Genomic DNA, 115,343 nt, shown 5'->3' with positions numbered 1-115,343 from the left:
AAAGGACAGATCGTTGCCGGTGTGGACGAAGTAGGTCGTGGTCCCTTGGCGGGACCAGTAGTTACGGCTGCCGTCATTATCGATGACAATTTTGATCTGCTTGATGTTAATGATTCTAAAAAGCTGACGCCGCAAAAGCGCCTAGAACTATATCCGAAAATCTTGCAAGAAGCAGTCAGTGTTGCCGTGGGTGTTAAAAGTGCCCAGGTAATTGACGAAATTAATATTTATGAAGCTGACCGGTTAGCGATGGCGCAGGCAGTTATGGATCTTGACCGTAAGCCAGATGCATTGTTAGTTGATGCGATGGATGTCCCGGTTGACTTGCCGCAGGTGCGCCTAATTAAGGGGGATGCAAAGTCTAATTCTATCGCCGCTGCTTCCATTGTCGCCAAGGTCTTTCGTGATAAATTAATGGCTGATTATGGCAAGATTTACCCGCAATACCAATTTGACCATAATGCTGGTTATGGCACTAGTGCACATCTTGCTGCACTAAAGGAGTACGGGCCAACCCCAATTCACCGTAAGACTTTTGCCCCGGTCAGCGATTTTTTTAAGTAAAAATAGAATATTTCCTCCTTTTTTACGTATTTGTAATTAGGAGGCTTTTTTAATGGAAAAAACAAATTTTTTGTTACGCCTAAAGTTACAAAAGGGATTGGGCTACGTCAAAATGCTGCAGATTGCCAGTCAATTGGACGATGAGCAGGTAAATCTGCAAACGCTGAAAGAGATGACCTTGCCACTGGGAGTGAAAGAAGCCAGTATAGCTGCTTTTAAGTCGGAAAAATTTGGCAAAGTGATTAAACGAATTAAAAAGCAGTGTCAGGTAATCAGCTTCTTTGATGATAATTATCCTGAACAATTGCGGCAGATATACCAGCCGCCTCTAATTTTGTTTGCTCGCGGGAACATTGCCTTGCTCCAAAAAAGAATTGTGACCATTGTTGGTTCACGGCAGGCAACGGTCTATAGTCAGCAAGTTTTGGCGCAACTTGTGCCTGATTTGGTTAAGCATGACATTGTAATTGCTAGTGGCTTAGCTAAAGGCGTTGATGTTTTAGCACATCAGGCAACTTTGCAAAATCAGGGTCAGACAATAGCGGTTGTCGGTAACGGCTTAAATCATTATTACCCGATGATTAACCACAACACACAAGAAAAAATTGTCCAGCAGGGGCTAATTTTGAGTGAATATTTACCTGATACACCGCCGCGGCCCTTTCGCTTCCCTGAGCGTAATCGCATTTTAGCTGGTCTAGCCGAAAGTGTCGTAGTCACGGAGGCAAAGGAAAAGTCAGGTTCCCTGATTACGGCTAATTTGGCTTTGCAAGAAAATCGCAATGTTTATGCGGTGCCAGGTCCAATTACTAGTCCATTATCGGCAGGTCCTAACAAGCTGATTGCAGTTGGCGCTAACCCAATTACTGACTTTAAATTAAATGAAAGATTTGACAACTAGCCATTAAATATTCTATTCTCAGAATAGTATTTTTTAAAAATAGAATTTTAATGAGGAGGCATTTGATGCCTACTAAGTCAAAGAAACGTAAAAGTAAAAAAACATTAGTTATAGTAGAATCGCCGGCAAAGGCCAAGACGATTGAAAAATATTTAGGGCGTAATTATCGTGTAATTGCTTCTAAAGGACATATTCGCGATTTACCAAAGTCACAAATGGGAATTGATTTTGATAATAATTACAAGCCAAAATATATTTCAATTCGGGGTAAAGGCGACACGATTAAGGAATTAAAGTCGGAAGCTAAGAAGGCCAAAGATGTTTATCTGGCATCCGACCCCGACCGTGAAGGAGAAGCAATTGCCTGGCATGTTGCTCACGCATTAAACCTTGATGATACAGCGAAGAACCGGGTAACTTTTAATGAGGTTACCAAGGATGCCGTTAAAGAAAGCTTTAAGCATCCCCGGGCGATTGATATGGATACGGTTAATGCCCAGCAAGCACGGCGAATCCTTGACCGGATAGTTGGTTATTCATTATCCCCAATTTTATGGGATAAGGTTAAGAAGGGCTTGAGTGCCGGCCGGGTGCAATCAGTTGCCTTAAAGTTGGTAATTGACCGCGAAAAGGAAATCAAGAACTTCAAACCGGAAGAGTATTGGACAATTGATGCCGAATTTAAAAAGGACCAGAAAGCTTTCAAGTCACAATTTTGGGGTGTTGACGGCAAAAAGAAGGAACTGCCAAATAATGAGGCTGTTCAAGACGTTTTAGCTAAAATTGATAAGAAGCAGCCGTTTAATGTCACTAAAGTCGTTGCTCGTGAGCGGCGCCGGCAGCCGGCTGCGCCATTCACAACTTCGACAATGCAGCAGGAAGCCAATAAGCGACTTAATTACCGGACAAGACGGACAATGAGTATTGCCCAACAGCTCTATGAAGGAATTAGCTTGGGTAAAGAAGGAACAGTTGGTTTAATTACCTATATGAGAACCGACTCTAAGCGGACATCACCGATCGCGCAAGCTGAAGCATCCAAGTTTTTAAATGAAAAATATGGTAAGGAATATGCGGCAAAGGGTCAGCGGCACTTTAAGAATGCTCAAGATGCCCAAGATGCTCATGAAGCAATTAGACCTACCAGTATTTATCGGACACCGGAATCGCTTAAAGATGTTTTAACCACTGAGCAATACCGGCTGTACAAGTTAATTTGGTCACGCTTTTTGGCTAGTGAAATGACACCGGCTGTTTATGACACAGTCAGAGCTGATATTGAGCAAAATGGTGTTACTTTCAGAACAACTGGTTCGAAGATGAAGTTTCCTGGATTTACCAAGGTTTACGATAATCAACAGGAAAACAATGTCGAATTGCCAGATTTAAATGAAGGCGACCAAGTTAAGTTAGTTAAGTCGGATAACAAGCAGCACTTTACGTTGCCGCCAGCACGATACACTGAAGCTAGCTTGGTGCGTTCACTTGAAGAAAACGGCGTCGGCCGGCCATCGACATACGCACCAACCATTGATACAATTCAAAGACGCTATTATGTCAAACTTGAGGGTAAGGCAATTGTCCCAACAGAATTAGGTGAAATTGTTGATGACTTAATTGAGAAGTTCTTCCCTGACATTGTTAACGTTGATTTTACCGCGCAATTGGAAAATGACCTCGATAGTGTCGAGGAGGGGAAGAAAGATTGGGTCAAGGTCATTGACGAGTATTACCACCCATTCAAAAAGGAACTTGATAAGGCAGATACCGATATTAAGAAGGTTCAGATTAAGGATGAACCAGCTGGCTTTAACTGCGATATCTGTGGGGCACCAATGGTCATTAAGATGGGTCGGTACGGTAAGTTCTATGCTTGTTCACGCTTCCCTGATTGCCGTAATACCAAGGCAATTGTGAAGAAGATTGGTGTCACTTGTCCGAAATGCGGCAAGGGGGATGTTGTCGAAAAGAAATCTAAGCGTAACCGTAAATTCTTCGGCTGTTCCCGTTATCCAGAATGCGACTTTGTCTCATGGGATAAACCGATCAACCGTAATTGTCCTAATGATGGTCACTTTTTGGTTGAGAAGAAAAACAAAAAAGGCCTGGTTGTTCTTTGTCCTAACGGCGACTATAAGGAAGAGCCTAAGGATGAAGGCGCTGTAAAAGAAAGTTAAATTTAAGTTAATATCATCAAGTCAGACATGGTTTGATGATATTCTTGTATTTAGAAAAATATTTTTTAGAAAAGGAATATCTTAGAATGCCTAAAAATGTAACAGTAATTGGTGGTGGCCTTGCCGGTAGTGAGGCAACCTGGCAGTTAGCAAAGCGCGGAATCCAGGTTGACCTGTACGAAATGCGACCTACAAAGTTAACGCCAGCACATAAGACTGGCAACTTTGCGGAATTAGTCTGCACTAACTCGATGCGGTCCAACCAGTTGTCAAATGCCGTTGGCTTGTTAAAAGAAGAAATGCGGCAGTTAGACTCGCTTATTTTGGAAGCTGCTGACAAGACACAAGTTCCAGCAGGTGGTGCATTAGCCGTTGATCGGGATAAATTTAGCGAGTATGTCACTGAAAAGTTACGCTCACTGCCTAATGTGACCTTCCATGATGAAGAAATCACAGCTATTCCTCAAGATGGAATTACGGTAATTGCAACAGGACCACTAACAAGTGATGCCTTAGCTGGTCAAATTCAGCAATTTTCTGGAACTGACAGCCTGCACTTTTTTGATGCGGCAGCACCAATTGTGGCCGCTGATTCGATCGATCAAGACATTGTTTATAAAAAGTCACGCTATGACCGCGGGGAAGCCGCTTATCTGAACTGCCCAATGACTAAAGAAGAATACGATCGCTTTGCTCAAGAATTGGTTAATGCGGAAACTGCTGAAATGCACGGCTTTGAAAATAGTGACGTGTTTGAGGGCTGTATGCCAATAGAAGTCATGGCTGCTCGGGGAAGCAAAACCATGTTGTTCGGTCCTTTGAAGCCAGTTGGTCTGGAAGACCCGCATACTGGTAAGACACCGTATGCTGTTGTTCAATTGCGGCAAGATAATGCTTCTGCTTCGATGTATAATATTGTTGGCTTTCAAACTCACTTAAAATACGGTGAGCAAAAGCAGGTCTTTTCAATGATTCCGGGATTAGCCGATGCGCGGTTTGTCCGTTATGGTAAAATGCACCGCAATACTTACATGGCTTCACCAGAGGTCTTAACTGCTAGTTATGAAGCCAAAAAGCAACCGGGGTTGTTCTTTGCCGGTCAAATGACTGGGGTTGAAGGCTATGTTGAAAGTGCCGGCAGTGGTTTGGTTGCTGGAATTAATGCTGCTAGACGGGCGATGAGTGAAGATACCGTTGCCTTTCCTAAAGTGACAGCGCTTGGGTCAATGGCTAACTACGTCACTACAACTAGTGCGAAGCATTTTCAGCCAATGAATGCCAGCTTTGCCCTTATTCCTGGGCTTGAAGGTAAAAAAATCCGGAATAAGCGTGAACGGCACGAAAAGATTAGTGAACGTGGTTTAGCAAGTTTGGCTAAATTTAAAGAGGAAGTCTTGGGTTAAATGTCAACGCAGGATCAAGAATTGCAAAGCTTTATTTCTTATTTGCAAAATGAGCGGCATTACAGCAGCAAAACGATTAAGTCTTACCAAACTGATTTGCTTGAGGCAAAGGCATTTTGGCAGACTAATGGTGGTTTTGTGTCGTGGCAAAAGATTAGTGAACGTGATGTTGAGATTTTTTTACAAAGTCTTGCAGAGCGAAACTTAACGCGAACGACACAAGCGCGGAAGATGTCTAGTTTACGATCCTTTTATCGTTTTTTAGTGCGACGTAAGATCGTCAAGGTTAATCCAACACAGACGATTACATTGCACAAAAAGAACCGTAAGCTGCCGCAATTTTTCTATACTCCGGAAATGAAGCAGGTTTTTGCGACTTTGACGGCGACTGATCCACTAACAGAGCGCAACCTTGCGATGTTTGAATTGTTCTATACAACTGGCATGCGGGTAAGCGAAGTTAGTGAATTAAAAATCGGGCAGCTGGATTTGGACCTAAAAGTTATTCTGGTTCATGGTAAAGGCAATAAGGATCGTTATGTGGCCTTTGATGAGCAAACCAAGACAGCTTTGGTGCAGTATTTAACAGATGCACGGCCGCAGCTTCTTGGTCAGCAAGATGATACCCAGACAGTCTTTTTAAATAATCAGGGGCACCCAATTACGCCGCGGGGAATTGAATATGTCATGCAAAAAGTATTTAATAAGGCGGGGGTTAGCGGTAAGGTGCATCCCCACGAATTGCGGCACTCATTTGCGACGGCAATGCTTAATAATGGCGCCGACTTACGCAGTGTGCAAGAATTACTGGGGCATGCCAATTTATCGACAACTCAAATATATACCCATGTTACAATGAGCCACTTACAGGCTAATTACGAGCAGTTTTTTACTCGTAATAATCAGAAAGATGAGGCAAAATAATGACAACAATTTGTTCAGTAAAATTTAATGGTAAAACAGCAATTGCCGGTGACGGTCAAGTTACCTTGGGTGAAAAGGTAATCGCCAAGGCAACAGCTAAAAAGATTCGCCGGATCTATCATGACCGCGTTGTAATCGGCTTTGCCGGCGGTGTAGCTGATGCCGTTAGTCTGCAAGACATGTTGGAAGGCAAACTAGAAGCTTTTGGCGGTGATCTGCGCCGGGCAGCTGTTGAGATGGCACAATCATGGCGTAAGGATGCAACATTGCAAAAGTTAGATGCAATGCTCATTGCGTTTGATGAAAAAGACTTATTGTTGATTTCTGGAAACGGTGAAGTGCTGGAACCAGATGAAAACGTTGTTGCCATCGGTTCTGGTGGTAACTTTGCGCAAGCTGCCGCAATTGCTTTAACGAGACATTCTTCGGGGATGTCAGCAGAAGAAATTGCCCATGAAGCCGTTGAAATTGCTTCGGGAATTGATATTTTTACTGATAATCAAATTATTACGGATGAACTCTAATTAGGAGAAAAATTCATGGAAATAAAAACACCAAAGCAAATTGTCAATTTGCTAAATGAATACATTATTGGGCAAGATGAAGCTAAAAAGTCGGTTGCGATTGCACTTTATAACCGTTACCGCCGCATGCAGCTGCCAAAGAAAATGCAGGAGGATATTACCCCAAAGAACTTGCTGATGGCTGGTCCAACCGGTGTTGGTAAGACCGAAATTGCACGGCGGCTTGCCGCAATTGTCGATGCACCTTTTGTTAAGGTTGAAGCAACTAAGTTTACTGAAGTTGGTTATGTCGGCCGCGATGTTGAATCAATGGTGCGTGACTTAGTTAATGAAGCTGTGCGGATGGAAGAAAAAGATCAATTTGACCATGTGCGCGCTCAAGCTGCTAAGGAAGTCAATAAGACTTTGGTACGGTTATTAGTACCCGGCATTAAGCATGAAAAACATCAAAATCAGATGCAGGAAATGCAAAATATGATGTCAATGTTAATGGGCAGCGGACAAGACGATCAGCAAGCTAAAGATGCCGATCAAGAAGAAGTAACTGATGAAATTCGCAACCAGCGGTTAACGGTCGCTGAACAATTAAGCAAGGGCCTATTAGAAGACCGTGAAGTTACGATTGAGGTCGAACAGGCACCAAAAGTTAACCCAATGGGTGACATGATGGGGCAAATGGGCATTGATATGAGTTCCATGCTAAGCGATTTGGTACCTAAGAAGAAGGTTAAGCGAACTTTACCGGTAAAAGATGCTCGTGAAGTCTTAATTCAAGAAGAATCACATAAGTTGATTGACTACGACACGCTTTACCAAAAGGCAATTGAGCGGACTACCAACAACGGGATTATCTTTATTGATGAAATTGATAAGATTACTTCCGGTAATAAGAAAAACTCTGGTGAAGTTTCTCGTGAAGGTGTTCAACGTGACATTCTGCCAATAGTTGAAGGCTCAACCGTGCAGACAAAGTATGGCCCAGTTTCAACCGACCATATTCTTTTTATTGCCGCAGGAGCATTCGCTGAAACTAAGCCAAGCGACTTAATTCCCGAATTGCAAGGACGGTTTCCAATTAGAGTGGAACTGAATGCTTTGTCTAAGGATGACTTCGTTAAAATTCTTAAGGATCCGGAAGATTCCCTCTTAGAGCAGTACGTTGCTTTATTAAAGGCTGACGGAATTAAATTAATCTTTACACAAGAAGCTGTTGAACGAATTGCCCAGATTGCCTTCGATGTTAACCAAGGTACAGATAATATTGGTGCTAGACGACTGTCGACAATCCTTGAGAAATTGCTTGAAGACGTTCTGTATGAAGGCCCAGACATGGAAATGGGTGAAATTACGGTAACTGAAGCATATGTTAATGGAAAACTTAGTGATATAATAACAAATAAAGATTTAACTAAGTTTATTCTTTAACAAAGGATGATGAGTGAGATGGACTACATTATCAAAAATACAATTTTAAAAGTTGTTATTTCAAGTAAGGGTGCGGAACTGCAAAGCGTTAAGAGTCAGCATAGCGGCTATGAATACCTCTGGCAGGCAGATCCTAATGTCTGGGGACGCCATGCGCCAGTATTATTTCCAATCGTTGGCCGGCTTAAAAATGATGAGTATACCTACCAGGGTAAGACTTATCATATGACGCAGCACGGCTTTGCACGTGACATGGAGTTTAGCGTTGAACAGCAGACGGCAGAGAGTATTACCTTTTTGCTTAAGGATACTCCCGAAACAAGAAAGATTTATCCGTTTAAGTTTGAATTGCGGGTCAACTATAATCTGTTAAATAACTTGCTTGAAGAGAACTTTAGCGTGACGAATAAGTCAGCTGGAGAAATGATTTTTGGTATTGGTGGCCATCCGGGATTTAATATTCCAACGACTAACTCAATTACTAAGGAAGATTACTACTTTAGTACCAAGCCTTCGATTGCGAGAGTACAAATTCCGTTAAAGGGTTCCTATTTAGACTGGGATAATCGTTCGCTAGCCTCAACCAACAGTCTGATTACGTTAAGCGATCACTTATTTAAGAATGACGCGTTGATTTTTCAGATGAAGGGCCATGATAATAAGGTCTCACTTAGAACGGAAACGAGTGATTTTCATGTTAATGTTTGGCTGCGGGATGCACCATTTGTCGGTGTTTGGTCACAATATCCGCAAACAGCCGATTATGTTTGTATTGAACCCTGGTGGGGAATTGCGGATCTAAGTGATACGAATGGTAAGTTAGAAGAAAAGTACGGCATGAACCATCTGGCTCAAGAAGATACTTTTACAGCAGGTTTTGGCATGGCTTTTCATGATCAAAATTAGGCAAAAAAGAGACACTAACGTGTCTCTTTTTACTTATAATTAATGCTTGCGAACAATTGTTCGAATAGCTATAATATAAAAGCCAGTAAACTAAGGTTTAACTGGCTGTATTTATTTCTAGTTTATAATTTGTGGTGCCGCTTTTTATACCAATAAAGCAAACCGAACGGGATGATATTCTCACTGTGGTGCTCAAGGCGTTTAATGTTATCGCGGTGTCTTGTAAAAAGAATAATGAGCATCACGCCCGCAATGATGGTTAAGAAAATATCGTGAAAGAAAAATGACGCAATAAATATTGCTGTAATTGCGATCAGGCTTGATAAGCTAACGTACGATGTGATAAAGACCAGCGGTAAAAAGATTGCTGCACAAACACCAAAGAATTGGAGATTGTAGCCTAAGAAGACACCGGCGCTTGTGGCTACTGCCTTCCCGCCCTTAAATTTAAGGAAGACTGAGAAGGTATGGCCTAAAACAGCTAGCCCACCGCAAATTAGTAAAACATACTTAGGGTACGGCAAATGAAAGATGCGTGGCAGACAGGTTGCAAGTGTTCCCTTGAGAACATCAACAACTAGTACGAAGCTGCCGGCAACCGGTCCGAATACCCGAAATGAGTTGGTGGTACCGATATTTCCCGACCCGTATTTACGGATGTCCTCATGGAAGAATAATTTGCCGACAATTACCCCCGTCGGGAAGGATCCTATTAAGTATGCTAGAATAAATACCAGTAATAATTTCAAATTTATCATTTAAATCCTGCTCTCTTAGTGTATTAAAGCTATTTTAGCAAAAATTATCCAAGTTGGCGGTGAATTTTTAAATGATTTAATAACTGGAGGAGTTTATTTGGTTAAAACAAATAAAAAAACAAGTTCTTATGATGACTCGTCAATTCAGATTCTTCACGGTTTAGAAGCAGTCAGAAAACGGCCGGGGATGTATATCGGGTCAACTGACATCCATGGTCTAAATCAATTGGTTTACGAAATTGTCGATAACTCAGTTGATGAGGCAATGGCTGGCTATGGTAAAGAAATTGATGTGACAATTCATCAGGATAATAGCGTGACTGTGCGCGATTTTGGTCGAGGAATGCCAACAGGGATGCATAAGTCAGGAAAGCCGACGATTGAGGTTATCCTGACTGTTTTGCATGCAGGTGGTAAGTTTACTGAACAAAATTATAAGACATCAGGTGGTCTGCACGGTGTTGGTTCTTCTGTTGTTAATGCTCTGTCCAGTTATCTAAAAGTTAGGGTTGTCCGTGACGGTAAAGCTTATGAAGAAGAGTTTGCTGAGGGCGGTCATCCAGTAGGAACTTTAAAGTCACTGGGTAAGACTAAGGAAAAAACTGGAACAACAATTACGTTTAAGCCTGATGAAACTATTTTTTCAACGGTTAAGTATAAGTATGAAACGATTCAGGAACGTATTCGTGAGTCGGCATTCTTGTTAAAGGGTGTTCGGTTTGTTTTGACTGATGAACGTGAGCCGGAACATCATGATGATTTTAAGTACGATGACGGGATTAAGTCCTTTGTGTCTTATCTGAATGAAGGTAAAGACACTCTGAACGATGTCTTTTATTTTGAAGGCAAGCAAGACGGGATGGAAGTTGAGTTTAGTGGTCAATATAGTGACAGCTATTCAGAAAATCTGGTTTCGTTTGTTAATAACGTTCGTACAGCTGATGGTGGTACTCATGAAGTTGGTGCACGAAGTGGTTTTACACGGGCGTTTAACGATTATGCCAAAAAGCAGGGTCTGCTTGGTAAAAAAGATAAAAATATTGATGGGTCTGACTATCGTGAAGGTCTTAGTGCCGTTCTTTCAGTAAAGATTCCGGAAGAATTACTTGAGTTTGAAGGTCAGACTAAGGGTAAATTGGGTACGCCGCAAGCACGTTCGGTGGTTGATACACTCGTTTACGAGAAGATGTCATATTACTTAATGGAAAATGGGGAGTTAGCCCAGGATTTGGTTAAGAAGGCGCAACGGGCGAGGGATGCTCGGGAAGCAGCCAAAAAGGCACGTAATGAAAGCCGTAATGGTAAAAAACGCCGCAAGAAAGAAGTTTTGTCTGGGAAGTTAACCCCAGCGCAATCGCGTAATCCTAAAAAGAATGAATTGTTCTTGGTTGAGGGTGATTCTGCCGGTGGTTCTGCTAAGCAAGGCCGAGACCGAAAGTTTCAAGCAATTTTGCCACTGCGGGGTAAAGTTCTGAATACCCAAAAGGCTAAATTACAAGATATCTTCAAAAATGAAGAAATCAACACCATGATTTATACCATTGGTGCTGGAGTTGGAGCCGAATTTAAGGCAGAAGATTCCAATTATGACAAAGTAATTATCATGACGGATGCCGATGACGATGGTGCGCACATTCAAATTCTGCTGCTGACATTTTTCTACCGGTACATGCGGCCAATGATTGAACAAGGTAAGGTTTATATTGCTCTGCCGCCGCTTTATCGCCTGCAAAAGGGCCGCGGTAAGAAGGCACAAGTTAAGTATTCCTGGACTGATGAAGAATTAGCAACCGATGAAAAGAATATGGGTCGTGGCTATATGCTGCAAAGATTTAAGGGTCTGGGTGAAATGAATGCCGAACAGTTATGGCAGACGACCATGAATCCAGAATCCAGAATGTTAATTCGGGTGAAGATAGATGATGCTGCTCTGGCTGAACGGCGTGTTACGACACTAATGGGTGATAAGGTTGCTGCTAGACGGAAATGGATTGAACAGAACGTTAAATTTAGAATGGGCGAGAACGCGTCAATCTTAGAAGAAGAAAATGAGTAAAGAGGTTTTTAATTAATGGCGATACAAGAACGAATTCGTGAAATGCCGCTTGAGCAGGTCATGGGTGAACGATTTGGACGATATTCCAAATATATCATTCAAGAACGGGCTCTGCCGGATATTCGTGATGGCTTAAAGCCAGTGCAAAGAAGAATCCTTTACGCAATGTATCAGGATAATAACACTTACGACAAGCCGTTTAAAAAAGCAGCCAAGGCTGTAGGAAACATCATGGGTAACTTTCACCCACATGGCGACAGTTCGATTTATGGGGCGCTAGTTCACTTATCACAAGATTGGAAAATGCGTGAGCCGCTAGTTGAAATGCACGGTAACAATGGTTCAATGGACGGCGATGGTCCAGCGGCCATGCGTTATACGGAATCACGACTGAACAAGATTTCCAACATGCTGCTCCAGGATATTGATAAAGAAACCGTCAATATGGTGCTGAATTTCGATGACACGGAATATGAACCGACAGTTTTGCCAGCTAGATTTCCTAATTTGCTGGTTAATGGTTCAACTGGAATTTCTTCAGGTTATGCGACTGATATTCCGCCACACAACTTGTCTGAAGTAATTGATGCCACGATATATTTATTGAAACATCCAGATGCTACGCTTGACGACCTGATGAAGTATGTTCAAGGTCCAGATTTTCCTACAGGGGCAATTGTCATGGGGCAAAAGGGACTACGTGAAGCTTATGAGACTGGTCGCGGCCGGATCCAGGTTCGGGCTAAGACTTCAATTCAAGAAATCCGTGGCCACCGCCAAGAAATTGTGATTACCGAAATTCCATTTGCTGTCAATAAGGCCCTAATGGTTAAGAAAATGGATGAAATCCGCCTTAATAAGGAGATTGACGGGATTGCAGAAGTTCGTGATGAAACTGACCGTCACGGATTATCAATCGTTGTTGAACTTAAAAAGGATGCTGACGCGCAAAATATTTTGAATTATCTATTCAAGAATACTGAACTGCAAGTTTCTTATAACTTCAACATGGTTGCAATTGATAATATGACGCCAGTTCAAGTGGGATTGAAGCATATTTTGGCTTCTTATCTTGACCACGAAAAGGATGTTGTCATCAAGCGAACTAAGTTTGACTTGAATAAGGCACAAAATCGTTTAGAAATCATTCAAGGTCTGATCCATGCAATGGATATCTTAGATCAGGTGATTAAGGTTATTCGTGGGTCGAAGAATAAAGCTGATGCCAAGAAGAATTTGACGGTTAATTTTGACTTTACCTCAAGACAAGCGGAAGCGATTGTTTCCCTGCAACTGTATCGTTTGACTAACACCGATGTTGATGCATTAGTTGCAGAACAGACGGACTTAAACGAGAAGGTTGACCAGTATCAACAATTGTTGTCTGATCCTAAGGTTTTGGACAAAGAAATTATTCGCGAATTATCAGCTGTTAAGCGTGAATTTGGCAATCCGCGGCGAACAGAAATTTCTACTGCCACTGCCAAAATCCAAATTGATGAACAAGCATTAGTGACTGATGAACAAGTTCGTGTTTTAATCAGTCGTGACGGCTATTTGAAGCGTTCATCATTACGCTCATGGCAATCAAGTGATGATACCGAAAATGGTTTACCTGATGGCGATGATGTTGTTTTTGAAAAGACAATCTCAACATTAGCTAGTCTATACTTGTTTACTAATCGCGGTAATGTTATTTATCGTCCGGTTCATGAATTAGTTGAGGCTAAATGGAAAGAAACAGGGCAGCACTTGTCTCAGGAAATCGGCTTGCCAAGTGATGAACAAGTAATTCGGGTTTTTGCGTTTGATAAGTTAGATAAAGAGGTCAACTTCTTGCTGGCTACCAATGATGGCTACATTAAACAGTTGGAGCTGGCTAATTTACAGCCAACGAGAACATATCGCTCTAGGGCAATGACTGCCATGAAGATGAAGTCAACAGAAAGCCAAGTGGTTCGCGTTGATGTTGTTCAGCCGGATACAAAAGCAGAAATTATCTTGTTCACGCGTGATGCTTATGCCGTTCGTTATGATGTAAGTGAAGTGCCGACATCTGGTGCCAAGGCCATTGGGGTTAAATCAGTTAATTTGAAAGATGATGACTTTATCGTGTCTTACATTTTAATTGAGCCTGAATACCTGGACTTAATTAAAGTGGGATTGATTACACAGCGCGGAGCCTTTAAGCAATTCAAGGCAGAGTTAATTAACAAGGTATCACGGGCTAAGCGTGGGGTACTTGTTTTACGTGAATTAAAGACGAAGCCACACAGAATTTCTGCACTGGTATCTTATGGGCAAAATCACACTTTAAATATTATTACTAGCAGTAAAAGAAAAGTAACATTACAAACTAATGAATATCCAGTGGGCGACCGTTATTCAAATGGTTCGTTTGTAATTGATACAATCAGTGATGGCCAGCCTGTCAGCTTACTGCTGGGCCAACCGTTAGCTGATAATAATTAAAGGGCTTACAATTTATAAGCGGATTTTTAATAAAATATGTTTATAGTTGGGTTAAAAGTTTTTGAATTATACTTTGACATGAGCGTAATTTTATTTGATAATAGCATGTAAATATAAATATATTCTTGCTATGATAGAGGAAATTATTACATGCCTAAAACAGATACAATACTTTCAACTAAGTCCTTACATTATTTTTTACAATTAATTGATACGATGAACTATACGCAAGCTGCGCAGATATTGGGAATTACGCAGCCAGCGTTGACACAGCAGATTAAAAAGATTGAACATGCAATTGGTACGCCATTATTTGGTCAAATGGGTAAGAAGCTCTATTTAACTGAGGCTGGTAAGGAACTGCAGACTGGGGCAATTAAATTATTGAATACAATTAACTCAGTTGTCAGCGGTATTCAGGAGTTTACTCAAGCTGACAAGGGTCAAGTTTCAATTGGTATCTTAGATAGCATTAATTCAGAAGTCTTGCGGCAGTTCTTGGTTGCTTTCAACCAGAAGAACCCAGATGTGACACTTAACGTGACATATTATGACCGCAAAAATTTATGGTCTAACTTAGACAATAATTTAATTGATATTGCAGTTATGTTCTTACCTGACAGCACCAAAAAGAGCCAGGCTGAACTGCAACACCAATATGAGCACTGCACGATTTATGAAGACCAATTAACGGTATTAACCCATAAAGATACAGTTGAAGCAGGGCAGTCATACCCAATTTCACGCTTTGCCCATCGAGAATGGGTTGCTTACCCGGATGATTTTTACTTGACCCAGTTAATGAAGAAAAAACTCGGCGCTAAGACAAATGTTAAGGATTGCCTGACGGTTCCAATTAGCTTTTCATCAACTGAGCAGTTAGTTAAGACAGCTCAGGAGACTGATTACGATACCTTTGTCAGTGATGCATATTACCAATCTCATAAGAATGAGATTACCTTGACGCCGATTCATTTAAAGGAAATCAAGCCATTTGCTGTGTCGCTGGTTTATCGTAAAGGTAAAAAGGATGTTCCGCGGATTAATAATATTTTGACCGAATTCAAAAATTTCTTGGATAAATAACGTCTATTAGCTAAAATAGAATAGAACGATTATTTTATAAAGAAGAAAGAGGAAGATTAATGGAAAAAGAGTTAGTTTTTGGCCACCAAAATCCTGATACTGATGCGATTGGGACAGCGATAGCTTACTCATATTTGCAAAATAAGTTGGGTTTCAATACCGAAGCTGTAGCATTAGGCGAGCCTAACGATGAAACTGCTTATGCTTTAAAGAAGTTTGGCTTTGAAGCACCACGGGTAATTAAAACGGCTGCTAATGAAGTTGATAAGGTAATGCTTGTTGACCACAATGAGCCGCAACAGAGTGTTTCCGATATCGATCAAGTGACAGTAACTCACGTCGTTGACCACCACCGGATCATGAACTTTGATACTAGTTCACCATTGTTTTACTTAGCAGAACCTGTTGGTTGTACAAGTACAATTATGTGGAAGTTATACAAGCACTTTGGTGTTGAAATTCCGCAAAACATTGCTGGAATTATGCTTTCAGCAATTATTTCTGACACTTTGCTGCTCAAGTCACCAACTACTACAGATGATGACAAAGAAGCTGTTGAAGCTTTAGCTAAGATTGCTGGTGTTGACTACCAAACTTACGGTCTTGAAGAATTAAAAGCTGGTACCAACATTGCTTCTAAGTCAGAAGAAGACCTAATTGATTTGGATGCCAAGAGTTTTGCGCTTAACGGCAAAAATGTTCGTGTTGCTCAAATCAATGTTGTTGATTTGCCAGAAGCAATGGAACGTAAAGATGCGTTCTTAAAGACAATGCAAGAAGCATCAGCTGCTAACGGCTATGACATGTTTATGCTCTTAATTACCAATGTGCTTGATTCTGATTCAAAGGCTCTTGTAGTGGGCTCAGATGAGGCTCAAGCAGCATTTGAGAAGGCATTTGGTAAGGTTACTGATTCAGAAATCAGCTTACCAGGAGTTGTTTCGCGTAAGAAGCAAGTTGTCCCACCATTGACTGAAGCTTTTAACTAAAAGTAAATATCAAAAAAGACGAAGTAGGGAATTAATCCTACTTCGTCTTTTTTGTTTTGCTTTTAAAAATTAATCTTTGTTAATTTCTTTGGCTAAAATAATGAAAGACTTACATACACGTTCAGCCTTTTCAGGAGCCATTTTTCTTAATTCGTTAAGAACCTTCTTGATGAATACTGGAGTATTATCTTGATGATTTTCAGCCTTAACTTCCTTAAAGCGGTAAGCATTCATGATAATATCCGGTGTTGTTGTATTCAAAGCTCTAGCAATTGAATCAAGTTTTTGGATACTAATGTTTTGGTTCTTAGTACGTTCAAGACGTGAGATAAAGTTAACTGACAAATCACTTAATTCAGCGAGATCCTCCTGTGTCAGCTTTTGTTCACGTCGACGACGGCATATTTCTTTTCCTAAATTTATACTCATGGAATAAACAACCCTTTCAAAAAATAAACTCTATCCTATATATTATAAAATAAATATATTACAAAATAAAACAATAAAATTAATAAGTGCAAGCCTTAAGTTTAACTAATGAATTTAAAACTTAAAGCTCACTTTTAAAAACCCCAGATAGTATTGTAGGACATTTTGCTGAAAATTCAAATAAAAATGCACCTAGAAAAAGTCAACTTAAAATAAAAAAGGGAAAAAGTGGCAAATATTATCTTAAATGGATAAATAGCTTGTTATATGGGAGTGTAGGATAGCAAGATTAAAGGATAGTTAATTATTAAATGTTATATATTTAAATTTGGTCAAGTAAGTGCTTTAAATTTAAATTTTTAAAGACGATTTTTATTAAATAGATAGATAAATTAAATAATTACTTGATTTAAGTGAATATTTATTAATTTTTAGTAGCTGAATTTTTCTTTCGGCAGCAATTATTTTATGAAGTTGCTTAGTGCAAATCCTTTTTTAGTGTTGCTATGTGGTGCAAGAAAAAATTAAGAGGAAAGAACTTGGGAAGGAGAATATAAAAGAGTAATTGGTAGAATTACGTAAGTAATAACTTCGTATAATATATATTATGTAAAGTAATATCAAAAAATCACTATAATTTGGAAGAGTCGCTGTTAATTGCTAGTAGTATGACAAATTGTTACTAATAAGATTATTTAGTTAATAAGCGGCAGCAAAATTAATTTTGTGAGCAGTAATCATTATTATTTATTGCTGAGATTGCAATTCTACGGTCAAATTAACTGGTTTTGCCCGATAACTGTAAAACTTAATTACCTAGTTTGAATTAGTATTAAGAGTTTAAAGGCAAATAACAGTAATTAATTATAAGAGATTGGCAATTCGAAAATTGTTGTTTGTTTGCTAATAAAGTTACATAATTCATAAGAGGAGTACTTGATCGGGCTTGGTGTTTGGTTAAGTCGGGTTTACTTAAAAATTTTCACATGCTATCATTAAAACTATAATTTTAATGATAGGTATAAATGGCTACGTGACAGTATTTTTAGCTAAATTAGTTTGACTAACTGAATTTATTTAATGACTCGTAGATAAATTTTATGAAATATAATTTTTCAAATTCATAAAATTATCTGTAAAGACTGAACGTATTTTTGACAAAATCTATTTGCTGCAAAACTTATTTCATTAGCAAGAATAAGAGTTTATAGCCTTAGAATATTGATTTTTGTGACTCTTCAAGCCTGCTAGTCTCCCTCCTCTGCTCGTTTATAATACTTGCATAATCAAAAAACGAACATACATTCTAGTTTTGCTTTATAATTATTAAATGTAATCAACCTTTTAAGGAGAACAAATTTGTGGAAACTAAAAAGTATTTAGACTTAATTGAAACCGAACTTAAGGGTATGCCGGATTTTGTTAAAGAGTATAATTTCGGCACTACCCATTCTTTAACGACAACATACCAATATTTAACCGAAATTCGGCGCTTTTTTGACTGGTTGCGTCAAGAAGGAATTTCATCTGCACCAGATAATAGTCAGATTAGTGTTGACACGCTGGCTAATTTACGGCGCAATGACATTATGCTGTACATTAACTATTTGGGGCACGTGAAAAATCAACAGGGACATTTAAACTCACCGACAACGATTAATCGGTCAATTAATGCCTTACGCTCTCTATTTAAATTTTTAACGATTACAGCTGACAACAATGATGGTCAGCCCTACTTTGAACGCAATGTCATGCTTAAAATCGACTCGCTTAATAATACTAAAACGCTGAATTACCGGGCGCACATTCTTGAGTCACACATGTACATTGGTAAATTAAAATATCAGTTTCTTGATTTTATTGAAAATGAATACGAGCAGCACTGCAATAAGCAGGCATTGCCAGCCTTCAAAATCAATAAAGAACGTGATATGGCAATTATAGCCTTGATTTTAGGTACAGGAATTAGAGTTTCTGAATGTGCCGGCGTTAATTTAGCAGATTTAAACCTTAAAAAAGCTACACTTGATGTAACTCGTAAAGGTGGCCAGCGCGATAGTGTTCCAATTGCCGAATGGACTTTAGACTATATTACTGAATATCAAAAAGTTAGACGTGAACGTTATTCTGCCACTAAGAAAGAAACGGCATTTTTCTTAACGCGGTGGCACCAACAAACAAAAAGAATGACCACTAACGCGATTGAAAAAATGGTCAACAAGTATTCTGCTAGCTTCGGTCACCCGTTAACGCCACATAAATTGCGTCATACGCTTGCTTCTGAGCTCTATGGCGTGACTAAAGACCAGGTGCTTGTAGCACAGCAGCTTGGCCAAAAAGGCACCTCAGCGACTGATTTGTATACGCATGTCGATCAAAAGAAACAGCGTGACGCATTAAACGAAATTTCTGAAACCGAAAATAAATAGACAAAAAGCCCAGTTATTGTTAAATAACTGGGCTTTTTGATATAAAACTGCGATATTTTTTATTGATGTTTATCAAACCATTCTTTAATATCATGCATTCTGTGGATTCTAATAGACGGCAAGCCATTACGTGACACGCCGTGGAATGATTGCGGGTAGCGAATCATGTCGGTCTCTGCCCCTGCCAGTTTAACGGCAGTAAAGAACTCCTCACTTTGTGAGATTGGACAACGCATATCCCATTCACCATGGAGTAATCTAATCGGCGTTGTTACGTTTTTGGCATAAGCTAACGGAGACATTCGCCAAAATTTTTCAAGGGCTTCGTCGTCGCTGAATAAGCCTGCCTGCAGTTCTTGACGGTCGAACCAATAACCGATATCTGAGGTGCCGTTCATGCTGATCCAATCACTAACACAGCGCTGGGCAACCGCTGCTTTAAACCGCTTGGTGTGCCCTACAGCCCAAGTTGTCATGAAGCCGCCGTAAGAACCACCAGCGATGTATTGATGGTTCTTATCTAATTCAGGGAAATGTTCTAAGGCATAATCTAAACCAGCTAAGACATCAGAAAAGTCGTTCTCGCCGTAATGGCCGTCAACATCATTGCAGAATTTTTGACCGTATGTGGTTGAGCCACGTGGATTAACGTAAACTATTCCATAGCCCCAACTAGCTAAAACTTGAAATTCATGGAAAAAGGCTTCACCATAAGCTGCATGTGGACCACCGTGAACATATAACAATACCGGAGAATGTTTAGGCTGGTTTGCTGCAGGCAGGTACCAGCCTTCCAGTTCTTGTGTTTTGTCTTTGGACAGATAAGTGAATTTTTGTGCCTTAAGATAACTATGGGTCTGTTCGAAGTCATGATTAGGATTATACAACTGGCTCGTGGTGTTAGTTTCAAGGTCAAGGAGTAATAATTCACTTGGCAATGCCTGTTTTGAAACTGTCAGAAGCAATTGCTTTGGACCAGCTGCACAAAAGTCAGTAATATCTTCGGCTTCATCACGAATTAATTGCACAGTATCTTGATTACCAAGGTACAATTGACTGTGACCGTGATGTAAAGCAGTAAAAGCATACTGTTCATTATCTAACCAAACTACACTGTTGCTGCATAAATTTTGGGTAAAGTCTGCAGTTAGAGCTGCTTCGTATCCTACATCAACGTCGGGCAACTGCTGAGTTAAATTAGTCAATTGTTTAGTTGCTAAAGAATACAGCCACAGATCGTTAACGGTTTGCCCTGGATAGCTGTTATCATTGCCGACCAATGCTAAAGTTGTCCCGTCCGGTGAAAATGCCGCGGCAGAAAAACTCCCTTGAGCAACTTCACTAGTAATTAATTCGGTAGTACCCATCTTTTCGTTATAAAGATACACTGCCTTGGTGTAATCAATATCAGTATCAAGTTCAGGCTGGCGCCCCCTGATATAAGCAATAGTCCCTGCTTTGGCTGCTGCTAATTCAAAATCGTCCTTAGTTGTAAATAAAACTGTTGCTTCTTGCGTTAGTTTATCTACCTTAATCAGTGAAAATTCGGCATCATTTTCAAACCAACCATACCCATCTAAGCGGCCATTCAGTTTGGTTACGTGTCTAACTTCTGGGAATTTTTCCGTTTTGAATTTAGGTTGTTCCTTAGTTTTCTTAGTCTTCACATACAAAGCTTGCGCATCATCTGAAACAACTAATTCTTGAACGGAAACGTCATCATTATCAGTTAACAAGAACGGCTGTGCACTACCGCCATCAATTGGCATTCTGTAAAGTTGCGGCTTTTCGCCGTCTTCTTGATGAAGATAATAGAGAAAATCGCCCAATACTCGTGGACTACTATTTAGCCCTCCCTGCCTCCAAATGCGATAGTTTTTATCTTGATCGAGACTAACCAAATTGGCTAAATAACTGTTGCTGTCTTTTTTAATGAAATTTTCAGTAAAAAAGATTTTATCATCGTAAAATCGTACTTGCGAAACTGATCTTAACTGATAAAGGTCTTCCGGTGCGATGTTTTTCGTCATAGCTCTGCACTCCTTTGATTAATTATATTAAATATTATTTCATTATTTATTAATTTAATTAATCTTACTATTCTGACCTTTTTTGTCAATCCTTTTTCTAACTAATAAAAATACACGATTGACAGTAATTTTCCGCCAATCGTGTATTTGAAGTTTTATTCAAAAGTTGTCTGCCAGTTAGGATCGTGATATGCATCAAAGCATGTCTTGATTTCGGCTTCACTATTGCGCTCAATTGATAATTTCGGCAGATTTTCAAGGCTAAAATAGCGACAGTCGCTTGTTTCAGTATTCTTAACAAACTCCCCGCCGATTTCCCGGCACAAAAAGAATACATTAACGACATTAATTGCCCGTTCACCGCGAATTGTATGGTTATGGTCGCAAATTGTAATCACGCGTTCAGCTTCGACATCACGTCCTGATTCCTCTTTGGCTTCCTTAATACAATTTTGGGCAACAGACATGTTGGGTTCACACCAGCCGCCAGGCATTGACCAAGCACCGTCGATAGTTTCTCTGACCAGCAAGATTTGATCGTCCTTAAAAATTGCGGCCCGTGTCCCTAATTTAGGGGTTTGGTAGCCGTCATCACTACTAAATAATGATTTGACCTGCTTTAATGGCAAGCCGGTTTTAGCGGCCATCATTTCGGTTGCGATAGCTCTAATTCGTTCATAGCGTTCCCGGTCAAATTTATCATGACCATATTCTAACCCATTTTGCGCTAAACTTTGTAATTCAATTGCCCAATTAGTAAACTGATCTTTTTTATCCATAACTTTTTCCTTTGAATACTACAGAAAAAGCAGCTATAGCAGCTGCTTTTTATTTTGTTAAATCAATTTTGTCAATATCAATCATCCAGCCAATGGCAAGTGATTTTTCACCTAAGTGTGTCGCAATTCCGGGACTAAATTTAGTGATTGAAATTGTCTTATCTGGAAATTCTTTTAGCAAGAATTCATTGGCTTCCTTAACTTGGCTTTCATCGTTTGAATCAATGATGAATAACTTGATTTTATCTTTGTATGGCAATTGACTAATTTTTTCAACCGTCAAATTTTCCATTTTGGTAAAAGCACGTTTCATTGACCGAATTTTGTCAAATGCAACAATGTCACCGTCTTTGAAAGTTAACAGTGGCTTGATATTGAGCATTGAGCCGATAAATGCACCAGCGTTACTTAACCGACCGCCGCGACTTAGATTCTTAAGGTCATTAACAACAAAAACTTCATCAATTGTTGCTCTAATTTTATCTAAATGGTCAAGGATTGTTGTTAAATCTAAACCGTTTTTAATCATCTTGGCAGCAGCCAATACTAAATTACCTTGCAAACGCACAGTCATCTTAGTGTCAACAGGATGAAGATTGTATGCTGGATGATTTTGAGCAATATTACATAAAGTCTGATAAAAACCAGAAATACCACTAGAAAGTGTGATTGCAATAATTGCCTCGTATCCCTCATCATGCAGCTTGTCAAAAAGTGTAATCATGTCACCCATACTTGGCTGTGAGGTCTTAGGAAAATCTGCGCCCTCTCTCTGCAGCTCAAAAAGCTTGTCGGAAGTAATATCAATACCCTCTAAGTATTCCTGATTACCAATAATAACTGGAATTGGTACAACAATAATATTATTGTCTTCAGCTTCTTGTTTAGTTATAACGCTAGTACTATCGGTAACTAATGCAATTTTCATCTAATTAACCTTTCGCTTATTAATATGTGATACAGAGAAATTATAGCATAAAAATAGGCGGTCATTCTACTACCTAAAGAGACTTTGCAGTTTCTAACTTAGTTAATAGCTGGTTAATGATAGCATTCAACTGGCTGATTTCACCTTGTGATAGGTCTTCAAAGAGCATTTGTTCAATCTGCTTTAAAGTAGCCTTTAATTCATCTGATTTACGAACGCCAGCATCATTTAAAACAACTGACTTACTAGAATCACTCTCTGAACGAATGATTTTTACTAATGTTAACGTCTTTTTCTGCTGCAATTGCCTACTTAAAGTTGATAAAGAAATATTTAGCTTATTTGCTAAACTTCCCATTTTTAATGGCTGATTACCATTTTTATCAAAATATAGTAAAATCCTAGTTTGCGATAAGTTTAACCCACATGTACGACTGATTTCATTTTTTATTTGCGCGGCAATCGTGCTAAAAGATAAAATATCCATTCAACTAACCCTTTTCCTCTGAATAACTAAAAGACAAAATTATTTTTCATACTATAATTTTTAACAATTAAAAAGCTAAATAACATTGTTAAATGAGGTTTTATCATATCAGATAGAGTGTGAAACAACAATGGCTAGTATGCAAATAATTTTATTGTGAAACATTTTGGTATTAATTTTAACTTATAACTAATAAATACAAGTATCCATTAATATATATTACTAGTATAGCATCTTTTTGCAATGATTTGTTTAGTTAAAATTAATTTAATTAATATATTGTTGATGTACGTTATTTTAAGAAAATTGCTTAAAGGACATCTTATACTTATTACGAAATAATTGGTATAATAGAGTTCGTATTTTGAGGTGATATATATGGCATTTGACGGCTTATTCATTCATAGTCTATTAAACAGTGTGGCCCCTGTCCTTGTTGGCGGGCGCTTATCAAAGATTTACCAGCCTTTCAGTCAGGATTTAATTTTGACTTTTAGAAAAGAGCGTAAAAATCAGCAACTGCTGATTTCAGCCAACGCACAATATCCACGATTTTATTTAACTAAGCAAGCGATCAGTAATCCGGATAAGGCACCCACTTTTGTGATGGTGCTGCGAAAATATCTTGAAGGGTCAGTTTTGCAATCGATTAATCAAGTTGGTGTTGATCGCATTATCAATCTTTGCTTCAGTAATCGCAACGAACTTGGCGATCAAGTACAACTTATTCTGTCAGTTGAGTTAATGGGTCGCCACAGTAATGTGATTTTGTACGACCAAACAAGTGGCCATATTATTGATTTGTTAAAGCGAATTAATCCAGATGAAAACCGGGCACGAATTTTACTGCCAAAGGCAAAATATGAACTGCCGCCTCTTAACCCGGGCTTGAATGGTTTTGACCTAACAGAAGATGACTTTAAGCAGGAAATAACTGGGTGTGAACCGGCTATTTTTGTTAAAAAGATTGGCGGCTTGGATAAAGATGACCGTGATGAATTGACCGGTTATTTGGAAGATGATTATACTTATTCATCCTTTACCACTTTTATGCAGCAATTTGATAAATCTGGTGCCTTTGTTTTAAAAACGCCAAACAACAAGCGCAAAATCTTCCCCTACCTTCCCTACCACTTAGATTTGGTCCAGGAAAGTACGGATCCTGACTTGAATCATGCTCTAGATGAATTTTACCAATATCAAGCTAACCGTGATTGGGTTAAGCAAAAGGCAAGCCAAGTTGAGCGAATCGTTAAAAATGAGCAAAAAAAGTTAAGCAAAAAAATTGTTAAGCTTAATAAGCAGCTCGACCAGGCAGAAAATTCTGAAGGGTATCGTATTCGGGGGGAAATTCTAAATGCGAATTTAGGTCAAGTTAAACCTGGAATGACAAAAATATCTTTACCTAATTATTATGACAATAACGAGCCGATTGAGATCAAACTTGATGCGGCCCTATCCCCAGCACGTAATGGTCAAAAATATTTTACTCGTTATAAAAAATTACGCGATTCAATTAAGCATGTTAAGCAGCAGATTGAAATCGCGCAAAATAACCTAACCTACTTTGATTCAATTCAAACGGCAATTGATAATGCAGAGCCGCAAGACATTGACCAAATTACTGATGAATTAATCAGTCAAGGTTATCTTCGCCGGCCGCAAAAGCAAAAGCGCCGTAAGAAAATTACCGAACATAATTTAAATAAGTTCAAACTTACTTCTGGTAAAACAGTTCTGGTTGGAAAAAATAATTATCAAAATGATTGGTTAACGCTAAAAAAGGCTAATAAAACTGATCTTTGGTTCCATGTTAAGAACATTCCTGGATCACATGTTATCCTGCAGGATGATTCACCAACCGAGACGGATATTGTCGAAGCCGCTGAAATTGCCGCCTACTTTTCTAAGGCAAAGGATTCAGCACATGTGCAAGTTGATTATGTTCAAGATAAGCGGGTTAAGAAACCTAATGGTGCTAAACCTGGTTTTGTTATCTATACTGGTCAGAATTCTATTGAAGTTACACCAGAAAAAGACAGTGTTTTGAATAAAAGAATCGATTAAAAAAAGCGAGAATGCAATGCATTCTCGCTTTTGCGCCTTTTAATTCAATTTTTAAATTGGCTGTGTGGTTAGAGATAGTGATTCTAAGACATGCAGGATTAATTCCGTAGTTTCAATACTGGAAAAGACAGGAATATGCGTGTTCAAAGCCTCGTCTCTAATCTTAATTGCATCACCGCTTGCTGTATCAGAAAGATTAGTAATATTAATTACCATGACAATCTTGTGCTGGCCGATTTTTTCCAATAAATTATTTGGATCTGAATGAACCTTGCTCACCACACCAGTTGTAATGCCGGCTTCAGCGAAGGCATTAGCGGTTCCTTCAGTCGCAACAATTTTAAAGCCTAAGCGGTCAAATCGCTGTGCTAACTCTGTTACTTTTTTCTTGTCTTCATCACGAACAGAAATAAAGATTGTCCCAAAGCTTGGAATGTGTAAGCCGCTGGCTTCATAACCCTTGTAAAGAGCTTTGGCAAGTTCCGTGTCACGGCCCATTACTGAACCAGAAGATTTCATTTTCGAATCAAAAGTGTTGCCACTATTGTAGTCAACATACGAAAAGACAGGCATTTTAACGTGAATAAAGTTGTTTGAATGCCACAAACCCATTTTACAGTCTAGGTCAGCTAAATTTTTGCCAGTTAATACTTCTGTGGCACAGGCTGTAATGTCCTTACCCAATGATTGCGATAAGAACGCAACATTGTGCCCGGCATACGGCTTAATTTGCAATAGATAAATGCTTTTATCAACGATTAAAAAGTGCAGTGTAAAGATCCCACGCATTTTTAACCGTTTAATTAATTCAGATGCATATTCAATTAACAGCTTCTTGCCTTGCTTAGATAAATTTTGGGGTTTAAAGACCGCAATTGAATCCGAAGCATGTGAGCCAGATTGTTCTAGGTGCTCAATAATTCCGGAAATAGAAACATCTTTACCATCAGAAATTGCCGTAATCTCGTACTTGTTGCCTTCAATGAAATGCGACAAAGTTACTTTTGATAGTTGAGTTTCCGCGACATATTTTTCTAAAGCTGGCTGATCGTAAACAACGGCCGACTTTTGCTTAACGCCTTGATTATTAAAGCCACCAATTAAAATCGGGAAATTATGTTCACTAACAAATGCTTCTGCTTCTTTTGCATCAGTAGTTGTTAACAGTGAATTTTGCTTGAGTGATTTGACTGGTGTTGCCGAAAGCTGCTTGATTTTATCAACGGGATTTTCACTATGATTGCCTAAGACGTTTAACCCACGTTGAACCAGCTTCTCCCCCATGGCATTAATTTTTTTGCCAGAAAATTGAAGCAAAACATCCTTGATGTTTTCTTTGTGAGCAACCTGAACGATGTTCTCAACCGTGACCGGTTCAAAGTAGATGCGATCGGTGTACTTATAACTGGTAGCTACTGATTCATCATTATTGGAAATCAACACAGTGGCATAATTATTTTTATGTAAAGTTTCTACCGCATGACTAACCATGTAGTCAAATTCACTGGTAACCGATACCTGTGCTGGTAGCATGCCGATAACTAATACCTTCTTATCAGCTATTAGAGGCTGAACCTCATCTTGAACGCCAAAAGCACTGTAATATGCTTGAACTTTCGGCTGATAAACACCTGCTGACCCGTCAATCTGTAAGTAAGACGGCGTCAGGTGCAATTTTTTAAGATGTTTTTGCAAGGCATCAAGATTAATACCAGTTAAGGTGGCTATCAACTCATCACGAAAGCCGCGTCTTTTTGCTTCAATTAGTAACTCATCACTTGGCTTAGTGTCATTTAACTTACGGCCGATTTCGGCAATATTCTGCAATTTTTGAAAATAAACGGGATGCAGCTGCACCAACTGCTGCAATTCTTGATAAGAAAAACCTTTGGCAATAGCTGCCAATAATCTAATCAGGTGCAGTTCATCAGGATGAAGTAAATCTTGTTTAATTTCTTCCTCGTCTTTGTCTTTTTCAGAAATGAATAGCTGCACTGCTGTATTGAGATTAACAGTTGAGGCTAGTCCTTTCAAAAAGGCTGTTTCGAAATTACGGCCAATTCCGATAGCTTCACCGCCTGACTGCATCCTTTTGCCTAAAGAATAATGATTGGTTCCTAATTGTGTTAGTGACCAATACGGCATACGGACAGCAACCTTATCTTGGGTTGGCTCGATTGCCGCATTTAATCCTGACATTGGATCAGTAATTTCATTTAAGCGATAGCCAATTGCAATTTTGCAAACAACGTAACCAATACTATAAAGGTCAATTCGTTGCGACCAAATTGCACTTCTAGTTAAGCGCGGCTTAATTGTTAGAATCTTGACATCAAATTTTGTCCCTTGATGCTTGACGGCAAAATGAATATTTAAAATGCCAACAATCTTTAAACTTGCCGCGATTTTCTGTGCGATTTGTCTAATCCGTTGAACTTGGTCGTTATTTAATGTTAATGCTGGCATGACCATTGCGGAATCACCGGCGTTAACTGCAACTGGTTCAATTGAATCCGCAAAGCTGGTAAACAAGACATTACCGTCATTATCGCGAATAATGTTAACGATAACTTCTTCCCATGAAGATAAATCCTCAATTAAGCGGTAATTATCACAGGAAAAGCCCTCACACTGCCGCTCTTTTTTGATATAAGCAACTAAGTCTTGGCACTTTTGAAAAATGATTTGCTTATTGGATAAGTAACGTTCTCTCTTAACCATTAAAATCGGGAAAGTAACTTTAGTATCCAATTCATGAGCTAAGTTATCACTAGAAAAGTCCGATAATTTCCAATTTTGATTAATTTCAAGACCGTTTTGCTTAAGAAAAGCAGTCATCTTCTGTTGGGAATTAATCATCAACGTTTCTTTATTTAACGTGAGCAGCTTAATACCCATCTGCTGTAAAATACCGTCATTAACTAGGTCAAGAGTCACCGATAAGCCAGTGGTTGAGCCGTATGCAGGAATAATTGCGTCAGGTTCTTCCATACGAATAATTCGCTTGAGAAAGTCCAAGGTCATTGGCTCTAAATAAACAGTTACTCCTGGTCTTTTATCAGTTGAAATTGTTGCTGGATTAGGATTAACAAGAACCACATGGATGTCTTCTTCTAACAGTGCCCTGATGGCATCTGAAGTAAGTAAATCGGTCTCTGCCACACTTCCTACTAATGTCGGCCCTGACCCAATGATTAAAATTTTACCTAAATCATTTTCTAAAGGCATACTTCTACCCCATCATCTTTACAAAATCGTCAAAAATAGATAGTGCATCAAGACTGCCAGGTGCACCTTCAGCGTTGAAAGCTGTGCCGATTATCTTTTTCTGTGGATTGCAAAATCCTGCTAATAAGTCACTGTGCAGGTCAAAATATTCCTGCTTCATTTCCATTTGCACACTATCAGCTAACACCAATTGTGAAATATTCATCGCTGTCTGCCAAATGTGGTTACAATTTTGTTCGATAACCGGATAATTAGTCCCATTAAATTCTTCAGGCAGGTCAACTAATTCAAAATTGAGATAATCGCTAAGTGCTAAAAAGCCCAAACCGATACCCCAAATTGGATATTTCCCATAAAAATGGGAGAATACTGGTTCTAAAGTAGCCTTAACTTCAGCAGCTTTTCCAGGTCCACCTGAGATAATAATGCCATCCGGTCGCAAATTATCAATGTCTGTTACGGAAGCATCAAATGGCAGTACGGTCGCATTAATCTTTCTTAAAGATAACTCGCGCAGCATTGAGTGCTTGAGCCCCAAATCCAAAACGGCAACGGTTTTGCCAACATTTGGCGCCGCATAGGCGTTCTTAGTTGAAACTGCGGCCGACTTATTTTTGGGTAAAACAAGCGCCTTAATTTGGTCAAAAGCATGCGCATCACTGGCGTCCATAATTGACGCCTTAATTGTCTTTTCTGTAATTAATAGGTGCACTAATGCCCGTGTATCAACTGCATATAGTGCAGGGATGTTCTTTTCCTGCAAAAAAGAATTTAAATCTTGAAAGTTTTCGCTATCAGAGATGTTACGGGCAACATCGTTGGCAATAATGCCTTTAACAGTGGGGTTAATACTTTCGTAATCAATTGCATTAATCCCGTTGCCGCCAATCATTGGTGCTGTAAAGACAAGAATTTTGCCAGCATTAGTTGGATCGGTTAATGCCTCTTGATACCCAAAATTACCGGTCTGAATTGCTAATTCGCCAGTTGAAATGATTGAGGCACCAAAGCCCTCACCTTCAAATGAACTGCCGTCTTCAAGAATTAAATATCGTTTCATCTAATCACTTAGTTTCTCTTAATTCGGATAGCCGCTCTAGAAAGATCTGAGGTGGGTCTACCTGAAACTCAAGCCATTTGCCACTAGATGGTTGTGAAAAGCCTAGAACTTGGGCATGTAAAAACTGACCATGACCTTCCAGAGTATGGTGTGGTCCGTATAGTGGATCGCCAGCAACGGGATGCCCAATATAAGACAAATGAACACGAATTTGGTGCGTCCGGCCGGTTTCTAGTTGACAGCGGATTAAACTGTAGTCCTTAAATTGTTCTAAAACTGTAAAGTGCGTGACAGCATCTTTGCCATTTTCAACAACGGCCATCTTCTTGCGGTTATAATGATTGCGTCCAATTGGCGCGTCAATCACACCGCTATTCTCACTGAAGTTGCCATGAACAATGGCCAAATATTGACGCTTGTTAGTCTTATGGGCCAATTGATCTTCTAAACTTTCGCGAGCATTGGCATTTTTGGCAATCATTAATAAGCCTGATGTATCCTTGTCAATGCGATGGACAATTCCCGGACGAAAACCTTCAGGGCTATCTGCCAAATCTTTTGTATGATATAAAAGTGCATTAACTAAGGTATGGTCGGGATGTCCAGCTGCTGGATGCACCACCATTCCCTGCGGCTTATTAACGACAATAACATCTTGATCTTCATAAACAATGTCTAGTGGAATGTTTTCCGGAGTAACAGCCAAGGGTTTAAGTGCCGGAACAGTTACTGAAATTTGATCGCCGTTCTGGACTTTATAGGACACTTTTTCAAGTTTGTTGTTAACCAATATTTGTTTATCTTGAATTAACTCTTTGATCCGTGTGCGCGATAAGGTTGCAATTTGAGCTGCAATAAATTTGTCGAGCCGGCCTTGCTCACTCTTAACTTCAAGCTGATAGGTTTCAGTCATTCACGTTACCACTTTCATCAAAAAACAATAGATAAATAAAAATCAAAATAATACCAACAGTAATTGCCGAATCAGCAATATTAAAAATATTGAAATGGATAAAATCCACTTGTAACATGTCAATGACATATTTGAGGTGAATCCGGTCAACTAAATTACCAATAATTCCGCCTAAAACAAGGGCTAGTCCACAATCAAACAAACCATTTTTGTATTTAGGTTTGAATAAATAATAAAGACAAACACCAATTGCAAAGATGCTAATTAAATAAAACAGCCACATTTGTCCAGTGAGAATATTCCAAGCAGCACCATTGTTTTGGACATAAGTAAATGACAAAACATGCGGTATGACTTGATGAACCTCACCCAGGCTATAATTATTGCTAATAAAGGATTTAAGCCCCTGATCCGCAAAAACAACTACGAAAGAAATAATTAAATATAAAAATTGCATAAATAAATTTTAGAATAAACCGCTGATCTTACCATCGTTATCAACGTCAATATCAAGTGCTGCTGGATGCTTAGGCAATCCTGGCATGTCTAAAACATGTCCGGTCGTAATTACGATAAAGCCAGCGCCGTTTCTTAAACTTGCACCCTTAACATGTAAAGTAAAATCAGTTGGTGCTCCCAGCAATTTGGCGTTATCAGTGAATGAATATTGGGTTTTAGCAATGATAACTGGTAATTTATCTTTTCCAATCTTCTCTAATTCATGAATATCTTGCTCGGCCTTTTCGCTGTATTCAACACTTGTTGCGTGATAAATCTTTTCGGCAACTTTACTAATTTTAGTTTTAATGTCGTCATTTTCCTGATAAGTTGGCGTTAAGTCAGCTTTTCCGGAATTGGCTAAATCAACAACAGCTTGAGCAGCTTCAATACCACCTTTAGAACCTAATTCATGGTAATCAACAACCATGGCTTCAATTCCTTGTTCGTTAACCAATTGCTTTAATAAATCAAGTTCTGCTGGAGTATCAGTCGCAAACCGATTAATTAAGACGATTACGGGAACATTATAATTACGCATGTTATTCATGTGACGTTCTAAGTTCTTAAAACCGCTGCGTAAAGCAGACAGATTTTCGGTACCTAGATTGTCAGTTGAACCTTCAGCCTGATATTTTAATGCACGTACAGTTGCCACAACAACACTGGCATCTGGCTTTTTATCAAGTTTAGTAGAGACAAAATCCATGAACTTTTGACCGCCAAGGTCACTACCAAAGCCGGCCTCAGTTAAAGTATAGTCGCTGAGGTGTAAGGCAAGATTAGTTGCCATAATTGTGTTAGCCCCATGAGCGATATTGGCAAATGGTCCACCATGAACTAATGCGGGTGTATGTTCGATTGTTTGTACCAAATTAGGCTTGAGTGCATTAGAAAGAAGAGCAGCAATTGCACCTTGAAAACCAAGTTGTTTAACGTAAACGGGTTCATCATCTGTTGTATAACCAACTAGCATTTCCCCAACCCGCTTTTTCAAGTCATTAATATCTGTAGCTAAGCACAAAATGGCCATTAGTTCATTGGCAACTGTAATCGCAAAACTTGATTCGTGCTCAATACCATTGAACTTAGATCCTTGGCCAACCGTGACTTTTCGTAAACTGCGGTCATTAACATCAATTCCGCGCTTCAAGACAATCTTATCAGGATCAAGATGTAAGTCATTTCCTTGATAAATATAATTGTCAACAAGTGCTGCCAAAGTATCAATTGCGGCAGTTAATGCATGCATGTCGCCAGTGAAGTGCAAATTAATGTCTTCCATAGGAATGATCTGTGCTTGACCACCGCCAGTTGCACCACCCTTAAGACCAAAAACAGGTCCCATTGATGGTTCACGCAGAGCAATCATTGTTTTTTGGTGCAATTGGTTGTTAATGGCGTCGCCAAGACCAATCGTCATTGTTGATTTACCCTCGCCGGCTGGAGTTGGTGAAATTGAAGTCACCAAGATTAGCTTACCTAGATGTCCGTTAGCTTGAATTCTTTTAATAGCTGGCCAATTGATCTTAGCCTTGTCATAGCCATAAGGTTCAAGGTCAGTTTTGGCTAAACCTGCCTTAGCTGCAATATCATTGATTGGTAAAGTTTGTGCTTCTTGAGCAATTTGAATATCTGTTTTCAATTAGAATTCTTCCTTCTATTTTTAAAATTAAGTTGTCATATATCTGCTTGCCTTTTCATATTAGAATTTAGGTCCCACCTTTATTTAAAATCAACTGCTATTATAACAAATTTTAGGAACATTTTCTTTATTGCAGGTTAATTTACAGATAATAAAAATAACCAGCTTGATAGCTGGCTATTTTTTGACTTAATTTTTAGCAATTCGTAATAAATAATATTTTTCTAAATCGGCAACAGTAATTACATAAATATGCAAATAATGCCACTGCCAGAATAATTCAGGTTGTTTATTGCATGTTACTTTAGCTCTAAACGGCAGTTTCAAGTACTCTTTATTCCAATAAGAAGTTAAAAAGGTATAAATGAGCAAGATTACAAAAATTATGCCAAGAATTATTGCCGGCCAATTTTTGACGTGAGTTCCTTCATAGGCCAAGATTAAGCTGAGGAACAGAACGATAAATACCCAGCTAAAATAAACTAACCCTACACGGCCAAGAATAATAAAGTGTTTTTTATTCATTTAGCTACTCCTGATTAATATTCAACTGTGGCTTCCAAGTTGCTATGATCTGTTGTGTCATACAGTGTTCTCATGTAATTGCGGAATTTAGGATGTTGTGCTTCAAGCGTTCGGTAAGCTACCGAATCATGAATTCGGTCAAGTTCTTTCTGACTAATATGATTATGACCAGTGAAATAATTATAATTCATACTGAGAAATAACTCATTTACCTGTTTGATTAATGGTGGCTGATTTTCGGCCAAAGGATCAGGAATAGCAGAATTGCTGCTTAAATTACGCAACTGAATATCTTTTAAATATTGGTGAAAATGGGTCAAGGTATAATTCTGTTGCTGAACCTTAGTCAAATATGGCTCCATGGCAAAAGTTTTCCGTTGATACGTAACTTTTTCAGGATTTACTTGGACAACACCGTATGCTTGATCGTAAGAACAAAAGCTCGAAGTCACAACTTCAATTGTAGGTGTCTTACCAACCGGTCCAGCAATATTTTGTGCGTGAATATGACCAGAAAAAGCCATCTTGATGTCAAACTCTCTGCATATTTGCCTAAGCATTGGCGCATTATTTAAGACAAACCCGCGATTAACTGCAGGGTTATGAACATAAAGCGTGTGATGCATAAAGAGCAGAGGCCGTAAATGTTGTTTGCGCGCGTTGATTAATTGCTTCTCAAGCCAGACAAACTGGTCATCACTAATCTGCCCTGCAGTAATTGGCGAAGTGAAATTTTCTTGTGTGCCATAAATATTTGAATCCAGCATTATCAATAGATATTGCGGATTTAGCTGCACACTGTATGCCAGTGAATGTGGGTCCTGACTTAAACTGCAATCGTATGACGATTTAAAGATCTGCCGCCAAGCTGCGGGCCCAACTTGCGGAGTAAGAATTTGTTTTTCACCTTTAAAGCTGCGGGCCCAACCATCGTAAATATCATGATTACCAGGCAAAACTAATAGCTTAGTTTCGGTTAAACTACTAAAAATTTCTTGAAACTTCTGTGCGGAAATTAATTCCCCGTTAAAAGTGACATCACCAGTTACAATAATTGCGGCAGGCTTCTTTTCTTGGGCCATTTTACAAAAAGCACTCAAAGCTACTTCTTGATACACCAAGTCCTTACCTTGACTGGTGTTTTGCATGCGCACAAAAGCTGGACCATTGTCGTGAAGACTGTCCGCAATTAAATGTGTATCTGTAATTACCCAAAATTCAGTGTTTAACTTATCTGTAATCATTTTTTATTTGCCCAATATTGGTAGAAGTCTACGCGCAGGTTACCGTTAAATAACTTACGCTTTTTAGTTGCGCGTGCACCAAAACATTTTTCAAAATCAGGATCACCAACCAGGTAATATTGACTAAAGCTATCATACTTATGAAAAACTTCGCCCATTTGCTTATAGAGAGCTTCGGCAGATTCTTTATCCTTCAAACGTTTACCGTACGGCGGGTTGGCGATAATAATGCCGTTTTCTAAATCTGTCGCAAAGTCCTTAACTGCCACCTGCTTGAAATTAATATCCTGCAGCACGCCAGCATTGTGGGCATTTAACTTGGCAATTTCCAAAATTGACTGGTCAATGTCACTTGCCCAGATTGGCTGCTCTAAAGGTCGAACCAGTGTTTTTGCTTCTGCCAAAGCTGTTTCGTGTAAGCTGGTATCAAACCAGTCAAAACCATCAAAGGCAAACTTCCGCCAAGTACCTGGTGCAATATTTTTGGCAATTAATGCCGCTTCAATTGCCAGGGTCCCCGATCCTGTCATTGGGTCAATTAACGGATGAGTGCCATCATAAGGAGTTAATTTAATTAAACTCGCCGCAAAGTTTTCTTTTAGAGGTGCGCCACCGTGTTCAATTCTGTAACCACGTTTAAAGAGACTGGCGCCAGTTGTATCCAATGAAATCCGCGCTGTATCTTTATAAATGTGAATGTCGAGCGGATATTCATTACCACTTTCTGGCAAAAAGCCGCGCCGGTGATACTGGTCAGACATTTTGTTAACGATTGCCTTTTTGACAATTGACTGAATACCTGGTTCAGAATGCAATTTTGATCTAACAGAGCGGCCTTGAACCGGGAACTTAGCATCAATCGGCAACAATTCAGCCCAGTCAATATCATAAACTTGGTTATAAAGCGTCTCAAAATCAGTCGCCTTAAACTCCTTTAACAGAATTTTAACGCGGTCTGCGGTCCGCAGCCAGAGGTTAGTCTTAACGATGTCTTCTTGATTACCCTTAAAGAAAACCCGACCATTTTCTGTTTTAGTTTCATAACCAAGTGCTTGCAATTCTTTGGCAACGACACTTTCAAAGCCCGCGCCCATTGTTGTATAAAGTTGGTATTGTTTCATAAATAATCCTTTTCATTTCTTAAAAAAAGCGTTGAGCCCTTCGAAAAGCTCAACGCTGCCAGTGCAAATATTTATAAGCCACGTTCTGTTCCGGTAATTTTGGCAAAATCACCTTCAGCAGCCATCTATCTTTACTATAAAGTAATCCAACCTTTAGTTCAATTTCTTAGGTTGAGACGCCCCCACCAAATTTGGGTTGCACGCTCGCAGGGTTTACCTCGTTCCACCAGCAGCGTTTCCACTGCTGCTTCGTCACTGTGGCACTTTTCAGGATAGTCATGCATATCAAAGACTTAGCACTTTTTCCGCCGTAATCAAAAATTCTTTAGCTTATTGAGCTAAATACGAACACTACAAGCATCGCAGCTCGTGCGTGCGTGGACTTTCCTCAGCTTGGCATAAAGCCAAACCGCGACTGCTCAAAATTCACACTAAAAAAGATTATACCAAAAGAAATTACTTTTGTAACCCATAAACTTGTCTTTCCAGGTTATAAACCTTGCGTTCAAGTGCCGAAATGCGTTGAATTATCGCCATGTTAGTCGAATTTTCGGTTTCTTGATCGTTATCTGCAAAAGAGTTAAAGGTGCTTGATTGACTACTTGGAGTATACGTCCGAACAGTATCTTCGGTTGGTTCAGTTGGCGCAACGCGGCGTGATTTTGGCTTTTCTGCGGTTTTTTCTTTTTGTTGGTCATTGATTAATTTTCCTTGCAAATCACCAATTTGACCATAAAGATCCTCGATAATTTGTTCAAAAGTATCATAATCAGCAATCACCTTGTCTAAAAAGGCGTCAACTTCGTCTGGGTCAATCCCCTTAACTTTAGTTCTGAATTGCTTTTTTAAAATATCCTGTGTGGATAATTGAATATCATTTAAATCTGGCATAGTGACGACAACTCCTTTATCATACCCTTTTATTTTAGCAAAAAGAGTGCGTGCTTAAAACCGCAAATTTAACTTTAAACAAACTTTTAAGTTATTCTGAACGCTTTTTTTCTGCAAGACTTTCTTGATATTCTTCTGCTGCATCTTGTAAATCATAAAAATCGATTAATTCTAAGGGATAATCCTTGGTTTCTTGGTGTTTTTTGATTAAATTATAATCAAATTTCGGTTTACCCGGATTTTCAGGATCATAGATCATTAGTGCTTGATCTGTATGCATCAACATGAAATTTTGGTAGTTGCGCAGTTGGACTGGACTTTGATATGGATGACTTGACGTTGAGGCATAAAAATCAACTTGATTTTTTAAATTGAGAAATTTGCCTTGGTTAGTTTCATTCCAGCGGCCGGCGAATTCTTCATACGGTGTAATCATTGAAATGCGTAAAGGATAGCGGTCACGTAAGCTGATTGCAACCTCACTGGCCCATTGCTCAACGCCTAGGTTAGCACCAGTAATTACCCAATCAAGCTGGCCATCTTCTAGTCGTTTTATCATGCATTTTTCCAGAACAAGCTTGATAATTTTAATCTTGGGATCTTTATCGCCAAAGGTACTCAACTCGTAATTTCTGTAACCGGTAACCCATAGTCGTTGCATAGTGAAACAGATAGCTCCTTGTTCAAAATTTTTTTCTTTATTGCTATAATGCTAGCAGGAGTGAGATTGATGGTCAAATATCCAAGCGGCAGTTTAGCCACATTTCGTAAATCAACTGAAGAACCCAAAATCCGCACAAATTTTCAGCACCGTAAAAACGTCAGTTTTTCGGGACGTGGAATGACTTTGGAACAAATGATTAACGAATCAAATAAATATTATCGTCTAAAGGAAATGGCCGTTGTTCACAAAAAGCCAACACCAGTGCAAATTGTGAAGGTAGATTATCCTAAACGGTCAAGAGCAGTAATTCGCGAAGCATATTTTCGCCAAGAGTCAACAACGGACTATAATGGAGTATATAAAGGTTATTATTTAGACTTTGAAGCTAAAGAAACCAAAAATAAGACGAACTTCCCGCTAAAAAATTTCCATGAACACCAAATTGTCCATTTAGAAGAATGCTTGAAGCAGCAGGGAATTTGTTTTACAATTATTGGCTTTACAAGCTTAAAACGGTATTTTGTCACTCCTGCTAGTTTTATTATTAAAGCTTGGTGGACTAAAGATAAAAGTTCAGTGACTTTATCCGAGGTAGAAAAGTGGTCAGTTGAAATTAAAAGTGGTTTTCAGCCTACGCTGCCCTATTTAATTGCTGTAGATCATTTTATTACAGATAGGAATATGAATAATGGCAAACAATAAATCTAGTTCAAATAATCAGCGCCAGTCGCGTCAAGAATATCGGCAAAAACAGCCCAAACCGTTGTGGCAGCGGATAGTTAAGTGGTGTCTGATAGCTGCGTTACTGCTAATTGTTTCGGGAATTGGTCTTTTTGCATATTATGCAAAAGATGCACCTAACATTAGTCAGGCCCAACTCGAAAGCGGTGGATCATCCGGTTTTTATACAACTAATGGCAAGTTTCTCTTATCACTTGGTTCAGAAAAGCGCATCTACGTTAAGGACAGTCCTAAGCTGCAGCTACTCAAAGATGCAATTGTATCGGTTGAGGATAAACGCTTCTATAAAGATAAGTTAGGTGTTGACCCAATCAGAATTGCCGGTTCAATGTTAACTAATGCTCAAAGCAAAAGCATTGCCGCTGGCGGATCAACAATTACTCAGCAGCTAGTTAAATTGACCGTCTTTTCTACTGATGCTTCGCAAAGAACATTGCGCCGTAAAGCCCAAGAAGCTTGGCTGGCAATGAAAGTTCAACGCGAATATACACATGACCAAATTCTGGAATTTTACATTAATAAGGTTTACATGAATTATGGTAATTATGGAATTGGGACTGCTGCTAATTATTATTACGGTAAGAGCATTGGTAAGCTTGACTTAGCTCAGACAGCATTACTAGCTGGGATGCCTAACAGACCAACTGCTTATAATCCATATACTTACCCAAAATATGCTAAATATCGCCGGGATATTGTCTTGGGTGCAATGCTTGATAATAAGAAAATCACGCAGGCGCAATACGATCAGGCACGCAAAGAGAGCATTAAAAAAGGTCTTAAGTATCATAGTCAAAAGGCGCAAACTAATTTGCGTAAAATTGATGACCCATATATTAAGGAAGCAATCGCTGAAGTACAAGCTAAAGGCTTTGACCCCTACCGTGATAACCTCAAGATTACAGTGAATATTGACCAAAAAGCTCAGAACAAACTTTATGAGCTTGCTAATAATGGTCAAGTGCCGTTTACCAGCGACCAAATGCAAGTTGGAGCTACCGTAGTCGATCCTAGCAGCGGTCATATTGTTGCGATTATCGGTGGCCGCCACTTACCTCCTGTCCAGTTAGGTCTTGATCGTGCTGTTCAGACTAGCCGTTCAACTGGGTCTTCAATTAAACCGGTCTTGGACTATGGTCCAGCAATTCAGTATCTAAATTGGTCAACAGCCAAAATGCTTGATGATAGTAAATACTATTACCCTGGTACCAATGTTCAGCTTTATGACTGGGATAACAAGTATGATGGCATGATGACCATGCGTCATGCCTTGGAGCAATCACGTAATGTCCCTGCTGTTAAGACTTTAAAACAGGTCGGTGTTCCGCGAGCTGCTGCTTTTGCCCAAAAATTAGGAATTAATGTTCCTAAGTCTTCCGGCTTGTCAGTAGCGATTGGGGCAAATGCTTCAAGTATGCAGATGGCTGGTGCCTTTAGTGCTTTTGCGACAATGGGCGTCTACCACAAACCGCAGTTTGTTTCTAAAATTGAAACTCCAGATGGTTTAACAAGAAACTATGATTCCGCTGGTGTTCGAGTAATGAGCAAGTCAACCGCTTATATGATTACTGACATGCTTAAGGGCGTAATTAAAACTGGTTCAGGTACTAGTGCCAAAATTGACGGCTTGCACCAAGCTGGTAAAACTGGTTCGGTTAAGTATTCTGACCAAGACTTAGCTCGCTACCCTGGCTATGCTTCAACGCCTAAAGATTCTTGGTTTGTTGGTTACACGCAAAGCTACGTCATGGGTGTTTGGACTGGCTATGATAATCTAAAAGACGGGACAATTTCTGGGATTGGTCAGCAATCTGCCCAATTATTGTATAAGAGCATGATGTCGTATCTGATGCAGAACAAGGCCAATGTTGATTGGCAAAAGCCGGATTCAGTTATTCGGGCAAGAATTGCTAAAAACTCTAACCCACCTGAAGTTTCTACAAGTGGACAGTGGCAGTTATTTGTTCGCGGTCATGCTCCAAGTGGAATTGTTGACGATAGCAGCAGCTATGATGAAGATGATGAGAAAGCTGATACAAATAGTTCTAGCTCAACGACTAATACGCAGGAAAACCATGCTGTAAATCAGCAGCACCAGCAACAAAATGGTTCTACTACACAGTCCCATGATAGTCAGCACCATACCAATACACATCAGAATAACCAAAATAACAATAATCAATCTGAACATCATCAGTCTAACTCTAATAATTCCTCATCAAGTTCAACGACTAATGAAGGATCAACAACGACAACGACTGAAAATAATTCAACTGCTAATAAGCAGCATCATTAAGTCAGATTAATAAGCAAAGAAAACCTCACGGTTAGTTACCGTGAGGTTTTTATTTTATTTAGTTAACTGGTTTAACTTCTGGGTAATCGTTGCTATTTCTTTAAGTTCGACAGTCGGATCGGCAATCATCTGGTCTCGTTTAAACTTGAGTAGTGCAATCTCCTCTTCCTTGTTATCACCGTTTGCTTGTAGATAAGCACCATTAAGCAATTGCCCACCTTGAATTTGCCATTTAGGCAAGTTGAGTTCGGCAATAAACTGCTGGTCATGTGACACAATAATTAGCGCAAACGGATAATTATTGATAAAGTCAGTTAGTGCCGTAATTGAACCAATATCTAAGAAATTAGTCGGTTCATCAAGCAAGAGCAGATTATGCCGACCTAACAAGACATGAGCTAAGTTAAAACAAACTAGTTGTCCGCCACTTAATTGTCTAATTGGTTCATTAAAAGCTGGCTCCAAATTCAAGTCGCCCAATAACTGAATTGTTGTACTGCGAGTGAAAATTGATTCGTGTAATAACTTGTCTAATATAGTCTCATTAGTTAATGAAGTTGTTAGGTCTTGGTTGAATAGCCCACTATTTAATTGCAGATGATAAATGCCAGACAGTTGCTGCTGGGCCAACTTTTTCAAAAAAACCGACTTACCGCTGCCATTAGGTCCAACCAAAGCAATTTTACTATCAGTTTGCAGTTTCAATTCATGATTAATTGTAAACAATTTTTGCCATTGCCAGCAAATAGTCTGCGGCTTAATGGTCACTAAGTTAGCTTTATTTGGCAGCTGCAACTCACTTAAATGAGTTGCAATATTTTTCAATGTAATTGGTTGTCGCTTGTGGGGATGCTTAATTGCCGCATTTTCTGCGGCTATTCTCTTTGTTAGAATGCGGCTTTGCCTTAGTAGTTTACGCTGCGTACCACTGGCGTCACCACGGGACTTCCAATCAGCAACTGAGATACCAGCTTTACGTTTCCGTGCGGTGTGACCCTGAGCTTGCTTACGTTGATATTCTTTTTGCAGTCGCTTGCGTTTTAATTCGTGTTGGTGGTCTTGAACTTCTTGATGTGCCTTTTTCTGAGCTGAAAATTTTTCATAAGCAACAAAATTGCCTTTAAAGACTGTGACTTTTTGCCCCTTCAATTCCCAAGTGCAATTAGTAACTCTGTTCAATAATTGCCGATCATGACTAATTACTAGCATAGGACAACTTAATTGCTGCAGCTGGTTAGTTAACCAGACTTGCCCAGCTTCATCTAAGTTTGAGCTAGGCTCATCAAGTAATAGTATTCTGTCTTTGTGCCCCTTTAACTGCTGAAAAGCACGTTTAAGTGCAGTCTTTTCCTTTTCACCACCACTTTGGTCTGTTTGCGGTAATAATTGTGGTACATAAATGGGGGAACAATTTTTAATAACTTGGCCATGTGCTTCTTCGGGTAATTGCAAGATCGTCCGCATTAAGGTCGTTTTGCCAACACCATTTGCTCCAATTAATCCGACTTTTTCATTGGAAGTAATTTTTAAATTAGGGATAGCAAATAGCTTTACTCCTTGATAACTAATTGTAAGATCAATAATTTTAATAAATTCCATAACTATCACACCTTAGTAATAATATTTTTAAATTATGGAATTTGTCCTAATAAAAGTTGATCTTTAACTAAAAATTGCTCTTGTTAGGCAACTTCCATCATATTTTGATTGACTAGTAAACTTCTCATCAGAATCACTTCCTTGTAAACGAATTTGTCTTACGACATCATGATATTTTTAATAATTTTATCATTAATTACCAAAATAAAAAAGACATAGCTCAGCTATGTCTTTTTAAGTTATCGTTGATACTTATTCTTTAATGTTTTACCGACCTGGCGTACAAACCAATTGGCAATACTTGGCGTGTCATCATTGTGTCGCCCAGGAAAGCCTTTAGAGAGTAAGTGAACTTGCGGATTGCGTTTAACCAAAAACTCTCTAAGCTCTGTAAAGGCATTGGGATCGTAGTCGTCGTTTTCCATGTAGCCCAATGCAAAGGTCGTATTAGTAAAGCAGCTGTTGGCAAGTTTGCGCCACATGTGGTCGTTCATTCGCTTCTGGGCTGCTTTGTCATTAGCACCTTCATTGATTAAAACCAAGTCACTGGCACATCTGAAATCTTCTGGGCGCTCAATACTAATATTTCCTGCAATTGTTCCAATATTTAGCAAAATCTTGGCGATCACAATTGCGCCGGGATTTAATTGCGAGCCATAATACATTGCCCCATAGGTACCCATTGACATTCCCGACAATACTAGGTCTTGATTAGTAAAGTTCAGCTTTTTCAAGTAGCTCTTAATGACGGCAAGTACTTTTTGCTCGAAATGATCGGAACCAATATAAAAGCCGCCGCCTTCATAACGCAAATCACTAATTAATAAAAACGGTGCCTGCAAGTTCTTCATCATTCGATAACCTTCAAATGATTCGGCTGTATGATAACCGCTGAAAATAACGTTTAATGGTGGCTTCAAGTCACCAGCATTAAACAAGTAGGCAATGTCTCCGCTCAAATGGCGGTCATCGTTTACTGTCTTAGCTCCAAGTACAATATTGCCGTACTTACCAAGTGAACGTCTAATATGGATATAGCCTAGGTGTAAATTACCTTCACCGCGAACATAAAATTGAAGAATAAAATAGGTTGCTTCTTTTAATCCGGCAATAACTAACTTGCCATCATGTAATTCTTTGCCGCTCTTACTAAATCTCCCAATTATTTTGCTTTGATTGAGTGAAAAACACACGGCTTCAACTTTTAATTCAACCGATCCTAATTGCTGAAATTCGATAATTATATCTTCATCCATTTCAAGGGGTAAATAGACACTGTGACGTAGTTCACCCAGCTTGGTCCATCCATGAGTTGCCGCAACTTTGAGGTCATAATAATTGTTACCGACTAGCTTGGCATTAGCCATAAATTGTTTTTGCAAGACGAATTCAGATAAAGTAATGCGGTACCCTTCGCCGCGACCGTAAAAATAATGATTGAGGGTAAACTGTAAGTTGCTTAAATCGGTCCCAAAATCGAGCTTAAAAGCCCCGCGTAAATCCAATAATCGTTGCACTTTACCGGATAATTTTGCTTGACTGCTATAGATTATCTGATTGGCGGGCAACTGCTTTAACAATTCATAATTTGTCAGCCACGAAGAAGTCTCATCTAACAGAAAAAAGGCGTCAGAATAATCTTCATTGAACTCTGATTTGTCAAAAATGGGTTCTAAATCATTCTTGTGCAAATTAAATGGTTCGGCCCAAACATAAGTAAAAGTTGTTAAAAATTTATCGGTTAAGTTATAGGACTGTTGACCACTGTGGAATAGGTATCGTTTTGCTTTTTTCATTTAAATCAGTCCTTTCCATTCCTTAACTAATTTTTCTGCTGAAAATTGCTCGATTAGTTTAACATCTTCAATTGCCGCATCATTCCAAGCCGAAAATTCACTTAAAAACGGCTCAAGTTGTTGAGCTAATCCAGTTGACTGTTTGATGCAATAACCGTTAACTCCTTCGTGCACCATGCCATTAGCCTGCTTGACTATCTGCGGAATACCGGCAGTAATAGCCTCTAGTTGTAAGGAAAAGCAAGTATTGTCTCCAGTATCTAAGTATAGCCGCACCTGCTGCAATAATTTTTTTCTAGCTTGATAATCGGCTAACTCCTTAAAGGTAATTCGTTTAATAGCCGCAATTCGTTCGGTAATCTTTTTAGCAGCTGCTTCATTACGCGGTTTTTGCTTGTCCAAGTTGCTAAGTTCTTGGTTAAATTGCTTGATTAAGATTTTAATTAATGCTTTTAAAAATTGACCGTGGACTAGGTCACTATCTGTAACAACAGTTACGCTCGGATATGCAACTAGCAGGTCGAGCAATTGATACAAAATCTTGGTAATTGTGTCGTAGCTACTGTGCCCGACACGCCAATAAATCAGTTGCTCGGCTAAATAATTGCTGTTGCTAAATGAAAAATCAGGGAAATATGGTGCAATAATTCGAGTTTGCTCTTGGCTGACGGGATAATTAGCTAGGAAGTTATCTTTGACACTATCGTTAGGAAAAATGTAAGTAGCATTAACTGCAGCTGTAGAAAGCTGCGTTGTGTCTTCTACCAAAAAGTAAAAACGCTGGTCTACTAATTGTTCTTGTAAACTAATGCTAGTATTCCAAGCATCAGCAATGATTGACTCAGCAGGATTAAGGTGCGGCTGGACAAATTCAGCGATTATTTCAGCTAAATTAGCATACTTTCTTTTCTTAAAGCGATTCTGCTGTGCTTTAGCAATTAAAATCTCTTTATCAGTAGCTGTCATTACCAATTCGTTCTGACAGTTAAACCATTCTTTTTTAAATGGCTTTTTTTGTTCTGCGGTTGAAAAATAACTGCGACTACTGCGAAAACCGCGAATATCATATTGGTCGCTAATTGATGATGAACCACTTATCTGCGTAACCGTGTCAACGCAGCCGTTTTTGGTCAACTTGACCTGTAATGCTGGCTGATTATCACGGTAATATGTCACAATGCCGCTTTGGCTATCGCCATAGGAAGGAACATAGTCAGATGCAAGGTTTAAATCCGTCAAAAACATAGGACTACCGGGAGCATCAATTCCCTGAATTTCATCAAAAATTGCACAATAATGCTGGCGAGTAATACCTGCCTGCTTAAGCAGCAATTCAGAATCAGGAAATTCATCAATTAAGAGCAATTGGCAGGATAATTTTGCCTTAGTAAAATTTGAATACAAGTTTAAAATGCTGTTTTCTTGGTAAAAATCATTTGTTACCCGTAAATTAGGAATTAAAGTTATCATTTTTCCACCTAATCATTAGTTCTTGGCCCACATGTTAATGACGTACTTACGTTCATTATTGAGTGTTTGGTATTCTTGCTTAGCGGCATAGACAATCGTAATAATAATGAATGCATTACCGATAAATGGTGTCAAGTTGGCTAATTGGTGCCATTTCAGTCCCAATATCAGCGGCCACACGCTAATTAAAATTAAAAATAAGCTGCTAACCCAAGTTAATCTGATAAAGTGTTGCAGTAAAAAGCTTTCTGTGTCAGCCCCAGCAACTGTTTCGTAAAAATAACAACCGGATTCTTTTAGCTCTCTTGTCTTAACACTTGGCTGCAGCGAGATAATACCAAAGATAAAGTTCAAAATTATGATTATCAATACATAGAACAGAATGCCGCTTACCTGGTTGAGCGACGTTAGACTAAGAACGATATTTTTGAATTTTTTAGCATTGCCTGATAACATTCGCGGCAGCATAAAGAGCGTGTTGGAAAACATAAAGGGCATGGCACCACCTAATAGTAAGCGCATCGGAAAGAATGATTCCGCAAAGTTACTGGTTAACATTGGGTTGCGTAAAGGAAGCCGTTCCTCAGCTCTAGTTAGGATTAGTCCGCACGGAATTAATAGTATAACGACTGCAAAAACAATAATTAGATTGTTGGTTGTAAATTTGTAAGTGCCGTTGCCCCAACCGTGCTTGAGAATTGTCGGCAATGACACCAACAGCTGCGGTAACATCAACATTGCCGAGCCGCCAATTCCTTTTTCTGAATTAAGGTTAGCTAAAAAGACAGCAATCATTGCTCCCGCAATTAAAACGATAGTTGTTAGTAAAAAGCTGACATTATGACCAAAAAAGCCAATGTAAATCAGTGCAGGCCGTAAATTGTAGGCATACATAATTCCCTGCAAAATTCCGAAAAACAAACTTAAAAAGTTAATTAAAATCCCGGTGTCGTGAGCAGACATGTTTCTTAACTTAGCAATATCTAATGAAGTTATTGCCTGTAAAACAATGTTAGCGGACATATAGGGGCCAATGCCTAGCATTAATAGCGAGGGCCGATTAGTTTGCGCCCCAGTGTACATCCCGATTACCCGTAAAAGAGTGTTTCTCCTTAAATAATGTTCCGCAATTTTAGTAGACACGAATGGAATAATGATAAACTGTCCCAAACAATAAACTGCCACCAAAAAAAGCAACCACAGAATTCGTTTTTGTAAAGTTCGCTTTTTCATCGGCGCATTGCCCTCCTATTTCTATTCTTTACCCAAGTTACTGTCACTATGCAAAATAAATCTGCATCCCTTCATCAGAGCTTCCATCAGTGTCCGAACATAAGACGTTTCTCATTACCCGCTGAGCAATATCCTGCCGCATCTTAATAAAACTGTTTAGCGCATCTGTCTGATACTGATACATCGGATTACTTTGTCCTGTAGTTTTTTGTTCAGTTTCTACCCGTAAAGTCTCTAGTGTATCTACCTGCGTAACCCAGGAATCATCAATTGCCTTTAGAATTGTCAGCTTCTCATAATAATGCCAAGCTTCCTGATTTTTGAATTGCTTTTTCTTCTTATCTAAAGCAGCAAGCATGATCTTTTTAAGCTCCTGCCGATAGCTAGATGAATGACTAATGTTAATCTGCGTCACAAATTCCGGATCAATATTCTCTAATAGATAATCCATAATAGTTGCTGTCTGCAAATTGTCTTCGGCTGCAAAATTATCAATTGCCTGCTCACTGTTCGTAATTACTAATTCATCAAGGTCTTGGTATTCTTCCATAACTTGTGCACGTGCATGATAGACAGCCTCTCGCTGCAGACGCATAATCTCACCATATTGCAACGTCATAAACCGTGAAGATTCATTTTGGTGGGCAACATTCTTTTGCAAATTATCAAATAAATGCTGATACCGTAAATGTCCGGTAATTTGTTGAGCAGACTGCTTTTCGTGGCGTCTAATTGCCTTACTAATTCTGGAAGACGGAAACTTATTAACTAGTTGATCCTGTAGAGAAGTATAAAAAATCGTCGTTCCCGGTTGTCCTTGCCGACCAGCACGCCCTCTTAATTGGTTGTCAATTCGCTTGATGCTCATTCGCTCGGTACCGATAACTAACAGACCGCCTAATTTTTTAGCTTCGTCAGACAGAACAATATCAGTCCCGCGACCAGCCATCGACGTTGAGACAGTTACCATTCCTACTTGTCCCGCGACCGCAATCATCGCTGATTCTTGAACAACACTACGTGCATTTAACAAATTATGAGGTATGTGTTCACGAAATAGTAAGTCAGAATATAGGTTAGATAATTCCAAAGAACCGGTTTCGATTAATATTGGGCGTCCTTTTTCATGGTTTTGCTTTACTAATTTTAACGAGCTCAATAGCTTCGCCTTATTAGTGAAAAATATCTGGTCAGGTTTATCTTCCCGAATACTTTCTTTATTAGTCGGTACCTGTACAACAGCTAGGTTATAGATACGCATCAATTCACTCCGATCAGTTGAAGCCGTCCCGGTCATTCCCGCTAAACTTGTAAACATACGGAATAGGTTTTGATAGGTAATTGTCGCAATTGCTTGCTGCTGGGGAGTGACCTCTAGTCCCTCCTTAACCTCAATTGCTTGATGAAGACCTGCCTGCAATTGCATACCGTTCATCTTGCGACCATTATTGTCGTCAATCAGGACAATTTTGCCGTCATCTACCAAGTAGTCTTGATCGCGTTTTAAAACATAATTTGCCTTAAGAGCTAAATACAAATAACGATAGATGTCAGCGTATTTTTGCGCTAGGATATTAGGCACCCCATAAAACTCACTAGCTCGCTTAATCCCTGTCTTCAAAAACCAGACTTTCTTTCGGTCTTTACTGTAGGCAAAGTCACGCTTCTCTTTTGCCGTCTTAATAAAGGTATCTGCCAACTTAGGATAATTTGATTGTCCCTTAGGCCGACCAGAGATTACTAACGGTGTTGAGGCAAGATCTAGTAAAACCGCGTCAACTTCATCAATTAGGGCAAACTTAAAGGGCGGCATAAATTGCTTTTCGGTTGTTGACACGAGGTTATTGGTTAAATAATCAAAGCCGAAGGTGCCACTATCGGTGTAAACAATATCAGCTTGGTAAATTTCTTGCTTTTGTTCGTTATCAGTCGCGTCTTCACTATTGTAGCTAACAGTTAAGCCTAGCCAGCGATATACTCGGCCCATATTGGTTGCGTCACGTTTTGCCAAGTAGGAATTAGCCGTAACTAAAAAGTTCCCAGGACCTGTTAAGCCATGCAAAAACATTACCATCGTTGCGGTAAGTGTCTTGCCTTCACCGGTTTTCATTTCAATGACATTATTGTAGTGCATTGCCACAGCACCAAAAATTTGCACCTTAAACGGCCGTAACCCCAGCACCCGTTCATCTGCAACACAGACTAAGGCGTAAGCTTGCACTAAAAGTGAATTAAGTGAAGCGCCTTGCTGGTACTGCCGTTGCAGTTTCTTTGTTCTAGCCTTAATTTCGTCATCACTCAATTCAGCAAATTGATCGCGCAATTTCATAATTTGGGTTGTCTTTTGCCAGTAGCGGTGATTTTTTAAATATGACTTCATGTTTTTTCTCAGATTATCTAACTAATAGTTGAATTAACGGATAAACCGCGCCAATAATAATTCCCAGTCCTAACAGTAAACTAACCAAGATAGTTAATTTTTCTGTTCTTGTCTTGTGGTTCTTTTTAACTATTGGATATTTATTTTCTTCATTCCCAAACTGCTTTTGGATTTTTTCATCAAGTGGACTTTTCATCAAATCAGCCTCCTTGTTAATAAGATAAAGCTTTATTGTGTCTCAGAAACAGACTTTAGCTGGGCAACAATAGTTTTTGTTATGTCATCATGTGCCCGTTGCTTAATGAGCTGCCGCAACTCCGCGTTAGTTAATAGCTGTGACAATTCATTAACTAGCTGTGTTAAATCATCAGCACTCAATACAAATTGTCCATTTTGGTCAAGCGGCAACGTGATGAACACATGATTGTAGTTTTTGTTAAAGTTCAATCGCTGCACTACATCAGCCTTTGACTGAATGTGTAATACAAACGGCTTATTGCTGCACTTCTTAGTTTGAATTTTAATTAAGCGAAACGCAGTATGGCAGTTTAACTGAATATTCCATTTACTCATTGTTTTAGTTTTGGCAAGGATAACAGCGCTAAATTCAAACTTATGGTTGTTTAAATTAATCAGATCAAGTTGATAATTCTTTGTTTCTGGTAAGACAGTGAATACGCCGCCCTTTTGCTCAAAAACATCATGCTTAAGCTGGCCATTACCATCATCAAACTGGGTCACAGCTAATGACAATGAATTATGAGGTTCTTCAGTGCTATTAATTAAAAATTGGTATCTTTGATTAGCTTCAAGTATTGGTAAATACATACTTGGAATTTCATCAAGAGCCAACCGCGCATTACGCCAAGTTATTAATGGCTGTCCCGGCGACAAAATGGCATTTTCATAACTAATTTTATCGTCGCCAAAATTAATCTTAGCCCCGTAAGTATAGAGATAGAACAAATTTAAGGGACAAAAAAAGAGATAGACATTTCCCACAATCTTAGACCTCATAATCATTAAATAAACTAATGAACGATAACTATAATATTCATTGATATACTAAGATTATTATAACATAAACCGCCTACATTTATTATAAAATCTGAATATATAAAAACACCCAATATCTATCTTAAATTCGATAAATATTGGGATGTTTTAACTAATATTCTTAATGATTAGAATTAAATATTACCTGCGGCAACATAGATACCATTACCAATGTAGACGAAGTCTCTGCCTCTAATTCGTTTGATAGTGTATACCTTAACTAACTTGCCTTTCTTCATTACCTTTCTGTTCATTCTATGCCCCTTCTTATTGTAGTAGAAGGCATTGTGAACTAAGCGTCTCTTAATTCCGGCAATATTACCTGCAGCAACGTATCTACCTTTACCGATGCTGTAGAATTTCCGACCTTTAATTACTTTAACGCCGTAAATTCTGATGGTCTTTCTTCTTCTTAAGACCTTCTTACCAACACGCTTGCCCTTCTTGTTGTAGATGTAAGCATTGTGGATCAGAAGCTTATCTTCAGGAGCGTAGCTGTTACTACCGCTGTTTGAAGCTGAATTGCTTGCGGAATTAGATGCCGAAGTGCTGGTTGAACCAGGATTTGAAGTCGAACTAGAAGTTGAGGTTGAGTTGCTCGATTGCGACATAGTCGTACTGGTTGAAGTAGATACACTTGCACTAGTAGAACCAGACAGACTAACTGAAGTCGATGAAAGACTAGCTAAACTGTCACTAGTTGATAGTGAAGCAGATTGGCTAACTGATTGACTGATGACAGCTAAACTACTTGAAGCAGAAGCACTTACTGAACTTAGGCTGCTTGATGCTGACGTGGATGCACTAGATAGACTTTCAGAAGCACTCTTTTCAATTAGACTTACACTATTTGAAAGTGACTCTGAAGTACTACCTGATGCCTGTTCACTATTCTCAACACTAGTTGAAGTAGATGCACTGGCACTAGCTAAACTTGCACTTATTGAAGCACTTAATGAACTTAAACTAGTTGAAACTGATGACGATGCATTGGCTAAGGCAGAAGATGCTGCACTTTCAGCCGTACTTTCACTAGTTAAAACTGATTCCGAAGTGCTAGTTGAAGCCTGTTCACTATTTTCAACACTAGTTGAAGTTGATTCACTGGCACTAGCTAAACTTGCACTAAGTGATGTACTTAATGAACTTGCACTAAGTGAAGCTTCAGCTGATGCGCTGACCAATGTAGAAGTTGCTTCACTTTCAGCTTTACTTTCACTAGTTGAAACAGATTCTATAGTACTGGTTGAAGCACTTTGACTTTCGACAACACTGGTTGAAGTTGAAGCCGATTCATCAATTAAGCTTTGACTATGTGATGCACTTACTTCGGCTAAACTGCTTGAAGCTGATGATGATGCATTAGCTAAGCTAGAAGCAACTTCACTTGCAGCCGTACTTAAACTAGCTGAAATTTCTTCTACAGTGCTGTTTGATTCACTTGTACTGGTAGAAGCTGAAGCACTTGCTGAAGTGCTACTATTTGCTAAGCTTTGACTAGTTGATGCACTAGAAGAAGCTAAATTGCTAGATGAAGCAGTACTATCACTAACTGAGTTAGCTTGACTAGTTGAAAGTGAAGAAGCTGCACTTAAAGAAGCTGAAGCTAATGATGATGATTGCTCTGATGTATAGCTAGTGTTAGCGTCAGAAAGTGATGATGCATCACTAATAGAAGTACTTTCACTAGCAGAAACACTACTTTCAAGTGCAGTTGATGCAGAAGTAGATGCACTAGCTAGGCTTGCAGAGATGCTATTTGCAACTGAATTTGCACTAGCTGAAATTGCCTCTGAAGTACTGCTTGATGCCATTTCGCTATCAGCAATGCTAGTTGAAATTGAAGTACTTGCATTAAGTATGCTTTGACTAGCTGATGTACTTGCTTCCTCTAGGCTAGTCGAAGCTGAAGCTGATTCAGCAGCCAAACTAGAAGCAATTTGGCTTGCTACTAAACTTGCACTATTGACAAGTGAGGCAGCAGCACTAATTGATGCACTTATATTGTCAGCAATGCTGGTTGAAGTAGATGCACTTACTGAAGCACTCTCACTAGCTAAGCTTGCACTAGTAGATGCACTTGCTGAAGATAGGCTGACTGAAGCTGAAGCTGATTCAGCTGCCAAACTAGAAGCAGCTTCACTAGCACTAGTTAAAAGTGACATTGCCGTACTGATTGATTCACTTACACTATTAACAATGCTAGTTGAAATTATTTGACTAGCTGACTCACTTATACTTGCTAAATGTTGACTAGTAGATACACTTGCTGACTCTAAGCTTGCTGAAAGTGATTCTGATGCACTGATTAAACCAGAAGCAACTTTGCTTGCAGCTGTACTTGTACTTTCTGAAAGTGACACTGAAGTGCTGGTTGAAGTACTTCCACTCTCGCTAAGACTTGATGAAGCTGATCCACTAATTGAAGTACTTACACTAGATAAACTTTGACTGAGTTCTTCACTTGCAGAAGCTAGACTAGCTGAAGTTGAAGTTGATACACTAGACAAACTGGTAGAGATACTGTTTGCAACCAAGCTTGCACTTTCTGCAACTGACTGAACAATACTTGCTAACTGGCTTTCACTACCTGATACGCTTTGTGATTCAGATACTGAAGTTGACATGAACTTACTAATCGAATTTGAAAGTGATGCACTAGCAGAACTTAAACTTTGTTCAGCAGATAAGCTGTAACTTGCTTGAGCACTGTATACTTCCTGTAACGAAGTTGAAGCACTTGTTGATATAGAAACGCTGAGGCTATTTAAGCTTGCTGAAATTGATGCACTAGCAGAAATCAAACTAGTTGATGCAGATTCACTAAGACTAGTTATAGTACTAATGCTTGCTGAAACTGCACTTGATAAACTAGTCGAAGCTGATGCAAGTTCACTTGAAGTGTATTCACTATTAGCGTTAGACATTGATGTACTTAAACTTGCTGAAGTGCTGTCGCTAAGTGAAGCAAGTGTTGATGCTGCAAGTGATGCACTAGTTGAAATTGATTCAAGGGTACTCGTAGCAGTACTTAAGCTTTCTGAAGCGGAATCTTCCAAACTAGTTGAAATTGAGCTAGCGAAGCTTTCAAGATTACTGATACTGGTTGACAGTGAATTTTCTAAACTAGTTGATAGTGAATTAATACCACTTTCAGCGATACTTTCACTTGTTGACAGTGATGTTTCTAAACTAGCTGAAGTACTTTCACTGACACTAGTTGATACACTATTCAGCGTGCTTTGCAATACACTTAAACTTTGTGAGAGTGATGATGCAGTACTTGCTGATTCACTAGCCAAAGTTGAAGCTGATTCAGAAACAACTGCCGATAAGCTATCGCTTGCACTACTTAATGATGTTGAAATTGAAGTCGAAGCTGAATTGTAAGCATCAAGTAAACTCTGTGAAGTTGATGCACTTACACTAGCAATACTTTCTGAAAGAGAAACACTGGCTGCTTCTAAACTTTGGCTTTGCTCAGATAAACTAGTTGACAGTGAATTCGACAGGACGCTTAAGCTGGTTGAATTTGAAGCAACAGTACTTAAATTAGTTGAAGCTATGGTACTTAGACTAGCTGACACGTATTCACTTGCTGAAATAACAGTAGAAAGGCTTGCTGATAGACTTGATAATTGTTCTGAATTATATTCGTCAGCTGCCTCAGATCTAGAATTACTTTCACTAACACTAGTTGATTCACTTGCAGAAATTAAGGTCGACAAACTAGCAGAAAGTGATACAGAATCAAGACTTTCTTGACTAGTGCTGGTTGAGAACAGTTTAGAAAAACTAGTTGACAGTGACTCAAGAGTGCTGGCAAGAATGCTGGCACTAGTTGAGGTTGATGTCAATAAACTAGCTGAAACCGAATTAGCATAACTTACGGCTGTTGACAAACTAGTCGAAGCTGAGTCAACTAAACTGGTTGATAATGATGCAGCTTGACTTTCTACTAAACTTTGTTGGGTAGATTGTGAAGCAATCAAACTGTCTGAAATCGAAGTTGCGGTACTTGTCGCAATGCTCAAACTAGTTGATAATGAATTAACCAAACTGGTTGAGTATGATGAAAGTTGACTAGCTGATGTACTTAAACTATTAATCGTTGAAGTTTGGATACTAGTTGAAAGAGAAGCTGCAGCACTTGCCGCTGTACTAGCAACAACACTCAAACTGGCTGAATTTGAAGCCGAAGTCGAAGCTGCAGCTGAAGCAATATCGGAAAGAATATCCTTAGTTCCCCAACTTTGATCTTTGGTCAATGAAGTTGATTGCGACTTCTTAACTGTTGTTGACTCAGATAGCTGATCGCTTTGTGAATCAGTAGTTGAGTTACTCGTACTTGTTTGACTAACTGATTGAGCAGTGTCTTCTGAAGCACTTGAAGAATCAGAGTTAGAATTCGTCGTACTCTGTGATGAAGCGCTTTGGGAAGCTGGAATTGCTGCTGACTTGGCATTTGCCAAGACATCATCAGTAGTTGTTACCTTACCTGTTGTTACACTTGCGGCATGAGTAACACTTGGTGACACAGCAAGACCGCCGAGGACACCACCAATTGTTGCAGTACCAGCTGCAACAATATTTCTAGTTATCTTATGGACTTTATTTCTATGTTTTTTATTTAAGAGACTTTGTTTCTTTTTATGATTAGAGCTCATTATAAACCTCTCCTTAATAATAAATTTATTATATAGTATATATATTTATACCACTTTCATTATATAGCCAAATATCACTATATTGCCAAAAAAGTCGATTAAATAACAACATAAAATAAAGCGCATACATAGTTTTAGAATATACAAAATGTCGATATAAAAATGATATGATAACTTTTAGAAAAACAAATTAAAAAACACTGCGTATGTAAAAACAAAGCAGTGTTTTTTGCGAAAATAATTTCGCTTTCAAGTTTTACTATATTACTTTAAATATGTATACGGATCGTCTTTATCCCGCGCCGTCATTGAGTAACGGCCAAACAAAATCATGGCGTGGTGCGTATGAATCCATTCGTCAGGTGGTAAAATCTCTTCTAGTCTTTTTTCAATTTCAAGTGGTTTAGCATCTTGTGGGACAATATGAAATCTCTTAGAAATACGCGAAACATGGGTATCAACCGCAATTGCTGGTACACCAAAGCCATCTGCTAAAACAACATTAGCAGTTTTGACGCCAACTCCTGGTAAAGTAACCAGGGTCTTTTTATCTTCAGGAATTTGGCAGTCATATTTATCAACTAAAATTTGTGCTGTTTCCTTGAGGTGCTTGGCCTTAGAATGATACAAGCCAATCTTAGAAATATGATCTTCAATATCTTCAATTGTTGCCTGTGCCAGTTCAACTGGGGTTGGATAATCCGCAATAAATTTGGGCATTACCCGATTCACCATTTTATCAGTTGTTTGGGCACTCATCAGGACTGCACAAAGCAAGTGAAAATTATTGTCCCAAATCAATTCACTTTTGGCATCAGGATACATCTTATTAATCGTACGCAATACTTTGCGTGCTTCTTCAGTGCTTAATAATTCTTCTTGTGACATTAACGGTTCCTTTGTAAAAATTTTTGAACTTGTGCGACGGTTTTGAGATTATGTCTTTGCCAATTTAACAAAATTCGGTCAACATATTTTAAGCTGTATGCTTGCGACAAAACCGCTTCTCGCAATGCTAATTTAATAATTTCTGGATCATAGTGGTCAACACTAAGCCAAGCAGCAATTTCTTCGCGCTCGATTGGACTTAAATAGCGCCCAAACTCAATTTCAAACTGCCGTGCAAGTGTATTAAGCGGATTATTATCTAAACTATCACTAACTTTTTCGGTGTGGTCCTGATGACTTTTAATCATTACGTTAGTCGTTAAAAAGTCATCAAGCTGTTGGTAAAGATTAGCCAAGTTATAAAAATTCCCAATCCGTCCCTGGTTATCAGTTAATTGGTCAATTGTTAAATAATTTTGGTCAATCAACTGTTGGATAATACTTGCCACCTCACCAGTTGAGAGATTAGTATTAGCCGCAATTTGTTCATTTGTTGGGAAGTTTTCTCCTTTTTGAGCAAAGGCTTCTAACTGAATGATTAGAATTAATTCAGGATCACTGATTTTGAGCTGTGGGTAATAAGCAATTAGACCATTCTGAAGTGTAGTAAAACCTAATTTGCGAAAATCATTGTAGTGCAATTAAATTCTCCCCTTTAAAAAAGTTGAACTAAAAATTTTAGTTCAACTTTTAATTATATTCTATTAGTAACTCTATGGCTCAATGCGGTTAATCATTCTTGGGAATGGAATAGCTTCACGAACATGGTCTAATTTACAAATCCAAGCAATTACCCGTTCAAAGCCCATGCCAAAGCCAGAGTGTGGCACACTACCATACTTACGTAAGTCAAGGTACCAGCTGTAGTCATCTTCGTTTAAGCCGGCTTCAGCGATTTGCTTCTTCAAGATTTCATAGTCGCTTTCACGTTCTGAACCACCCATGATTTCACCATAACCTTCAGGTGCCAAAACATCGGCACATAGGTATTCCTTAGGGTTTTCTGGGTTCTTCTTCATGTAAAATGGCTTAATAACCGTTGGGTAATTTACGATAAAGAATGGTCGGTCAAATTTTTCGGAAATGAAAGCTTCATCAGGAGAACCAAAGTCGTCGCCCCACTTGAAGTCACGACCAGCTTCTTGAAGCATCTTAACAGCATCATCGTATGACAAACGAGTGTAGTTGCCTTCTGCAGCTGGTTCAAGCTTCTTAGGATCACGACCTAAAATTTTCAGTTCATATTGGCAGTTATCAAGAACTTGCTTAACAACATAAGACAAGAATCTTTCTTGAATATCAAGTGACTCATCTTGATGCATCCATGCCATTTCTGGTTCCATCATCCAAAATTCTGTTAAATGACGTCTAGTCTTGGATTCTTCGGCTCTAAATGTTGGACCAAAGGTGAAAATTTTACCAAAAGCTTCAGCACCAACTTCGCCGTATAATTGACCTGATTGTGACAAGTAAGCATCCCCACCAAAGTATTCGGTATGGAATAATTCAGTAGTGCCTTCTGGTGCAGAATGCATAAAAATTGGCGCATCAAATTTGACGAAGCCTTCATTTTCAAAGAAGTCAACTGTTGCTTTGAAAATAATGTTTCTAATGCGCATAATTGCAAATGGACGCCGACTTCTTAACCATAAGTGACGGTGATCGAGTAAGAAGTCGATTCCGTGTTCCTTGTTTGTGATTGGGTAGCCTTCGTTGTTAGTGACTACTTTTAAGTCCGAAATTTGAATTTCGTAGCCAAAGTGTGACCGTTCATCTTGATGAACAGTACCTTTAATGTAGAAGCTAGCTTCTTGGTGCAATGATTTTGCAGCTTCAAATACTTCTTCGGAAACGTCATTTTTTCGGATAACTCCTTGGAAAAACGCGGTACCATCACGCAATTGCAAGAAAACAATTTTTCCACTTGAACGTTTGTCTGTCAGCCAAACATGCATCTTAACTTCTTCGTCAACATGCTTGGAACAGTCTCTAATTGAAATTAATTCTGTCATAAATTCTTATTCCACTTTCCTTATTGTATCAACTTAATCATACCAAAGTTTTACCTTTTGCGCGACTTAACCGATAAATTTTCCGGTTTTAAATTCATATAATTTGTAACTATAATCACCTGCCGCATTTTTAGCAGTTACTTCCCAAACTGGCTTATTCTGGTACCAGCCTAAGTTAACCTCATTAATCTTACCACCAGTATGCTTTTGATTGAATTCTGCTCTAATCGTAGTTTCACTGACGCCCTTTTTAGCAGGATAAAGGTAACCCTTCTTGGACCCAGGCAAGTAAATAAAATAGTACTTACCATTTTTCTTACTAATACCCTTGACGGCATAGCTATTAACTCCGCGGTCGAGATGATAATGTGCTTCTACCAGCGTAATTGGCGTCTTACTGATTGCGATCTGCTTAACATTCTGGGTTTCGTTACGTTCTGGTTGACCTGCTTGGTAAAAAAGGGCCACAAATGCAAAGTAGAGCAATACTACAATGATTACCACCCAAGTAACGAACTTAATTGTTTGTCTTGTATCATCTTTAATCATAATTAGCCAACTTATCTCGTAACTCCTTTAAACTGACTTTTTGTGTTTTAACTGGAATTGCATCCAGAAATACTTTACCATAATCTCGCTGCCAAATGCGCGAATCCAAAATGACAAATTGGCCGCGGTCTTCTTCGCCGCGAATTAACCGACCCATTCCCTGCCGAAAGCGAATAACAGCGCGCGGCATTGTATCAGTTTGAAAGACATTGAGCCCTTGGTCCTGCAGCCTTTTTTGGCGCAATTTAACTTCTGGCTGATCCGGCGATTCGAACGGTAATTTAGCAACGATTACCAGGTCAATACCACATTGGTGGAAGTCAATGCCCTCCCAAAAGCTGTCGGCACCAAGAATAATCGCTTGGTTAGCAATCGCGAACCTTTTGGCAATTCTATTGTTGGATCCCGATAGTCCTTGAGCTAAAATCTCAAAGTCCTGCAAGTTGGGTGAGTTTAAAATCGCGGTAAAGACTTCTTTAATCTGGTCTAAATTGGTCATTAGCACCAGCACATGCTTTTTCTTACCCAAATCATTGGTCAAAATATCTGCCAGCAGTTCATTATATTGATTATCGGCAAAATCCGGCATGTCTTTAACTGATAAGACCTCAAGGTGCTTAGCCAACTTGAATGTACTTTTGCCAATGTATTCCTTAGGCATTAAATCGGCTAAGGCCAGCTGGTTAATTGCAAAGGCAAAACTATTCTCACTGGTTAAAGTTGCACTGACAAACAATAGGTGGTCAAAGCGGGCATAAATTTGCTTTAACTCACTGCTGGCATCTAGCATTAACCAACTAATATTAGCACTAAGCGGATCTTGCGGATTGGTCAATGTAACGATAAATCCTTCCTGCTGCAAATTAGCTTGGTCGTGCAGCAGGTCAGATAACTGGTAGCTCTTTTCAATGTAAAAGTCGAGCCGGTCAAGCTGGGCAGTAATCTCTCCTAAAAGCGCATCTTCATCATTGGTGGTGTCGCCAGCTTCCTTATCCAGTTTAAACAAAATTTGGTTAAGTTCTTGGCGGACACTTTCCAGCCGCCGTTGAAATTCACTCAGCCGCGCCCTGAAGTCTCCTTTTTTAGGGAATAAGTCTGTCCCTTGAAAACTAAGGAGCAATTTTCCATTTGCCAGTAAGTTCTGATTAAGTGCCTGCTCTTTTTGCCCATACAACATTTTCTGCAGACTATTCATCGCGTGAATTAAGTCGAGCAGTTCCGGATTTAACTTTTCTAGTAAAAAGTTAAGCTGTGAGTCATTGCCGTATTGATTTAAAATGCTGTCATCAGCGTAATACAGTAAGTTGCGAATATGACTAAGCACACCCCAAAGCGATTCAAACTGAAATGAATCGTTACGTGAAGTAATCACATTGTCGACAAATCTGTGGGCCTCATCAACTACTAAGTAAGGGTTCTGCCCCCAGATTGAATCATTATAATGGTTAGCCAAGTAAGCGTGGTTAGTTACCAAGATATCGGCTTGTTCCTGCCGTTGCCTTGCCAAATTCCAAAAGTCAACGGCCGCAAAATTACTGCCCACACGAGCATCCCCAGGGTGCGTCACTTCTGTAAATAATGGTGCACGATAATTGGTCAATTGTAACTCATCTAAGTCCCCTGTTTTGGTTTGCGTTAACCATACTAAAATCCGCATCTGCAAAATCAAGGTCGGCTTGTTTTGCGTTCCCTGATAGAGACTTTGATAAAAGCCGTCGAGGTCAAGGTAGTGGCTGCTTGACTTAACCACTTCTGCAGTCAAGTCAAGCTTAGTAACTGCCAGCATTTGCGGAATTTCTTGACTAATAACCTGATTTTGCAACACCTTAGTTGGTGTTGCAATGACAAGCTTTCGGCTGGAATACAGCTGGTAGGCATAAGCGAATAAGTAAGAAAAAGTTTTCCCAGTACCATTAGGGGCCTCAACCAGCATTGCGCGCTGCTTACCATCACGTAAAAAGCCATTAATCTGGTTAATCAGGTCAACCTGCGGCTGGCGATAATTAATTTTGCCTTTAAATAACTTATGTTTAACCTCATTATTAATCGGAAACTTTGCCTTACTGCTTCGCGGATTACTAGTAGGATTAACCTGCTGCTTCTGCAGAACAATATTGCGTACCTGCATGCGATCTTTACTTAATGGTCGCTTTTGCTGGCGGGCATTTTCCGCAATTGTTGTAAAAATCCACGAAGTATCACGAATTAAGCCGTGAGCTAGTGAGCTCAAAGTGTTCAGTGTTGCTTGAGGCAAAGCTTCAAGCTCATGAATAATTTTAATCAATAATACCGCGGTCCCATAGGCATCAGAGTCAGCCTTGTGGGGATTTAAATGCTTGATATTTAATTGGGCTGTTAAGTCGCCAAGCTTATATGATGGCAAGGTTGGAAAGGCAATCTTCGCTAATTCAACCGTGTCAATCGCCTTGTTGGGCAACTCATCAAAGCCATGACTGACTAGTTCATAATTTAAAAACGGCAAATCAAAATTAACATTATGCGCAACAAAAACCGTTCCCTTAAGGATTTCAATGATTTTAGGAGCGTAGTAAGTAAAGTCCTTCTGCTTTGCGACATCCTCATTATGAATATGGGTCAGATTTTGGACTGCCAAGGGAATTTCACGGTGTGGATTAATCATGAATGAATAAGTTTTAACAACCTGCAGATTTTTAATAATTGCGCAGCCAAACTGAATAATATGATTATCGTCTTCACGCTGCGTCCCGGTTGTTTCCAAATCGACCACCGCAAAAGTATCTTTAGCAAATGATGTCATGTTCTGCCCTCCTGTTCTCTTCTATTTAACTTCTACTACCCTTTTTGCGTCAAGCAGAATTAGATATTTGTGGGTTACTTTTTGGCTGGCAAAAGAATTAAGCGCCTGTTCGTATAGCCTGAGCTGGCCCGTGTATTTTTGCTTAATCTTAGCAATTGCCGCGTCCAGATTAGTCGGATCAACGTGGTCGGTCTTATAATCGAACAGAATAATCCCGTCGTCAGCTTCAAAATAGCCGTCAATTGTTCCGTGTACCAGGATCTTGGCATCAGGATCACTAAATTGCTTAAACAGTGTTGTCGCCGCAATTAAGCTAGAAAAGTCGACTTCACGTTTTAGTTTATCTGGCTTTTGCCAAAATTCACGAGCAAAATCGCTGTGAACAAACCAGTCAATCTCGTCTTTTTTAAGATTGGCAACGATTTGCGGATTTAGCTTCTTTTGCTTGACCAATTCTTGAATTTCGTTATCTAACTGGTCATCATCACCACTGCCGCGATAATCATAATACTGCAAGACTAGGTGAGTTGCGGTACCGATTTCTGCACCCGTAAATTTTGATTCAAATAGAAAATTCGGCTTGGTGTCGATTGGCTGCAGATAGCGGTTGGTAGATGACAAGAGGTGCGCATTTTCCAGTTCGGTATCAATTGGGTCATTGAAGGCCTTCTTGATTTCGGAAACGGCTTGATAGGCCGTTGTTTGACTGGCATCGCTAAACGGATAAACAAAGTCATATAACTTCTGGGCAGTCTGATTAAGCAAAGTTAAATCCTGCTTTTCTTGCTGCTGGGCTTTTTGAGTAGGTGCGGCTGTGACTTGTTCTTCGTCATACTTAATGATTAACAAGTCTTGACTTTGATCTAATTCACTCGTTACGTCACTGATCTTTTGAGTAGGATGTTCATCAAAACGAATTGCCGGCCCAATAAAATTCATTGGGCTTGTGGCTGTTAACTTATCGGCTAAAGCTAGCTGACCTTTACTATTCAGTTGAAGATGCCAAGCCGCAACTTTTTTCGGGAAACTCGGAATATCCGCCACCAAAATTAACTTTTGCTTGGCCCGCGTCAGGCCAACGTACAAAATTCGCGCTTCTTCTTCCAATAATTGCTGCTTTTGCTTAATATTATCAATCGACTTGACTAGTGAATCAGCGCGATAGTGTTTGCGCCGTAAAGTCAAGCCAACATTATCGGCGTTGATGATGTAATTACCACTTAAATCACGCATTTGAAAGCGATGCTGCAGGCCAACATAGAACACAATCGGAAATTCTAGTCCCTTGGAGCCGTGAACCGTCATTAGCCGAACGGCATCGCCAGCCTCTTTGGTCAGTAGCGGTTGTGCCAAATCTTTTTGGCTGCGGCGCATACGTTCAATAAAGTTAATGAACTGGTACAGCCCCTTGAAGCCGGCACTTTCATAAGAACTTGCCCGCTCATAGAGAGCTTCAAGATTAACCCGGCGCTGTTCACCGTTAGGCAGTCCAGTCATAATTTCTAAAAGACTAGTCCGTTCGTAAATACTCCAGATTAATTCTGAAATTCGGTGGTTAGTCGCAAACTGCCGTAAGTCATCTAATTGATTTAAGAAGGCTTTAATGCGATCGCTTAATTGGTCACCGACTACCACGTAAGAGGTCAGTGCACTGTAAAAACTGGAATTTTTACTATGAATTCGAATTTTGGCAAGGTCGGGCTCTTTAAAGTTGAACAGCGGGGAGCGCAAAACCGTGACTAGCGGGATGTCCTGATCCGGATTATCAATGATTTTTAAATAATTCATAATCACCGTTAATTCCAGGGTCTGAAAGTAATTCTTGGCATCAGTCACAAATAATGGCAGCTGGTTCTTGGCGAACTCCTGCATAATTGTTAAGTTATCGCTGCGGCTTCTGGTTAAAATAGCAATATCACTATATTTAAAGGGCCGCTGGTGTCCCAAATGAGCATCATAAACCATTAAATGTTCTTTTTTAAATTGCTGAATCCGGTTAATGACCATCGTGATTTCGCTGGCATCAATATCCGGCTCAATTTCGTCTTGATTTGTTTGCGTTTCTTTTTCATGATAAAGAATTTCACTAGCTGTTGGCAAATTAGACGGATAGTATTGCGCCCCAAATACCAGCTGACCTTCACGAGAATAATCAATCCCCCCAAAGTCGGTACTTAAAATGCTATCAAATACTTGGTTAACCAGCTTCACAACGGGCTTAGCAGACCGGAAATTGGCTGATAATAAAATTCGTTCTTGATTCTTATTATCAGCTTGTGCTGCCGTGTGATATTTATGAAGAAACAGACTGGGTTCAGCTTGCCGAAAGCCATAAATCGACTGCTTAACATCCCCCACCATAAAGAGGTTGTTCTGTCCGTCCTTTTTCAATAATTGCAAAATTCGTTCTTGTAAGGCATTAATATCCTGGTACTCATCAACCAGAATTTCCTTAAATTTATTGCGATAAAAGTCACGGGCTAACTGCGAGTTTGACGTGTCCTGACTAAGGATTTGGTAGGCTAATTGCTCCATATCACTATAGTCGAGCAGAGTTTCAGCGCGCTTTAACTGGTTAAAACGGTCAATCAAAGCCAGTTCAGCCTTGGTAATTGCCGTCATAATTTGCTTGCCCTGTTTTAACAGGTCAAGCTGCTCAGGTTCATCTGTCACGTAAAAGGAAGTATACGTTGAAAAAATCTGGTTTTTGGCTTCTTCTTTTAAAGTCTGACTTTCTTGATAAACGTCAAGCAGATCCTCGTCCCATTTGCTGGACTTACGATAAGTTCCAGTGAAAATGCAGCTGCGTAAATATGCACGTTGCGTTTCATAATCCTCATCTTCTGCCAAACTTTTATGATAATTTGCTAACGCCTGCTGAAATTGGGTAAAGCTTGACTGCACCTTACTTAATTCCTTAGTTTCAAGCTGACTGCCAGCCAGCAGCCGCTCAATTTTTTCATTAAGACTTGCAAAAGTATTCGTTAGGTACGGCTTAATTTGTTCCTGCCATAGAGAAGACTTAATAATACTATCGCCGACTTCATATTGCCGACTTAATTGCTTGAGCCAATCGCGATAATCGGGCTTGGCCATGGCAAAGTCATATAAGTCCAGCAGCAATCCTTGAGCAGAATCGGCATCCCGATCACCGGCAAAGTTATCATAAAAGGCAATGAAGTCCTTATCCTTTGCCTCTAAAAATTCGGCTTCAATTTCGTGCAGTGCCCGCTCACGCAGCAGTGCCGCTTGTGTTTCATCTGTTAAGACGCTGAAGCTAGGATCAATGTCAATTACATAGTAAAAACGATGGATCACATCCAAACAAAAGGCGTCAATTGTTGAAATATTTGCCGTGTCAACTTGATTCAGCTGCTGACGCAGATAACGCTTATTTGCGGCTGATTCTAATTGCTCTTCCAATACCTGCTTAATCCGCGTCTTCATTTCTTGCGCGGCTGCCTTGGTAAAGGTCACAACTAATAGCTGGTCAACACCTGTGCCCGCTAAAATTTCCTGCATGACCCGTTCGACTAAGACCGTGGTCTTGCCGCTGCCAGCTGATGCAGAGACCAAAATATCCTGCCCGCGATCATTAACCGCTTGTTGTTGCTCTTTAGTAAATTGGGGCATTATTTAGTCACTCTCTCCTAATTTTTCTTTGATTTTCTTGAGCAGCTCTTTTTTGCTTAAATTACTGATTTGATGATATTTGTTTTCTTTAAGCATGGAGTCAAAAAAGAAGACATCACGATAGTCGGAATAAGTTAAGGCATTTTTGCTCTTACCATACTTATAAGGATTGAGCTTAACCTGCCCAGACAAAATCTGACTGGAAGCTTCCTTGATTAGGTCTTCGTCATACTTTAACAACAGGTTGATTTCATCTTCAGTAAAGTCATTCTTACTGCTAAAACTAAAACCGCCCTTTGCCTTAGTCTTAACACCAGTATACAGCTCCGAAACTTGGCCATTTTCTTCAAGCAGCGGCTCCGCCTTTAATAGTAAGTCGGGATCATTATTAATTAGTCCCGTGTATTTTAGCCGTGTCTGCCCATCAAGCGACGGCTTTTTAAGAAGTAAATCCGTACCAATCAAATCTTTACCGTTGAGCCGTTCGATCTGCCGGGTAACTGTTTGATAAAAGGCTCCTAGTAGTGACAAGGAATTGCTGCCAGTAAAAAAGTCCTGATTTTGTGCTAAGACATCAAGGTAGGACACCATTTGCAGGGAAATTCCGTTATAAAATAAGCCAAGATTGAATTTTTTCGCCGATGACTTGTAGTCAATGACCTGAGCTAAGAATTCCTGCTGGTCAGAAATTTGGGCAAGGTCGACCCGATCCATCTTACCGCGCAAATTAACGTGGTGGTCTCCTGCTAAGTTAGGAATGGCAAAGTTTAGTCCCTTAACTTGTTCGCCTAGACCAAAGCTTAATTCCGAATATTGCGCCCGCAAAGGAGTTTTTTGCAGTGAACGGTGCCAATTAGCTGCCACCTTAGTTGTTGTTTGGTCTAGACACCGAAACAGGTACTTATTAAACGGATCATTCATCAACTGTTGGTATTTGGTCTCATCCTGCATCTTTGCCCGGGCTAATTCAAGCAGCCTTTGCAAGGTCGTCTGGTCGATCTCAGCTAGGTCTAATTTATGCTGGTTTAATTCCTTAACTAAGCGGTCAAACGTTTCGTGGAAGTAATTCCCGGCTTGGATAACATCAAGTTCATTTTCAAAGCGTTTGCGCAATCGTAACCCGTAATTCAAAAAATATTCGTAGGAATTTTCGTAAAAGGTCTCTAGTTGTGAAACCGAAGAATTAAGGTTCTCCCCGTATAACTTTTGCGCTAATTCTGGGCCAATGTCTTTCGGTTGATTATCGAATTGACTAGCCTCAAGCACCGTTGCCGTCTTTTGTGGCAAATATTTTTGTGTTAATGACAGTAACTGCTGAACATGAGGCTCTGGCTGATTTTGACTTAAATACGTCAGATAACCAAGGCTGGCCTCGGGATTAGTCAAAAATGACAACAAATTCTGTAATTTATCCGGCAGGTTATGTTGACTAAATTCGGGAGCACCAGCCTGTTTCAGCCTTTCATAGTAAATTGACGGTTCTAATTCTTCGTTAGCAGCATTTAATACCGGATAAGAAAGGTAAACCTTATCTTGCGCTAAGGCAAGAGACAGACCAAATTGGTAATTTTGGTCTAAATTGCTGAGCTCTTGGTGGTCTTCCAAATATGAATCCTCGCCAAATGCCTGGCTTAATTTGTCTAAGTTTTCCGTACTTAAAAAGCCCGGAATGTTTTGAATTGACGGCAAGTTATTACTGGTTGCCCCAATAATAAAGACCTGCTTGTAGCCGCTGATTTGGATCATACCCATTTCGGACAAGTTAACTGCATCTAAAGTCGAAGGAATCTGCGAAAAAGTTGCTTCCTTAAAGCCATTAGTTAATACATAAAAAAAGCTGTCTATATCGAACTTATCAGGGTTAATTAACAGATAATCGTGAAGTAAATTAATCAATAAGTCCCACACCTGCTCAGGCTGCTGGGCTTGCTGCAATTCACCCTGTTCTTGGGCATCTTCACGCCACTTTTCTAGACGCTTGGGAACACCATTTTGCGTTAAAAAGTTAAAGAAGATGGTAACAGCCTTTTGACTGTCTGTTTCTTCTTTCATCTCGGTTAGTAAGCCAGAAATCCGACTGACAAAGTAATCTTTGAGCTTACTAATCTTAGCTACTTCATCTGGAATCTTGTCTAATCTAATAACTTCGGCAGCCACATAATCAGTAAAGTCACGTCGCCACAAGTTATGGTTAATCCCGTGTGCCAAGACAAAGTTTTCTAGTTCATCGACGTCGTGAACATAGGCAGCTTCATCCTGATACCAATCGGGAATTAACAAACGTGTTTTTAAAATCGCCAGTAAATTGCTGGTTTGCAGGGGGCGTTCAAGTAGTTGGGCAATATTTTCAATTAGCACTACTAAGGGATGATATTTCATCTCCTGCTGCAAGTCATTAAAAAACGGGATCTTATTTTGCCGCAAAATTGGCGTTAAGTAGGTCTCATATTCGTGCAGATTAGGTGTTAAGACCAAAAAATCACGGTAACGATACTTACTCAGAGCTACTTGCTGATAAATTGTGCGTGCGACAAAATACGCTTCAGCATAACGTGAATCAGCTCGTACTAGCTGCACCTGCTTCAGTTCTTCCGGCGGTGTAATTGTTCCCGTCCAATATTCGTTTAATAATTCGCGATTTGATGGTTTAGGTGCAATCGGCGTGGCAGTAACTTGATAATCTAAGTTATGGTCATCCAGATAATGCGTCAGTTGACTAATTGTTTTTTGAATGACGTAATCATAGTCGCCAGCCTCGGCATCGGGATCAATTTGCCCTAATTTGGTCTTGAAGGCCAGGGTAAGACTGCCGGCATGCATCATTAACAGCTTAATAGTTAAGCATTCTTGTAATGAAAAATGTGAAAAATCGCTAAAGTAAAAATCGGTTTTACCTAAGTCTTTCTTACTGGCCAAGAGTTCGTTTAACTGTAATTGTACTTCATTTTTGGTTGAAAACTTACCCGCGATTTTCGTGATGAAGGCATCATAAATCACACGTAAATCAGCAATCTTGTTCTTCGTTTCCAAATCTAAATTGCTGTCATCGAGTTCATCCAGATCAATATTACCAGCTCGCACCTGCAGAATGGTATCGTAAAGCTGCTTGACTAAACCGGAATTAACGCTGACGTTCTTAAATAAATGCAGCTGGTCGCGCTTTTCTTCAATAATCTTCGCTAATAGCATCGCGGCGGCCGCATCGTCTAATTGCGTGGGCAATCCTTCCTCGGCATCCTTTAAAAAGTACCAGGCCAGTCGCGAAAATGACAGAACCTGCAAATTCTTCACGGACTGTTCTACCTGCTTTTGACTCACAGCAAGCTTATTTATTGCCCTAATTTCTGTGGTAAACTTAATATGATTAGGTACAATAATAAAAGTTTCATGTTCTGGCTGCTTTTGATAATTTTCAATTGCTAGTTGCAGAATTTTTTCTTGCAAAGGATCTGTCTGCCGACCGACTAGAATCTTGATCATTTGTTCACTTCTCCTTAGCTATTATTTTAGCATAGGAGCCACAATTTTTTACTAACATTAAGGATCTTAAATAAAATGAAATGTAGTTATTTAGCACATGGCAAAGTCATCTTAATTGGCGAACATGCGGTTGTTTATGGTTATGATGCGCTAGCTCTGCCGATTATGTCCCTGCAGATTAAGGCGACCGTTGAACCTAGCTCGCAAATGTGGTTAGACACCGCTCGTTACCACGGCCCTTTTTTTACTGCTCCAAATGAATACGATGGCTTAAAGTACGTTGTTAAAACAATGCGGGCTAAGGCTAACAGCAGCGAACCACTTAAAATCACTTATACGGGAGAAATCCCGACTGAACGCGGCTTGGGTTCGAGTGCAACAGTTGCCTTGGCAACAACTAGAGCCTTAAACCAGTATTTTGCCTTAAACTTAGCAGAAGAGGAAATCATGGCAATTACCAATCATGCCGAAACCATTAATCATGGCAAAGCCTCTGGTCTTGATGCGGCAACCGTTAATTCAAACAGTTTGGTCTTTTTTAACCAAAAAATGGGTCCAAAAACTCTCAATGCACAATTGGGAGCAACCCTACTTATCATGGATACTGGCGAATTAGGCAGCACTAAAGAAGCTGTTAATCAGGTACATACCCAAATGGAGCTGGATCCCGCTAAAAAGCAAATGATTGCGCAATTGGGTCAATTAGCCACGGCGACTAAGACAGCGTGGCTTAACCAGCAGCAAGTCGAAGTCGGGCATATTTTTAATCAGGCACAAGCAATCTTGCAAGCCTTTGGCCTAGCAACCACTAAAATTGACCAATTACAAAAATTGGCCCTAGCTAACGGAGCGTTAGGCTTTAAGTTATCTGGCAGTGGCCTTGGCGGAATTGTCATTGCCCTGTGCCCTAACCAAGAAGCAGCAGAAAAAATCATTGCCGCAAGTCAAGCACTAATCGCAAATTCATGGATCGAGGAAATTTAATGGCTAAAACAGTCCGCGCGCATACAAATATCGCATTAATTAAATATTGGGGCAAAGCTGACGACCAGCTGCGCCTACCGCTTATGTCTAGCTTGTCAATGACTTTGGATCAGTTTTATACGGATACGAAAATTACGGCTAGTACAACTGGTGACCATTTTTTCTTAAATAATATTGAACAAACGGGAAAAAGTGCCCAGCGTGTTTTTACCTATCTAAAAAAATTACAACAGCGTTTTAACGTCACAGGTGCATTGTCCGTTCATTCGACCAACCACGTGCCGACAGCTGCAGGACTAGCTTCATCTAGTTCGGCTTTTGCTGCCTTAGCCGGGGCTTTTTGCTCATATTATGAATTAGATGTTACACGTAAAGAACTTTCCTACTTAGCGCGACTTGGCTCGGGCTCTGCCTCCAGGTCAATTTATGGTGGGTTTGCGGTTTGGCAAAAAGGTACGGATGATGCCAGTTCTTATGCTTACGCCTTGGATGAAAAGCCGCAGATGGATCTGCACCTTTTAGCAATTGAGTTAAACCAGCAACCGAAAAAGTTATCGTCAACTGGTGGGATGAAGCAAGCCCAATCCTCACCCTTTTTTAAACCGTGGCTAGCGCGCAATGAACAGGAAATGGCGGCAATGATTGCCGCGATCAAGGAAAATGATTTTACTAAATTAGGACAATTAGCCGAACTTAACGCCAGTGAGATGCATGCAATTAATCTGACTGCCCAACCTGGTTTTACTTATTTTGAGCCGGATACCATTCGTGCGATTAAATTAGTTGCGCAATTGCGGGCCCGTGGAATTGAATGTTACTACACGATCGATGCTGGGCCTAATGTTAAAGTTCTCTGCCAGTTAAGAAATGTAAAAGATGTGACCAATTCATTTGAGTCTGTATTTAAGAATGCTAAGATAGTAAATGCAAGTTTTGGTCCAGGTATTTCATGCCTGGACTAATTAATGTAATTTAATTGATTAGGAGATTAAATTAATTGATCACAGAGCAAGCACCCGGGAAATTATATATTGCTGGTGAATATGCCGTCTTAGAACAAGATTGCCCAGCAATCTTAGTTGCGGTTAACCAGTTTATTCGGGTTTCGATTACTAAAAGCAAATCAACAACGGGTTCAATTCACTCCAAGCAGTATTCACAAGACTCAATTCACTGGGTACGCAAAGGTACCAAAATGGTAATTGATAATCGTGACAATCCTTTCGAATATATTTTAGCTGCAATTTCATACACAGAACGTTACTGTATTGAACAAAACGTTACCATGGAAGTTTATGACTTGTACGTTAATTCAGATTTAGATTCGGCTGATGGCAAAAAGTACGGCTTGGGTTCTAGCGCGGCAGTAACAGTTGCAACGGTTAAGTCAATTTTGCATTTTTATAATGTGCCTTTTAGCAATGAATTAGTTTATAAATTATCCGCCATCTCTCACTATTCGGTTCAGGGTAACGGTTCTGCTGGCGATATTGCAGCCAGCGTATACGGCGGCTGGCTGGCTTACCAAACCTTTGATAAGGCATGGCTGACTAGTGAATTGACCAGCAAAACATTATCAGAAATCGTTAACGAGGCATGGCCGGGATTGAAAATCCAATTATTAACGCCACCAAAAGGGATGCATCTAATGATAGGCTGGAGCCAAAAGCCAGCTTCAACATCACGGTTAGTTGATGAAACTAATGCTAATCGTGCTGCTCTAAATGGTGAGTATCAAGAATTTTTGCGGGCGTCACGCGAATGCGTGTTGAACATGATTACTGGATTTGAACAAAGTAATATTGACTTGATTAAAACACAGATCCGTGTCAATCGCGGTTTATTGCAGCATTTTGCCCAAATTAACCAAATTGCAATTGAAATTCCGCGCCTGTCTAAGTTAATCAATATTGCGGAAAACTTTGGCGGTGCAGCTAAGACTTCTGGTGCCGGTAACGGTGACTGCGGCATTGTAATTGTAGACGGAGCAACTAATGTCGCTGCCTTAGAAAGTCAGTGGCAGGAAAACGGAATTCAACCCCTCAACTTTCACGTGCACCAAGTTAAACTTGCTCAATAGGAGAAAAAATGTCAATCAGATCTAAACGTAAAGAAGAACATTTAGCCTTAGCACAAACTTTTTTTCAATCCGAAAAAGCCAATAGTTTTGACCAAATGCATTTATTGCGGCCGGCATTACCCGAAACCAAAGTTGACTTAGCTGCAATTAAAACAACAATGTTTGGTAAAGAAATCAATGCACCCTTCTTCATTAACGCGATGACTGGTGGTTCACCTAAGTCACTGACAATTAACAAAGAATTGGGTAAGATTGCTAATCAAACTAAGATTGGACTGGCTTTAGGTTCTGCTAGTATCTTAGTCAAAGAGCACGCACAGCTTGATAGTTTTTCAGTTGCCCGTGAGGCCAATCCTGATGGCGTGATTATTGCTAATATCAATGCTAAAACGGCTCCAAAAGATGCACAAAAAATTGTCAACGAATTGCAAGCCGATGCTTTGCAGGTCCATTTAAATACAGTTCAGGAAATCGCCATGCCTGAAGGTGAACGCGACTTTCACTGGTTAGATAATCTTAAAAATCTGCGCCAAGAAATTACCATTCCAATTATTATTAAAGAAGTTGGCTTCGGCCTTGACCAGGCAACCATTCGGTTATTGAAAAATGAAGGCTTTGAATGGTTTGACGTTGCTGGCAGCGGCGGCACCAATTTTGCCCAAATTGAAAATGCTCGTAACCAGAGTGACCTCTCTTATTTAGAAGATTTAGGTTTGCCAACAGTTATCGCGGCAATGATGGCTCAAAAAGAAAAAGTTAACCTAATTGTTTCTGGTGGTGTCCGCAATCCTCTTGATGTATTCAAAGGGCTATGCTTAGGCGGTCAATATGTCGGTATTTCTAATGTCTTTTTACAAGCAATGGAACAAAACACACCGGAATTTTTGTTGCAAATGATTCAGAATTGGCAGCATGAATTAGCTGGTCTATTAGCAATTTATGGTCAAAAAGATTTGTCTAACTTAACAAGTATTAAGAAATATTTTGACCTACCCTTGCATGACTTAATAATGCAATTAGATTAGGTACTTTACATAATTAAAATTATGACAGATTATTAAATTTAGGACTAGCTTCCGATGTTTTATTAGCGGCTAGTCCTTTTTAGATTGCTAATTGGACATAAAAAAGAAGTTCTAAATTAGAACTTCTTTTTTTCTATTTAGCTTTATTTAGTGCATCTTTGACGGCGTCTTTTAAACCGCGGCTTGTATTAGAGGCACCTGAAACTGCATCAACATCAACAGAATTTTCTTGAACCATTTTTTGTGGTAATTCTTTGATTGCCTTTAAGCCGTAATCATCGGATTCTGCTTGTTTCAAAACTTCAACATTCTTTAAATTCTTTTCCTTGTCGACAGTCACTCTGACAACAATCTCGTCCCCCATACCTTGTATGGATTTGCCAATATATTGGTTAGGTCCTGTTGGGTAATCTTCCTTTTTTATATCAGAAGTTAATGACTTAGGTGTTTGTGGCTTATTTAATTTATCAGCAACACAAATTCCATCACAATTACCATTATCATCCTTTGGATGAGCCGCATTTTGACCTGCAATTTTACCAAAGATCAAGCAATCACCAAGGTCAGAACCACCTTGGTATAAGTTAGACATGTTGCTGCCTAATTCACCTGCACCATATAAATGTGGAATTGGTTTATGTTCAGGATCAAGAATTTCTGCACGTGCATTTCTTCTTGGACCAGCTTCTGACCAGCCAATTGTTTGAACAAGTGGCACTGCATAATATGGACCTGTCTTATCAAATGCAGTTAAGGTTTCTGGGGCGCGATGGAAGGCATAATCATATTGCTTTTCCGCAAATAGATTAAACTCATCAATTGTCTGCTGTAATTTTTCAAAAGTTACCCCCATTTTATCTGCCAATTCAGAGACAGTATCACCTTTCACAACTGAATTAAGCGCCTTATTATCAGGGAATGTATCAATCTTGCTAATCTGGTCATATTGCTTTTGGTCAAAGACAAAGTATGGGTGAATTGGATTCAACGGCTTATACCATGACCCATGGTTTTCAATATAACCTTCACGTGCTGCTTGATCTTCTTTAAAGTAACGCGTACCATCATCACCTACAGTAAAGATACTGCCAGTAAAGAAAATTGGGTTGCCCATGTAAAATGGTGCACGTTTCATTCCTGGTTCGTAAAATGCAAATGATTGTTGCATTCCTCCACCGGCATACATTGACATATGCCACATATCTGCTCCAACTTCATGGGCAAGATCAATTCCTTTTCCCTTGTTATATAGCGTTCCCAAAGGAACTAATTTATTCGAGCCGATATAATCTTGAATCTTTTGCGGATTATTTTCGATCCCACCTGTTGCCAATACAACACCATTTTTAGCATAAATATTTAGCAAAACATGATCGCGCTCAATTTGCGCACCAACTACTTTTTTATTTGGCAATTGCAATAAGTGCTTCACAGGTGACGAATACCATACATCAATCTGATCGCTGCGATCTAAAACATTTTGTCTTAAAGCATTCCATAATGAAGCATTAAAAATCCCCGGCTTCAAGGTAATCATGTCATAGCTCTTAGCACCCGGAAGATCAGGATGATCCGCAATTACAGCATCTTCAGGAAGTCCTAAAATCGTCTTATAACTAATGGGATTAGCAACACCCAAATATTTTTGGAAATATTCTTTCATATGAGTAATTCCATGCACAACTGTATTTTCAATTTCGGGATCAATTTCAAAGTGTTGTGCTAAATGTTCATAATAATTACGATAATCAGTTTCATTGCTGCTATAACCAACTAGTTCAGCTGCATATCTAGTATTGCCGCCTTCATGACCCTCTGGAGCTGAATCAATAATTAAAACCTTTGCACCACTATCTGCAGCAAACCGAGCAGCAGTCGCACCGGCACCACCAAAACCTAAAACAACTACATCATAGCTGGCATCGTAATATGTATTTTTATTTACAATCATTATTTTTACCTCAATTACTTATTAAAGTGCCGTATTTTTAGCATAACTTGCCGCATTATTACCAGCAATTCTGCCAAACACAGTACAAGTAGTAAGCATTGTTCCCGTTGAAGGATAAGTATGAACAAAAATTTGTCCAGTAGCAGATTCACCAGCTGCATAAACTCCAGCAATTGGCTTATTAGAAATATCCAGTACTTGAGCATTTGTATTAATCTTTAGACCGCCAAACCCAGCAACAGTTGTTGGGTAGCCTTCGATTACGTAATATGGTCCTTCTTGAGCAATTGGTTTAATATCGTCTCTACCAAAATCCGAATCTTCTTTACCAGCAAAGGAATTATAGCGAGAGACAGTCTCTCTAATCACTTGCTTATCACAACCAACTACTTGAGCAACATCGTCTAGTGAAGTACAATTCTTTGCTTCCGGCAAGTTAGCAGCTACCTTATAGGACTCATTATCTTTATCAAATATCCAGAAAAACCTGTTGCCATCAGATTTAAGAGCATCATTATACATTAAAGAATAATGCTGTCCTTCTTTAGTGAAACGCTTGCCCAAATTATTTACTGCTAATGTTCTGCCTAAGACAACTAATGAATTAGCTGCACCACCAACTGATAGATAATTAGCAGTCATGATTCCCATTACACCGTCTTTAAATTCTGAAGCAGCATGTAAACTTTCGGTGAGCTTAAGATAATCGGCATCATTGTATGGTGTTGACATTGAACGAGTACCCTTAGCACTTGGTGCATATTTATCACGAGTTTTTCTTGAGCCATCAAAACCGCCAACTGCAATTACTACAGACTTGCATGTGATATTATAATCATCATATTTACCTACAGTAACTACGCCTGTGATTTGATGATTGTCAGTTTTAATTTCTTCAGAACTTTGATCGTATAAGACAGGTATCTGCAATTCTTCGATGCGTTTAAGAAGCGGTGCCATAATTGCTACAGGTCCTAGCTTAAAATTGATATGTGTCCGTGGCTTCTTAGAAATTCCTAGCGGCATTGCTGAAAATTCCACACCATATTTATCAGCATAATAATCAACTGCAGCTCCTGAATTATCAGCTATTGTTTTAACTAAATCATGATCGATTTCGCCACCGTCTTTTTGCGCAAAGTCCTCATAAAATTGCAGCAAATTTTCAGGATCATTATCTTGTTCCTTATTAAATTTACTACCGGTAGCGTACATAAAGCCGCCTGAAACAACGGAATTACCACCTAAGCGTCCCGTCTTTTCAATTAAAACAACATCTGCTCCCTTTTCTTTAGCTGTGATGGCCGCATTTAATCCTGCCAGTCCTGAACCCAAAACGACTACATCTGTATTAATTTCATGTTCTTTCTTAGTGATTTTTTCTGGAGTAGAATAATCAGTTGTTTCTGCTCCGGCATCAGTTAAAGCAGCTCTAGTCGCATTTAAAATACCGTTTGAAGTAAAAGTTGCACCAGTTATTGCATCAACTGCAGTTGACTGATTAGCAACAATTTTTTCAGGAATTAACTTTAGCGCATTATCTGAAAGCAGTGCTGTTTCTTGATGATCAGTCACTTTGATTGCTGATATTTGGCTATTCTTTACAGAAACCGTTACTTCGATATTAGCATTATGCCCCTGGGCACTTCCTTGATATGTTCCGTCTTTGATCATTATAATCTCCTGTTTCTATGCTTGATATTGGTCATCAAAAACAATAATTGGTTTAATTGTAGTACCTGCAACTGAATCTTTAATTGCCTGGTTAATTTCTTCTGGCTTGTAAAACTTAACAATCTTATCAATTGGAAATTTACCTGAACGGTACAAATCAATCATTTCCGGAATAAATTCTTGCGGGACAGAGTCTCCCTCAATAACACCGGTAATGCTCTTTGAAAACGATAGAATATCAATCATTGGACTAAGTTCTTTAATTGTCTTAGTTCCCATCGCTACCACTGCAAATTGTCCCTTAATTGTTAAAGCGGTCAAGCCTGCCTTCATAACATCAGGTTCACCAGTGGTATCAACTACATAATTCAATCCTTCAGAGCCAACTATTTTTTGAATTTCTTCAATCATATTCTCTTTAATATTGTTGATTGTGTCTGTTGCACCAAATTCCTTAGCCATTTCTAAGCGCATGTCGTTCTTGTCAATTGCAATTACGTGCTTACAATTAGAAACAGCCGCACCCATTACGGCTGATAATCCTACTGAGCCTGTCCCTAGTACTGCTAAGTTAGAACCAACTTCTGGCTTTAAGGAATTCAATACTGTTCCCGCACCAGTCATATAGCCACAGCCGAGAGGACCAGCAATTCTTAGGTCCAAGTCATCGGGAACTTTAACTAAATTGTTAACGTTAGCTACCATATGATCGCCAAATGAGGATTGACCAAAGAAATTACCAATATCCTGCCCATCCTGCTTGTGTAAACGATAGGTGCCATCGCCCATTGCACCACCACTAGTGTTAAGCTTGTTAAAGTTAACACATGATCCGGGCAAGCCACTACGGCAAAACTTACATGTGCCGTCTGATGCGAAGCCGACCGCAACATGATCGCCCTTCTTAAAAGCAGTCACATTAGGCCCTACTTTTTCAACAATTCCCGCACCTTCATGTCCCAAAATCACTGGTAATTGGATTGGAAAGCCACCATCTTGAAATTCAATATCACTATGACAAATTCCTGATGCAACAGTCTTGATTAAGACCTCATTACTCTTGGGATCGTCTAAAACAACATTTTCTAAATCTAAATCTTTTGTTTGCTCATTTAAAACAGCCGCTTTAATTTGCATAATACATGCCTCTTCTAAACTAAAACTATATTTAATAAGTATTAACAAGTTTACTTTATCACATAAGCGCTTACAATTGAATAAGATTTTACATAAAATTAATTTTTATCGAAATATTTTTTTATTTAGCACAATAAAACAGGCATTTTTTAATGTCTGTTAAGTGTAATGCAAATGACCTAAATTATGACATTAAAAAAGAACAAGCATATTTGCTTGTTCTTTTTCTATTTCAATTCAAAACCTTGTTTTTGCAAAAAAGCTCCTACATCTGGCCTTCTTACCTCACTAAAGAAATCAATATTCTTCTGCAGCCAGTCGGTCTGTTGCTGGTTGCTGTTACGAGCAGCGTAATATGCAGCAGTCACCTGCTGATAATTACTTAAATCAGTGAACTTCGTTTTGTCATAGCTATTTTGGGCAACTTTTTGCTCGAGTGCCATTCGTGGCTTTATCTCATTCTTCTTAGTCGGAACGCCAATTGTCATCCCTAAAATAGGCACAGTAAATTCTGGTAATTCTAGGATTTCACTGACTTGTTCTAAGTCATTCCGAATGCCGCCGATATAACAAATACCCAAATCAAGGCCTTCAGCCGCAATTGCCATATTCTGTGCCGCTATCGTTGCATCAACCACGCTGACTAACAGTGCTTCCATATTTTTAATGCCTGCTAGTGATTGCTTTGCTCGTTCTAAAAGACACTTTTGCCGGTACAAATCCGCAACGAAAACGTAAAAGGCCCCACTGTGAACCACATATTCTGGACAATTGGCAATTGTGCCTAATTGCTGACGTTTTTGCTTGTCCGTAATTTCAATAATTGAAAATGCTTGAACAAAATTCGACGACGATGCGCTATTAGCAGCCTTTAGCAACTCCTGTTTAGTTGCAGTCGGTAAGGGTTCATCAACAAACGAGCGTACGGATACATGTTGTGTCATTTTTTGAATAAAATCATTCACTATTCTTAATTCCTTCTTCAAATGTTAAGTTAATTCAATAGGCGCCAAATTTCTTTTTGGACAGCACTGTCGTTACTAGAACCAATAATTCGGTTCGCGGCACTTTTAGCACTTGGCAAAGCTGTGCCAGTCGCGTAACCACGACCAACATATTTAAGCATGCCGACATCGTTGCCACTGTCACCAAACGCAATCATCTCACGCGGATTAATTCCGAGTTTCTTACTTAAATACTGCAAGCCGACAGCTTTATTCATGCCTTTAGCTGACATGTCAATCGAACCGGCAGAACCGGAAACAAAGCCCAGATTAGGATAATTGCGTTTCAGTTCGGCCAGCATTTGCGGCATTTTAGCTTCAGCGACATCAAAAGTAACTTTAAAGACCTGATCTTCTAAGTGCTCAAAGTCTTTTACTAGGGTGATTTTGTGGTAGTACTTGCGTAATTCTTCAATCGATTCAGGATCTAGTACGTATGCACTGAGCAATCCAGAAACAACGGCTTTTTCTTTATATTGGTGCGTAATCTGCAAAATTGTCCGCAAATCACTGTCAGATAAGCTATCAGTATGAATTACCTGTTTGCCTTTAGCAACCAGCGCCCCATTTTCAGCGACAAAATAAATTTGATTCGCTACTTCAGGAAAGCGGGTTACTAGATTTTCATACTGATTACCACTCGCAACTACAAATTTAATATCATGTTCCTGCATAATCTTAAATTCGCGCAAAAACAGGTCAACATCATAGGTCTTGGCATCAGTCAGCCAAGTACCATCCATATCTGTTGCAATTAACTTAATCATTTTAATTAACCTTTCTTGAGTGTTCGTAAACCTTTAGGATAAAAGTTCTTGAGGACACCGTTGCCGGTAACCTTGCCAAAACTAAAAATTAACTGATGCGCGCTAACTAGAACAAAACCGCGTAAGTCCGTTTTTACCCGCACTGTCTCGCCATGTAAATAAGCCGCATAGTCATCGTCATTTAAATCAACTACCCGTTCCTGCTTAACTTGGCTTAGTGCCATTGCTAATTGGTGTCCCGGCTCAAAGCGGTTCTTCTTTAATACGCCTAATTCAAGTCCATTATTAATTATTTTGAGGTGCAGGTTAGAAGTTTTGAGTGCAGGAATGAAAACATGATCTTGGCTAACGCGAACTTCGTCACGCCAGTTTAATAATGCTTGTGGCAAATCAAATTCAGCCAAAACTGAAGCTACTAATTCAGTCTGTTCTTTTGTTAAAAGTAATTTCGAGCGGTGCTTTTTATGTTTTTTTTCTTTAACTGGACGCTGTTCAATACTTCCAGGTAATTTTAGCTTGGCTGCAAACTGCCCTTCACCTAAATCGTCCTGCGGCCAAAAGCGAAGAGTCTCCTTCAAGGCTGGCTGATTATCGCCCCATTCAGGTCGACCATGACTTATCTTAGTAGAATGTAAATTCGTCGTCTCTACAGAAAAGCCAAATTCTGTCATTAACCAGCTGACAATCTGCTCATCTTCTTCTGGAGCGTAGGTACAAGTCGAATAAATTAGCTCTCCACCTGGCTTAAGCATCTTAACGGCTTGGGTTAAAATCTCTTGTTGGCGTTTTTGACAAACCAGCACATAATCCTGTGACCAATAATTAACCGCATCCGGATTCTTACGAAACATGCCTTCGCCGCTGCACGGTGCATCAACTAAGATTTTGTCAAAAAACTGCGGGAATTGTGGTGCCAAATTTGCTGGATCCTCACTGGTAATCAAGCAGTTGGTGATACCCCAACGCTCAATATTTTCTCGTAAAATCTTAGCCCGCGTCGCTGAAATTTCGTTAGCAACTAATAAACCTGAGCCGGCCAACTGCTCTCCTAAGGCAGTACTTTTACCACCTGGGGCAGCACAGAGGTCAAGCACCTTGTCGCCTGGCTTAACTGCCATGAGACTGGCGGGGAACATCGCTGACGGATCCTGCGAGTATACCGTGCCGCTGACCCACTCTGGATCATTGCCGGCAACTTGGCCATAATAAGCCTTCTCAATCTCAGGCACGGGCTCTTCACAATTATATGAAACTTTTTGCGAAAACTTCAGTGGGTTAAGGCGAAAGGCCTTTTTACTTGGCTTTGCCATTGCTTCAAACATGATGGCTGCTTGCTCTTTGCCAAGTAACTTTTGATATTTAAGTGTAAATTCTGCGGGTAAGTTAAGCACGACGCCGTTCCTTTCGTGATAGGTAAAAAATATTAAGAATATAAGCCCAAATGATGACAAACCAGCTGAGTGCTAGTAGCCATAACAGATGATCGGGTTTAGAATAAAATGCTCGCCAACATAAAAAGAAGTAGGCGCCTACGGTGGCTAATAATTCAGTTAAAATTAGTCTAATACCGCGGTTAATCAGCCAATTACGTAGTAAATTACCGGTAAGGCTCGTCTGTTTGACTGTTTGCCAATCAATTAAGGCAAGCAGCAGATTACAAATCGCCGCAATCAAACCGAAAAGAGCAATCAGTAAAATCTCCCGAATAACTGAAAAACGGTGGATTTGATGTCTTTTTACAAATAACGGTGTTCTAACCTTGCCGCCATAATGTGCCGCAATTTTATGAATAACCTTGTCTGAAGCGTCAATAATAATTTGGTAATTGTTTAGCTTAAATTGGCCTGTTGGCTGCTTAGGACCAGTCGACAAGTAATAGCCGTCTTGTTTCATTTGGCGATAATGTTTGAACGTTCCAATTACCGAATAGTACCTATGGTGCAGGGCAACATATTGGTTGCCTTGTGTTTTTAACGTTTTAACCTTGGCATTTAGCCCCAGCACAGCAAAAGAAACTTGTCCCGTAAAGTCATCCGCTGAAAAGTAACGCCCTGATTCAGTTGGCAAACTGATAATCGTGTGGTTAGCCCAAATTAACGTCTGGTGATCTTTATCTTGATGGTCAAGATGCACCTGAATTTTGTTCTTGGGGTATTTTTTAGTTAAGTATCGTAAAAAAGTGCTGACCTTTTGCTGGCTATTAATATCAATGTAGCGCGTACTGTTGCTTAAACCGTAAGCTTCCAGCAACTGGTTGGCCTCACGTGACTGCACGTTAGATAGCATGCTGCCTATTCCTAATAGTGCCAAGAAAAAAACTATAATTAATCCGAATTTTTTAAATTTCATGTTCTATCTCAAATATTTGTTCATTAATAAAGTCGTAACTTTGAAACGATTGGTTAATCTTTCTCAGTTGTGGTGAATGGTGCAGCTTCATTGTTTGCCAAAAAGCTGGCGAATTAGTTGCACCATTTTTTTCGCCGACAAAGAGAAGGTGGCTCTTAGGATTATACTTTTTCCATGCTGCAACTGCCAATAAGTCACTCTCAGTAAAGTTAGGTGCCCATGAGCAAATAACCAAATCAACATTTGCAAACTGCTTGATTGCTTGTGCTGCATCTAAGTCTACTACATCAAAGGCTGGTTGACTGCCCGTTGCCGAAGTCTTAGACCATTCTAAAGAATCAGTCGCGATTGTCTTGATTTGCACCTCGGCCAAAGCCTTTGACCAGTATGCGTTACCTGCCATAATTTCTAGTGCGGTTGTCACGTGCAATTGTTCTTTAATTAAGCGCGCCGTTGTTAGATTGGGCAATGACCAGAGACCATACCTAATTGATAAAAATTGCCGCAAGCTGTTCAGTAATTGGTTTAATACTTTGAGATTTGCGTCCTGCTTATCCCCCACTTGCTGCAAAACTGCTTCAACTTCATCGGGCAATAAGCCTAATTTGGCGGGAGCCGTTTCTAACACTTGGTGCTGGTCTAACTTATTAATAATTTGGTTAATTTCTGCAACCTGCTGATTGACTGTTGGATGCTTAATTTGCCTGTTTAATTGGTTAATTTTGTCTAAAAAATTTGTCATACTTCAATCCCTCTATTGATTTTACCATTCAAACAGACAGATTTCAGTTATAATAAAAGATAATAAACAAAGGAGAAGTTTTATGGCAAAAAAAGGAAATAAGCAAAACGAAGAAGAAAGTTTAGGGAAATTTATCCTTGACGTTGTAGTAATGATGGTTGTCATTTTAGGTATCTTTTGGCTGGTCTTCACCTATGCTCTGTCAAACGATAGCGTATCTGGTCCGTCAATGCAGCCAACGTTTGAAAATAATGACCGTTTGATTTCGGTACGGCACTTTGAACCTAAGCGCAACGATGTTGTTGTTTTAGTAGCACCTAAGGCAGCTAAAGATACTCCCGGAGCCCTTTACATCAAACGGGTTATTGGTCTACCTGGTGATAAATTAGTTTCCAAAAATGACAAAATGTACATCAATGGCAAGTTATTTAAAGAACCATATTTAGATAATAGTCTTAAAAAGGCCGATAACGACGCCGGACAAACCTACACAAACAATTTCACTTATACGGTTCCTAAGGGTTACTACTGGGTCATGGGCGATCACCGCGACATTTCCAAAGATTCCCATATCTTTGGCCCCGTTAAAAGAAGTGCCCTGGTTAGCAAAGTTGTCTTTCGTTACTGGCCATTTAACAAAATTCAGGGATTTTAATATAGTTTCTCTTTGAATTTAACGGATTTTTCGTTAAAATGAAATTGTAAAGGAGGATAATTATGAATCATCAATTAGAAGAACTATCCGATGCGATTATTGATTATCAAGTACAACATCACGTCACGGATACTGATTTAGCTTTTGCCAGCCACTTATCAGTTGAAAAAATTCATGCAATGAAAACTGGCGAGGGTGAATTCACTCCTGAAGAAATTAATCAGCTTTACGATTACATGGCAGCCAGCCATTAAATCTAACTTAACAAAAGACCTTCAAGTTAATCCTTGAAGGTCTTTTATTGTACTAAACGTGTTTTACAGTCAGTCATGTTCCTATCTAATCCAACTTATGACATTACAAATTATGGATATAACAGAAACAATTATCGAAACGATTAAAAATATTTCCTCAGATTTTTTCATTTGAAAACTCCTTGAGTTTTGCTATACTTAAGACAAAGGGACAAGCATTAGCCCGTCCCCTTGTCAACTTCTTAAGGGTCTAAGATAAGAGTTGACGCATAATACTGATAAGGTTTGCAATTAGGTCGATAATGAAAGCAATTTGCTTAAGTCTTGCTTTATGATCGGCTTTTTGTTTCGCCTTACGGTACTCCATGCGGGTCATTTTCTCACCCCCTTAAGTACACTTGTTAGCTATTTCAGCTAACAATCATATTATACATATTCAAATATATAATAAAAGATGCTTTTGCAATTTTTTGAAAATAAAATTACATGCAAAAAGTGCTCCTAATTGTGTTAGGAGCACTTTTTTAGTATTAGTTATTAGCCTTGGCCTCAACAACCTTATTAATTAGGTAAAGATTAATTGCTAGAAGTAGGATACCTATTAGCAGTAAAAAGCTAACTGTACTATGCACACCAGTCAAATATTGACCAGCAATAAAATTTAGTGGGTGATTTAATGCTTGGGGTAAAAAATTTAGCGTTGTCAGCAGTGGTCGACAAATGCCAGATAAAAATAACAGCCAGAGTAGCATTAGTATTACGCTATTGGACTTACCATTAAAAGCCGCGCTAATAATTTGCCAGCAAAAACAGATTAAATTAATTACCAAAAGACTAACAATCACCAGCAATAGAACTAGTCCAATTAATTCAATAAGTCTAGTAGCAGCAGCTCCATTCCAGCTAATAATTTGGCTCTCTTGATGAAATTCTTGCAAAAAGTCATTATGAAAACTGCTGCTGGTCATAAAAGAAAGACCAAAAATACAAACTAAACCAAGTAGTTGCAAAACCGCCAGATAAATCATGCTAATGAGTGCACTTAGCAGATTAACTAAATAAAAATTAGTGTCACTAACAGGAATTAACCGCCAAGTTTGGCTGGTACAATTCTGCTGCATTTTAAAGATAATTATTGTGGCCAAAATTAACTGGCACAAAAAACTCAAAGCAATTACAAAAATCCCCCACTGCGGTAAAAAGTCAGTCATCGCTAAATGGTAAAAATAAACCTGCATCGCGTTATGGTTAAACCAATTAAAAACAGCAATTACCAATGCTGCCAATAACTGAATCCCAAATAGTAAGTAGATTGATTTTCTCTTTTGCTTGAGCATTACATCAAATAACTTAGTACAATTAGTCATTTTTACGCCTTCTTGCTACTGCAGCAACTATTTATTAGCTTTTGCTTCAAATGTTTTATTGATTAAAAACAGATCGATTGCCCCAACAAATAAATTAAAGATTACCAAGGCAGTAATTCCACCTAATAATTGAAGTCTTGCGGCACCCAGAAACATTAATTGGAACGGCAATTTTAAAATTGGTAAAACAATATTAGCAGCACCAACACTCAGCCAGTAAACTAACAAAAAGATAATGAACCTAGTAACCTTTAATCCTAATTTTCCTGAAAAGTTTGGCAAAAAGTCAACAATCGTCTGACTGCTGAAATTTAAAAAGCTAACGGTAAGGTAAACAGCTAAAGTTATTAAAAGTAATACCACTACAATTTGGCACCACTTGAACCAGCCAATCTTCGCCATATCATTAAAGAAGTCCATCACCATTGACCACTGTCCGCTAATTGAATAGTGCAATAGCATCGGCCCAATTCCACAAAGAAACTCTAGCAGGACTAAAATCACAAATGAAACAAGTGAACTGATAATGTTGCTCAAATAAATGGTATTTTCGGTAGCTGGAACTAGCCGCCAAGTTTGACTATGGTTGATTTTTTCTACGTCAGAGATAGTCGTAAAGAGGCTGCCCAAGACGGCTATGAACCCAGTCCAAGCAACAACCCTTGCTAAATTTAACAAAAAGCTGCGAATCATATTCATATAAGGATTACCTGGCAAGGCAATTGCTTTAAAAGTCATTACTCCCGCCAAAATCACGGCAGCAACCAATTGGATGGCAATGACTTGCAACAACTTTTTGCTCTTATTTTTAAATAATTCTCCAAATAACTGTCTGAAACTTATCATTGCAGTGCCTCCTACTTCAGTTACTTATTCTGTTCGGCCTCGAAAAACTTGTTAATTAAAAGCATGTTGGCCAACAATAATACAATATCAATTACCAAAAAGAGAAAAATAATTCCGTTTAAAGTAATATTAATATCACCAAATAAAAAGTTTGTCGGTGATAAGAGCAGGTTGCTAAATAATTCAAAAATCTTCTCTAATAACTTAGCGATAACAATAATCAATACTAGTCTAAGTACGGTAACTGCTGCTTTGCTGGATATTCCTGGTAAATAATCAACGATTGCACGCGTAGAAAAATTCAGAAAGCTAACGATTAGATATGTAAACAGACTAATCAGAATGGTTAAACAGATAATCTGTAATACATTGCCAATAATAATATTAAAATGCCAATGGCTTCCAGCTTTAAAACCGTCAATGAAACTTTGAAAGGTATCATTAAGATTTTCATTAAACAGCAGAAAACTAATACCAGCAAAAATTGCAGTAACTATAATTTGGACAATCAGCAGATAAATAACCGAAATAAATGAACTTAACGTGTTGTCTAAGTAGAACATTTCATCACTAATTGGTGCTAAACGCCAAGTTTGACTGCGATTAACGTGCTCATTTTTATAACAAGTAACAACCAGATAAATTGGCAAGGCAATAATGCTAGTTACTGCAAATAAGAAAGTGAACATCGGCAGCACCATTTTCCAATATTCAGCCTCATACCTGCCTTCTGCCACAAAACTAATAATTGTTATCGCTAACGCAGAAATCAACTGAATAATAATTACTGCATTAGCATTGCGATTCTTTTGTTTAAATAATTCTTTAAATAGATGATTAAAAACTGTCATTTTTCTGCTGCTCTACTTATTTTGCTTTGCTTCAAAGAACTTACTAATTAAAAACATGTTAACGGCTGCTAAAATCACGTCAAGGATAGTAAATAATCCTACTGCTGGCCAAAGTTCCAACTCTTTTTCACCAAGTAAATAGCTTAACGGCGAAGCCACAATCGGCTTAACAAATAGGTAAACTTTGGTTAACAGCCACATAATCGCAATAATCAAAATTAAGCGAATGATCGTAACGATAAATTTACTTGAAACTGCCGGCAAAAAATCGACAATTGCCTGACTAGTAAAGTTTAAAAAACTGATAACTAAGTAAACTAATAATCCAAGCAAAATCGCAATCAAGACAATGCCAAGTAGGTCAGTAAGCGTTGCCCGACTTTGATTACCTTTTCTGATTGCCGCAAGCATGCCATCCCAGCCATTCTTAGTCCGCTTATTGAATAAGTAACTGAGCCCAAATAGGAATATTGAGCCAAGTGTCTGCAATAAAGCCAAGTAGATAAAGTTAACAAATGAACTTAACGTGTTATCCAAATAAATGTTGGCATCACTCATTGGTGCTAAGCGCCAAGTCTGACTATGATTAATCCGCTCATTCTGCAAGCTGGTTACAATTAGGTAAATTGGCAAAAACAAAAAGCTAAATGCGAAAAAAATCGCGAATAAAAATGGTAAGAAGCCATTTTCTTTTTGTAAAACGAATTTCATTTCGCCAGTGCTTTCGAAATAATTAAAAATAGTAGTGACTAAGGCAGATACAAACTGCAACATAATCATTAAATGGGCTTTCTTAGATTTTTGTTTGAATAATTCGGTAAATAAACGTTCAAAAACAGCCATTAATCTTCCTCTTCTCCATCGTAAAGGCCTTCATAATACTGCTCGATACTCTCATGATTATTACGAATTTCATCAGCTGACTTATGAGCAAAAATAGTTTGATCCTTAATAACGACTACCTCATCAAGCAGCGCCGCAATTTCATTAACAAAGTGGTCAGAAATCAAGATTGTTGCGTCATCATTCTTCCAAAGAATAATCGAATTAATAATCTTTTTACGCGCCATTGCATCAATCCCGCCAAATGGCTCATCAAGCAAATATAAGTCAGCCTTACGAGCAAAAGTCAGGGCAATAATTAATTTTTCGCGCATTCCCCGCGACAATTGGCTCAGGCGCATCTCAAGATCAAGCTTCATGAACTTACGTAATTGCTCAAATTCGTCCTTGGTAAAATCTTGGTAGACAACTTCATAAAAGTCAACGACCGCCTTAATTTTGGTTGAATCACTGAAGCCCGTTAAACCATCAGTAAATGATAAATGTGCTTTTTTCTCGGCGTCCTTGTCAAAGCCATCAATTTTCACACTGCCACGGTAATTTTTGGCCATGCCACTGATAATCCGCATCAACGTGGTTTTACCAGCACCGTTTTCCCCAAGAAGAGCAACGATTTTACCGGGTTGCAAAGTTAAATTGACATCTTTCAAAATCAATTTTTGATTCTTCTTATAGGTTACATCCTTGATTTCAAGTACATTTTTCATTACAAAACTCCTTACTTCAAATAATTAGCTAGAATTGAACTAAGTTGATCGTTGGTTACCCCTAAAGCATTCATGCTCTGAACAAACTTGTCCAACTCATTATTAATTAAATTCTGCTTAGTCTGGGCCAATAAAGCAGTATCTTCTGTTACAAAATTGCCTTCACCACGCTTAGTATATAAAATTCCTTCATCGTTCATCTGTTGCAGAGCACGCTGGACCGTATTGACATTAACCGTTAACTGCAATGCCAAATTACGTACCGATGGGATTTTCTCTCCTGCTTGCAATTTACCTACGGCAATTTCTCGGTAAAGATATTGTTTGATCTGCAGATAAATGGGAATATTATCTTTAAATTCCAAAAGTTCACCTTCCATTTTCACTGTACTATTTTCCTAGCACACCTATATAGTAAACCATTTTAGGTGTGAGTGCAATCTTTTTAAGTTACTTCCAATGTTTCACAAAAAGCTTTTTGCACTGTTATGCAACTAAAAAAGCCCATTCAAGTTGCTATATCAGCTTAAAAATGGACTTTTTAAAATTATTACGTTATTTGTGCATAACTTTTTTAAACCAAGCAAAAAGTAATTTTGCTTAGAAAAATAAGAGTTTAGCTTCCTCAAATAATTTTAATAAAATACTGAATAAATATGAGTTTTGTTCCACTACTGATGGCTAGCAGCGTTTAATTCTGCCATTTTAACCATTACGTCAACTGCCTTGTACATTGATTCCAAAACAGTGTATTCGTAACGACCATGCATGTTTTCTTCACCAGCAAAGAGGTTCGGGCATGGCAGACCCATATAAGTTAATTGCGAGCCATCTGTGCCGCCGCGAACAGGGTCCTCATCAATTGTGAGCCCTTCTGCCTTGTAAGCCTCACGGGCCAAATTAACAATATCCATATGCTTAGCCAATTCATCGGCCATGTTATAGTATTGATCCCACATCTTGAGTTTAATTCGCTCAGTGCCAAATTCTTCATTCATCTTAGCAACGAGTGACTTAACTAAGTCCTTACGCTTTTCAAGACCATCACGCTCAAAGTCACGGATAATATAATCCAAATGAGCATTATCAACAGTACCTGTAAAGTTCATTAAATGATAAAATCCTTGCTTACCATCTGTTTCTTCTGGTACTTCATCTTGTGGCAATTGATTTTGGAAATTAATTCCAACTTGAACGGCATTAATCATTTGCCCTTTGGCAACAGCTGGGTGCACATTAACTCCTTGAATATCAAGGCTAAATTGAGCTGCAGAAAAAGTTCCCCAGTCGAGCTTGCCGGGAGCTTCGCCATCGACAGTAAAGGCAAAATCAGCACCAAATTCAGGAACATCAAAGTGTTCGGCTCCCGTACCGATTTCTTCATCAGGAGTAAAGGCGAGCCGAATCTTGCCGTGCTTAATTTCCGGATGAGCAAGCAAATATTCCGCAAAAGTCACTAATTCAGAGACACCACACTTATCATCACCGCCAAGCAATGTATCACCGGAAGCAGTAATAATTGTTTGTCCTTGATAATTTTTTAAATGCGGAAAAACTTCTGGGTCCAAATAAAATTCGGAGTCACCCAATTGAATTTTGGAATGACCATCATAATTTTCATGGATTTGCGGCTTGACGTTTTCCGAATTAAAGTCTGCGGTATCACTGTGAGCCAAAAAGCCCATGACAGGTACATTCTTAGTAATATTAGCTGGGATTTCAGCGATCACACAGCCAGACTTTTGGTTATAATGAACGTCACTTAACCCCAATTCCTGCAGGTCCTTCATAATTACCTGCTTTTGAAAATCTTCTTCTCTTTCCGTTGATGGAAAACGAGTTGAATGCTCATCAGAGCGTGAATTAACCTGTACATATTTTAAAAATCGTGGTAACAAATTTGGATATTCCATTTTTACTCCTTAAATTAAATCTTGAAACGGATTAGTAGAAACCTGAGAAACGGCAACTTGTACTTGCCAATTTAGCTCAGTATTCCATTTTTGCAGCAAGTCAAAGACCCGATGCTTAAATAATTTTTCAGTATAATGCCCCGGATCAACTACCGTTAACCCTGCAGAAATCATATCGTGGCCAGTATGATAATAAACGTCGCCTGTAATAAAGGCATCTAGCCCTTCATCAACTGCTTGGTGCCAGTATTTACCGCCATCACCACAAATAAAGCCAACTGTGGAAATCAGCTGCTGGTTATCAGCAGTAATTAGCCGTGCCATTTTGATATTCATTTTTTGTTTGACATAATAAGCAAAATTATAAGCAGTCATTGCTTGCGGCAGTTTGCCTTTGCGGCCAATGGCAATTCCGTCATCATCCAAGCAGAACGGTTCAACATCAGTTAATCCCAGTTCTGCTGCCTGCCAATCACTAGAACCATTTTGCGCTTTATCAGAATTAGTATGAATTGAATAAACAGTAATGCCATGTGCAATAATCTGACCGTACATGGCATTTTGTGGATCCGCAAAGTCTAAATTCCGTGCTGGGTGAAACATTAACGGATGGTGGCTAATAATCAAATTAGCACCTTGATTAATTGCTTCAGTAACAACTTGCGGCCGCACGTCAAGGGTAGTCAATACCTTGGTAACTGGCTGCTCGAGCGAGCCAATCTGCAGTCCAACTGGGTCACCCTGACTAGCAATTTCTTCGGGAAAGTCTTGCCGTAAACGAGCAACAATATCTTTAACTTTGGTCATTTAGTTCCTCCTCAATCATTGTAATTTCTTGTTCAATTTGTTTAATATGCTCTGTATCCTTGTTTTTTGCCTTGTTTAAATTGACTAATAGCTTCTGGTGATAAGCAAGTTGCCCCTGCCATTTTTGGTAAAAAACAGGGTTCTTGGTTTGTAAAATTAAGGGGCCGAAGAAAATTTCCGCCTTGCTCAACTTAACTGGCGTTTTCACCTGAATGGCCTTAATGAGTTCATAAGTATGACCAGCTTCTTCAATCAAGTCTTCTGCCACAACTTGATAATTATGGTCTACGAGCCACTTACGCACGCCAGGCTCACCAACATTAGGCTCAAGCACCAGCGTTTTAAATTGAAAGTCATTCTGCCAAGCAGCAGTCAGAATCTCTACCATTAACTTGCCGCCCATGCCTGCAATTACAACTGTATCAATCTTATCTTCATGCGTAATAGTCACTAGACCAGCGCCCAAACGAACGTCAATTTGCTTTTCAAGGCCAGCCTGAACAATGTCATCTCGAGCATTATCCAGTGGCCCTTGAGCAATATCACTAGCAATTGCGTAATCAATTTTGCCAGATTGGACTAATGCAATCGGCAAGTACGCGTGGTCGGTGCCAATGTCAGCTACCCGCGCTCCCTGATCGACCATTTGCGCTAAAGTATTTAACCGTAAATTCATTTTTATTCCTCTGCTCTCTAGGTATCACTCAAATTTTAACATAATAAAATTATTAGTTGGAGCTAGTAAAACAAAAATTACCGACTATTTATTATTTTGGTCTAAGAGCCAATTTTTATGAAGGCTAGGTTAGTGGTAAGATTGTAGGGAAATTCAAATTAAAATCAAGATTAGGAGTAATTATGGATCGAACTGAACGTGTTACGTTAACCAATATGTGTATGATAACTAAAGATGATAAGATTTTAGTCTTAAACCGCAATGACCCCACGTGGCCTGGGCTAACCTTCCCTGGCGGTCACGTGGAAGCACACGAATCATTCCACGATTCAGTTGTCCGTGAAGTCAAAGAAGAAACAAACTTAACAATTACTAAGCCGCGCTTAGCTGGAATTAAGCAATTTTATGATGATAATAGTGACCGCTACATTGTATTGTTTTATATCGCCAATAACTTTACTGGTAATGTTAAAGCTTCAAATGAAGGTGCTCTAACTTGGATGACCAAGGATGAATTAATGAGCCACCAACTTGCCTACAACTTTGATCGGGATTTACAAGTTTACTTTAATGAGCAAACTTATGAGCACTTGCTCGACGGTGACCGTGACGAATTATTTTAAACGAAAAAGGATGATGATATCGTATTGATATTCATCATCCTTTTTTATTATTAATCTAAAAAGTCACGTAATTGGTTAGAACGACTAGGATGACGCAACTTGCGCAAAGCCTTAGCTTCAATCTGACGAATCCGTTCACGGGTAACGCCAAAGACTTTGCCAACTTCCTCAAGTGTGCGTGTCCGGCCATCATCAAGACCAAACCGCAACCGCAAAACATTTTCTTCACGGTCAGTCAAGGTATCAAGGACTTCTTCCAATTGTTCTTTGAGCATTTCGTAAGAAGCATGTTGTTCAGGACTAGTGGCATCCTTATCCTTGATGAAGTCACCTAAGTGTGAATCGTCTTCTTCACCAATCGGCGTTTCAAGAGATACCGGCTCTTGAGCAATCTTCAAGATATCGCGCACCTTGCTTGTTGGCATATCCATTTCGGCACCAATTTCTTCAGGTACTGGTTCACGACCCAAGTCTTGCAATAATTGCCGCTGAATCCGAATCAACTTGTTAATGGTTTCAACCATGTGAACTGGGATTCTGATTGTCCGTGCTTGATCGGCAATCGCACGCGTAATTGCTTGTCTAATCCACCAAGTTGCATAAGTTGAAAACTTAAATCCAAGGCTATAATCGAATTTGTCAACAGCCTTCATTAAGCCCATGTTACCTTCTTGAATTAAATCAAGAAACGACATTCCCCGGCCAACATAACGTTTAGCAATGGAAACAACTAACCGCAAGTTAGCTTCTGCTAATTCCTGCTTAGCTTCTTCGTCGCCCTTTTCAATTCTCTTAGCCAAAGAAATTTCTTGGTCAGCATTAAGAAGTGGTACTCGACCAATTTCTTTCAGATACATCCGAACTGGGTCGTTCATGCGCACACTTGATGGTGCAGACATGTCTTTCAATTCAGCCTTTTCAACATCTTTTTGCTTTTTCAAGGCTAATTTTGAAGGTTCACCCTTTTCATCAACGATACTGATACCGTTGTCCTCGAACTCTTGTACCAATTGATCGACTGCCTTACCTTGCAGCTTATACGGCTTAATTAACTGCTTAGTAAATTCTTCTTCGGTAATTGCCTTGTCTTTTTTAACTTCTTTGACAATTTTTTTAACTACCTTGTCTAATGATAGTTCTTCTTCTTGGTTAGTGTTTTTCTTTTCTACCACTAAAAGGCCCCCCTTTGACCCTGAATCCTCTTTAACTGCAAAATTTTCTGAGTAATGGCAATAATTTCATTTGTGTCTGTTTTGCGTTTGGCATCCTGCAACTGATTTTCTAGATCTTTCAGTTGGGCATTAATTTTACGCATCTCAAGTGCAGCCATCTGCTCTTCAAGTTCGCGGTCAGAAAAATCCTGGGGCATATCTGTCATTTCAGTACTTACTATTATACCTTGAAGTTCGTCAGGAATAAAATCTAAGAAACTATTTATTGTTGGATTTTCATGTTCTTCACTAAATTTTAACCATAATTCAGCCAAATCTGCATATTTTTCATCTGGAAATAAAAAATTATTTTCAAGCAAAAAATCACGGGCATGTTCTGAATGCATAAATAAATATAATAATCTAGTTTGAATCGGATCAATTTTGGCAGTTTGTTCGGCTTCAATAATTGGTGTCGAGTCATCCTCCAAAATAGGATCAACTGGACCACCACTATTTTTATGTCTTTGAGCTGCATTATTAATCCGGCGCTGCCGCAGCAGGTTGACCTTGAGAGAATCCTTAGAAACATTCTGCGCCTGCGCAATCCGTTCCAAATATAAGTCTTGCTCAACTGGATTTGACAATTCAGCAATTTCCTTGACGGCATCGTTAAGATAAGCGATTTTTTCGCGGTCATTAGCCAAATTATACTTTTGTGCTAAGCGTTTTAAGAAAAAATCAGTCGGCGTTAATGCACCCTTAATTTCATCGCGATATTTAGCAGCACCGTATTTTTTAACATATTCATCGGGATCCAATTTTTCTGGTAAAACGACAATCCCAATATTAAAACCGCCAGCCTTATCGAACATTTTAGCAGCTCGCTCTTCGGCATGAACACCAGGATCATCCCCATCATAATTGATGACAATATTTTTTGTAATTCGCCGCAGCATGTAGACCTGCTGGTCCGTCAGACTTGTTCCCATTGAGGCAATGCCAGACTTAATGTCCGCCTTATAAGCCGCAATTACATCCATGTAGCCTTCATATAAGACTAAATGTCCTTCTTCACGAGCTGCTTTTTTAGCTTCCGCAAAGTGAAACAATAACTTAGATTTGGTGAAAATTGGCGTCTCAGGACTATTAATATATTTCGCTTCTGTCTTATCCGTCGACAAACGTCTCCCAGAAAAGCCAATAACGTAATCACTCTCGTTACTTAGCGGAAACATCAACCGATCACGAAAACGGTCAAAGAGCTCACCATCTTGAGACTGTACAAACAAACCACTAGCGGCCAACTCATCATTTGAATAACCATGTCCTCTTAGGTACGTTAACAATAAATTGTTTTGCTTTGGCGCGTAACCAATCTTGAAGTGAGCAATAATTTCATCATCAAGTTCTCGCGATTGCGCATATTCTAGTCCTCGTTTACCAGCATTAGTTGAGGTCAACACCCGCTGATAAAAGTCGCAAGCATCTTGGTGCATTTTAATTAGTGGGTTACTAGTTTGACTGCTTTGTCCTGTTTCGCCAATATCAATATGGGCAAAATCGGCAACCTTGCGCACACTTTCGGGAAAAGTTAAATTATCCTTCTCCATTAAGAACTTAAAGACATTGCCACCCTTGCCGCAGCCAAAACATTTAAAAAACTGCTTCTCTTCATTAACGGTAAATGATGGCGTTTTTTCTTCATGAAAAGGGCAAAGACCAATATAGTCTTTGCCTTTCTTTTCAAGTGAGACATACTGGCTGATTACATTGACAATGTTAACATTATTGCGCACCTTGGCAATTGTTTCTTCTGGAATCAAACCAGCCATTCATATCACCTATTCCTGATTAACTTATTTAATAACTAATTTACTTAAATCACCCAAACGTTCAGCCAAATCGCCAACTGCACATAATTGTGCTAGCCGGTTGTTCTTAACAGCTTCGTCCTTAGCCATAATCATGTTAGTGTCAAAGTAACGGTCAATAACCGGTTGTAATTTAACGAAACCATTGTAGAGTTCAGTTAAATCAGTCAACTCTTGTAAGTTTCGAACGCCAGCATAAAGTTCAGTTTCAGTTGCATCGTCAAATAAATCAGGATTAATCGTAATCTGTCCCTTAAATTTAGCTTTCTTCAAAATATTATTGATTCGTGTCAAACTTTCAACAACTGGCTTAAATTGCTCGTCATCATGGTGTGACTGCAGAACTGTTGCGGCGGTTAAAATTTGAATTGGGTCTTGTTGACTGGAAGCAAGAACTGCATCAATAATATCGTACTTAAACTTATTCTTGTGCAAGTATTGGTTAATCCGATCACGAATGAAGGAAGCAATCTCTTCATCTTGACTCTCTGATTTTGGAATTTTGGCAGCCGTTTTACCATCAAGCAAGCTGACGATTTGTGGTAAGACTTGATTAAATGGCAATGACCACTCTTGGTTAAGCAAAATGCGGACAATTCCATAAGCATACCGACGCAAAGCATACGGATCATTAGATGAAGTTGGAATCATACCAGCAGCAAAGAAAGTAATGATGGTATCAAGCTTATCAGCAACTGATAATAATGCACCAACAGTTGTTTGCGGTAGTTGGCCTTCAGCGGATAATGGCATGTAATGTTCCTTAATAGCAACAGCAACATCTTCATTTTCGCCGGCAAGACGAGCATAATGCATTCCCATTATCCCTTGCAATTCCGCAAATTCACCAACCATTTGTGTAACCAAATCGAATTTGTATAATTCGCTGGCACGATCAAAATCAGTTATCGTCTGCTTATCCAAGTTCCATTTTTCAGCTAAAAAGTCACCAATAATTCGAACCCGCTGCGTCTTTTCGGCCATCGAACCGATCTTGTCGTGGAAGGAGACATTATTCAATCTTTGAACAAAATGGCTTAACGGATACTTGCGGTCCTCATCATAGAAGAATTGAGCATCATCAAGCCGGGCAACTAATACCTTTTCGTTACCGGAAATAACATTATCCAAGTAGTCTTTATTACCATTACGAACAGCAATAAAGTGGTTAATCAATTGACCTTGCTTGTCGTAAACCTCGAAGTAACGTTGGTTATCTTTCATTGAAGTAATCAAAACTTCTTGAGGCATTTCTAAGTACTTTTCGTCAAAAGTACCAGCAAAGACAGTTGGATATTCAACCAAATTAGTAACTTCTTCAAGTAAGTTTTTATCCAGTTTAATCTGCCAGTCGTTCTTTTCAACCAAATCATTCATCTGTTGAACGATCATTTCTTTACGTTCGTCAGCGTCGACAATTACGAATTGATCCTTTAGTGCTTCTTCATAATCATCTGCACTAGCCAAAACAACAGAATCGCCTAAGAAACGGTGACCTTCAGTCTTACGACCAGCAGTAATATCTAAAATTTTAACGGGAATAACGTCACTACCGAATAATGAAACGAGCCAGTGAATTGGCCGTACAAATTCGAAGTCATGAGAGTCCCAGCGCATCTTAGTTGGGAAAGTCATTGCCTTAATAATGTCGCTCATTCCCAGCAAGATATCGCTGGCTTTTTTACCTTCTTGCTTGACATGAACATAAGCATATTCGGTACCTTTGAGTTCTTCAAAGTAAATATCGTCAGTTGTCATGCCTTGACCGCGGGCAAAGCCTTGTGCTGCCTTAGTCCAGTTGCCGTCAGCATCCTGAGCAATCTTCTTAGCTGGCCCCTTTTTAATTTCGTCAATATCAACTTGCTTTTCAGCTAATTCTTCTACAACAATCGTCAATCTGCGCGGTGTTGAATAAGTCTTGATATTCTTGAATTTTAAGCCGTTTTCTTTTAAAAATTTGCTGGTTCTGTCAGCTAGTTGCTTCACACTTTTGGAAACAACGTGTGCTGGCATTTCTTCAATTCCAATTTCAAACAAATAGTTTTTAGTCATTTTCAAGCCCCGCCTTCTTGTCTTCTGCATTTTTTAATAATGGAAAGCCGCGCTTTTCACGTTCTTGAACAAAGCAAACAGCTACTTCATGGGCTAAATTACGGATTCGCGCCAAATAACCTGCACGTTCAGTAACCGAAACGGCACCGCGCGCATCAAGCAAGTTAAAGGTATGCGAACACTTCAAAATGTAATCATAAGCAGGTTGAACTAAGTTTTGACTTAACAAACGTTTTGCCGTTTTTTCGTAAACATCGAAGGATTTTAACAAATTCTCTTGGTTTGATTCTTCAAAAGCATACTTCGAATGCTCATATTCTGCTTCTTTAAAGATGTCACGATAAAGTACGCCATTGCCCCATTCGAGGTCAAAAACGGAATTAACGTCTTGAATATAAGAAGCAAGTCGTTCAACCCCATAAGTAATTTCACTCATAGTTGGCTTAACGTCAAGTTCACCGACAGTTTGGAAGTAAGTAAATTGACTAACTTCCATCCCGTCAAGCCAAACTTCCCAACCAACACCGGCACAACCCATTGATGGGTTCTCCCAGTTATCTTCAACGAAACGAATATCGTGCTCTAACGGATTGATACCTAATACCTTCAAGCTATCTAAATAGTATTGTTGGATATTTTCCGGAGCTGGCTTAATTACTGCTTGGAATTGATGGTGTTGGAACAATCGGTTAGGGTTATCACCATAACGGCCATCGGCTGGTCGTCTTGATGGTTCAACATAACATGCTGCCCATGGCTCAGGACCTACTGCTCGTAAAAAAGTATATGGGCTCATTGTTCCGGCCCCTTTTTCAACATCGTATGACGGCATAATCATACAACCCTTGGAAGACCAAAATTCTTCCAATTTAAAAATCATTTCTTGAATTGTTAATTTTTTCTTTGCCATATTAATTCCTCCCTGCATGAGGCCATAAAAAAAGCCTATGCAAAACTTGCATAGGGACGAGATTTAATCGCGGTTCCACCCTAATTCAGAGAATATCTTCTCTGCTCTTAATTGAATTGGCTAGAGGTGCCTGTTTCCCAGATGTCCTTGCACTACCGACACTCGCTTGGCTGGTACTTTTTAAAATCCTCATTATTACCAAAGTACATTGGTATTTTACCATAATCACGGATGTAAACAAAAGATTTAATCAAAATAATTTTAATTCATCTAAGAACTTCTTCGTCTTTAGATTTAGATCAACAGTTTCTTGATAAATGCGGTCAATGGCTTTGCGAGTTGCCCTTTTAGTTGCATCATTAACTGCAATTGATCCTAAGCGTTCAATCGGCAGTAAGCCAATTGTTCTTAAAACTGCTGTTTCTTTCGGCTCTAAATGCATACGACTGGTTTCTTGATAAAAATGGTCACTGCAAATAATGCCGCCGCGCTTGATTGAATAATCAAAAACGCCCTGCTTTTTGCCGCAAATAACGCAACTACGTAATTCTGGAGCAACCCCATAAGCGTCCAACAGCTGCATTTGACAAATTTGCGTAATCATTTCTGGATCAATACCAGCGTTAATCTTCTGCAAGGCAAATTCGGTCAATGAATAATACTTACCAAGAGGCTGGTATTCCACAAAAGCATGGTCAACCAAATCTAAAATAAAAGAAGCATAAGCATTCTTGGTTAAATCGTTAAATAACCCATCAAATTGCTTTACTTCTTTATAAGTGCGCAAATTACTTAAACCTTGGCCACTCGTATAAATAATATACGTTCCGTAAGAAAAATTGAGTAACGCTGCCCCTAATTTTGATTTAGGTCGCAATGCTCCACGAGCAATCATCGTAATAATGCCATTTTCTTTGGTAATGATCTTGGCTAGTAAATCTGCTTCTTTAAATTTTTGGCGTTTAAAAATAATGCCTTGAACTTCTTTAAGTTCACGTGTCATTTATGAGAGTGCCTTCTTGTCATAACCGATTTGCTTCAAAAAGCTTGGGTCAGACCGCCAATTACGTTGCACTTTAACCCATAAATGTAAATTAACCTTTTCACCGAGCAAATTTTCGATTTGACGGCGAGAATTAATACCAATTTGCTTGAGCATTTTACCGCCCTTGCCAATAATAATTCCCTTTTGCCCATCTTTTTCAACATAAATCGTTGCTTCGATTTGCAATTTGCCCTTCTCGTGCTGGTTCATCCGTTCAACCCAAACGGCTGCAGCGTGCGGTACTTCTTCAGCGGTTAACTTCAGAATTTGTTCACGCACTAATTCCGCAACCATAAAGTATTCGGGACGATCAGTAATCTGTTCAGGATCATAATAATCGGGACCCTCAGGTAAATATTGGTGCAAAGTAGCAATCAAGTCGGTAATACCAACTCCTTGAGTTGCGGAAATTGGTAAAAATTCCTTAAACAAATCAAGTTTGCGATAAGAATCAATAATTGGCAGTAAGTTATTCGGATTAACTTGGTCAACCTTGTTGATTACCAAAAAGACAGGTACCTTAACTTGTTTTAACAAGTCGATGATATATTCGTCACCCTTACCCATTTTTTCGGGTTCAACCATAAATAATACTAGGTCAACATCGTTTAAACTAGAAACGCTGGCTTTATCCATGTAATCATCCAGTTTAAGATGCGGCTTAAAGATTCCCGGTGTATCGACAAAGACAACTTGCATGTCATCTGTTGTGTAAATACCAGAAATCTTATCGCGGGTAGTCTGCGGCTTATTAGAAGTAATTGCCACCTTTTGACCAACCAAATTATTCATTAAAGTTGATTTACCAACGTTTGGTCGTCCGACTAATGCAACAAAACCAGATTTATTTTTCTTATTTTCAGTCATTATTTTCCTCTGCCTTCATCTAGTTGGTCAGGATACAGTGGTAAGCCATATTCTTCAAGTACTTTGCCTTGGATACCAAACATTTCTTTTGCCTCATCAGGTTTAATATGGTCGTAACCATTAAGATGCAAAAAGCCGTGAACTAAGGTATAACCAAATTCACGGTCCCAGCCCGTTCCGTATTCCTTACTATGACGTTTAATCACGCTCGGACACATAAACAAGTCGCCGATATCTTCTTGAAAGTCTGGATCTGCAGTAAAAGCTGCAAGATTTAGGTCATCTTCACCATCTTCAATTGCAAACGAAATAACATCAGTTGGTCGATCTTTTTCACGATATTGTTTGTTAATCGCATGACTACGTTCTTCATCAACAAAATTGATGCTCATTGCCAAGTTATTTTCTTTAGCAATTGCCTTTTTGGCAAGTAACAACAACTTCGCAATCCAATCCTGCCAATCACGATCAGCATTTTCTAAAAAGCCAACCTCATCATTATAGGTAATTTCAATCGACGTCATTAATGTCTTTCGTCCTCTTTCTCATAAGCATTAATAATTTTAGCAACCACTGGGTGACGAACAACATCATTAGCGGTAAAGCGAATAAATTTGATTTGGTCAATGCCCTTCAAAATTCGTTGAGCGTCAATCAGTCCACTACGCTGGCGACCCGGTAAGTCAACCTGTGTCATATCCCCATTGACAATCATCTTTGAATTAAAGCCTAACCGTGTCAAAAACATCTTCATCTGCGCATCGGTTGTATTTTGGGCTTCATCCAAAATGACAAAGGCATCATCAAGTGTTCTCCCCCGCATGTATGCCAGAGGAGCAACTTCAATTACGCCCCGTTCCATCAACCGATCAGTTGTATTAGTCCCCAAAATTGCATAGAGCGAATCATAAATTGGCCGTAAATACGGATCAACTTTTTCCTTTAAATCTCCTGGTAAAAATCCTAAAGATTCGCCAGCTTCAACAGCTGGTCTAGTTAGAACAATTCGCGAAACCTCACCCTTTTTAAAGGCTGCAATGGCACAAACGACAGCCAAAAATGTTTTACCGGTACCGGCAGGTCCGATTCCAAATACAACATCACTTTTTTTAATGGCTTCAACATAGCGTTTTTGTCCCATATTTTTAACTCTAATCGGTTTACCTTTAGCATCCCGAATTAAAATCTCTTTATATAGGTCAGCAAAATACTCTGTTGTCCCCTTATCTGCCATTTTCATTGCGCTGACAACATCAGGCGCACCGATGTTAACACCAGTGCTCACAACATTGTCCAAAGCCTTCAGGACTGCGATTACTTTACGCGTGTTTTCAACGTCACCGTCAACAACAATTTGGTTGCCGGTATCAGTTACGTTTAGATCGTAACCTTCAGCTAACAAGTTAAGATTACCATCATTAATTCCAACTAATTTTTGGATATTCTCTGGATTTTTAGGAATAAAATTGGTTCGAGCCAAAAACTTCGCTCCTTTTCTTGCTTAATTTAGATGATTACGCACTGCGCTGGAAGCTGCTTTACCATCAGCCTTGCCCTTGATCTTAGGCATCAAAGCCTTCATCACTTTACCAAAATCAGACTTACCTTTGGCATCGACTTCGGCAATTGTCTCAGTGACAATTTGCTCTAACTCATCTTGGGACAATTGCTTTGGCATGTAACTTTCTACAACTGCCAATTCCTGCTTAGTTTCATCAGCTAAATCAGTTCTAGCAGCCTTGGTAAATTCTTCAATTGATTCTTCGCGTTGCTTCTTTTCCCGATTCAAAACGGTCAGTTCCTCGTCTGAACTAAGTTCATGACCTGCCTTGATTTTTTCATTCATCAGGGCTGATTTAATCATCCGCACCGTATTCAATTTAACTTTATCGCGTGCTTTCATGGCTTCCTTCATGTCAGTCATAATTTGTTCTGATAAACTCACAAGTACTCCTTCTTTCTAAATATAGAATCTAATTAAATTATAGCAAATCTAGTCCGTGGTAGAAAACAATTAATCAAATTTATCTGCAAAAAAAACGGCTCCTATCAACAGATAGAAGTCGCTTCTTTATATATTAATAATGTCTACGTTTCCGTGCTGCTTCAGATTTAAGCTTTCTACGTACACTAGGTTTTTCGTAGAATTCGCGTTTGCGGTATTCTTGCAAGGTACCACTTCTTGAAACGGAACGTTTGAAACGACGAAGAGCATCATCAATAGACTCGTTTTCGTGAACGACTGTCTTGGCCATGTGTGATCCCTCCTTCCATTTCTTGACGTTACCGTCATACATTTATTTAAATTATATCAAACCTCACGCAAGGGTCAATACATACATGCAATATTTTTAAAAAAGTTTTTTGGCAGCATTATTTTAACTAAATCTGTTAAAAAAATTTCAAAAATGTATAATTAATTAAAAAGGAGTTAATAATGAGCGAAGAAACACTTAAAAAAGAAGTTAACATCATAATTATTTCTGATTCTGCTGGTGATACTGCTTTTAACAATGCCATTGCCGCGGCCGCACAATTCCCTGATGCGCAAGTCAATTATCGGCGTTATCCATTTATTACCGATAATAACAAACTTGATGCTGTGTTTGATGAAATTGAACAATATCCCAATATAATTATTATTTATAGTCTGGTTAAAGATGAAATGCAAATTCCGGTAATCAGATTTGTCCGTGAACATAAGGTTCAGAGTGTCGATATTTTGTCCCCTGCCCTGGAGGCTTTGCAAAAGGTGACGGGCAAGAGACCATTAGAAAAAATTGGTGCCCAACACAAAATGAACCAGCATTACTTTGACCGGATTTCAGCGATGGAATTTGCGGTTATGTATGATGATGGTAAAGACCCCAAAGGCTTTTTGGAAGCTGACGTGGTTTTATTAGGGGTTTCGCGAACTTCTAAAACACCATTATCCTTATTCTTAGCTAATAAGAACCTAAAGGTTGCTAACCTGCCGCTTGTACCCGATACACACATTCCAAAAGAAATTTATAAAATTAATCCGAAAAAGATTATCGGCTTAACCAATGATCTCTCCGTGCTAAACGAAATTAGACGGGAAAGAATGATCTCTTATGGCTTGAGTCCAGATACAACGTATTCGAATACCGATTCAATTAAGGCTGAACTTGATTCCGCGCAAAAGCTTTATGATAAGCTCGGATGTTATGTTATCAATGTTGCTCACCGTTCAATTGAAGAAACTGCGGCTTTAATTATGGATCACTTAGGGGTTGAGCAGCTATAATTATAAGTAAGTACTTAATTTATGCTTTAAGCTAAAAATATTTGGAGATAACTAATTATGAACAAACAAAAAGATACTGCAATCTTTGCCGGCGGCTGCTTTTGGTGCATGGTTAAGCCCTTTGACAGTTTACCCGGCGTTGAAAAAGTAGTTTCTGGCTACACTGGCGGTCATGTTGCTAATCCAACATACGAGCAAGTTTGTGCCGGGACTACTGGTCACACCGAAGCAGTTAAAATAACTTTTAATCCAGAACTAATGCCGTATGAAAAATTACTGCAATATTACTGGCAGGTAACTGACCCAACCGATGCTGCAGGCCAATTTCAAGATCGTGGAGATAATTACAGACCCGTGATCTTCTATAATTCTCCTGAACAAAAGGCTGCTGCCGAAAAGTCAAAGGCAGAATTAGCAAATAGTGGTAAATTTGATAAACCAATCGTTACCCAGATTGAACCCGCTGTTCCTTTTTATGATGCCGAAGATTACCATCAAGACTTCTACAAAAAGGACCCACTGAGATATTCTTTAGAAGAATCCGGCGGCCGCGATAACTTTATTAAAGAACACTGGTCTAAATAAAGTTACGGTTAAACACTTAATAGTGAATTGATGCTATTATGTAAATGTGGACGCTGATATTGAGGTATATGATATACTAAAATAACAATAATTATACTATCTAGAGATTTAATTTTACTTTGTTAAGCGTCCATAAAAGCCATCAGATTAACTGATGGCTTTTTCAATGCTTTTAAAAACAATAATTTTTAATATTAATACAAAGGCAAAAAAGAAAAATAATGCTACAATGGAAAACGAATTGCGTAAGTTTTCAGGATGATTGGGAGATAATTATCACCAAAATCCTAATTTCTTTATTTATAAGGAGCTATTACTAACCATATGGATCAATTGGATAAGTTTAATAGGCGCTACAATTTACTTTCCAAAATTTCGGCGTCGTTCTTTTACTCGCTGGCAGTTGCCGTTGCGTTGAATTTCTTCTGGACACCAGGCCACATGTACTCATCTGGAATAACTGGCTTTGCCCAACTGATTAACACATTGAGTGAGCGCTTTTTACCGTTTACATTAACAACTTCTGTCATGTATTTTGCGCTTAATGTCCCGTTGTTCTTGCTAGGTTGGTTTAAGATTGGGCACAAGTTTACCTACTTTACCATAATTACGGTTGTCTTAGGCACAATCATGATGCACGTGGTTAACCCAGTCAATATGCATGTCGATCCGTTAGTTTGTGCTATCTTTGGCGGCATGATAAATGGCTTAGGGACTGGCTTTGCTCTTAAAAACGGGATTTCAACTGGTGGACTTGATATTATCGGGATTGTCATTAGGAAAAAAACAGGCGCCAGCTACGGCAAAGTCAATATTATGATTAACTTGATAATTATTGCTGCTGCAGGCTTTGCCTTCGGTTGGAACCGTGCACTTTATTCTGCTTTAACTATCTTTATTAATGGCCGAGTAATTGATGCAGTTTATACGCAGCACCAAAAGCTGCAGGTTACGATTGTAACTGAACATGCCCAAACAATTATTGATGGTATTCAAGACAAGATGCATCGCGGAATTACCATTTATCACGATGTCGAAGGTGCATACAGCCATGACGAAAAGACCGTTTTAGTCACCGTTATTGACCGTTATGACATGTATGATATTTTACAAATTATTAAAATGAGTGATCCTTATGCCTTCATGAGTGTCAGTGAAGTTGAGCACGTTTACGGGCGATTTAGGGAGCAAGAAATTGTTTAAACTAAAAGAGTGTTAGAAACTTTCTAACACTCTTTTTCATATCCTAAAATTAAGCAAATAATTTTCGATATTCGCCATACCCTGCTTGCTCGAGCTCGTCATAAGGAATGAACTTTAATGCCGAAGAATTAATGCAGTACCTTAATCCGCCCTTGTCACTTGGTCCATCAGTAAAAACATGTCCCAAATGTGAGTCAGCATCCGGACTTTTTACCTCTGTTCGCTCCATATTATGTGATTGATCGCGATGATAAGTTAGTTTTTTAATTGGCTTAGTAAAGCTAGGCCAACCGCAGCCAGCATCATACTTGTCTTCGCTGGAAAATAACGGCTCCCCCGACACAACATCAACATAAATTCCGCGCTGGTAAAAGTCGTCATACTTGCCGCTAAAAGGATAATCAGTTGCCGCATTTTGCGTTGATGCATACTGGTCTTGTGTTAATTCTTTTAATCGTGCTTCTTTTTTTGCTTGATCCATAAAAATACACCATCTTTCTCCCTAACTATAACAAAAATTTGATTATTGGGTTACATTTAAAGACTTATTAAATTTTTTGATTTATAATTCCACTATTGCCGTATGGTTTATAATTAAAAGGTAAAATAATTAACAGAAAGGATTTTTTAATTATGCCGCATCTAGCAAAAAGTTTGTCTAGAACTATCAATACCAAAATCGCGCAATTATCTGATTCAGAGATAACTACGTTTAATAACCAAACATCCAAAATCCCTGGGATTATTAAGTTAACAATCGGTGAACCTGATGTTAATACCCCTGAGCACGTTAAGCGAGCCGCGATTACCGCTATTGAGAGCGATGATTCTCATTATGCTCCAGAAGCTGGTAAGCCAGAATTATTAAGTGCGATTAGTGACTATTTAAATGATAGTTTAGGTGTTGTTTTTGATCCTGAAACTGAAATTTGTGCAACTGTTGGTGCAACTGAAGCTTTAAATGTTGCTTTCATGACCCTGCTTAATCCTGGTGACAAAATTTTAGTACCTACTCCAGTTTGGGGTGTCTACTTTGGCATTATCGAAATGACCGGTGCGATCCCAGTAGAAGTTGATACTTCCCAAGACGATTTTCTCTTAACTGCAGATCATTTAAAAGAAGTATTGGCAAATGAAGGAAAAGGCGCAAAGGCTGTTGTTTTAACAGATCCGTCTAACCCTACTGGCCGGGTTTATAGTAAAGAAGACCTGCTAGAGTTAGCCCAAGTTATTACAGATAACAACCTCTTTGCCATCACTGACGAAATATACGCTGAATTAATTTATAACAACAAAAAGCACTACTCATTAACTCAGATTATTCCTGAACGGACATTGCTCTTATCTGGTCTATCCAAGAGCTTTGCGATGACTGGGTGGCGCCTTGGATATATTGCTGGGCCTAAAGAAATCATGAAGTCGGTCATTAAAGTTAACTCATTTTTAATTACTGCTGTTACTGATAACGTGCAGGCAGCCGCAACCGAAGCACTAGTTAATGGTGCAGCTGACTACCCGATTGCCCGCGCTACTTATCAAAGCCGTCTGGAAATTATCGAAACTGGTTTACGCAAATGCGGCTTTAGTATGGCCACTCCTGAAGGTGCGTTTTACATTTTCGCTAAAATTCCTACTAAATTTGGACAAGATGATGTTAAATTTGCGACCGATTTAGCTAATAAAGCAAAAGTTGCACTAATGCCCGGCAGTTACTTTGGCCAAGGCGGTCAAGGCTACGTACGTTTATCTTACGCCGCTTCAACAGAAGACTTAGAAGAAGCTGTCCGTCGGATTACCGACTACGTTAATAACGACTTATAATCAGTAAGCAAAGTAGACGTAATTCCGCGTACTTTATAGTAAAATTAAATAGATAAACGATTTATCAAAATAGAAAACAGTTAAACGAAGGGATTTTATTATGAAAATTACAAGATTAAATGAGCCTCTATATACTAACGGTGAACCACCAAAGGTTGGCGACAAGTTGCCAGATTTTACTGTTGTTAGAGCTGATGGCAGTAAGGCTACTAAGGCTGACTTATTATCTAAGCCAACTTTAATTAGTGTTGTTCCTGACCTTAACACTAGTGTCTGCAGCATTTCAACTAAACGTTTCAACAACGAAGTTGATAAATTTGACGGCATTAACTTCTACACTATTTCTACTAACACTCTCGACGACCAAAAGAATTGGTGTGCTGCTGAAGGCGTTAAAAACATGGAAATTTTATCAGATGAAAGCCACAACTTCGGTGAAGAAATGGGTCTTTACCTTGAAAGCGGCGTAGATTCAAGAAGTGTTTGGATTATTTCTGCTGACGGCGAAGTTTTGTACCAAGAATTGGTTTACGAAATGACCGACGAACCAGATTACGATGCTGCCTTAACATTTTTAAGCAACTTAAAATAATTAAGTGTTAATATCAAAAAAGATAACCAGTAATGGTTATCTTTTTTTAATATACAGATTCAGTTAATACTGGCCATGTCGCAAAAGTTTGGTCGGCCGGATTAAATTGATAATTATTCTGAATAAACTCTTTGGCTTTTAGAACCAATGGTGACGAATTATCCCAAGTAAGCTGCGTCAATGGTATAGCAATAGCCCCAAGAGAATCTTGCCCGGCAAATTGGTTAACTGTTTCCTGTAATTCTCCCTGCCACTTCTTAACTTGGTAAAAGACGCAGAGATGTTGATTGTAATGCCAATTTTGATAATCCCAAGGATAACGAAAAGAAGTAATTCCTAATTGAAATGCTTCAAGAGTAGTTAGTCCTGTTTCTTCTTGAATTTCACGTCCAATTGCATCCGTGAGCTTTTCACCATCCTCAAGGCTGCCTCCTGGCAGATCATAACGATTAGTATAGGGTCCGCCATGTTTTTGGATAACAATTAACTTTTCTTGTTGCTGCATAATGCCGTACACACCAAATGCGCGATGATACTTGTCGGGCATTTTAAGAACCTCCTTACTTATAATTTTCAATAAAAAAACGATGTGAATTTATTCTATCACATCGTTTTTTGCTGGTTTATTTATTATTCATCCCAAGTTGCGTTTTGATCCGCATCTTTTTGAGCTTCTTCTTCTAAGCGTGCTTCTGTTTGCGCAACACTTTCTTGATATTGTTCTTCAACTTCAATGCCCAAGTCAGTTAATTGTTGCTCGGCAACTGGGGCTGGCGCGTGCATCATTGGCTCTGAAGCACTGGCATTCTTTGGAAAGGCCAAGACATCACGGATATTATCCTTCTCTGCCAACAACATGGCAAAACGATCAAGTCCGATCGCCAACCCAGCGTGTGGTGGGAAGCCCATGTCAAGAGCATCAAGAAGGTAACCAAATTGTTCATATGCACGTTTCTTAGTAAAACCAAGTGCCTTAAGCATTTTTTCTTGAATTGAACGCTTGTGGATTCTGATTGAACCACCACCAAGTTCATCCCCGTTCATGACAATGTCATAACTGCGAGCATGAGCCTTATGTGGATCAGTATCAAGCAACTTAATTCCTTCATCATCAGGCATTGTGAATGGGTGGTGGGCAGCAATCCAGCGGCCAAAGCCTTCATCGTATTCAAATAATGGCCAGTCAACAACCCAGACAAAGTCAAAGACATGCTTAGGAATAATGTCAGTTTCTTTAGCAAATTCACGTCGTAAATGATCTAAGGAATCACAACAAACTTTCCACTTGTCAGCAACAAAGACAATTAATTCGCCGCCCTCAAGACCAAATTCCTTGATTAAAGCTGCCTGATTGTCATCTGTTAAGAAGCGGCTAACAGGACCAGAAAATTCGCCATCTTCAAACTTGACCCAAGCCAATCCCTTAGCATGGTAACGTTTGATGTAGTCTTGCTTTTTCTCAATTTGCTTACGTGAATATGCCTTAGCACCATTCTTAACGGCAATTCCCTTAACAAAACCACCATCTTGAATTGCATTTGCAAAGACCTTAAAGTCACTATCGGCAAAAATATCGTTCAAATTATGAATTAACATACCAAAACGTGTATCAGGCTTGTCTGTACCGTAATTATTCATTGAGTCAGTCCAAGAAATCCGGGCAATTGGTGTCTTTAGGTCAATCCCCATAACGTCCTTCATAATTTTCTTGAGCAGACCTTCAGTATAATCTTGCACTTGTTGTTCATCAGTGAATGAAGTTTCCATATCAATTTGAGTAAACTCAGGTTGACGATCGCCTCGCAAGTCTTCATCACGGAAACATCTTGCAAGTTGGTAGTACTTATCAAAGCCTGCACCCATTAATAATTGCTTAAACAATTGTGGTGATTGTGGCAAAGCGTAAAAACTTCCGGGATAAATTCTTGATGGTACAAGGTAATCACGGGCTCCTTCTGGAGAAGACTTTCCTAAAATAGGCGTTTCAATGTTAATAAAGCCATTTTCATCAAAGTATTCGTGAGTTGCACGCAAAATCTTTGACCGTAAAATAATTGCTTGTTGCAAATTTGGCCGACGCAAGTCAAGGTAGCGGTACTTTAATCTAGTTTGTTCGCCGACCTCAATATCATTTTTAATTTCAAAAGGTGGAGTCTGAGACTTATTTAAAATCTTAATTGCAGAAGCTTCAATTTCAACTTCCCCAGTTTTCATTTCTGGATTGACGCTTGAACGCTTAACAACTTGTCCCTTAACTTGAACAACATACTCACTACCAAGTGATTCAGCTGTTGCCATCAATTCTACCCCAGAATCATGGTTGACAACGACTTGCACTAATCCTTCACGGTCACGCAAATCAATAAACAATAAATTTCCTAAATTGCGGACGCGTTGCACCCAACCATACAAATTAACTTCTTGGTCAAGATATGCAGTAGTGATATTGCCGCAGTAGTCTGTTCTTTTTTCCATTTGTTCCATAATTAATCCTTTAATTGTTCCATAACTGTTTTCATGTCGTCAACGTCTTCAAGTTGTAAGTCGATTGTTTTACCATCAGCCAGCCGCTTAACATTTAACGTACCATTAGCCAATTCTTTGGCACCAAGAGTAATCACGAACTTAGCGTGAACACGGTCGGCCTTCTTAAATTGCGCCTTGAGCTTCTTTTGGTCAACATCATATTGCGCTCTAAAGCCTTGCTTGCGTAATGAGCGGGCAATTTCAACGGCTTTAATTCCAGTTCCTTCACCAATATTAGTAATGAAGAAGTCAATTCCTTGATCGGCAAATAAAGTTGGATTTTGTTTTTGCAAAACAAGCATTAGTCGCTCTTCACCAATCCCAAAACCAACAGCTGGCGTCTCTGGGCCATCAAATTCTTGTACTAAATGATCGTAACGACCTCCACCCAAAATGGTAGTTGCTGATTCCCACAAACTCTTATCTTCAACCATAAATTCAAAAATAATTCCAGTGTAGTAGTCAAGTCCGCGAACTAAATCATTATCAATAACGTATTTAATCTTCAGTTGATCGAGAATATCAGTAATCTCGTCAAAGTTAGCTTTAGAATCTGCATCCAAGTAATCAATAATCTTAGGTGCATCTGGCAAGAATTGCTTATCCTGCTCATCTTTAGAATCCAAAATTCTGAGTGGGTTCTTTTCCAAGCGACGCTTAGAATCATCAGACAACTGGTCTTTTAGCGGTGTGAAGTAATTGACCAAGGCATCATGATAATCTTGGCGCACTTGCGCGTTGCCTAACGTATTAATATGCAATTCGTAATTCTGTACACCAAGTTTGGCAAGTAAGTCATGTGCCAAGACAATCGTTTCAACATCTGCTAGCGGATTGCTGGAGCCAAAACTCTCAACCCCAATTTGGTGGAACTCACGTTGACGGCCTGCTTGCGGGCGCTCATAACGAAAAGTTGATTCGATATAGTAAACGTTAAACGGCTTGACTACTTCTGGAGCATACATTTTGTCTTCAACATAAGCTCGAACGACACCAGCTGTTCCTTCTGGACGCAAGGCAATGTGCCGACCACCCTTATCGTTAAAGTCGTACATTTCCTTTTCAACGACGTCAGAAGTTTCACCACTTGAACGTGAAAAGACCTCATAATTTTCAAAACTTGGTGTTCTAATTTCTCGATAATTGGCTTGCTTAAAGAAGTCACGGACAGTTTGCTCGACCTTTTCCCATGAACCGGATTGTTCAGGTAAAATATCGACTGTTCCTTTTGGTTTTTGAACTCTCATTTAATCATCCTTTTAAATATAAAAAAGCGTCCTTGAAAAAATCAAGGGCGCTAAATTTCGCACGGTACCACCTTTTGCCTGCTGCGAATAACGCTCGCGACGCGCATATTATCTGCTAAAGGGGTCACAGTCAGCTTTCTATCCGCCTTTCACACCAATCAAGCGGTCTCTGTCATAGAAATTGCTAATCTTCAATCTTTGTCATTGATAATTCTTGTTTTAGCTTATAGTTTTAAGGCCCAAAAGTCAACCTAGAATGCAAAATTCTGCTGTTTTTTATAAATCCAGCACAATCGTAAACGGGCCATCATTTTCAAGATCAACCTTCATATCAGCGCCAAATTCACCAGTTTCGACATGCAATCCGGCATTAACTAGTTCTTGGTTGAAATCTTCCCATAATTCTTTTGACTTAGGTGGTCTCATAGCCTCAATAAAGCTAGGACGATTACCCTTCTTGGTATCAGCCAGCAATGTAAATTGACTGACACTCAAAATTTCACCGCCAACATCCTTGATTGCTAAGTTAGTCTTGCCGTCTTCATCTTCAAAAATCCGCATTTTGGCTATTTTAGCCGCCGCTTTTTGAACAACTGCGAGGTCATCGCCTCCTTTAATCCCAACCAAGAGAAGCAGACCGCGCTTAATTTGACCAACAGTCTCACCGTCAATGTTTACTTGGGCATGGTTAACCCGTTGAATTACTACCCGCATTTAATTATCTGCCCTTCGTGTTTCATAGATGTCCGGGACATCACGTAATTTGCTCAAGATTTTGTCCAGTTGAGCGGCATTTTTTACTGCCACTGTAGCATAAATATGGGCAATATTATTTTCATTTACTTTACCCGACAAATTATTAATATTCGTCGTAACAGTATTTAATTTGGTAATCACATCGCTTAACAGACGTTCACGATTATAGCCAAAGACTTCAATGTCAGCATTAAAGGTTTGCTTAGAACCATCAGCACTATCGTCAACATTTTCCCATTGCACATCAATTAGTCGCCCTTGACTAGCTGCATCATTGGTAATATTGCGGCAATCTGCACGGTGAATTGTTACACCACGTCCCTTAGTGACATAACCAACTATCTTATCACCAGGAACCGGATTACAACACTTGGCCAAATGCAGCATTAAATCACTAATGCCTTGGATCATCACACCATTCTTGTGCTTAATCTTCATTGGTGAACCAGCTGATTTGTTAGGCTGAGTTGTTGAGGCGGCTTTTTGTCCCGAATTTAGGATCTCTTCTTCAAGCTGCTTTTGCCGTTTTTCTTCTTCTTGGCGCCGCAAGTCTTGGGTAAGTCGATTAACAACACTGATCGCAGAAAGATCACCAAAGCCGACAGAAGCAAACATTTCATCAGCAGTATGGTAGTTAAACTGATCGAGAACTTTTTCAAGGTGATCCTTGTCCATAAATTCTTTGGGAGCTAAGTCTTGTTCGCGCAGCTGATCGGCAACCATTTGTTCGCCCTGCTCAATGCTTTTTTCTCGATCTAAATTACGGAAATAGCGGCGAATTTTATTTCGTGCCCGCGAAGTCTTAACAATATCCATCCAGTCACGTGACGGTGTCGCATTTGACTGGGTCATAATATCAATTACATCGCCGTTTTTCAGCTTGTAATCAAGGGGAACTAATTTGCCGTTAACCTTGGCACCAACGGCATGACTGCCAACCTGCGTGTGAATTTGATAGGCAAAGTCAAGTGTCACCGCACCTTTAGGCAGCTCGTAAACTTCGCCCTTAGGTGTGAAAACATAAACGCGGTCAGAAAAGATTTCACTTTTGACACTCTTCATAAATTCGCCAGCATCTTGAGTCTCATCTTTTAATTCTAAGATTTCACGAACCATGTCCAATTTCTCGTTTGAACTGGTTTCTTCAACGCCAGTGAAGTTCCCTTGCTTATATGCCCAGTGAGCAGCAACCCCGTATTCAGCAACTTCATGCATTTGTTCAGTTCTAATCTGAATTTCTAATGGGCGACCGCCAGGGCCAATAATTGTTGTATGCAGCGATTGGTAACCGTTAACCTTAGGAACAGCAATATAATCCTTAAAGCGGCCAGGCATTGGCTTCCACTTAGTATGAACTGCACCTAAAACGGCATAACAATCTTTAACAGTCTCGACAATTACCCGAACAGCAGACAAATCGTAAATTTCATCGAAGTCCTTGTGCTTATCGATCATCTTTTTATAAATAGAATAAATATGCTTCGGCCGACCGTAAATTTCGTATTTAATTCCTAAACTGTCAAGACTGCTTTCAAGTGTATCAATCGCATCCTGGATGTATTTTTCACGCTGACTGCGCTTCAAGCTCATCATATTAACAATTTGATAATAAGCTTCAGGATTTAGATAATGAAAACTCATGTCTTCTAATTCCCATTTAATCGTCCCAATACCTAAACGATCTGCCAGTGGTGCATAAATGTCCATTGTCTCTGAAGAAATTCGCCGCTGCTTATCTGGGCGCAAATGCTGCAAAGTGTGCATGTTATGCAATCTGTCAGCTAACTTAACCATAATGACACGAATATCTTTGGCCATTGCAATTAACATTTTACGGTGATTTTCAGCCAAAAACTCTTGGTGTGACTTATATTCATACTTGTTAAGTTTGGTCACACCATCAACAATAAAGGCAACATCCTTGCCGAATTTTTCCTTGATATCATCGTTAGTAACAGGCGTATCTTCAACAGTATCATGTAAAAAGCCGGCAGCAACCGTATCTGGATCAAGACCTAAGTTTGCTAAAGTTCCAGCTACTTGAGTTGGATGTACAATATAAGGCTGTCCTGAAGCCCGCTTTTGCTCCTTATGTGCATTATTCGCAAATTCATAAGCTTCTTCGACAAAGGCAATTTGCTTGTCATTCATATATTTTTTACAGGCTGCTATTACCTGATCGTGCGTCATTTCAATGTATTTCGACATTTGCATCACCCTTTCTAGTTATAGATCTGTTTATCCATTAAACCAAAAATTTCAAAAATGAGATAAATTATACCGAACAGCAAATTGTATTTAGCGAATTTAATCATCATTGCCAAACAAAAGAGCACTGGTAATATCAGTAGCCAGTATTTCGGTAATTTAAGGGTAATTATCAATCGACCAACATGGTAGCTGATAATACTGTTAACAATGATAAATAATAATCCTACCCGCAAAACAATCGGTACACCAAATAGACTACAGCCAAACGGTAAAATTGCCACTAATAGACTCCACCAAATGATTGGCATTGCTTGCAATTGATTTAATTTATGAATTGGGGGGATTGCCAGAATTTTTTGTTTAAATTGTTTGAGTTTAATAATCAATCTATTTTCCTTACTTAATTTACCATTATAGTCTTTTTTATTGTTCTTTGCGTTCAATTATTAGTCCCACCCAACGATCTTGACGCATTGTCAATGTAATCTTAAAGTTATATTGCTCTAAAGCTGTCTTGATTTTATCCAATTGCAGATAATCAATTCCTGAAAAAATAACTTGGCCGCCTTCATTTAAGTGGTCATTCAATTGCGGAATTAAATCCAGGAGAATTTCTGCCAAAATATTAGCTACAATAATATCAAATTTACCAGTAATCCCTTGTAACAGGCTTGCTTTTTCTACATTAATATTAGTTAAATTATTTAAGGCAATATTTTCACCAGCAGCCGTAACAGCTTCATCCGAAATATCGGTTGCCAAAACATTTTGAGCACCAAGAAGCGCGGCGGCAATAGCTAAAATACCGGATCCTGTTCCAACATCAGCCACGCTTTTAGGTGTTGTCATTGCCCGTTCTAAGCCCATCATTGCCAGCTGGGTTGTCTTGTGATTGCCCGTTCCAAAAGCTAAACCTGGATCAAGCTTAATCAACTGCTGATCCTTAAAGGCAGGCTCATAGTCTTCCCACTCAGGTACAATCGCCAAATGCCGTGAAAAATCAATCACATGGTAGAATTTTTGCCAAGCAGTATTCCAATCTTGATCTTCAATATAAGATGTTGTAATTTGCCCGGAGCCAATAGCTAGCCCATAACCTTTTAGTTCGGCAAGTTTGTCATGATATTTTTGGACCAATTCTTTTGCATCTGCTTCTTCATCAAAATAGGCAAAAAATTGCATATCTTCAGGTAAATCTTTAATTTCATCTAAATTAACAATCGTTGAATCATGTTCCCAACCGGCATGTTCAAAGTCGGTTCGTTTCCTAGTTTCAGTTCCTAGCGCACCCAATATATCCTGGCTATAAACGCTAAGTGCGTCTTCTACTTCATGACTGGTTTCAATTTTAATAATTAATAATTTCATTTTAACTTAAACTCCCTTTTTATTTTTATCCGCGCAATGCTATCATAAAAAAGGTGATAATTATGGCAAAGAAAAAAAATAAACTTGAAAAAACATTAGTTGAAAAAATTTTAGAGCGGAATAAAATTCCGTATGAACAAACCCAGTTTGCAACCCACGAAGATTCTGGTGGTGTTGCCCAAATGGATACTTCTATTTTAAACGAGAATGAACATTTGGTCTACAAAACCTTAGTTTGCACGGGTAATAAAACTGGCCCACTTGTTGGCGTTATTCCGGTAACTGAGCATTTAAGCATGAAAAAACTGGCTAAAAATTCTGGTAATAAAAAATGCGAAATGCTGCCGCTTAAAGACCTAGAAAAGACAACTGGCTATGTTCATGGTGCCAATACGCCGATTGGTATCTATTTTAAGCATCATTTTCCGATTTATCTAGATAGCGGCATGAATAATGAAGAAAAAGTTGGTGTTTCCAGCGGTAAAGTTGGCCGCAGTGTTTTCCTAAGTCCCGATGATCTGCAACAAGTCACTAATGGCGTGTTCTGCGATCTATTAGAGTAGTAAATTTAGCAAACAAATAAAATATTTTCCGTATAGAGTAAAACAATCAGGCAAAATTCTTCATTTGTAATATAATATAAATTAACAAAAACAGATAAGGAATAAAAACATGACATTATTAACAGATGAACAGCTTGCAAATATTGCACACGATTATTTTTTAAGTAAATTAAATATCGCTGACATTTCCAAAAAGTATGACCTTTCGCGTTACTTGATTACCAAGGCGTTAGAAGAAGCCGAAGAAAAAGGAATTGTCAAAATCAGTATTTATCAAAGTCCCAAACGAGCTGAAAAACTAGAGCGTAAATTGCAGCGACTCTTTAATCTAAAAGAAGTGTACATTT

General features: G+C 39.1%; 96 protein-coding genes and 1 other RNA gene (2 of these 97 only partly in view). 30 read left to right on the top strand and 67 right to left on the bottom strand.

Annotation, left to right across the window (positions count from 1 at the left end; genetic code table 11):
- From PT278_RS01465 to PT278_RS01430, 8 genes are all read left to right on the top strand, one after another.
- Positions 1 to 564, top strand: partial view of a ribonuclease HII gene (locus tag PT278_RS01465; RefSeq protein WP_277129672.1) — the 3' portion only. The gene continues 189 nt to the left of window position 1, outside the view; only the last 564 of its 753 coding nucleotides appear in the window; the start codon falls outside the window, past its left edge; its stop codon occupies positions 562 to 564.
- Positions 565 to 616: 52 nt separating this feature from the next.
- Positions 617 to 1,465, top strand: coding sequence for a DNA-processing protein DprA (dprA, locus tag PT278_RS01460; protein ID WP_277129671.1), 849 nt, complete (start codon positions 617 to 619; stop codon positions 1,463 to 1,465).
- Between the two features lie 65 nt (positions 1,466 to 1,530).
- Positions 1,531 to 3,642, top strand: a complete 2,112-nt coding sequence (gene topA, locus PT278_RS01455; RefSeq protein ID WP_277129670.1) for a type I DNA topoisomerase — start codon at positions 1,531 to 1,533, stop codon at positions 3,640 to 3,642.
- Positions 3,643 to 3,728: 86 nt separating this feature from the next.
- Positions 3,729 to 5,045: a methylenetetrahydrofolate--tRNA-(uracil(54)-C(5))-methyltransferase (FADH(2)-oxidizing) TrmFO gene (trmFO, locus tag PT278_RS01450; protein WP_277129669.1), complete on the top strand. Its 1,317-nt coding sequence runs from the start codon at positions 3,729 to 3,731 to the stop codon at positions 5,043 to 5,045.
- The gene (gene xerC / locus PT278_RS01445) at positions 5,046 to 5,969 is read left to right on the top strand and encodes a tyrosine recombinase XerC (RefSeq protein WP_277129668.1); all 924 of its coding nucleotides are present in this window, start codon (positions 5,046 to 5,048) and stop codon (positions 5,967 to 5,969) included.
- Complete coding sequence (gene hslV, locus PT278_RS01440) at positions 5,969 to 6,493, top strand: HslU--HslV peptidase proteolytic subunit (protein ID WP_277129667.1); 525 nt, start codon at positions 5,969 to 5,971, stop codon at positions 6,491 to 6,493. Before xerC ends, hslV begins: the two co-directional genes overlap by 1 nt.
- Positions 6,494 to 6,508: 15 nt before the next feature.
- Positions 6,509 to 7,918 (top strand): ATP-dependent protease ATPase subunit HslU, encoded by a 1,410-nt coding sequence (gene hslU / locus PT278_RS01435; RefSeq protein WP_277129666.1) that lies wholly within the window; start codon positions 6,509 to 6,511, stop codon positions 7,916 to 7,918.
- An 18-nt stretch (positions 7,919 to 7,936) separates the two neighbouring features.
- Positions 7,937 to 8,824, top strand: a complete 888-nt coding sequence (locus tag PT278_RS01430; RefSeq protein WP_277129665.1) for an aldose 1-epimerase family protein — start codon at positions 7,937 to 7,939, stop codon at positions 8,822 to 8,824.
- Between the two features lie 122 nt (positions 8,825 to 8,946).
- Here the strand turns inward: PT278_RS01430 and plsY are convergent, their stop codons facing one another.
- Entirely contained in the window at positions 8,947 to 9,582 is a 636-nt protein-coding gene (gene plsY, locus PT278_RS01425) for a glycerol-3-phosphate 1-O-acyltransferase PlsY (RefSeq protein ID WP_277129664.1), read from the bottom strand.
- Between the two features lie 97 nt (positions 9,583 to 9,679).
- Here plsY and parE point away from each other — a divergent pair, with 97 nt between their 5' ends.
- The 4 genes from parE (at position 9,680) to PT278_RS01405 (ending at position 16,185) form a co-directional block, all read left to right on the top strand.
- Entirely contained in the window at positions 9,680 to 11,638 is a 1,959-nt protein-coding gene (gene parE / locus PT278_RS01420) for a DNA topoisomerase IV subunit B (RefSeq protein WP_277129663.1), read from the top strand.
- A gap of 15 nt (positions 11,639 to 11,653) precedes the next feature.
- The gene (parC, locus tag PT278_RS01415; RefSeq protein ID WP_277129662.1) at positions 11,654 to 14,110 is read left to right on the top strand and encodes a DNA topoisomerase IV subunit A; all 2,457 of its coding nucleotides are present in this window, start codon (positions 11,654 to 11,656) and stop codon (positions 14,108 to 14,110) included.
- A 150-nt stretch (positions 14,111 to 14,260) separates the two neighbouring features.
- Positions 14,261 to 15,196, top strand: a complete 936-nt coding sequence (locus PT278_RS01410; protein WP_277129661.1) for a LysR family transcriptional regulator — start codon at positions 14,261 to 14,263, stop codon at positions 15,194 to 15,196.
- 59 nt (positions 15,197 to 15,255) lie between these two features.
- Positions 15,256 to 16,185, top strand: coding sequence for a manganese-dependent inorganic pyrophosphatase (locus tag PT278_RS01405; protein ID WP_277129660.1), 930 nt, complete (start codon positions 15,256 to 15,258; stop codon positions 16,183 to 16,185).
- A 69-nt stretch (positions 16,186 to 16,254) separates the two neighbouring features.
- Here PT278_RS01405 and PT278_RS01400 read toward each other — a convergent pair whose 3' ends face one another.
- A complete protein-coding gene (locus tag PT278_RS01400; protein ID WP_122018189.1) occupies positions 16,255 to 16,614 on the bottom strand; it encodes a helix-turn-helix transcriptional regulator in 360 nt (119 codons plus the stop codon).
- 1,361 nt (positions 16,615 to 17,975) lie between these two features.
- Between PT278_RS01400 and xerS the strand changes: the two genes are divergently transcribed.
- Complete coding sequence (xerS, locus tag PT278_RS01395) at positions 17,976 to 19,043, top strand: tyrosine recombinase XerS (RefSeq protein WP_277129659.1); 1,068 nt, start codon at positions 17,976 to 17,978, stop codon at positions 19,041 to 19,043.
- A 59-nt stretch (positions 19,044 to 19,102) separates the two neighbouring features.
- On the opposite strand, the gene PT278_RS01390 is transcribed toward xerS, so the two are convergent.
- The 4 genes from PT278_RS01390 to PT278_RS01375 all read right to left on the bottom strand — a co-directional run bounded on the left by PT278_RS01390 (position 19,103) and on the right by PT278_RS01375 (position 23,267).
- On the bottom strand, positions 19,103 to 21,073 hold the full coding sequence (locus tag PT278_RS01390) for a S9 family peptidase (protein ID WP_277129658.1): 1,971 nt from the start codon (positions 21,071 to 21,073) through the stop codon (positions 19,103 to 19,105).
- A gap of 155 nt (positions 21,074 to 21,228) precedes the next feature.
- Positions 21,229 to 21,852, bottom strand: coding sequence for an NUDIX hydrolase (locus PT278_RS01385; protein ID WP_277129657.1), 624 nt, complete (start codon positions 21,850 to 21,852; stop codon positions 21,229 to 21,231).
- Between the two features lie 49 nt (positions 21,853 to 21,901).
- Positions 21,902 to 22,780, bottom strand: coding sequence for a DegV family protein (locus tag PT278_RS01380; RefSeq protein ID WP_277129656.1), 879 nt, complete (start codon positions 22,778 to 22,780; stop codon positions 21,902 to 21,904).
- 73 nt (positions 22,781 to 22,853) lie between these two features.
- Positions 22,854 to 23,267 (bottom strand): MarR family winged helix-turn-helix transcriptional regulator, encoded by a 414-nt coding sequence (locus PT278_RS01375; RefSeq protein ID WP_277129655.1) that lies wholly within the window; start codon positions 23,265 to 23,267, stop codon positions 22,854 to 22,856.
- 378 nt (positions 23,268 to 23,645) lie between these two features.
- On the opposite strand from PT278_RS01375, the gene PT278_RS01370 reads away from it, so the two are divergent.
- On the top strand, positions 23,646 to 25,334 hold the full coding sequence (locus PT278_RS01370) for an NFACT RNA binding domain-containing protein (RefSeq protein ID WP_277129654.1): 1,689 nt from the start codon (positions 23,646 to 23,648) through the stop codon (positions 25,332 to 25,334).
- 51 nt (positions 25,335 to 25,385) lie between these two features.
- On the opposite strand, the gene PT278_RS01365 is transcribed toward PT278_RS01370, so the two are convergent.
- From PT278_RS01365 to PT278_RS01315, 11 genes are all read right to left on the bottom strand, one after another.
- Entirely contained in the window at positions 25,386 to 28,562 is a 3,177-nt protein-coding gene (locus PT278_RS01365; protein ID WP_277129653.1) for a carbamoyl phosphate synthase large subunit, read from the bottom strand.
- 4 nt (positions 28,563 to 28,566) lie between these two features.
- Complete coding sequence (locus tag PT278_RS01360; protein WP_277129652.1) at positions 28,567 to 29,622, bottom strand: carbamoyl phosphate synthase small subunit; 1,056 nt, start codon at positions 29,620 to 29,622, stop codon at positions 28,567 to 28,569.
- Between the two features lie 4 nt (positions 29,623 to 29,626).
- A complete protein-coding gene (locus PT278_RS01355; protein WP_277129651.1) occupies positions 29,627 to 30,535 on the bottom strand; it encodes an RluA family pseudouridine synthase in 909 nt (302 codons plus the stop codon).
- Positions 30,528 to 30,992 carry a signal peptidase II gene (lspA, locus tag PT278_RS01350; RefSeq protein ID WP_277129650.1) on the bottom strand — a complete coding sequence of 155 codons (465 nt, stop codon included), beginning with the start codon at positions 30,990 to 30,992 and terminating at the stop codon, positions 30,528 to 30,530. Before lspA ends, PT278_RS01355 begins: the two co-directional genes overlap by 8 nt.
- A gap of 9 nt (positions 30,993 to 31,001) precedes the next feature.
- Positions 31,002 to 32,678 (bottom strand): formate--tetrahydrofolate ligase, encoded by a 1,677-nt coding sequence (locus tag PT278_RS01345; protein ID WP_277129649.1) that lies wholly within the window; start codon positions 32,676 to 32,678, stop codon positions 31,002 to 31,004.
- Between the two features lie 189 nt (positions 32,679 to 32,867).
- Positions 32,868 to 33,203 carry an acyltransferase gene (locus PT278_RS01340; protein WP_277129648.1) on the bottom strand — a complete coding sequence of 112 codons (336 nt, stop codon included), beginning with the start codon at positions 33,201 to 33,203 and terminating at the stop codon, positions 32,868 to 32,870.
- A gap of 14 nt (positions 33,204 to 33,217) precedes the next feature.
- Positions 33,218 to 34,447 (bottom strand): metallophosphoesterase, encoded by a 1,230-nt coding sequence (locus tag PT278_RS01335; RefSeq protein ID WP_277129647.1) that lies wholly within the window; start codon positions 34,445 to 34,447, stop codon positions 33,218 to 33,220.
- Entirely contained in the window at positions 34,444 to 35,568 is a 1,125-nt protein-coding gene (locus PT278_RS01330; protein WP_277129646.1) for a class I SAM-dependent RNA methyltransferase, read from the bottom strand. Before PT278_RS01330 ends, PT278_RS01335 begins: the two co-directional genes overlap by 4 nt.
- A 69-nt stretch (positions 35,569 to 35,637) precedes the next feature.
- An RNA gene (rnpB, locus tag PT278_RS01325) (RNase P RNA component class B) lies at positions 35,638 to 35,995 on the bottom strand.
- Between the two features lie 29 nt (positions 35,996 to 36,024).
- Entirely contained in the window at positions 36,025 to 36,459 is a 435-nt protein-coding gene (locus PT278_RS01320) for a DivIVA domain-containing protein (protein WP_277129645.1), read from the bottom strand.
- A gap of 91 nt (positions 36,460 to 36,550) precedes the next feature.
- The gene (locus tag PT278_RS01315; protein ID WP_277129644.1) at positions 36,551 to 37,120 is read right to left on the bottom strand and encodes a DUF1273 domain-containing protein; all 570 of its coding nucleotides are present in this window, start codon (positions 37,118 to 37,120) and stop codon (positions 36,551 to 36,553) included.
- Positions 37,121 to 37,189: 69 nt separating this feature from the next.
- Between PT278_RS01315 and recU the strand changes: the two genes are divergently transcribed.
- Both recU and PT278_RS01305 read left to right on the top strand, forming a co-directional pair.
- Positions 37,190 to 37,825 (top strand): Holliday junction resolvase RecU, encoded by a 636-nt coding sequence (recU, locus tag PT278_RS01310; protein WP_277129643.1) that lies wholly within the window; start codon positions 37,190 to 37,192, stop codon positions 37,823 to 37,825.
- Entirely contained in the window at positions 37,812 to 40,160 is a 2,349-nt protein-coding gene (locus PT278_RS01305) for a transglycosylase domain-containing protein (protein ID WP_277129642.1), read from the top strand. The genes recU and PT278_RS01305 overlap by 14 nt, the downstream gene beginning before the upstream one ends.
- Positions 40,161 to 40,214: 54 nt before the next feature.
- Here PT278_RS01305 and PT278_RS01300 read toward each other — a convergent pair whose 3' ends face one another.
- The 15 genes from PT278_RS01300 to PT278_RS01230 form a co-directional block, all read right to left on the bottom strand.
- Positions 40,215 to 41,759, bottom strand: coding sequence for an ATP-binding cassette domain-containing protein (locus PT278_RS01300; protein WP_277129641.1), 1,545 nt, complete (start codon positions 41,757 to 41,759; stop codon positions 40,215 to 40,217).
- Positions 41,760 to 41,998: 239 nt separating this feature from the next.
- Complete coding sequence (gene asp2, locus PT278_RS01295; protein WP_277129640.1) at positions 41,999 to 43,555, bottom strand: accessory Sec system protein Asp2; 1,557 nt, start codon at positions 43,553 to 43,555, stop codon at positions 41,999 to 42,001.
- Positions 43,556 to 45,025, bottom strand: a complete 1,470-nt coding sequence (asp1, locus tag PT278_RS01290; RefSeq protein ID WP_277129639.1) for an accessory Sec system glycosyltransferase Asp1 — start codon at positions 45,023 to 45,025, stop codon at positions 43,556 to 43,558.
- Between the two features lie 15 nt (positions 45,026 to 45,040).
- Positions 45,041 to 46,258: a hypothetical protein gene (locus PT278_RS01285; RefSeq protein WP_277129638.1), complete on the bottom strand. Its 1,218-nt coding sequence runs from the start codon at positions 46,256 to 46,258 to the stop codon at positions 45,041 to 45,043.
- Between the two features lie 46 nt (positions 46,259 to 46,304).
- The gene (secA, locus tag PT278_RS01280) at positions 46,305 to 48,638 is read right to left on the bottom strand and encodes a preprotein translocase subunit SecA (protein ID WP_277129637.1); all 2,334 of its coding nucleotides are present in this window, start codon (positions 48,636 to 48,638) and stop codon (positions 46,305 to 46,307) included.
- Positions 48,639 to 48,651: 13 nt separating this feature from the next.
- The gene (locus PT278_RS01275) at positions 48,652 to 48,834 is read right to left on the bottom strand and encodes a hypothetical protein (RefSeq protein ID WP_277129636.1); all 183 of its coding nucleotides are present in this window, start codon (positions 48,832 to 48,834) and stop codon (positions 48,652 to 48,654) included.
- A gap of 32 nt (positions 48,835 to 48,866) precedes the next feature.
- A complete protein-coding gene (locus PT278_RS01270; RefSeq protein WP_277129635.1) occupies positions 48,867 to 49,640 on the bottom strand; it encodes an accessory Sec system protein Asp3 in 774 nt (257 codons plus the stop codon).
- Between the two features lie 188 nt (positions 49,641 to 49,828).
- Positions 49,829 to 54,361 (bottom strand): SLAP domain-containing protein, encoded by a 4,533-nt coding sequence (locus PT278_RS01265; RefSeq protein WP_277129634.1) that lies wholly within the window; start codon positions 54,359 to 54,361, stop codon positions 49,829 to 49,831.
- 264 nt (positions 54,362 to 54,625) lie between these two features.
- A complete protein-coding gene (nth, locus tag PT278_RS01260; RefSeq protein WP_277129633.1) occupies positions 54,626 to 55,249 on the bottom strand; it encodes an endonuclease III in 624 nt (207 codons plus the stop codon).
- Complete coding sequence (locus PT278_RS01255) at positions 55,249 to 55,890, bottom strand: DnaD domain protein (protein WP_277129632.1); 642 nt, start codon at positions 55,888 to 55,890, stop codon at positions 55,249 to 55,251. The genes nth and PT278_RS01255 overlap by 1 nt, the downstream gene beginning before the upstream one ends.
- Positions 55,891 to 55,962: 72 nt before the next feature.
- The gene (gene asnS / locus PT278_RS01250) at positions 55,963 to 57,261 is read right to left on the bottom strand and encodes an asparagine--tRNA ligase (protein WP_277129631.1); all 1,299 of its coding nucleotides are present in this window, start codon (positions 57,259 to 57,261) and stop codon (positions 55,963 to 55,965) included.
- A 66-nt stretch (positions 57,262 to 57,327) separates the two neighbouring features.
- Complete coding sequence (locus PT278_RS01245; RefSeq protein ID WP_277129630.1) at positions 57,328 to 57,810, bottom strand: hypothetical protein; 483 nt, start codon at positions 57,808 to 57,810, stop codon at positions 57,328 to 57,330.
- Positions 57,803 to 60,589, bottom strand: coding sequence for a helicase C-terminal domain-containing protein (locus PT278_RS01240; protein WP_277129629.1), 2,787 nt, complete (start codon positions 60,587 to 60,589; stop codon positions 57,803 to 57,805). Before PT278_RS01240 ends, PT278_RS01245 begins: the two co-directional genes overlap by 8 nt.
- Positions 60,590 to 60,610: 21 nt before the next feature.
- Positions 60,611 to 64,222 (bottom strand): helicase-exonuclease AddAB subunit AddA, encoded by a 3,612-nt coding sequence (gene addA / locus PT278_RS01235; RefSeq protein WP_277129628.1) that lies wholly within the window; start codon positions 64,220 to 64,222, stop codon positions 60,611 to 60,613.
- A 3-nt stretch (positions 64,223 to 64,225) separates the two neighbouring features.
- On the bottom strand, positions 64,226 to 67,702 hold the full coding sequence (locus PT278_RS01230) for a PD-(D/E)XK nuclease family protein (protein WP_277129627.1): 3,477 nt from the start codon (positions 67,700 to 67,702) through the stop codon (positions 64,226 to 64,228).
- Between the two features lie 75 nt (positions 67,703 to 67,777).
- Between PT278_RS01230 and mvk the strand changes: the two genes are divergently transcribed.
- The 4 genes from mvk to fni are packed head-to-tail and all read left to right on the top strand — an operon-like array spanning position 67,778 to position 71,791.
- Positions 67,778 to 68,686 (top strand): mevalonate kinase, encoded by a 909-nt coding sequence (mvk, locus tag PT278_RS01225; RefSeq protein WP_277129626.1) that lies wholly within the window; start codon positions 67,778 to 67,780, stop codon positions 68,684 to 68,686.
- Positions 68,686 to 69,648, top strand: coding sequence for a diphosphomevalonate decarboxylase (gene mvaD, locus PT278_RS01220; RefSeq protein ID WP_277129625.1), 963 nt, complete (start codon positions 68,686 to 68,688; stop codon positions 69,646 to 69,648). Before mvk ends, mvaD begins: the two co-directional genes overlap by 1 nt.
- 35 nt (positions 69,649 to 69,683) lie before the next feature.
- Positions 69,684 to 70,766, top strand: coding sequence for a phosphomevalonate kinase (locus PT278_RS01215; RefSeq protein ID WP_277129624.1), 1,083 nt, complete (start codon positions 69,684 to 69,686; stop codon positions 70,764 to 70,766).
- A gap of 8 nt (positions 70,767 to 70,774) precedes the next feature.
- Complete coding sequence (gene fni / locus PT278_RS01210) at positions 70,775 to 71,791, top strand: type 2 isopentenyl-diphosphate Delta-isomerase (RefSeq protein ID WP_277129623.1); 1,017 nt, start codon at positions 70,775 to 70,777, stop codon at positions 71,789 to 71,791.
- Positions 71,792 to 71,924: 133 nt separating this feature from the next.
- Here the strand turns inward: fni and PT278_RS01205 are convergent, their stop codons facing one another.
- The 8 genes from PT278_RS01205 to PT278_RS01170 all read right to left on the bottom strand — a co-directional run bounded on the left by PT278_RS01205 (position 71,925) and on the right by PT278_RS01170 (position 81,415).
- Positions 71,925 to 73,742, bottom strand: coding sequence for an FAD-binding protein (locus PT278_RS01205; protein ID WP_277129622.1), 1,818 nt, complete (start codon positions 73,740 to 73,742; stop codon positions 71,925 to 71,927).
- 21 nt (positions 73,743 to 73,763) lie between these two features.
- Positions 73,764 to 75,416, bottom strand: a complete 1,653-nt coding sequence (locus PT278_RS01200; RefSeq protein ID WP_277129621.1) for an FAD-dependent oxidoreductase — start codon at positions 75,414 to 75,416, stop codon at positions 73,764 to 73,766.
- A 15-nt stretch (positions 75,417 to 75,431) separates the two neighbouring features.
- Positions 75,432 to 76,553: an NAD(P)-dependent alcohol dehydrogenase gene (locus tag PT278_RS01195; RefSeq protein ID WP_277129620.1), complete on the bottom strand. Its 1,122-nt coding sequence runs from the start codon at positions 76,551 to 76,553 to the stop codon at positions 75,432 to 75,434.
- A 227-nt stretch (positions 76,554 to 76,780) separates the two neighbouring features.
- Complete coding sequence (locus PT278_RS01190) at positions 76,781 to 77,518, bottom strand: NADPH-dependent oxidoreductase (protein ID WP_277129619.1); 738 nt, start codon at positions 77,516 to 77,518, stop codon at positions 76,781 to 76,783.
- A gap of 29 nt (positions 77,519 to 77,547) precedes the next feature.
- Positions 77,548 to 78,324 (bottom strand): HAD family hydrolase, encoded by a 777-nt coding sequence (locus PT278_RS01185; protein ID WP_277129618.1) that lies wholly within the window; start codon positions 78,322 to 78,324, stop codon positions 77,548 to 77,550.
- Between the two features lie 5 nt (positions 78,325 to 78,329).
- Positions 78,330 to 79,715 (bottom strand): RsmB/NOP family class I SAM-dependent RNA methyltransferase, encoded by a 1,386-nt coding sequence (locus PT278_RS01180; RefSeq protein ID WP_277129617.1) that lies wholly within the window; start codon positions 79,713 to 79,715, stop codon positions 78,330 to 78,332.
- Positions 79,708 to 80,673 carry a hypothetical protein gene (locus PT278_RS01175; protein WP_277129616.1) on the bottom strand — a complete coding sequence of 322 codons (966 nt, stop codon included), beginning with the start codon at positions 80,671 to 80,673 and terminating at the stop codon, positions 79,708 to 79,710. The genes PT278_RS01180 and PT278_RS01175 overlap by 8 nt, the downstream gene beginning before the upstream one ends.
- Complete coding sequence (locus PT278_RS01170) at positions 80,663 to 81,415, bottom strand: SAM-dependent methyltransferase (RefSeq protein ID WP_277129615.1); 753 nt, start codon at positions 81,413 to 81,415, stop codon at positions 80,663 to 80,665. The genes PT278_RS01175 and PT278_RS01170 overlap by 11 nt, the downstream gene beginning before the upstream one ends.
- An 82-nt stretch (positions 81,416 to 81,497) precedes the next feature.
- Here PT278_RS01170 and lepB point away from each other — a divergent pair, with 82 nt between their 5' ends.
- The gene (gene lepB, locus PT278_RS01165) at positions 81,498 to 82,070 is read left to right on the top strand and encodes a signal peptidase I (RefSeq protein ID WP_277129614.1); all 573 of its coding nucleotides are present in this window, start codon (positions 81,498 to 81,500) and stop codon (positions 82,068 to 82,070) included.
- Positions 82,071 to 82,132: 62 nt separating this feature from the next.
- Complete coding sequence (locus PT278_RS01160) at positions 82,133 to 82,324, top strand: LBP_cg2779 family protein (protein WP_277129613.1); 192 nt, start codon at positions 82,133 to 82,135, stop codon at positions 82,322 to 82,324.
- A gap of 530 nt (positions 82,325 to 82,854) precedes the next feature.
- Here PT278_RS01160 and PT278_RS01155 read toward each other — a convergent pair.
- The 9 genes from PT278_RS01155 to PT278_RS01115 form a co-directional block, all read right to left on the bottom strand.
- Complete coding sequence (locus tag PT278_RS01155) at positions 82,855 to 83,691, bottom strand: hypothetical protein (RefSeq protein ID WP_277129612.1); 837 nt, start codon at positions 83,689 to 83,691, stop codon at positions 82,855 to 82,857.
- Positions 83,692 to 83,718: 27 nt separating this feature from the next.
- The gene (locus PT278_RS01150; RefSeq protein WP_277129611.1) at positions 83,719 to 84,537 is read right to left on the bottom strand and encodes a hypothetical protein; all 819 of its coding nucleotides are present in this window, start codon (positions 84,535 to 84,537) and stop codon (positions 83,719 to 83,721) included.
- Between the two features lie 20 nt (positions 84,538 to 84,557).
- Positions 84,558 to 85,388 (bottom strand): hypothetical protein, encoded by an 831-nt coding sequence (locus PT278_RS01145; protein ID WP_277129610.1) that lies wholly within the window; start codon positions 85,386 to 85,388, stop codon positions 84,558 to 84,560.
- Between the two features lie 12 nt (positions 85,389 to 85,400).
- Positions 85,401 to 86,231, bottom strand: coding sequence for a hypothetical protein (locus PT278_RS01140; protein WP_277129609.1), 831 nt, complete (start codon positions 86,229 to 86,231; stop codon positions 85,401 to 85,403).
- Positions 86,231 to 86,938 carry an ABC transporter ATP-binding protein gene (locus PT278_RS01135; RefSeq protein ID WP_277129608.1) on the bottom strand — a complete coding sequence of 236 codons (708 nt, stop codon included), beginning with the start codon at positions 86,936 to 86,938 and terminating at the stop codon, positions 86,231 to 86,233. The genes PT278_RS01140 and PT278_RS01135 overlap by 1 nt, the downstream gene beginning before the upstream one ends.
- 11 nt (positions 86,939 to 86,949) lie before the next feature.
- The gene (locus tag PT278_RS01130) at positions 86,950 to 87,303 is read right to left on the bottom strand and encodes a GntR family transcriptional regulator (RefSeq protein WP_277129607.1); all 354 of its coding nucleotides are present in this window, start codon (positions 87,301 to 87,303) and stop codon (positions 86,950 to 86,952) included.
- A gap of 306 nt (positions 87,304 to 87,609) precedes the next feature.
- Complete coding sequence (gene pepT, locus PT278_RS01125; protein WP_277129606.1) at positions 87,610 to 88,851, bottom strand: peptidase T; 1,242 nt, start codon at positions 88,849 to 88,851, stop codon at positions 87,610 to 87,612.
- A gap of 9 nt (positions 88,852 to 88,860) precedes the next feature.
- Entirely contained in the window at positions 88,861 to 89,658 is a 798-nt protein-coding gene (locus tag PT278_RS01120; RefSeq protein WP_277129605.1) for a Nif3-like dinuclear metal center hexameric protein, read from the bottom strand.
- The gene (locus PT278_RS01115; RefSeq protein WP_277129604.1) at positions 89,645 to 90,334 is read right to left on the bottom strand and encodes a class I SAM-dependent methyltransferase; all 690 of its coding nucleotides are present in this window, start codon (positions 90,332 to 90,334) and stop codon (positions 89,645 to 89,647) included. The genes PT278_RS01120 and PT278_RS01115 overlap by 14 nt, the downstream gene beginning before the upstream one ends.
- Before the next feature lie 182 nt (positions 90,335 to 90,516).
- Here PT278_RS01115 and PT278_RS01110 point away from each other — a divergent pair, with 182 nt between their 5' ends.
- Complete coding sequence (locus PT278_RS01110; protein WP_277129603.1) at positions 90,517 to 90,957, top strand: 8-oxo-dGTP diphosphatase; 441 nt, start codon at positions 90,517 to 90,519, stop codon at positions 90,955 to 90,957.
- A 50-nt stretch (positions 90,958 to 91,007) separates the two neighbouring features.
- Here the strand turns inward: PT278_RS01110 and rpoD are convergent, their stop codons facing one another.
- From rpoD to rpsU, 10 genes are all read right to left on the bottom strand, one after another.
- Entirely contained in the window at positions 91,008 to 92,129 is a 1,122-nt protein-coding gene (gene rpoD / locus PT278_RS01105) for an RNA polymerase sigma factor RpoD (RefSeq protein WP_277129602.1), read from the bottom strand.
- Positions 92,129 to 93,943, bottom strand: a complete 1,815-nt coding sequence (dnaG, locus tag PT278_RS01100) for a DNA primase (RefSeq protein WP_277129601.1) — start codon at positions 93,941 to 93,943, stop codon at positions 92,129 to 92,131. Before dnaG ends, rpoD begins: the two co-directional genes overlap by 1 nt.
- A 24-nt stretch (positions 93,944 to 93,967) precedes the next feature.
- Positions 93,968 to 96,034 (bottom strand): glycine--tRNA ligase subunit beta, encoded by a 2,067-nt coding sequence (gene glyS / locus PT278_RS01095; protein ID WP_277129600.1) that lies wholly within the window; start codon positions 96,032 to 96,034, stop codon positions 93,968 to 93,970.
- Positions 96,027 to 96,944: a glycine--tRNA ligase subunit alpha gene (glyQ, locus tag PT278_RS01090; protein ID WP_277129599.1), complete on the bottom strand. Its 918-nt coding sequence runs from the start codon at positions 96,942 to 96,944 to the stop codon at positions 96,027 to 96,029. Before glyQ ends, glyS begins: the two co-directional genes overlap by 8 nt.
- Positions 96,945 to 97,194: 250 nt before the next feature.
- On the bottom strand, positions 97,195 to 97,947 hold the full coding sequence (gene recO / locus PT278_RS01085) for a DNA repair protein RecO (protein ID WP_277129598.1): 753 nt from the start codon (positions 97,945 to 97,947) through the stop codon (positions 97,195 to 97,197).
- The gene (gene era, locus PT278_RS01080; RefSeq protein WP_277129597.1) at positions 97,948 to 98,856 is read right to left on the bottom strand and encodes a GTPase Era; all 909 of its coding nucleotides are present in this window, start codon (positions 98,854 to 98,856) and stop codon (positions 97,948 to 97,950) included.
- Positions 98,856 to 99,380 (bottom strand): rRNA maturation RNase YbeY, encoded by a 525-nt coding sequence (gene ybeY, locus PT278_RS01075; protein ID WP_277129596.1) that lies wholly within the window; start codon positions 99,378 to 99,380, stop codon positions 98,856 to 98,858. Before ybeY ends, era begins: the two co-directional genes overlap by 1 nt.
- A complete protein-coding gene (locus PT278_RS01070; protein WP_277129595.1) occupies positions 99,380 to 100,336 on the bottom strand; it encodes a PhoH family protein in 957 nt (318 codons plus the stop codon). Before PT278_RS01070 ends, ybeY begins: the two co-directional genes overlap by 1 nt.
- Before the next feature lie 21 nt (positions 100,337 to 100,357).
- Entirely contained in the window at positions 100,358 to 100,801 is a 444-nt protein-coding gene (locus tag PT278_RS01065; protein ID WP_277129594.1) for a GatB/YqeY domain-containing protein, read from the bottom strand.
- Positions 100,802 to 100,934: 133 nt separating this feature from the next.
- Positions 100,935 to 101,111, bottom strand: a complete 177-nt coding sequence (gene rpsU / locus PT278_RS01060; protein ID WP_009560161.1) for a 30S ribosomal protein S21 — start codon at positions 101,109 to 101,111, stop codon at positions 100,935 to 100,937.
- 182 nt (positions 101,112 to 101,293) lie between these two features.
- Between rpsU and PT278_RS01055 the strand changes: the two genes are divergently transcribed.
- The 3 genes from PT278_RS01055 (at position 101,294) to PT278_RS01045 (ending at position 103,912) form a co-directional block, all read left to right on the top strand.
- Positions 101,294 to 102,124 (top strand): pyruvate, water dikinase regulatory protein, encoded by an 831-nt coding sequence (locus PT278_RS01055; RefSeq protein WP_277129593.1) that lies wholly within the window; start codon positions 101,294 to 101,296, stop codon positions 102,122 to 102,124.
- A gap of 57 nt (positions 102,125 to 102,181) precedes the next feature.
- Positions 102,182 to 102,709 carry a peptide-methionine (S)-S-oxide reductase MsrA gene (gene msrA / locus PT278_RS01050; RefSeq protein ID WP_277129592.1) on the top strand — a complete coding sequence of 176 codons (528 nt, stop codon included), beginning with the start codon at positions 102,182 to 102,184 and terminating at the stop codon, positions 102,707 to 102,709.
- A gap of 324 nt (positions 102,710 to 103,033) precedes the next feature.
- Entirely contained in the window at positions 103,034 to 103,912 is an 879-nt protein-coding gene (locus PT278_RS01045) for a YitT family protein (protein ID WP_277129591.1), read from the top strand.
- A gap of 49 nt (positions 103,913 to 103,961) precedes the next feature.
- On the opposite strand, the gene msrB is transcribed toward PT278_RS01045, so the two are convergent.
- Entirely contained in the window at positions 103,962 to 104,399 is a 438-nt protein-coding gene (gene msrB, locus PT278_RS01040; RefSeq protein ID WP_277129959.1) for a peptide-methionine (R)-S-oxide reductase MsrB, read from the bottom strand.
- 146 nt (positions 104,400 to 104,545) lie between these two features.
- Here msrB and PT278_RS01035 point away from each other — a divergent pair, with 146 nt between their 5' ends.
- Both PT278_RS01035 and tpx read left to right on the top strand, forming a co-directional pair.
- The gene (locus tag PT278_RS01035; protein WP_277129590.1) at positions 104,546 to 105,733 is read left to right on the top strand and encodes an aminotransferase class I/II-fold pyridoxal phosphate-dependent enzyme; all 1,188 of its coding nucleotides are present in this window, start codon (positions 104,546 to 104,548) and stop codon (positions 105,731 to 105,733) included.
- 100 nt (positions 105,734 to 105,833) lie between these two features.
- Positions 105,834 to 106,325 (top strand): thiol peroxidase, encoded by a 492-nt coding sequence (gene tpx / locus PT278_RS01030; protein ID WP_277129589.1) that lies wholly within the window; start codon positions 105,834 to 105,836, stop codon positions 106,323 to 106,325.
- 46 nt (positions 106,326 to 106,371) lie between these two features.
- Here the strand turns inward: tpx and PT278_RS01025 are convergent, their stop codons facing one another.
- The 7 genes from PT278_RS01025 to prmA all read right to left on the bottom strand — a co-directional run bounded on the left by PT278_RS01025 (position 106,372) and on the right by prmA (position 114,433).
- Positions 106,372 to 106,872: an NUDIX hydrolase gene (locus tag PT278_RS01025; RefSeq protein ID WP_277129588.1), complete on the bottom strand. Its 501-nt coding sequence runs from the start codon at positions 106,870 to 106,872 to the stop codon at positions 106,372 to 106,374.
- 83 nt (positions 106,873 to 106,955) lie between these two features.
- Positions 106,956 to 108,809 carry an aspartate--tRNA ligase gene (gene aspS, locus PT278_RS01020; protein WP_277129587.1) on the bottom strand — a complete coding sequence of 618 codons (1,854 nt, stop codon included), beginning with the start codon at positions 108,807 to 108,809 and terminating at the stop codon, positions 106,956 to 106,958.
- A gap of 2 nt (positions 108,810 to 108,811) precedes the next feature.
- A complete protein-coding gene (gene hisS / locus PT278_RS01015; protein ID WP_277129586.1) occupies positions 108,812 to 110,098 on the bottom strand; it encodes a histidine--tRNA ligase in 1,287 nt (428 codons plus the stop codon).
- Positions 110,099 to 110,374: 276 nt separating this feature from the next.
- The gene (dtd, locus tag PT278_RS01010) at positions 110,375 to 110,812 is read right to left on the bottom strand and encodes a D-aminoacyl-tRNA deacylase (protein WP_277129585.1); all 438 of its coding nucleotides are present in this window, start codon (positions 110,810 to 110,812) and stop codon (positions 110,375 to 110,377) included.
- Positions 110,813 to 113,062 carry a bifunctional (p)ppGpp synthetase/guanosine-3',5'-bis(diphosphate) 3'-pyrophosphohydrolase gene (locus PT278_RS01005; RefSeq protein WP_277129584.1) on the bottom strand — a complete coding sequence of 750 codons (2,250 nt, stop codon included), beginning with the start codon at positions 113,060 to 113,062 and terminating at the stop codon, positions 110,813 to 110,815.
- 14 nt (positions 113,063 to 113,076) lie between these two features.
- Positions 113,077 to 113,445, bottom strand: coding sequence for a hypothetical protein (locus tag PT278_RS01000; protein ID WP_277129957.1), 369 nt, complete (start codon positions 113,443 to 113,445; stop codon positions 113,077 to 113,079).
- 43 nt (positions 113,446 to 113,488) lie between these two features.
- Entirely contained in the window at positions 113,489 to 114,433 is a 945-nt protein-coding gene (gene prmA / locus PT278_RS00995) for a 50S ribosomal protein L11 methyltransferase (protein ID WP_277129583.1), read from the bottom strand.
- 62 nt (positions 114,434 to 114,495) lie between these two features.
- Here prmA and ybaK point away from each other — a divergent pair, with 62 nt between their 5' ends.
- Together ybaK and PT278_RS00985 are read left to right on the top strand one after the other, a co-directional pair.
- Positions 114,496 to 114,996: a Cys-tRNA(Pro) deacylase gene (gene ybaK, locus PT278_RS00990; RefSeq protein ID WP_277129582.1), complete on the top strand. Its 501-nt coding sequence runs from the start codon at positions 114,496 to 114,498 to the stop codon at positions 114,994 to 114,996.
- A gap of 109 nt (positions 114,997 to 115,105) precedes the next feature.
- Positions 115,106 to 115,343 carry the 5' end (the start) of a sugar-binding domain-containing protein gene (locus tag PT278_RS00985; protein WP_277129581.1) on the top strand. It continues 710 nt past the right edge of the window, so 238 of the gene's 948 nt are visible here — the first part of the coding sequence; its start codon is at positions 115,106 to 115,108; its stop codon lies beyond the right edge, outside the window.

This window comes from Lactobacillus sp. ESL0703, from assembly GCF_029433435.1.
In the GTDB taxonomy this organism is placed as follows: domain Bacteria; phylum Bacillota; class Bacilli; order Lactobacillales; family Lactobacillaceae; genus Lactobacillus.
Note: the sequence above shows the minus strand (reverse complement) of the source record. Positions and strands in the feature narration are given on the sequence as shown.

Bases quoted from the DNA above. Each gene is read 5' to 3' on its own strand.
- PT278_RS01140 (WP_277129609.1), bottom strand. From the start codon at position 86,231: ATGGCTGTTTTTGAACGTTTATTTACCGAATTATTCAAACAAAAATCT.
- lspA (WP_277129650.1), bottom strand. From the start codon at position 30,992: ATGCAATTTTTATATTTAATTATTTCTTTCGTAGTTGTTTTTGCGGAT.
- PT278_RS01240 (WP_277129629.1), bottom strand. From the start codon at position 60,589: ATGACATCATTTGCTAAAGATACTTTTGCGGTGGTCGATTTGGAAACA.
- PT278_RS01135 (WP_277129608.1), bottom strand. From the start codon at position 86,938: ATGAAAAATGTACTTGAAATCAAGGATGTAACCTATAAGAAGAATCAA.
- PT278_RS01330 (WP_277129646.1), bottom strand. From the start codon at position 35,568: ATGAAACAATACCAACTTTATACAACAATGGGCGCGGGCTTTGAAAGT.
- recU (WP_277129643.1), top strand. From the start codon at position 37,190: ATGGTCAAATATCCAAGCGGCAGTTTAGCCACATTTCGTAAATCAACT.
- recO (WP_277129598.1), bottom strand. From the start codon at position 97,947: ATGACACGTGAACTTAAAGAAGTTCAAGGCATTATTTTTAAACGCCAA.
- PT278_RS01110 (WP_277129603.1), top strand. From the start codon at position 90,517: ATGGATCGAACTGAACGTGTTACGTTAACCAATATGTGTATGATAACT.
- PT278_RS01120 (WP_277129605.1), bottom strand. From the start codon at position 89,658: ATGACCAAAGTTAAAGATATTGTTGCTCGTTTACGGCAAGACTTTCCC.
- xerC (WP_277129668.1), top strand. From the start codon at position 5,046: ATGTCAACGCAGGATCAAGAATTGCAAAGCTTTATTTCTTATTTGCAA.
- PT278_RS01195 (WP_277129620.1), bottom strand. From the start codon at position 76,553: ATGCAAATTAAAGCGGCTGTTTTAAATGAGCAAACAAAAGATTTAGAT.
- trmFO (WP_277129669.1), top strand. From the start codon at position 3,729: ATGCCTAAAAATGTAACAGTAATTGGTGGTGGCCTTGCCGGTAGTGAG.
- hslU (WP_277129666.1), top strand. From the start codon at position 6,509: ATGGAAATAAAAACACCAAAGCAAATTGTCAATTTGCTAAATGAATAC.
- tpx (WP_277129589.1), top strand. From the start codon at position 105,834: ATGAAAATTACAAGATTAAATGAGCCTCTATATACTAACGGTGAACCA.
- asp2 (WP_277129640.1), bottom strand. From the start codon at position 43,555: ATGAAAAAAGCAAAACGATACCTATTCCACAGTGGTCAACAGTCCTAT.
- ybeY (WP_277129596.1), bottom strand. From the start codon at position 99,380: ATGACGTCGATTGAAATTACCTATAATGATGAGGTTGGCTTTTTAGAA.
- PT278_RS01285 (WP_277129638.1), bottom strand. From the start codon at position 46,258: ATGAAAAAGCGAACTTTACAAAAACGAATTCTGTGGTTGCTTTTTTTG.
- PT278_RS01205 (WP_277129622.1), bottom strand. From the start codon at position 73,742: ATGATTGTAAATAAAAATACATATTACGATGCCAGCTATGATGTAGTT.
- PT278_RS01170 (WP_277129615.1), bottom strand. From the start codon at position 81,415: ATGACAAATTTTTTAGACAAAATTAACCAATTAAACAGGCAAATTAAG.
- PT278_RS01315 (WP_277129644.1), bottom strand. From the start codon at position 37,120: ATGCAACGACTATGGGTTACCGGTTACAGAAATTACGAGTTGAGTACC.
- PT278_RS01035 (WP_277129590.1), top strand. From the start codon at position 104,546: ATGCCGCATCTAGCAAAAAGTTTGTCTAGAACTATCAATACCAAAATC.
- parC (WP_277129662.1), top strand. From the start codon at position 11,654: ATGGCGATACAAGAACGAATTCGTGAAATGCCGCTTGAGCAGGTCATG.
- PT278_RS01430 (WP_277129665.1), top strand. From the start codon at position 7,937: ATGGACTACATTATCAAAAATACAATTTTAAAAGTTGTTATTTCAAGT.
- PT278_RS01275 (WP_277129636.1), bottom strand. From the start codon at position 48,834: ATGAAAAGTCCACTTGATGAAAAAATCCAAAAGCAGTTTGGGAATGAA.
- PT278_RS01320 (WP_277129645.1), bottom strand. From the start codon at position 36,459: ATGCCAGATTTAAATGATATTCAATTATCCACACAGGATATTTTAAAA.
- PT278_RS01045 (WP_277129591.1), top strand. From the start codon at position 103,034: ATGGATCAATTGGATAAGTTTAATAGGCGCTACAATTTACTTTCCAAA.
- PT278_RS01160 (WP_277129613.1), top strand. From the start codon at position 82,133: ATGAATCATCAATTAGAAGAACTATCCGATGCGATTATTGATTATCAA.
- dnaG (WP_277129601.1), bottom strand. From the start codon at position 93,943: ATGGCTGGTTTGATTCCAGAAGAAACAATTGCCAAGGTGCGCAATAAT.
- PT278_RS01230 (WP_277129627.1), bottom strand. From the start codon at position 67,702: ATGATCAAGATTCTAGTCGGTCGGCAGACAGATCCTTTGCAAGAAAAA.
- PT278_RS01025 (WP_277129588.1), bottom strand. From the start codon at position 106,872: ATGCCCGACAAGTATCATCGCGCATTTGGTGTGTACGGCATTATGCAG.
- PT278_RS01115 (WP_277129604.1), bottom strand. From the start codon at position 90,334: ATGAATTTACGGTTAAATACTTTAGCGCAAATGGTCGATCAGGGAGCG.
- era (WP_277129597.1), bottom strand. From the start codon at position 98,856: ATGACTGAAAATAAGAAAAATAAATCTGGTTTTGTTGCATTAGTCGGA.
- asnS (WP_277129631.1), bottom strand. From the start codon at position 57,261: ATGACAGAATTAATTTCAATTAGAGACTGTTCCAAGCATGTTGACGAA.
- dprA (WP_277129671.1), top strand. From the start codon at position 617: ATGGAAAAAACAAATTTTTTGTTACGCCTAAAGTTACAAAAGGGATTG.
- PT278_RS01245 (WP_277129630.1), bottom strand. From the start codon at position 57,810: ATGATTAAAGATGATACAAGACAAACAATTAAGTTCGTTACTTGGGTG.
- msrA (WP_277129592.1), top strand. From the start codon at position 102,182: ATGAACAAACAAAAAGATACTGCAATCTTTGCCGGCGGCTGCTTTTGG.
- hisS (WP_277129586.1), bottom strand. From the start codon at position 110,098: ATGAGAGTTCAAAAACCAAAAGGAACAGTCGATATTTTACCTGAACAA.
- mvaD (WP_277129625.1), top strand. From the start codon at position 68,686: ATGGCTAAAACAGTCCGCGCGCATACAAATATCGCATTAATTAAATAT.
- addA (WP_277129628.1), bottom strand. From the start codon at position 64,222: ATGCCCCAATTTACTAAAGAGCAACAACAAGCGGTTAATGATCGCGGG.
- plsY (WP_277129664.1), bottom strand. From the start codon at position 9,582: ATGATAAATTTGAAATTATTACTGGTATTTATTCTAGCATACTTAATA.
- mvk (WP_277129626.1), top strand. From the start codon at position 67,778: ATGAAATGTAGTTATTTAGCACATGGCAAAGTCATCTTAATTGGCGAA.
- PT278_RS01410 (WP_277129661.1), top strand. From the start codon at position 14,261: ATGCCTAAAACAGATACAATACTTTCAACTAAGTCCTTACATTATTTT.
- PT278_RS01185 (WP_277129618.1), bottom strand. From the start codon at position 78,324: ATGATTAAGTTAATTGCAACAGATATGGATGGTACTTGGCTGACTGAT.
- PT278_RS01405 (WP_277129660.1), top strand. From the start codon at position 15,256: ATGGAAAAAGAGTTAGTTTTTGGCCACCAAAATCCTGATACTGATGCG.
- PT278_RS01265 (WP_277129634.1), bottom strand. From the start codon at position 54,361: ATGAGCTCTAATCATAAAAAGAAACAAAGTCTCTTAAATAAAAAACAT.
- PT278_RS01365 (WP_277129653.1), bottom strand. From the start codon at position 28,562: ATGCCTTTAGAAAATGATTTAGGTAAAATTTTAATCATTGGGTCAGGG.
- PT278_RS01175 (WP_277129616.1), bottom strand. From the start codon at position 80,673: ATGAAATTTAAAAAATTCGGATTAATTATAGTTTTTTTCTTGGCACTA.
- PT278_RS01370 (WP_277129654.1), top strand. From the start codon at position 23,646: ATGGCATTTGACGGCTTATTCATTCATAGTCTATTAAACAGTGTGGCC.
- pepT (WP_277129606.1), bottom strand. From the start codon at position 88,851: ATGGAATATCCAAATTTGTTACCACGATTTTTAAAATATGTACAGGTT.
- PT278_RS01005 (WP_277129584.1), bottom strand. From the start codon at position 113,062: ATGTCGAAATACATTGAAATGACGCACGATCAGGTAATAGCAGCCTGT.
- PT278_RS01155 (WP_277129612.1), bottom strand. From the start codon at position 83,691: ATGACTAATTGTACTAAGTTATTTGATGTAATGCTCAAGCAAAAGAGA.
- PT278_RS01355 (WP_277129651.1), bottom strand. From the start codon at position 30,535: ATGACTGAAACCTATCAGCTTGAAGTTAAGAGTGAGCAAGGCCGGCTC.
- prmA (WP_277129583.1), bottom strand. From the start codon at position 114,433: ATGAAATTATTAATTATTAAAATTGAAACCAGTCATGAAGTAGAAGAC.
- PT278_RS01305 (WP_277129642.1), top strand. From the start codon at position 37,812: ATGGCAAACAATAAATCTAGTTCAAATAATCAGCGCCAGTCGCGTCAA.
- glyQ (WP_277129599.1), bottom strand. From the start codon at position 96,944: ATGGCAAAGAAAAAATTAACAATTCAAGAAATGATTTTTAAATTGGAA.
- PT278_RS01335 (WP_277129647.1), bottom strand. From the start codon at position 34,447: ATGATTACAGATAAGTTAAACACTGAATTTTGGGTAATTACAGATACA.
- hslV (WP_277129667.1), top strand. From the start codon at position 5,969: ATGACAACAATTTGTTCAGTAAAATTTAATGGTAAAACAGCAATTGCC.
- secA (WP_277129637.1), bottom strand. From the start codon at position 48,638: ATGAAGTCATATTTAAAAAATCACCGCTACTGGCAAAAGACAACCCAA.
- PT278_RS01390 (WP_277129658.1), bottom strand. From the start codon at position 21,073: ATGACGAAAAACATCGCACCGGAAGACCTTTATCAGTTAAGATCAGTT.
- PT278_RS01340 (WP_277129648.1), bottom strand. From the start codon at position 33,203: ATGAATAAAAAACACTTTATTATTCTTGGCCGTGTAGGGTTAGTTTAT.
- ybaK (WP_277129582.1), top strand. From the start codon at position 114,496: ATGGCAAAGAAAAAAAATAAACTTGAAAAAACATTAGTTGAAAAAATT.
- rpsU (WP_009560161.1), bottom strand. From the start codon at position 101,111: ATGGCCAAGACAGTCGTTCACGAAAACGAGTCTATTGATGATGCTCTT.
- PT278_RS01375 (WP_277129655.1), bottom strand. From the start codon at position 23,267: ATGGATATTTTATCTTTTAGCACGATTGCCGCGCAAATAAAAAATGAA.
- PT278_RS01385 (WP_277129657.1), bottom strand. From the start codon at position 21,852: ATGGATAAAAAAGATCAGTTTACTAATTGGGCAATTGAATTACAAAGT.
- fni (WP_277129623.1), top strand. From the start codon at position 70,775: ATGTCAATCAGATCTAAACGTAAAGAAGAACATTTAGCCTTAGCACAA.
- nth (WP_277129633.1), bottom strand. From the start codon at position 55,249: ATGTCACAAGAAGAATTATTAAGCACTGAAGAAGCACGCAAAGTATTG.
- asp1 (WP_277129639.1), bottom strand. From the start codon at position 45,025: ATGATAACTTTAATTCCTAATTTACGGGTAACAAATGATTTTTACCAA.
- PT278_RS01400 (WP_122018189.1), bottom strand. From the start codon at position 16,614: ATGAGTATAAATTTAGGAAAAGAAATATGCCGTCGTCGACGTGAACAA.
- lepB (WP_277129614.1), top strand. From the start codon at position 81,498: ATGGCAAAAAAAGGAAATAAGCAAAACGAAGAAGAAAGTTTAGGGAAA.
- PT278_RS01150 (WP_277129611.1), bottom strand. From the start codon at position 84,537: ATGATAAGTTTCAGACAGTTATTTGGAGAATTATTTAAAAATAAGAGC.
- PT278_RS01360 (WP_277129652.1), bottom strand. From the start codon at position 29,622: ATGAAACGATATTTAATTCTTGAAGACGGCAGTTCATTTGAAGGTGAG.
- PT278_RS01200 (WP_277129621.1), bottom strand. From the start codon at position 75,416: ATGATCAAAGACGGAACATATCAAGGAAGTGCCCAGGGGCATAATGCT.
- dtd (WP_277129585.1), bottom strand. From the start codon at position 110,812: ATGCGGGTAGTAATTCAACGGGTTAACCATGCCCAAGTAAACATTGAC.
- aspS (WP_277129587.1), bottom strand. From the start codon at position 108,809: ATGGAACAAATGGAAAAAAGAACAGACTACTGCGGCAATATCACTACT.
- PT278_RS01300 (WP_277129641.1), bottom strand. From the start codon at position 41,759: ATGGAATTTATTAAAATTATTGATCTTACAATTAGTTATCAAGGAGTA.
- topA (WP_277129670.1), top strand. From the start codon at position 1,531: ATGCCTACTAAGTCAAAGAAACGTAAAAGTAAAAAAACATTAGTTATA.
- PT278_RS01055 (WP_277129593.1), top strand. From the start codon at position 101,294: ATGAGCGAAGAAACACTTAAAAAAGAAGTTAACATCATAATTATTTCT.
- PT278_RS01380 (WP_277129656.1), bottom strand. From the start codon at position 22,780: ATGAAAATTGCATTAGTTACCGATAGTACTAGCGTTATAACTAAACAA.
- PT278_RS01145 (WP_277129610.1), bottom strand. From the start codon at position 85,388: ATGACAGTTTTTAATCATCTATTTAAAGAATTATTTAAACAAAAGAAT.
- glyS (WP_277129600.1), bottom strand. From the start codon at position 96,034: ATGACTAAAAACTATTTGTTTGAAATTGGAATTGAAGAAATGCCAGCA.